Genomic DNA, 113397 nt, shown 5'->3' on the forward strand with positions numbered 1-113397 from the left:
GCGGACGCTGGTGGAGGCGGCCCGCAACCTGGGCGCCTCGTGGCCGTACGTGCTGTTCCGGGTGATCATCCCCAACATCCGGTCCTCCATCGCCAGCGCCTCGTTCCTCACCCTCGCGCTGGTGCTCGGCGAGTACACCATCGCGGCCCTGCTCGGCTACGAGACGTTCCCGGTCTGGATCGTGACCATCTCAGGGAACGACGGGCAGCTCTCCGTCGCCCTGTCGATCATCAGCCTGCTCCTCATCTGGCTGCTGCTGCTCACCCTCTCGGGTGCGGGAAGGAAACGCAGATGACCGTCGAGTTCCGGGGGCTGCGCCGCGCGTTCGGCCGCACGGTGGCCCTGGACGGCCTGGACCTCACCGTCGAACAGGGCGAGCTGATGGCCCTGCTCGGCCCTTCCGGCTGCGGGAAGACCACGGCGCTGCGCTGCGTCGCCGGTTTCGAGCACCCCGACGCCGGAGCGGTGCTCGTGGACGGCAAGGACATCACCCGGGTCCCTGCCAACCGGCGGGACGCGGGCATGGTCTTCCAGTCCTACAGCCTGTTCCCCAACCTCAACGCCAGGGACAACGTGGCCTTCGGGCTGCGGGTGCGCAAGGTGCCGACCGCCAAGCGGCACGCGCGGGCCGACGAGCTGCTGGAGCTGGTCGGCCTGCCGACGCACGCCCAGCGCTACCCGCACGAGCTGTCCGGCGGCCAGCAGCAGCGCGTCGCCCTCGCCAGGGCGCTGGCGCTGGAGCCGCGCGTACTGCTGCTCGACGAGCCGCTGTCCGCGCTGGACGCCAAGGTCCGCGTCTCGCTGCGCGAGGAGATCCGGCGGCTCCAGCTCGAACTGGGCATCACCACCATCTTCGTCACCCACGACCAGGAGGAGGCCCTGTCGGTCGCCGACAAGGTCGCGGTGCTGCGCGCCGGACGGCTGGAGCAGTGCGGCCCGCCGGCCGAGGTCTACGACCGGCCCGCCACCCCGTTCGTCGCGGAGTTCGTCGGCGCGATGAACCACGTCCCCGGCCGCCTGTCCGGCCAGGAGGTCACCGTCATGGGCGAGCTCATGCCGGTGGACGGCCCGCTGCCGTCCTCGCCCGACGTCGACGTGCTGGTACGCCCCGAGGCCGTGCTGGTCACCCCCTCCCCCGACGGGAGCGCCACGATCGTGGCGTCGTCCTTCCGCGGCTCCACCGCGCGGCTGCGGGTGCGGGTGGGCGAGCTGGAGGTCCTCAGCGACGTGCCGGGACACGACGCGGTACGCCTGGCGCCGGGCACGCGGGTGGACGTCTCCCTCGTGCAGCGGCCGGTGCTCGTCGCCGCGCGCACCACCCCCGCGCCCGTTCTCACCTCCGAGGACCCCGCGAAGTCCCCGAAGTCCCCGGGGTCCCCGGAGTCCTCGAAGTCCCCGAAGGCGGCCGAGTCGGAGGACGTCGCGGGTGTCGGGTGAGCTCGGAGCCGTCCTGTTCGACATGGACGGCACGCTCGTGGACACCGAGGGAATGTGGTGGCAGGCGTGCGTGGAGGTCGCCGCCGAGCTGGACCTGGAGCTGACGGAGGCCGACGCCGGCCACGTCCTCGGCCGCCTGGTCGAGGACGCGGCCGGCTACCTCACGCGGCGCGCCCCCGCACCGCCCGGTGCGGAACAGACCGGTGCAGAACAGGCCGATGCTGAACGGGCCGGTGCGGAACGGGCCGATACGGAACGGGCCGATGCTGAACGGGACGAGATCGAACGGGCCAGGGTCGAACGGGTCGGGGCGCGGCTCACCGAGGCCTTCGCAGAGCGGGTCTCCGGCGGGGTGACACCGCTGCCCGGCGCGATCCGGCTGCTGGACGACCTGGGGTCGGAAGGCGTGCCCACGGCACTGGTCAGCGCCTCGCCCCGGCTCATCGTCGACATGGTGCTGCACACCGTCGGGGCGGAGCGGTTCGCCCTGGTCGTGGCCGCCGAGGACACCGCGCGCGGCAAGCCGCTGCCCGACCCGTACCTGCGGGCGGCCTCCGGGCTGGGTCTCGACCCCGCCGACTGCGTGGCCGTGGAGGACAGTCCCACCGGGCTCGCGGCGGCCCGCGCGGCCGGGTGTCGGGTGGTGTCGGTCTCCGGCGATCCGGTGGCGGAGGACGTGCTGAGCGTGGACAGTCTGGAAAAAGTGGACCTGCCGCTGTTGCGACTGCTGGCGAGCGGCAAGAGATCGATAAGCTGAGCCACTCATGTGACGGCGTATGCGGTTAGGTACAAAGGTGAACAACCTCAGTCCCGACGAACCCCTGCAGATAGGCCGATACCGCGTGCTCAGCAGGCTGGGCCGGGGCGGGATGGGCACGGTCTATCTTGGCGAGTCCTCTGACGGGCAGCAGGTCGCCATCAAGGTCATCAATCCGGAGTACAGCCAGCACGAACGGTTCCGGATGCGCTTCCGCAGGGAGGCCGACGCGGCGCAGCGGGTCCGCAGGTTCTGCACGGCCGCGGTCATCGAGGCGGCGCTCGACGACGACCAGCTCTACGTCGTCACCGAGTACGTCACCGGCCCCAACCTCGAGGAGGCCGTCGACTCCGGCGGCCCGCTCCGCGGCTCCAGCCTCGACGCGCTCGCCGTCGGGGTGGCGACCGCGCTGACCGCCATCCACGGCGCCGGAGTGGTGCACCGCGACCTCAAGCCGTCCAACGTGCTGCTCTCCCCCGTCGGCCCCCGCGTCATCGACTTCGGCATCGCCCGCGCGCTGGACACCCTCAGCGGGATGACCGGGACCGGCGAGATCCTCGGCACCCCCCGCTACATGGCGCCCGAGGTGCTGCGCGGCGAGCCCGTCTCGGCCGCCTGCGACGTGTTCTCGTGGGGCTGCCTGATGGCGTTCGCCGCGAGCGGGCGGGCACCGTTCGGCGGCGAGGCGCTGCCCGCGGTGCTGTACCAGGTGCTCAACACCGAGCCCTCCCTGGAGGGCATGGAGCCCGCGCTGCGCGAGCTGGTCACCTACGCGCTGACCAAGGACCCGCGGAACCGGCCCACCTCGCAGCAGCTCCTGGACCACCTGGTGGGCCGCTCCGCCGCGCCCGAGCAGGCCGCCCACTCGGTCCAGGCCTCCTGGCAGGAACCTCAGGGACCTCAGGGACCTCAGGGACCGCCCGGCGGCGCCCCCTGGACCGGAACCGGACCCGCCGGGCCGCCCTTGCCCGGCTCCGGCCGGGGATCCGCGGGACACGACTCCGTTCCCGGCCGAGGGCACCCGGGTCACGTCGCCGATCCCGACTGGAGCCACACCGCGCCGTCCGCGCGGGGCGGCCACACGGTCTCCGGCGCCTCGCAGGCGGGGCCCGGCCACGTCGCGCCCGGCGCCTCCCACGACGGTCCCGGCCACACCCTCCCCGAGGGTCCGCGGGACGACACCGGGCCCTTCCTCCCGCGGGGCGGGACGGCCGGGCGGCGGAAACTGGTGGTCGGGGTGGCCGTGGCGGTCCTGATGGTGGCGGCCGGAGGGCTCGGCCTGCGCCTCGCGCTCGCTCCCGGCGGCCCGCCGGAGAACCTCGCCCTGCTCTACCAGGACGACTTCACCCAGAGCGGCACCGGCTGGAGCGGCGGCACCTACAGCCCGATGACCGGCACGTACGGCTACGCCCCCGAGGGCTACTACGCCGTCGACGTCAGCGGGTACTCCCCCGTCAGGCGGGAGCAGGCCCCGATCCCCTTCGTGTCCGCTCCCCCGGCCACCCCCGACCCCACGGCCAGCCCCACGCCGATCACACCGAGCCGGATCCTGCTCGGCTCCGACATCACGATCCGCCCCGGCACCAGCGGGATGGGTGAGTACGGGCTGTTCTGCCGGGGCGAGGACGACAACAAGGCGACCCGGTACGAGTTCCTGCTCGACACCGCGGGCAACGCCCGCATCCGCAAGACCGTGAAGAGCGCCGGGGGCGAGCTCACCAAGCCCGTCAAGGTCGACCTGCCCAAGGGCGAGGCCATCCGGCTCACGGCCGAGTGCACCGGCGTCGAGGGAGGCGTGCAGCTCACCATGTGGGTCAACGACGAGCAGGCCCAGTCGTTCCTCGACACCAACCCGTTGCCCAACGGGCTGGTCGGCGTGATCGCCAGGGTGGGCGAGAACAGCAACGCCGTCCTGCGGACCGCGTTCGACAACTTCACCCTGCACGGCCCGGCTACCACCCGGCAGCCTTGACCGGATGACCGCGACGGCGAGTGACACGCACGACAATGGGGACGATCAAGACATTTGTCCGATCTAAGGAGTTCAGTACGATGCGCGCCATAGTCGTCTCCGCCACCGGCGGGCCCGAGGTTCTCACCTACACCGACGACCACCCGGACCCCCAGCTGAACCCGGGCGAAGTCCTGGTCGACGTCGCCGCCTCCGGGGTGAACTTCATCGACGTCTACCACCGGATCGGCCGCTACCCGCTCTCCCTGCCCTTCGTCCCCGGGGAGGAGGGCGCGGGCACCGTCGCCGCGGTCGGCGAGGACGTCCGTGACGTCGCCGTCGGCGACACCGTGGCCTGGGCCAACGTGCCGGGCAGCTACGCCTCCAGGGCCACGGTGCCCGCCTCCAAGCTGCTCGCCGTGCCCGAGGGGGTCCCCGCCGAGATCGCGGCGGCCGTCACCCTCCAGGGGCTGACCGCGCACTACCTGACGCACTCCACGTACGAGGTGAAGGCGGGCGACGACGTCCTGGTGCACGCCGCCGCCGGTGGCATGGGCCTGCTGCTCACCCAGATCGCCAAGCTGCGCGGCGCCCGGGTGATCGGCACCGTCTCCACCGAGGAGAAGGAGATCCTGGCCCGCCAGGCGGGCGCCGACGAGGTGTTCCGCTACAAGGGCTTCGCCGACGCGGTCCGCGACCTGACCGGTTCCGGCGTGCACGTCGTCTACGACGGCGTGGGCGCGGCCACCTTCGACGAGAGCGTCGCCTCGCTGCGGCCGCGCGGCATGATGGCGCTGTACGGCCAGGCCAGCGGCCCGGTCCCGCCGCTCGACCCGCAGCTCCTCGCCAGGAGCGGTTCCCTCTTCCTGACCCGCCCGACTCTGGGCACCTACATCGCCACCCGGGACGAGCTCACCTGGCGCGCCTCCGACCTCTACGGCTGGGTGGCCGCGGGTCAGCTGCGGGTGCACGTCTCCGAGCGCTACCCGCTCGCCGAGGCCGCCCGCGCGCACGAGGACCTCGAAGCCCGCCGTACGACCGGCAAGGTGCTTCTCATCCCGTAACGGCACGGCGGGCCGGCGCGGCGGTCGGGCGACGCGGCGTGCGACCCGGCCGGCACGGCGACCGGGCGGACCGGACCGGTCAGCGCAGCCGGTGGACACGCCGGGCCGATCGGTGCAGTCGGCGGACGAGCCGGACCGGTCAGCGCAGCCGGTGGACACGCCGGGCCGATCGGCGCAGCGGGCCGGTCAGCGCAGCCGGTGGACACGCCAGGCCGGTCAGCGCAGTCGGCGGACGAGCCGGGCCGGTCAGCGCAGCGGGTGGGCGGGCCAGTCCAGGAGGCGGGCGCCCAGGACCGCCGTCTCCAGGGTGAAACGCTGGGTGGAGTCATCCGGTGAGAACCCGGTGAGGCGGCGGATCCGCTCCAGCCGGTAGGTCACCGCCCGGGTGCTGACGCCGAGCCTGCGTGCGGCGGCGGTCTGGTTGCCCTGGGAGGCGAAGACGGCCTCCAGCGTGGCGAGCAGCGGCTCGGGGCCGCCCCGCGCCTCCAGCAGCGGGCTGAGCACGCTCGTCACGAGGTCCTCGATGGCCGCGCGGTCCCGCAGCAGCACCGGGAACACCAGCAGGTCCGCGGCCTTGAGCACGGGGGCGCGCAGCCCCAGCCGGTCACCGAGCTCGATGGCGTTGGCACCCTCCCGGTAGGAGGTGACCACCCCGCCGGGGCCCCGGTGCGCCCGGCCGAGCCCGACCCGCCAGCCGGGCGCGAACGCCTGGCGCACGTGATGGGTGAACTCGCCGTTCGCGACGGTGAGGCCGCCCGGCGCGACGCACACGAGCATCCCGTCGCGGACCGCGACCAGCACGTTGTGCGAGCCGAACCGGGCGACCAGCGCGTCCTCGATCCGCCTGGCCGTCCCCTCGGCCTCCCCCGCGAGCCCGCCGTCCCCCGGAGCGGCGGCCGGGGCGGCCGTGGCGACTCCGGCTCCCGCGACTCCGGCGACTCCGGCGGCTCCAGCGGCTCCAGCGGCTCCAGCGGCTCCAGCGGCTCCAGCGGCTCCAGCGGCTCCGGCGGCGGGACGCGCGACGGCGACCACGTACGTCTCGGCCAGACGGAGCCCGAAGTGCTCGGCCCGCTCGGCGAGCCTGTCGGCGCGGCCCTGGAGCAGGTCGTCGACGAACTCCCTGCGCGCCGCCTCCTCCTGGCGCAGCGCCGACCGCTGGGCGTTCTCGTACCCCTCCATCAGGGCGGAGACCGTACGCCGCAGGGCCGGGAGCGAGGTGGGGCCCACCGACTCGGCCATGGCCAGCGCGGCCTCGACCAGGGCCCGCGCGGACGCGCCCCGCTCGGCGGCCAGCGCACCGGCGGCGCGGCAGTCGTCGAGCTCGGCCCGGCCGGGCAGCCTGCCGGTGGCGGCCGCCTCCCGTAACACCCGGAGATGGCCGCCGAGCAGCTCGTCCATCAGACTCCCACGTCACGCCTGTCGAAGGCCGGCATCGCGACCAGGACCAGCGCGACGGTCGCCCCGGCCAGCACGAGATAGTCCCACGCCGGGAATCCCAGCTGGATCGGCCGTCCGTCGAGGTAGTAGTGGAACGGCGAGATCCAGCGCAGCCAGGACACCCCGTCCACGTTCTTGCCCATGGTCTCGACCACGTAGCCGGCCACGACGACCACCCCGACCACCGCCGGGGCGACCCCCCTGCGCCCCGTCGCGGCGCCGACCGTCAGGCAGAGCGTGCCGAAGAAGAGGGCGAGCAGGAAGACGCCCACGTGACCGGCGAGGATCCTGTCGACGGGGACACCCATGTCGACGGCCGTCACCAGGCCCAGCACCACGAGGAAGGTGACCGCCGCCACGCCGAGCAGCGCGAGGGCCAGGGCGGCGAAGCGCTCCAGGACCAGCCGCCTGCGGTCGATCGGGAGGGTCAGGACCAGCTCCAGCGTGCCCGACTCCTCGGGCTGGGCGATCGCCCGGTTGCCGATCACCGCGGCGCACACGATGAACAGCAGCGGCCCGAACAGCTGGTAGACCAGGGTCTGCAGATAGCCGGAGCCGCTGGTGAAGCCGCCCTCCAGGCCGCCCATGAGGTCGCGCATGGCCCCGGGGAACTTGCTCAGCGCGATGTCCCCGTAGAGGTCGGGGTTGCTCTGGATGGTCGGGTAGTAGGCCAGGTACATCGCGAAGAACGCGCTGATCCCGACGGTCCAGCCGAGCAGCGGCCTGCGGTAGTCACGCAGGCTCTTCGACATCAGCGTGGGCATCGCGCGCCTCCCCTTCTTCTTCGTTCTGGCTGTAGTAGGTGAGGAAGATCTCCTCCAGGTCGGGCTGGGCGCTGACCATGTGCACCACGGTGAACCTCGCCGCCGCCTTGATCAGCGCGTCCGGGCGGCCGTCGATGGTGCAGCGCAGCCCGGCCCCCTCCACCCGCAGGTCCCGTACGCCTGGCAGGTTCTCGAACGCCTCGCGGGGCACCGGGGCGTCGAAGTGGAACTCCACCAGGCGCACCGCCTTCTCCCTGAGCGCGGAGACGTCCTCCACCGCGACGAGCCTGCCGCCGCGCACGATGCCGACCCGGTCGGAGACGTCCTCGGCCTCGGCCAGCACGTGGGAGGACATCAGCACGGTACGGCCCGAGGCGCGGACCTCGCGGACCATCGCGAGGAACTCCTGCTGCATCAGCGGGTCCAGGCCGCTGGTCGGCTCGTCGAGGATCAGGAACTCCGGCTCGTGCATGAAGGCCTGGATGAGCCCGACCTTCTGCCTGTTGCCCTTGGAGAGCTTGCCCATGGGCACCGACAGGTCGGCCTCAAGCCGCTCGGCCAGCGCCTCGATGCGCCCCTTGGGCACGCCGTCGCGCATGGCGCCGAGGAAGGCGAGGAACTCCCCCGCCTTCTCCCTGCCCTCCAGGGCCAGCTCGCCGGGCAGGTAGCCGATCCGGCTCCGTACGCCCGCCTCGCGGGGATCCCGGCCCAGGACCGTCATCCGGCCCCTGGTGGGGCGGATGACGTCCAGGAGCAGTCTTATCGTCGTCGTCTTTCCCGATCCGTTCGGGCCGAGATACCCGAACACCTCCCCGGGCCGGATCTCCAGGTCGAGATCCTCAAGTCCCCGGCGCCCGCCGTAGAACTTGGTGAGCCCCTCGGTCTCCACTACCGCTGTCATGCCTCAGATCGTGCCCTCCCGGCGCCGCCGGGGGCATTACCGGACCCGGACAGCTGGCCGCCCCTTCGTTGCGCGGATCCGGAACCCGCCCGGCGGTGCCGCGCTCGCCCGCGGGGCTATGGTGAGCCCATGAGCCTGGACACTGCCTTCGTACTGGGTGGCGGGGGCCTCCTCGGCGCCCACGAGGTGGGCATGCTGCGGGCGCTCGACGAGGCGGGCATCAAGCCCGACGTGATCATCGGCACGTCCGTGGGCGCGCTGAACGGCGTCGTGCTCGCCGCCGCCCCCGGTGACGCGGTCGCGCGCCTGACCACGCTGTGGGGTTCGGACATCGTCCGTACGGCGTTCGCGGGGTCCTGGGTGACCCGGCTGTCCACCCTCGCCAGGAGCGGCACCCACCTGCACTCCTCCGAGCCGCTGCGCGACCTGCTGGCCCGGACGCTGCCGGTCTCCCGCATCGAGGACCTGTCCGTGCCGTTCCAGTGCGTGGCCGCCTCCGTCGAGCGCGCCGCCGCGCACTGGTTCACCGAGGGCCCCCTGGTCGACGCGGTCCTCGCCTCCTGCGCCGTCCCCGGGCTGCTGCCGCCCGTCCGCGTCGGCGACGGCCACTACCTCGACGGCGGGCTGGTGCACAGCATCCCGGTCGGCCGGGCCGTCGCGCTCGGCGCCCGGCGGGTCTACGTGCTGCACGTCGGCAGGATCGAGCGTCCCCTGGTCGTGCCCCGGCGCCCGTGGGAGGTCGGCATGACCGCCTTCGAGATCGCCCGGCGGCACCGCTTCACCGAGGAGATGGCCACCCTGCCGGACGACATCGAGGTCCATGTCATGCCGTCCGGGGGCGAATCCCGTCCAGGAATAGACCTTTCTCAGCTGCGTTACCGGGATTTATCGCATATATCTGAATACATCGACCGCGCGTACCAGGCCTCGTCCGATTACCTGATCCGGCAGGCGTCCCCCTGAGCCACTCCACCGTCCGCACCGGTGCCGATATAAACCAAGTCGAGTCATATGTCCATATTGGGGTAGGGCCACACCTGGGGTACTCCTGAGGAGGTACGTCCGGATCATCGCCTCCTGAGTCACACCGGCCCCGCACGCGCACCACGACCGCACAACCACACAGGCAGGAGCCGCTCGTGCTGCCTCCTCGCATCATCCGCCGCCTGGTCCTGGCCCCGCTCGTCATCGTGCTCACCGTCGTCGCCGTGCTCACGCTCCCGATCTGGCTGCTGGTGGTGACCGCGGCCTCGCTGCGGCTGCCGCCCCCGCAGCGGCGCGGCACCCGGCTGGTCTGGTTCGCGCTGGCGTGGCTGACGCTGGAGTCGATGGCGCTGTGCGCCTGCCTGTGGCTGTGGGTGGCGAACGGCCTGGGCGGCCGGCTCAGCCGCGACGAGTACCAGGAGCGGCACTACGAGCTGATCCAGTGGTTCCTGTCCAAGATCTACGAGGCCGCGGTGCGGATCTTCCGCCTGAGCGTCGAGATCGACGAGCCGCCGCCGACCTCCGAGGAGATCTCCCGGCGCCTCACCCGTCCCGTCATCGTCCTGGCCCGCCACGCGGGCCCCGGTGACTCGTTCCTGCTCGTGCACCACCTTCTCGCCCGCTACGGCAGGCGCCCGAGGATCGTGATGAAGGCGGCCCTGCAGTTCGACCCCTCGCTGGACGTGGTGATCAACCGCCTTCCCAGCGCCTTCGTCCACCACAAGGTCGCCGAGAGCGGCATTCTCGGCGAGATCCGCCGCCTGTCCTCCGACATGGACGCCGACGACGCCCTGGTGATCTTCCCGGAGGGCGGCAACTTCACCCCGAAGCGCCGCTGGCGGGCCATCCTGCGGCTGGAGCAGAAGGGCCTGTCGGAGGAGGCCGCGCGGGCCCGCAGGCTGGAACACCTGATGGCCCCCCACCCCAACGGGGCCATCGCCGCCATCGAGGCCTGCCCCGAGGCGGACGTGGTCTTCGTCGCGCACACCGGTCTCGACGACCTGGTCACCTTCGGGGACATCTGGACCCGTCTCCCGCTCAGCGCCCGGATCAAGGCCAAGTGGTGGCGGGTCCAGGCCGCCGACGTGCCGCGCGACCGCGAGGCCCAGATCCGCTGGCTCTTCGACCAGTGGGAGGAGATCGACGCCTGGATCACCGCGAACCAACCGGCCCCCGCTCCTGCGGCCTGACTACAGGCGCCGGATCCTCGCGGTCGGATCGAGCAGGTCGGTGTTTCGGAGTTCCTGCCCGTCGTCGATCTCGATGACCAAGCCCGGCTTTCCCGCGAGGGGCGCGACATCGATCACGCCGGGCAGCTCGGCCAGATCGACCCGCTTCAGTTTCTGCAACGGCCCGAGAGCCGAGAGATCGCGAACGTCGCAGCCCCTGATGCCGACCCTGCGAAGTTCTCCCAGCTCGGAGAGCGGTGTGAGATCGGCGAGGTTGGCGCACATGGAGAGCCTCACCTCCTCGAGAGCGAGCGAAGCGAGCGGGGTGATGTCCTCCAGCCAGGAAACGCGCCGGAGCCCGATCCGCCTGACGTTCGGGCAGTTGCCGACGAGGTCGTCGAGCCCGCCGAGAGCCGGGCGGGTGAGGTGCAGACTCACCAAGCCGGGAAGCCTCCCGAAGACAGAGGGGTCGGAAAGACCGCGGCAGTCGAGAAGATTCAGTGTCTTCAGCCCGGTCAGCAGGGTCAACGGGGTGAAGTCGGTGACCTCGTCGAGGCGGTTGAGACTGAGTTCCTCAACCATGTGGAAACGGTCGAGAAAGCCGATGCCGGACACTGGAACGTCGTGGAACACGGAGGCTTCCAGCAGGGCGGGCGGCATGGGCGGCCACGGGGAGGCGGCGGAATCCTTCCTGAACCGCACCCACAGCCATTTCAAGGCCGGATGACACTCCAGCACGCTCAGCGCCCCCGGCCCCGTCAACCGGAAGAACCGCAAGCTGCGCAGTGGGCGAACATCCCTGAGAAAACCGAGGTCCTCACCGTCGAAGTCGACCCGCAGGTCCTTCAGGCCGCGCAGGTACCGAAGATGGGGAAAGACCCGTGGATTGCTCACGCTCGCGAATCCACCGTACGACCCGGGTATGAGGGGAGCGGCGGCCAGCACTCGCCGGGCGTACTCCTCGGGATCGAAGTAGTCCCACGCCGTGACCAGCTCCTGCTGCACGTCGAAACGGGAGTCGCCGGCGTACCGGGAGAGTCGCTCCAGCGCCTCGGGGCCGTTGATCAGCCAGCAGACCCGTACCGTCGCCTCCGCCCGCGCAGGGGAGAGCCTGGTGATGTCGTCGGGGAGACGCCGGAGCACCTCCTCCCCCGCCGAGGCGAGAGCCGCGGCCTCGCCCGCGTTCCGGGGAGGGATCACCTCCGCGAAGCACTCCTCGATGTCCCCCGCGAGGTCCCTCGGCAGTTCCTGGATCGTCTCCAGGCAGCCGACCACGAGCAGCCGCAACCGCCGGGTGTGTTTGCCCCCCTCGGCGACGCGGGCAGCGGCGTCGAGGCGAGCGTCCGCAGGTACGGGCTGCTCTCGAACCTGGCCAGCAGCGCGCCCTCGTACTCGTCCAGCTTCTCGGCCGCGAACGGCAGGTTCCCGGAACCCCGCATCGCGGTGTGCCACTGCCGTACGAGGCTCCCCAGGTGGACCGGCGTCATCGGCTCCATCGTCACCGATGAGAACCCCTCCCCTTCCAGCCACCGGGTGTCGGCCGCCGCCGGACGGGAGGTCACGATGACCCGGATCTCCGGATAGGCCGCGAGAAGACCGTCCAGCCACTGCCTGACAGCCGGGCGAGCACCGAGGAGACCTGCTGGCCGAGGCCGGCGAGGCGGTCCTCGACGGACGAGACGCGGCCGAGAAGCTCGGTTCCCGCCCGGGGCAGGTACTGCGGGAGCTGCTGGACGATTCGCACCAGACAGTCGAGGCATTCGTCCAGCAGGACGTCGAAGAGGCGTGCCCCGGCCTCGCCGAGTTGCGGAGCCGGGTCGGGCAGTCCGGCCCGGATGGTCTTGGCGAGCTTGATCGGATCCATGTCCGCGGCCAGGAGCGCCCTGTCGGAGAGGTCGGCGGCCTGGACCGCCGCCACCACCTCGTGCAGGACGGCCGCCCGGTCGTTCTCGGCGAGCCCGCCGTACTCCCGCTCGACGAGCACCGTGAGCCGTCTCTCCACCCCGTCGGCGATCGCCTCCAGCTGCCGTTCGAGGCTGCGCCGCAGGAACCGGTCGGGAAACCCGCTCTGGATGAGGGTGGTGAGGTCGGCGCCCCGTTCGGCCCTCGCCGTCCGGGCGGCGAGCCCCTCACGCATGGCGCGTTCCACCACGGCCTTTCCCGCGGCGGCGGCGATGGCTTCGAGTCCGGGCATCCTGCTCCTCGGCGCGCGGTGGAGTCTCTCCAGGAATCACCGAGGATTACCACAAAAGAAGCGATACGCCGACAAAATCCATCATCTCGGAAAACATCGGAAGCCCCGGGACGCACCGGATGACCGGTGGACCTACCAGTCCTGGGAGAGACCCGACATGCGTCGGAGGTATTCGTCCTCGTCGATCTCACCGGCCGCGTAGCGGCGCTTGAGGATCTCGCGGGGATTGTCGGCGACGGAGGTGCGTGCCGCGTGGGAGCGGACCACCATGACCACGCCGAGAACCACCACCGCGATCACCGCGACGACGAAGAGCAACAGCAGGATGCGGGACATGGTCGGCCTCCCATACCCCCATCAGACCTGGCGGGGGAATTTCGAGTTTACCCGGCAGAGGAACCTTCTCCTTTTCGCCGGCCGAAGTGATTCACCCGCTTTCGCGCCTCACGGGAACGGTGCCGGAGAGCCGGGAAACCGCTCCCCTCGACCGGCGGAGGGATCACCGGCTCGACCGGCGGGGAAGGTACCGGCTCAACCGGCGGCGGGAAAAGGACCGGCTCAGCCGGCGGCGGGAACGCCGGCCGAGAAGTCCGGGGCCTCGCGCGAAGCCCCGCCGGGCGGCAGCGAGGGCAGCCCCCGAGGTGCCCCGCCCTCCAGCAGCCGGAGCAGGGCGCCGGTGTCGACGTTCCGCTCGATCAGGTCACCGAGCGCGTCCAGCCTCTCCTCCCTCAGGGCGGCGAACGACACGTCCGGCGCCGGGGTGAAGTCACGGCCGGAGACCGCGGCCACGTCGGCGAGGAAGGCCCGGCGGAAGCCGTCGTTCTCCAGGGCGCCGTGCCAGGTGGTCCCCCATACCGAGCCGTCCCGGCAGCCGTCCAGGAAGGGCTCGCCGCCGTCGGCCGTCACCACGCCGTGGTGGATCTCGTACGCGGCGACCGGATGGCCGTACGCGGTGCCGGCCGGGCGGCCCAGCGTCTTGTCCGCGGCGAACTCCACCGACGCGGGCAGCAGTCCCAGCCCCTCGACCAGGCCCGCTCCCGACTCGACGTCGTCGCGGATGGTCCTGGCGAGCATCTGGTAGCCGCCGCAGATGCCCAGCACCGCCCGGCCCGGCAGGGCCGCGGCCAGGCCGGTGGCGCGGAGCCACGCCAGGTCGGAGACCGTGGCCCGGGAACCGGGCAGCACCACCAGGTCGGCGTCCTCCAGTTCGCCGGGGGAGGTCACGAACCGGACCGCCACCCCGGGTTCCGAGGCCAGCGCGTCCACGTCGGTGAAGTTGGAGATCCGCGGCAGCCGCACCACCGCCACCCGCAGGGTCTGCCGGCCGTACGGGGCGCGCGCTCCGATCGCGGGCCGGTTGTCCAGGGCCAGGGAGTCCTCGACGTCCAGCCAGAGGCCGTCCAGCCAGGGCAGTACCCCGTACACCTCGCGGCCGGTCAACTCCCTGATCATGTCCAGCCCCGGTTCGAGGAGCTCGGGCGCCCCCCGGAACTTGTTGATCACGAACCCGGCGACCAGCGCCTGGTCGGCGGGTTCCAGCAGCGCCACCGTCCCGTACAGCGCGGCGAAGACCCCGCCCCTGTCGATGTCGCCGACCACGACGACCGGCAGGTTCGCGGCACGGGCCAGGCCCATGTTGGCGATGTCCCCCCTGCGCAGGTTGATCTCCGCCGGGCTGCCCGCCCCCTCGCAGACCACCACGTCGTACGTGCTCCGCAGCCGCTCCAGCGCCTCCACCGCGACCTGGCGGAGCCGCTCCTTGACGTCCCAGTACTCCATCGCGTCGACCTCGGCCATCGGCCTGCCCATCACCACGACCTGGCTGCGCCGGTCGCTGCCCGGCTTGAGCAGGATCGGGTTCATGTCCGCGCTGGGCTCCAGCCCGCACGCGGCGGCCTGCATCGCCTGCGCCCGGCCGATCTCGGCACCGTCGGCGGTGACGAAGGAGTTGAGCGACATGTTCTGCGCCTTGTACGGCGCGACCCTCACCCCCTGCCGGGCCAGCCAGCGGCAGATCCCGGCGGTGACGACGCTCTTGCCCGCGTCGGAGGTCGTCCCCGCGACCAGCAGCGCCCCTTTCGCCCCTTTCGCCCCCTTCACGCCTTCGCCCCGGCCCGAGGAGCGGCGAACCCGGCACGACGCACGGCACCGCGACGACCCGTGGCACCGGGACGGCGGGTGGCATCAGGACAGATCGGAACCACAGGCGGTTCTCCGGGGGAATCAACCATCATGGCGACCAGCATGCCGCCCCCGCGCCCGCACCGCCCACCCGGACTCCCGAACAGGCCCTTTCGCCCTCCGGCCCCGTTCTTCCGGTACGCCTGATCCCCTCCGCGGCCCCTTCACGGCCCCTCCGCGGCCCCTTCACGGCCCCTTCTCCTCGGCCGCCTACCGGCGCCGCAGGACGGCCAGGACCGCAAGGACCGCGGCCCCGAGGCCCACCGCCCGCGCCAGCCGTACCGACCTGCGGATGTCCGCGACCGAGGGCTCGGGCCCGTCGCCCATCTCCGGCCGGTGCTCCACGCGGGCGCCGTACACGTTGACCCCGCCCAGCGTGAGGTCCAGCGCCCCCGCGAAGGCGGCCTCGCAGCGGCCCGCGTTGGGACTGGGGTGGCGGTGGCCGTCCCTGCGCAGCACCGCCGCCGCGCGCCGCGCCGACCCCCCCACCAGAGGGGCGCCGAGCGCGGCGAGCAGTCCGGTGATCCGGGCGGGCACGAAGTTGGCGACGTCGTCGAGGCGGGCCGCCGCCCAGCCGAAGCGCTCGTAGCGCGCGTTCCGGTGGCCGACCATCGCGTCCAGCGTGTTGACGGCCCGGTACGCGAGCAGGCCGGGCACCCCGGCCACCGCCCCCCAGAACAGCGGCGCCACCACCGCGTCCGAGGTGTTCTCCGCGATCGACTCGACGGTGGCCCTGGCGAGCCCGGCCTCCCCCAGCCCGGACGGGTCGCGCCCGCACAGGTGTGACAGCCGCCCCCGCGCCCCCGCGAGATCACCGTCCTCCAGGAATTCGGCCATCGCCGCGCCCTCGCGGCCCAGCGTCGTACCGCCGACGACCGCCCACGTCGCCGCCGCGCTCAGCGCGGCCCGGACCACCGGGTTGCGCGACCGGGTCGCGGCGTGGCCGAGCAGCGCCACCGGGACGACGCACAGGGCCACGTGGAGGACGCCCCGGGCCCGGCCGTCTCCGTAGACCCGCCGCTCCACCCCGGCGGCGGCGGTGCCGAACAGCGCGACCGGGTGCCCGCGCCGGGGGTCGGCGAGCACGGCGTCGATCGCGACCCCGGCGAGCATCCCCACCCCCTCGGCCACCCCCGGCCGCCGTCCCCTCACCCCGGTCTTCCGCTGCCTAAACGAGATGCTCATGGAGCTCATCCTGGTGGGTCTCCAGCCACACGCGGGCCCGCCGGATGCGCTCCCCCGCCCCACCGGCCCACATCCGGGCCCATCCGCCGCTCTCGCCCTGCGCCTCGGCCTTGGTCCGCATCGCGTGGTACGAGCGGTCGAAGCGGAGCCGGGCGAGATCCAGCAGGCGGCGTCGGTCGCGAGGCGTCAGGCCGTACTCGTCGCAGAACAGCCGGAGCCGGGGACCGACGTCGAGGCGGCGCTGGAGCGGCTCCAGGTCGACGGGATCGGCGATCGGCGCCCAGTGGCGCAGCGTGGTGACCACGTCGAACAGCCGGGTCGTCGGCCGGGCCATGTCGAAGTCGATCAGCGCGGCGGGAAGCCCGTCACGGAAGATCACATTGTCGAGGTTGACGTCGCAGTGCCCGATCAGCTCCGGTGCCGCGTCGTCGTTGGACCCGGCCTCCCAGACGGCCCCTCGCGGCGGGACGAAACCCTCCGCCGCGTCGTGGAAACCGCGCAGCAGCCGCGCCAGCGCGGCCAGCGACTCCCCGGTGAGCGCGTACGAGGGCAGCGGCCTGGCCGCGGACTCCCCCTCGACATAGCTCAGGATCTCCCTGCCCCGCTCGTCGACCCCCAGTGCCCGGGGAGCACCCTCGAACCCGGAGCGCTCCAGATGACGCAGGAGCGCGTGCACCGACCCGGTGGAGGCCCTGCCGGGCCGCCGGACGGTGTCCCCGACCCGCACCACCCCGTCGGTGACATCACCGCCCAGAAGGGGAATCTCCTCTTGGACCGTGGTGACGAACATGGCATACGAGCCTAGACCGCCTCACCTCTTCGGGAGAACGATTCGGGCAGACCGCTCCCTCCGGACGGACGGCCCGGAAGACCTCCCTGCCCTTCCGGACGCCCGGCCCCCACCTTTCCGAACACCCCGCCCCGGCCCTTCCGGACACCCGGCCCCCGCCTTTCCGAACACCCCGCCCCGGCCCTTCCGGACACCCGGCCCCGCCCCCGCCGCGCCCGGCGGAAGAACCTCCAGGTCAGCCGCACGGAGGAATCCTCCCCCGCTCGGTTCCCCCCTTTCGAACGGCCATCGCCCACCTGAGCCGGAGGGGGTGAGCGGTCGCTCTCCCCGCGGGGCGGGTGATCCACAGAGTGATCCTCACGACACCGGCCCAAAACCGTTACGTGGGCACTCCCCGGATCATGCACAATTGAGCGGGAGCACCCTTAGCTCAGCTGGATAGAGCATCGGACTTCTAATCCGACGGTCGCAGGTTCGAATCCTGCAGGGTGCACGTGTCTTGAGCAGGGCGTTCCTTGATCACTACGGAGCGCCTTGGTCATTTTGTGGCAGCGGATGCGGCAGCAGGCCGTTCATGGCGCCGACCCCTTCTCCGCCCCGCCGCTTCGTAAGGTCCGGCAGGATGCCGTCCGTGCTGTCGGCCGCGCCGCGCTTCACCTCATCCGACAGATGCACGCAGACGTCCGCGGCCGTCGCCTGCCGGGTGTGCCGCAACACCCCCGCATCGTCTTGATGTCAGCGCCTCCGGCGAACAGGAACGTTTCGCAGGCGTGCCGCAGGTCGTGAATCCTCACCCCCTCGTCGTCGCCCCGGCGTAGATCCGCACGCTTGCACGGCGCGGACCACGCCCGGTTGACATCGCGCGGTTGCGGCGGCGCCGGGGGGCGACGAGTTGCGCGCGGAGTTCGCGGCCGTGGCGGCGGCTCGGTCAGGGGACGAACACGTTGATGGCGACGCCGATAGGAACGGACACGAGGGTACCGAGCAGGAAGAACATCCATTGCTGACCCCGTTCGGCGCGGTTGGCTTCCTTGGCCCCTTCGATGAGGAGCAGCCGGATGTTCTTGGCCTGTTCCTGGTCGACGGTGAGGAGTTGCTGCTGTTCTTCGGCCTGGGCGATGAGTTCTTCGCGGGCGGCCTGTTGGGCGGCGAGGTCACGCTGCAGGTCGGCCATGAGGGCGGCGGCTTCGACGAACGCCTCGTTGACGCGCTCGACGCGGCGGCGAAGCGCTTCGCCGGGATCTTCCTCTGCCTGCGCGAGTCGCTGTCTCCTGCCGCGCGCGACGTCTACGGCCAACATGAGGACAACGCCCGCGCTGAGCACGCCGACCGTGGGGAGCGCCCAACTCAACACTTCGGCAAACAGGGCAAAATGCACAACAGCGGTGACCCCGACCGTGGCCGTAGCCAGCAAGAGCACCTTGGCCGCGATGCGCTCAAAGCCGCTTCCGGGTATTTGAGAATTCACTCGCCTATTCGATCGCGGAGAGATGGATGTGTCACGGCTTGTGATCAGATCGCTACCAGGGTCCGACAACCGTGTTGGATCACGTTGGCGCCGGACGAGGCCCCACGACAAGCGGAACACGTTTTCCAGTTCCGCTGAGCATGGCCGTCATGACAACGGAGCGACGCTGACAGAGCCCGGAGGCGTGGTTCAGTTCCGGATTAAAAACAGAAGCTTGACCGGCGGCGGGACGTCGTTGGGATGGGTGCCGGGAGTGAGCGCAATCAGTGTCGCGAGTACGGCGGACAGCAGCTCGGTGAGTTCAGTGTCGGTTTCGCGTTCGCTCAGGGTCATCAGGACGGCCAGCAGGGATACAGCCGCTTGCACCACGCCGCTTTGCGGGATATCCGACTGGCTGCGATCCCATAAAGGTGCCGCCAGCCTTCGCGCATTTCGAATCAGCTCGTCCAGGCCACCGATGTTGTGATTGTGAACGTGGGATTCGCGAGTTAGGTGTTCAGCTCGGTCGAACATGCTTTCCAAGTCGTCAACGGGCTGCCGCGGCGAGAGCGTGGTCAAGGCAAGTGCCAGAAAATCGAAGAACGATGCTCCTGTGGTTTTCGGGTCACCTCTGTACCATCCCCCCGGTTTGGCTGCCCGTTCCCTGAAAAAGGTCTCCAGCAACGCCGCACAGGCGCGGCCCAGACGCATGTCAACGACCTTGTCGATGGCCGCAAGCTCCCTCGCGAAAGCGAGGTCGAGAGCGAGAGCGAGGGCGAGGTCGAAGTCGAGGTTGTGGAGGGGGGCCAGGTCGCGGATGTGGGCGAGGGCGAGGGCTAGGGCGAGACCGGGATCAGGATCGAGGGCCCGTTCGGAGAGGGCGGAGCCAGGGCCGAGGCCATGAGTGCGTTCGAGGGTGCGAACGAGGATGGAGTCGAGGACACGGACTCGTTCGAGGTCGAAGTCGAGGTCGAGGGCGGAGTCGGGATCGAGAACGCGGGCGAGGGCGCGGGCGGGGTCGAGGGCGGAGTCGGAATCGAGAACGCGGGCGGGGTCGGCGGGGTCGGCGGGGTCGAGGGCGGAGTCGGGATCGAGGGCGAGGGCGAGGGCGCGGGCGCGGTCGAGAGCGCGGTCGAGGTCGAGGTCGAGGACGCGGATGAGGTCGAGGACGAGGTCGAGAGCGCGGTCGAGGTCGCGGGGCCGTTCGGGGTGGCGGGCCAGCGCGCGTTCGAGGTCACGGGCGAGGGCGCGGGCGCGGTCGAGGGCGAGGTCGGCGACGAGGCCGAGGTCACGGGCGAGGGCGCGAGTGAGGGCGTAGGCGCGTTCGAGGTCGCCGACGAGGTCGGGGCTGAGGGCGAGGTCGGGGATGAAGGAGTCAAGGCGGGCGAGGTCGAGGGCGATGATGAGGTCGAGGCTTTGGAGGAACTGGTGTTCGGGGCGTTTGAGGTCGCGAGGGAGGCTGTAGGTCAGGAGCTGGCTGAAGGTCAGGTGCGAACGGGGCAGGAGGAGACGGAGGAGAAGGTACGTGTGGTCCTGGATCAGGTCCGGGTAGCTGTCGACCTGCTCGCGGGTGGGACGGTGGGGGTGAGGGGTGTCGGCGTGGTGGGTGAGGCGGATGCTGTCGTCGTCGAGGGTCCAGAGGCTGCTACCGGGGACGGGATACAGGTCGTGCTGGAGAACCTGGTGGGCTTCTTCAGGGGTGGGAAGACGGTAGCCGGTGCCGTCGGCGAACAGACCGTTGAGCCAGGTAAGAAAACCGCGGATGTCGTTGGGCCAGAGGGCGGCGGGTGCGGTGCCGGGCGGGAGCAGGTGAGTGCCGGTATGGGCGGCGTAGCGGTTCCACAGATCGCACGTAATGGGAGCGGCGCAGATCCGAGTGCCGTCGTCGAGGGTGTGGAGGTCGTGGAGGGCGCGGGCGGAGGTTACGCCGTCTAGAAGCCGGGCTTGTTCGGGGTTGAGGGGGGTTGCGGTGAGGATCTGGTTGAGCTGGTCGCGCAGGTGCGGATCGAGTTCGCGAGCTTCAGTGTCGAGGCTGTAGGCAAGGTGGAGAGCGGAGACGGTGCGGGCGGTCAGGCAGGCTTGGACGACGGGACTGGCGTCGTTGCGGGCCGCCCACAGCAGGGTGGTCTCACGCCACCATGGATCGCTGACGTTGTCGACAAGGAGTTGGCGGCGGGTGTGGTGGTTCGGGATGAGGGCTGCGGCGAGATACTCCTGGAAGGTGAGGTGGGCGAAGCCGTACCGCTGATGCCGGCGTTCCAGAATGAGCCCGCTGCGCCGGATGAAGGCCAGGAATGTCTCAGGGGTGACGTCGGGAGCGGTGCGTTCAAGAATGGGGCGGATCACACGATGGGCGTCAGTGGCAGAGATATCCCGTAGCCGATGTCGCATCATGTGCAAGGCGAGTTCCTGGACAACGCGTTCTTTCTTGTCCCCCGTGTCTTCGTTCAGCGTGTCCAGGCCTGCGGGAGCAAGGTTCTTGGCCTCGTCCCTGCGGTGGAGCAGGACCTGGCACATCTCCGTGTACAAGCCGACCCGGCCTCCGGGGAGGCTTCCGCGATATCGGTGCACGTTCGCGATCATGGTCAGGAGCAGAGGGTTGGCGGCCAGGTCGTAGAGCGCGACGCGGGTGCTGATCCGCTGGTACAAGTCATCGGCGGCGCGGTCGGCGATCCGGTCGATGACGTGCGGGTCGGCCTGACGGGCGCGATGCTCGATGGCGCGGTACCAGACATGTAAGAACGCGCGGATCTGCCCGCTGGTGAACCGCTGCACCTGAAGGGTGTCGGCATTGCGTAGTGGGCTGTCCTGATAGCCCAGCGGGCGGGAGGTGACGACGTAGGCATTCTGAGGGTGACGACTGATCTGGTTCTCCACCCAGCGGACCACGCTTTTACGGTCGGCGATGTCGGCGACCTCGTCCAAGCCGTCCAGGAGCACCACGCACCGGCCGCGTGCCAGGCGTTGCTTCAGCCATGCCGCCGGGACCTCCCCGTCCAGCCAGGGCGCCGACACTGCGACCTCGGCCAGTTCGACGGGTAGGTCTGCCAGGATTTGCGCGGCGTGGTCGCGCAGGTACAGCAGGACTGGAATCTGCCGGGGCTGCCAGAACTCGCGCTGCCAGGGCCGCCACCGCCGATCGGCCATCTCCAGCGCCGTGTAGCGGGCCAGAGTGGTCTTGCCCGCCCCGGCGGCCCCCAGCACCGCCAGCACCCGAGTCGGGGCCAGGAACTCCGCCAGCGGTGCCCGCTTCCCGATTTCCGTCGCCGCTGGAGCGGGGCCGGTTCCGCTGTCGCCGGCCACATCGACCACGGGACGCGGTTGCAACGCCACGTCCACGTAGACCTGCCGGGTCCGTAGAACAAACTCCGACTGGGTGACCAGCCCGATCGTCTCCATCTGATCCACTGATAACCGCACACGCCGCAGATAACCGCGTCGCGTCACCCTCCCCCGATGCGTCCCGCTCACTCCGGTCCCGGCCCGCTCGCCCGTGGGATCTCGTGGAGGGCCCGGCTGCAGCGCCATCTGCGCCGTCTGCGCCAGCCCGGCCAGGACCGTCACCACCAGCGCCAGGTACGCCCAGGTCCAGCTCAGCTTTCCGTCGTCGAAGACCTGGTTGATCGCTACTCCACCGGTGACCAGGAGTGACGCCGTGATCAGTCCCCACCACACGAACCTCGATCGCCCAGGCACCGCCACCGCCCTTACTGCGTGAACCTCGTAGACCACCACTCAAACGCATGCACCCCTATGCATATGACCACCGTTGCCGATCCGAGATGGGCTGCCGAGGAACCGAAGGAGTCAGCCATGTTGACAGGACAGCCGCGACTCCGCCCCAGTGGACCGTCACCGCCGCTCCCGGGTAATCACGTGGATCGCTCTGTTCCCGCACCGGCACAATTGCCCGATGCGTTTGTGGACGGTCCAGCATCGAGCGGTTCTCAAGTCGCTGGAGGATGCCGGCGAGCTGGTCGGGGACTGGGACCGGATCATGGCCGGAAACTACCGGGCCTGCTACGAGGAGATGGTGGCGGAGATGGCACGGCGTGGCCTCGACAGTGAAGGCCGGCCGCCGGTGTGGGCGTGGGCCGGGCCGGACACCTGCGACAACGGCGTGGCGCTGGCGGCGGAAATGCTCCTCTGCCCGCAGACCCCGGAGGAGTACGCCCGCTATGTGGTGCTCGACCTGGACGTGCCGGACGAGGTCGTCCTGCTCAGCTCGTACGGGCGCTGGAACGACTTCATGTACGCGATCATCATGGGCGAGGGGGCGCCGGACATGGATTGGGCGATCGACCGAGAGGAGCTCGACGGGACGCAGGCGTGCCTTGCGCGTGTCGCAGCCCGATGGGTTCTCGGTGCCCGCCCATTGGAGCCGTTCAGGCCGGAAGAGGAGGAGGCCGAGGGCGGCGGAATCAGCTCCTGACCGTGCGCCGGGCGCCGAGTCGGCGCAGGCGGGACCACCCGCTGGACCAGCCCTCACAGTCCGTCGAGCACCGGTCGCTGAAGGAACGCGTTCCCGAACGATCCAACGACCGAATTCCAATGGCACTCGCCATCGCGCACCCGCCGCATCAAGGCGCACCGTCGCCGGTCTCGCGACCTCACCGCGGGCCGGAGCGGACGCGCCGGCTCACCAGGACGATCAGCCCTGTCTGGATGACAAGCACCGCCAGTGCGATCAGTCCCGATTACGGAACGGCCGCGGGGGCGGCGGGCCCTACGGAAGGGAGTAGACCTGGCCGGTCTGGGCGCCTTCGATCGAGCGGACGTAAGCCGCGGCGACATCTTTGAGGTCCACCGGCGGGAAGCCGGGGAAGTAGGCCCCGTACTTGTCGAGATCCTCGGTGAAGACCGTCGGGGAGACGGCGTTGATCCGCTGGGGGGCGATTTCGATGGCGGCCGCCCGCACGAACGCCTCCACCGCGCCGTTGGCGATGGACGCGGCGCTGCCCGTGACAACGGGCTCACGAGCCAGCACTCCGCTGATCAGCGTGAAGGACCCGCGCTCGGAAACGTGAGGAACACCCTGACGCACCAGCTCGATCTGGCTGAGCACCTTGCCGTCGAACGCCGCCCGGTAGTCCTTCGGCGTCATCTCGGCGAACGGCTTCCAGGGGACGTCGCCTGCAGCGCTGACCACGGCCTCGACCGCACCCGTCCTTTCGTACAGTGCCGTGATCTGAGTGGGGTCGGAGATGTCGTGGCGGAGGTCGCCGCTGCTTCGACCGACGGTGAGGACGTCGTGGCCACGCCCGAGCAGGGTCTCGCGCAAGACGGTGCCGAGTGTGCCTCCGGCGCCGATGAGGAGGATCTTCATGGCGACAACGTTACGGCGGCACGAAGCCGGTAGTGAAATGCTCTTCGGGCGGCATTTATGCTCGGCGATTATGAATGTGGAACTGCGGCATCTCCGGGCCTTGGCGGCGATCGGAGACGAGGGCACCATCACCGGTGCCGCGCTCGCCCTCCACATGAGCCAGCCCGCGCTCTCACGCACCTTGGAACAGCTGGAGAGCCGTCTGGGCACCCAGCTGGTGGAGCGCACCACCCGCAGCCTCGCCCTCACCGAAGCCGGGAGGCGACTGTGGGAGCACGCCCACCGCATTCTCGACCAGGTGGACACCGCGCTGGCCGAGGCGGTCGCCGGGAAGCGGCCGCGCCCCATCCGGGTGGCCTTCGCCTGGTCGGCGCTGGGCAGCCACACGGTTCCCCTCCTTCGCGCCTGGCGTGACCGCCACCCCGACACACCCGTGCACGTCCGGCGCGTGGACGACCCCGAGACGGCCGTACGGCGAGGCGAGGCCGACGTGGCCTTCCTGCGCGCCGAACCCACCCCGGATCCCAGCCTGGCGAGCTGCTCTCTCATCCGCGAGCAGCGCATGGCGGCCGTGTCCGAGGAACACCCGCTCGCCCGGCGCTCGGCCGTGCGCCTGGCCGATCTCGCGGACCGGCCCGTCGTCCTGTGCTCGACCGCCTCGACCACGCGCGCCGATCTGTGGCCCGACACCCAGCGGCCCCCGACCTTCCAGGTGCCGGGCGTGGACGAATGGCTCACCGCCATCGCCACCGGGGACGCAGTCGGGGTGACCACCGCGGGTATCGGCTACAACCACCCCCACCCGGGCATCCGCTACCTGCCCCTGTCCGATGCCGCCCCGGTGACGGTGTATCTGGTGTGGCCGAGCAGGCCCTCTCATCCCGCGACCGAGGCCTTCCGCCTGCTGGTGCAACGGCAGCTGGCGTCCTAGCGGCGGCATGCCCGGCGGGACCGTGCCGGCAAGAACCCCTCAGCCGGTGTCCTCGACGGGCGTGCACGGTTGCACGGGCGTGTTCGCCCGGGCCAGCCACTTGCCGAGTCGCCAGGGCGCCTGGGCGTCCGGGTTGTCGCGGAACTCCATCACGAGCGTCTCGCCCGGCCTGATGTGCTCGGGGGAGATCCGGATCGTCCGTATGGAGGTCACCGTGGCGGCCTTGAGCGAACGCGATCCGTTCGCGAGCGCACGCAGTTCCTCCGGTCCCGTGGTGGGCGGCCCGTCATAGGTCGGATCCACACCGGCGAACCGGGGAGCCGCACACCGCGTGCCCGCGGCCAGGAACGTCACGTCCGCCCTGACTCCGGCCGCGCCCAGCCTGGCCTGCAGCCCTTCGGGGTCGCGTAGTTCGTTGACGGTCACCGTGAGCGTGCCGTCCGAGCTCTCGGCCAGCGCGTAGGCGGGGGTGTCGTTTCCGACGATCAGCGCCGTGCCGGCGGCCGCCGCCGCGACACCGGCCGCGACCAGCAGCCGGGGGGCGGTGACGAACCGCCGCCGGGGGTGCATCCCGTCGAGGAGCCGCCGCCGCGCCCCGGCGAGCTCCCCCGGGGTGGCCGGCGGGATGCTCTCCCACATGGCCTTCAGTTCGTCCATCGTCATTCTCCTCGTTCTTCCTGGTTCAGGGCTTGGCGGATCTGGAGGCGGGCTCGGTTGAGCCGCGAGGCGACGGTGCCCGGCGGGATGGCGAGCGCGTCGGCGACCTCCTGGTAACTCAGTTCGGCCCAGGCGACGAGCAGCAGCACATCGCGATCGGCTCGTTTGAGTCCCAGCAGGGCCCGTGCCAGCGGTCGGTTGACGGCGAGGGTGTTGATTCCGTCCTCCACCTGGAGGCCGGGTATCTCCGCCGGATGCACGCCGCTGCGGATGTACGCGCGGTAGAGGTTCGTCTCGGTGCGCCGCCGCTTGCCGATCACGTTGGAGGCGATGCCGTACAGCCACGGGCGGGCGTCGGAGCGGCCCCTGTCGTAATCGCTCCGGCGCTGGAAGGCGGCCAGAAAGGTGTCCGCCACGACGTCCTCCGCCTCGCTGGGCCCCAGTCGCCTGGTCACGTAGCGGTGCAGGAGTGGCGCGTGCCGGTCGAACAGGACGGCGAAGATCTCGGGGTCGTTCAGCGACCTCTCGATGAGGGTCGCGTCATCGACCTCGATGACTTCGCGGGGGATTGTCATACATGTTGGCCTTTCCTGGCGTATGAGGTCACCTGTAGTTACCGCGCCGGGCCGAAATCCTTCATCGGGCAGTCACCGCGTCACGGGGACGCAGCCGATACGGGACGCACAGGGAACGATCCTCGTCGCGCCCGCCCTGCGGGTGACGATCTCCCCCGACGACGGCCTTCCGGCGCCGAAGCCGTCGGGCGGGCCCTGAACGGCCAGGTCGTCGACGGTACGGGGAGCGCCGCCAGAAGTATGACGATGGTCACTATCCCCCAAATCCGCTCAAAACGGACTCGCGAGTCCGGTACTGTTCGTCACTAAACGGACTTCTGAGTCCGCTTATACGTCGAGTCGCCGTGCAGAAGGAATTTCGAGTGACGAAGCATTCGCGCATCAGCGAGGCCCTCCGGGAGCTGGTCTTCGAGCCCAGGCTTGAGCTGAATGAGGCTCTGGACAAGTACTACGCCCCCGGCTACACCCACCGCAGCGACGGGACGTCGCTCGATCGCGCCGCGTTCGCCGAGATGGTGGCCGCCACCCGGAGCCGGATCGTCAGCGGCACGGTGACCGTGCTCGACGAGCTCCGGGACGGTCCCACCTATGCCGAGCGGCATGTCTTCGAGATCACCATGGTGGACGGTTCCACCCTCCGGCGGGAGGTCTCCGTCTTCGGCTCCTACGCCGAGGACGGCCGCTTCCGGCGACTCAGCGAGACGGGGTTCTCCGTCGGCCCGGACGGGACCCGCTGACCGACCTGAAGAGGGTGGAGAAGAACATGCCCCGTCTTGCGGATCCCGATCCGAAGAACATCCCGGACGACGTACGCGAATTCCTCGCCGCCCTGCCGCCGGACCCGCTGGTCAAGATGCTGACCCACTCGGCCGGCACCGTGAAGCCGTTCATCCGGCTCGCGAAGGCGCAGTTCGGCTCGCTGGAGCTGCCGGCCCGCTCGCGGGAGCTCGTGATCCTGACCGTGGCCGAGTACGCCGGGTGCGAGTTCGTCGCGGCCCAGCACCGGCCGATGTCGGAGGCGGCCGGTGTCGACGAGCGCACCCGGCAGCTCATTCGCGGCAGGGAACTCGACAGTCCCGAGCTGCCGGCCTCCGACCGGGCCCTCATCCGGTTCACCGCCGAGGTGGTGCGGCGGCCCACCGTGTCCGACGAGCTCTTCGACCAGGCGCGGCGGTTCCTCACCGAGCGCGAGATCGTGGAGGTCCTTCAGGTCGCCGGCTACTACTGGTCGTTCAGCCGGGTCTGCACCGTGCTCGATGTCGAGATCACCAAGGTGTACGGCGCCGGCGAACCGGTGCTCGCCGGCGGATCCGAGGCCGCCCGGCCCGGCTCGGCCGACATCCCGGGTGAGCACGGCGACAATGCCGGGGCACACTGATTCCATGACTTCGTCCGACATCATCCGGCCGCCGATCGGACCCGACCGCTCCCATCGGCGTCTGGACGCCCGCCGCAACCACGAAAGGGTGATCGCGGCCGCCCGGGAACTCCTCGCCCAGCACGGTCTCCAGATGACGGTGCCCCAGGTGGCGGAACGGGCCGGGGTCGGCCGGGCGACCGTGTATCGGAGTTACCCCACCAAGGACGACCTGATCGTCGCGATCGTCCAGGAGCAGTTCCAGCAGCTGGAGCAACGTACGCTCGCCGCGCTCGACAGCGAGGACGCCTACCAGGGACTACACGACTACCTCCCCGACCTGCTCGAATACCTCACCCGCAACCGAGGGCTCGCCGCAGCCTTCTTCGAGGGCCGGCTCGTCCCCGCAGGCCGCCTCCTGGAACTGATCGGCAGGCTCGTCGAAGCCGCCAAACCCTCCGGCCGGATCCGTCAGGATGCCGGCGAGCTGGACCTGCGTGTCGTCCTCTGCGGAGTGATCAGGCAGCTCATCACCCTGGACCGGTGGGACCAGGCCCTGTGGCGCCGTTACGGACACATGGTGCTCAACGCGTTCCGCCCCTGAGCGGTCCGACGAGACGCCCTCACCGCACGAGGCCGGTCACGGCCGACGATTCGCCCCCGATCCGGCGGTCGCGGACATCCGATCCGCTCAGGCCGCCAAACCGTGGCGTTCGGATGTGACCGGCGAGCAGGAGACCTCTCCCGTGAGCAAGCGAGCGTACTCGCGCCGGGATGCTTCCGTTGCCTAGCTTCGCCCCGAATCATGACGCACCAACCATTCCACCCATTTCCATACGGCATTATTCGGCACTGCGTACCATTTCTCCGTGAATGAAACGATCATGGGCATCTTTGTGGCCTTCGCGCTCAGTTCCGTGGGATTCGCGGCGCGATCAGCCCCGGAGGGCCGCCACATGAGCGTCCCCCGGCTTCACCTGGTCTGGGGAGCGGCTCTGTCGATGATCGGCATCGGGGTGATGGCGTTCGCCGCGTGGTCCACCCACGAGGACCAGCACTATGACGACTTCGGATGGGCCATGACCACCCTGGCGGCCATGATGGGCGGGGCGCTGCTCCTTCTCGGTCAGGGGCCGTTCGTCCCGTGGCTGCTGGGAATCCTCGGGCGACGCGTCGTACGACTGCCGCCGCCGCTTCGCATGGCGGCCCGCGACGTGGCCGGTCGTCGTGCCCGGACGACTCCCGCGGTCGCGACGACGATGGTCGCGACAGCCCTCGCGATCACAACGATGATCATCGCGGCCGCCACCACGGCGCAGAGCCGGGCGGAATATCATCCCCAGGCCCGGCCTGGAGCCCTTCTGGTGGACGGCTTCTGGACGGAAGAGGCGGCGACGGTGCGTGCGGCCGTCCAGCACGAGTTACCCGGAATACCCATCGCGCAGAGCGAGCGTCGGCTGGGTGAGGCCGCGGTCGCATACGTCGAGCGGGGATTCCAGGCACCGACCGGCTGGCTGGTCCTCGTCGCGGTGATGGTCTCCGTCGCCCTCGGTGGCGCGTTGGCCATGACCCTCCAGGCCACCGGCTCCCGATCGAGACGTGTACTGCTACGGGCCGGCGGCGGCTCGAGCGCGACCTTGCGGTTGTTCGCCGCGTGCCGTGCGGGACTCGGCGCGGCCTGCGGCACGGCCATGGGCGCGGTCGCCGGGTGTGTCATCGGTTTGCTCCTGGTGTGGCCGCTGACGGCCTCGATCGAATGGGAGCCGATGCCGCGGGTGGCCTTCGACACCCCGTGGCCGTCGATCGCCGCTCTGGTCATCGGCCTGCCCGTTCTCGCCGCCGTCGCCGCCGGTCTCGCCCCGCCTCGTATGACCGTCCGGTCCGCGCCGCCGGGCGAACCCCCGGGGCGGCAGGGCACGCACGCCCACCGCCCCGGCGATCGCCTGTGACAGCCGGGGCGGTCGACGGTCCAGGACGCCGTTCCCCGGCCCACGCCGAGTCGATGGGCACCGCGGACCGGTGGGCGCCCGGATGGGGAGAATCGGTATGGTGTCGCCCCGAAAGCGAAAGGATCACTGTGCCGTACTCTTCCCGCTACCTGTACCTCACCCGGCACGGCGAGGCCTCGCCGGTCGAGGGCGAGCTGACGGAGAACGGCCGCCGGCAGGCCGCGCTGCTCGGCAGGCGGCTTCGGGGTGTTCCCCTCTCGGCGATCCACCACGGCCCGCTGCCCCGGGTCGACCAGACCGCACGGCTGATCGGCGAGCAGCTGGACGGCGTCCCCCTGCACGTCTCGGAGGCCGCCGGAGACTACGTTCCCTACACGCCGGAGAGGGACGAGCTGCCGCCCGAGGCCGCCGACCACCTGCTCCGCTTCCTCGGCCTGTTCCCGGCCGAGGAGCGCGAGCGCGGCGAGGCGCTGGCCCGCGAGGCGCTGGAACGGCTGACGGGCCCGGTGGAGGGCGACGCGGACCGCCACGAGCTGGTCGTCACCCACAACTTCCTGGTCGGCTGGCTCGTGCGGGCCGCGCAGGACGCCCCGCGGTGGCGGTGGCTGGGGCTCAACCACTGCAACGCGGCGCTGACGGTCATCCGGTACGCGCCGGACCGCCCCTCGGCCGTCCTCTTCCTCAACGACATGAGCCACCTGCCCGCCGGGCTGCGCTGGACCGGTTTCCCCGACGTGCCGCGCGTGTGAGGCGCGACCCGACCGTGGCGGCGGCCGGTTCGGGTCTCCGGTTCCGAGTGTCCGTACCGGGACAGGCCAGGTGTCCGTACCGGGACTTCGGCGGCGGTCACGGGGCAGAGTCGGGGTCATGAGACCAGTTCGCGGTGTGGCCCGTTTCGTTTCCCGGTACAGGCGAGGCACCCTCGCCTTCGTCGTCAGCGGCCTCTACGTCCTGCTCGTCGTCGCCGCGCACGTTTTCGCCGAGGTCGGCATGCGCCAGCCGGAGAACCAGGGTCTGTCGGCGGTCATGCTGATCCTGGTGACCCTGCCGCTCTCGTGGCCGGTGATGATGATCCCCGCGGAGACGATTCCCGCTAGCGCGCATCTGCTGCTGCTCACCGCCGCCGGGCTGGTCCAGGCGTCGTTCCTGTGGTGGCTGCTGCGCGGGCCGAGGGTGGCCGTGCCGCCGGCGCGGGAAAGGTGACCGTCCGCCGGCCCGGAAGGATCCGGGTCGGCGCCGGCGGACGGTCGGCACGGGGTCCGCGGGCGGGGTCACGCCCGCGGACGGGTGGGCCAGGTCAGGGGTAGCTGACGACGTTGCTCGTCCCGTACGAGCCGACGACGGGGGTGCCCGCCTCGTTGATCGTGCGCTCGATGCCGCCGCTGCCGTTGAGGAAGACCGTGACCATGTTGTGGAACCTGGCCCCCGGCGTCTTCGGGGCCTCGATGCCGCGGTCCGCGCGGATGTCCACTCCCTGGTTGAAGAAGGAGTAGACGCCCATGCCCCACGCCTCGTGGTTCCGCACCCTGCGGTCGACCTTGTAGGAGGCCCAGCCCTTGCCGGTCGGGCTGTTCCAGGCGGCCTGGCTCGGCGGGTCGTAGGGGATCTCGCTCTGGTAGAAGATCGTCCGGCCCCTCTCGCCGTTCCAGATCGTCTGGTACTTCTGGTAGTGCTCGACGAACAGGCCGTACGCCGTCACGTCGTCGCCGTTGACCACGACGCCCGTGTCGGCCGTGTTCTGCGTCCAGCCGATCCCGTTGCCGTGGTCGCCGCGCCACGCCCAGATGTTGTCGACGATCGTGTCGTCGCTGTTGACCACGAGGCTCGTCCTCGCCTTGCCCACCCACGGCCCGCCGATGCGGAAGAAGACGTCCTGCAGCGAGATCGGGTTCCCGGAGTGGTCCCGGCGGCTGTGGCGGTCGCCGACCTCGACGAGCGTCTCGGACTCGCGCCGCCCGGCGTCGACGAGCACGCCCGCGATCCGGACGCCGTCGACGTCCTCGATCCGCAGTGCCGCGTCGCCGGTGCCGGGGGCCAGGCTCGGCATGCCCAGGCCGAGCACGACCGTGTTCCTGTGCTTGACGCGCAGCGCCCGGTCGAGGTGGTAGACGCCCGGGGTGAGCAGGAGGTGCTTGCCGCGCGACAGCTGCTGGTTGATCCTGGACGCGCTGTCGGTCGGCTTCGCGATGAAGAAGTCGCGGATCGGCAGCGACGACCCCTCCTGCTGCCGGCCGTCGGCCCAGGTCGTGCCCGAGGTGTTCCGGCGCAGGGCCGGGACGAAGACCCGGTAGGCACCCGCGTCGTCGACGTACAGGAAGGGCTTCTCACGCGTCACGGGGCTGGTGGGCAACGTCGTGTAGGGCGGGTTCGGGAAACCCTCCGCGGGGGCGCCCACCACGCCGGAGAACACCTGGTTCCAGACGCCGTTGGTCCAGGCGTCGCCGAGCCGGCTGTCGCGCGTCAGCCACTGCTGCTGCGAGCCGTTGATCGTGACCCCGTCGATCTTCGAGTCGGCGATGTACCCGCCGCTGGAGAAACCGCCGTTCCCGGGCTCCAGCCAGAGGGTGCCGCGGATGTGGACCCGTCGCATCGGGGAGGCCTGCGACACCGCCCACTGGTTCGACCAGTCGGTCGGCGTCACGGACAGGTTCTCGGCGGAGCGCCAGAAGTTGGTGAGCGCGGAGATGCCCGCCTCGGAACTCGGGTCGGGCCGGCCGACGACCCGGACCGCGCCGTTGATGTCGACGTCGTCGGGCGACTCGCCGAGTCCCGCGACGGTGGTGTAGTAGCCGAGCTTGGCGTTGACGTCGTAGCGGCCGGGCTTGAACAGCACCGCGTACCGGTTCGTGCCCATCTCGTTGTTCTCTTGCTGCGCGAAGATCTCGTCGAGCTTGGCCTGGATCTGGGTGGCGGGTGTCGACGGGTCGTACACGAAGACGTTGGGCCCGAAGTCCGGGGCCCCACCCGGATGCGCGGCGGCGGGGCCGGCCACGGACACCAGCCCCGTGGCGGTGAGCGCCGCCACCGAGGTGGCCAGCGCGAGGAGACGGACGGAGAAGATGCCTCTGCGTGCGCGCGACGTCGCGCGTCCATGCTGGTCACGAGCTGTTCTCATCGACCTGCCTATCGAGAACGGGCGGCGCGACGTCACCGGGATGCCGAGAGAGCGCTCTCTCGCCGCCGCCGAGCTTACGTCAAGCCTTAAACGAAGTGGTGTCGTATTTCTATACGCTTAATCGCGTCTCGCGCTACGGCAGAACGACACCTTTGTCGGCTCGTTGTGGATCGGGTCGGATCCCGGGTCCGTTTCCGGGGGCGGCGAGCCGGTCGCTCCGGGTGTCACCGGGATCGGCCGGCTCGCAAGCGGTGAAACGCCCGCTTGAGGGTAGAGTGCGCCGTCATGAAGGCCACCCCCGAGGCGAGCCGGTGGACCAGCGGGTTCGTCAGGGCATGGGCCGCGACGCGGCACCGGTGCGGCTGGTTCGACCATCTCGTCCGGGCCGCCGTCCACTACGACCGCACCGACGCGGGCCGCCTGTCCGCGGGCATGACCTACTACGCGTTCTACGCCATCTTCGCGCTGGCCCTACTGGCCTTCGTGATCATGGGTCACGTGCTGGACACACCCGCCGCGCTCGCCCAGGTGGAGGGCTACCTGAGCGACACGTTCCCGCGGCTGGACGTGCAGGCCCTGCGTGACGCGCGGGACACGGCCGGGCTGATCGCCTCGTTCGGCCTCCCGCTGACCGGCCTGTTCTGGATCGACTCGATGCGCTCCTCCATGCGGGCGGTCTGGGGTCTGGAGCAGTATCCGGGCAACTTCTTCCTTCGGTGGCTGATCGACCTGGCCGTGCTGGTCACGCTCGGGCTGCTGCTGTCGATCTCGCTGACCCTGTCCTTCGGCGCCCAGACCGCGTTGACCTGGCTGGCCGGGCAGACGATCGGGGTCGACGCGCTACCGGCGCAGCGGGCACTGTCCACGGTCGCCTTCGTGCTCGGCATCTGCGTGAACCTCCTGCTGTCGACGGCGCTGCTGACGCTGTCCCCTCGGCTGCGCCTGTCGCCGCGGCGGGTGATCGGACCGGCCCTGGTCATCACCATCGGGCTGGAACTGCTGAAGACGATCGGACAGGTCTACCTCAACTTCAGCTCGGCGAGTCCGGCGTACCAGGTCGTCGCGGGCGCGGTGGGCATGTTGCTGTTCCTGAAACTGGTGAACGTGCTCATCCTGTTCGCCACCTCGCACGCCGCGACCAGCCGATACGGCACGGTCATCGACCTGACCACGCGGCGGCCCGTCGGCGAGCCGCGCACGGAGGTCGTCACCGCGCCGGCGATCCCCGAGATCAAAGCGGAGCCACCGGCGCGGGCGGAACCGGAGACGGAGCCAGAAGGGGAACCCGAGGCGGGACCGCGGGCGCAGGCACCGCCGCGAGCCAGGCCGCGCAGGTACGACTTCAGGACGCGGCGGGTGCGCTGACCTCACCGCCGGGCCGCCGCGATGACCGCCACGGCACCCGCGCCGGGACCGGCGTCATGGGAGCCGCCCGGGTCGATCGTCGCGTTCCGCGGTCCGGGATCCCGATGGCCGATCCCCCCATATCCACAAAGGGACATTTCATATATACAGCGCCTTTATCAACATATATCCATATATGCCGCCTTGTCGATACGGCAATAAACTCGCATAACCATTCGACGGAAATTATCCATATGATGGTGCAGGATTTCCCGAACAAAAGGAGAGGCGCTTAACCTGACACCCTTGGGGGTACGACATGGTCACGCCGCAATTGCCACCGATTCCCTCCTTCCGGCAGAGATTCGCTGAACGATTCGCGGGACTACTGAGCCAAGCTCGAATCTCCCAGGCCGCGTTCGCCCAGCGTATGGCCCGTCAGCTGGAACGCGACGGCCATATTCCCGATCGGCGTCGCAAGAACCTGGCTCCGCGCGTGCACGACTGGACCGCAGGAGTGTCTTTGCCCGCCCGTCGCTGGTTTCCCTCTCTGGTGGCGGTCGTGACGGAGCTGTGCCGAGAGCGTGGCGTCACGTTCAGCGCCGGCGCGTTCGCCTCGCTCTGGAACATGGCGATCAACGAGAGCAAACCCCCGCCGCCCGCCGCCCGCCCGGAGGACGAAGGCGGCGCATCGCCTGCGGTCACCCGGCGAGCCCCTTCCCTCGCACCGCCTCTTGGCCGGTTGCCCGCCCGCGTCCACGGTCGTGACGAGCTCGTCGAGGAGTTGTGCGGTCTGCTCACCGCGCCCGACGGCCGTGCCCACATCGTGGCCGGCATGGGTGGCAGCGGGAAGACGACGGTCGCGCTGGCGGTGGCCGCCTTCGCGGTGAGAGCGGGGATGCGGGTCTGGTGGGTGCCCGCCGACGATTCCTCGCTGCTCGACGACATGTTGCAGATCACCTTCGAGCTCGGGGCGACCGCCGCTGAGGTGGACGACGCGCGTTCCGGGCGGCGCAGCGGAGCCGACCTGTTCTGGTCCTACCTGAACCGCCGCCGCGAGCCCGCCCGGCTGCTGGTCATCGACGGCGCCGACAATCCGGAGAGTCTGGCGGCCGGACGCTTCACGGCCGCCGACGGCACCGGCTGGGTACGCGGCGGAGACGTCGGCCTGGTGATCGTCACCTCCCGCATGCGCGCCGGCTCCGCGTGGGGACGCCACGCCCGCTGCCACGAGATCGGCCCGCTCGACGAGAGGTCGGGCGCCGCGCTCCTCCTGGACCTGGCACCGGCGGCCGGCTCCCTTTCCTCCGCGCACTCGCTGACCACGAGGCTCGGCCACCTTCCGCTGGCCCTCTTCCTGGCCGGCCGGCACCTGTCCTCACCGTTCGCGGCCAACCGCGACTTCGACGGTTACATGAAAACCCTCGAAAGCGACGTCACGGTTCTCGACGAGCAACCCGTGCCGACCGATTCCGGCATCGTGCAGACATGGGAGATGTCGCTGGACGAGCTGGAAAGGCAGGGGCACGCGAAGGCGCGTGTGCTGCTCCACCTGCTGGCACACTACTCACCGGACACACCGCTGCCGATCTCTGTCGTGGAGCTGGTCACCAGGTCCAGAGACGACCTGCCCGCGAACGGGGGCCGGCTCCGCCGGACCCTGCAGGCCCTGCACGACATGGGTTTGGTCGAGGTGCGGCCGGAACCCCCCGAGTACGGCGGCGGTCTGACGCTCCACCCTCTGGTGGCCGAGGTGTCCCGCTTCCACGCCGGGGCGGCGACGGCCGAGCACACCACGGCCGCCGCGGTGACCGTGCTGGCACTCGCCCTCGACCACTGGGACCTGGAGCACAACCGGCACTGGCCCCTGCTCGACATTCTGGGGTCTCACGCGCGAACGCTGTTGCACAAGCTTCTTCCGAGCGTGGAGGAGGGGGTGCTGACCGCCGGCGTGGCGGTCGGCGCCGAGCTCGGCCGGCTGCTGCTGGCGTCGGGCCGGGTGCACGCGGCGGCGGAGCTCGTGTCCACTGCGACCGAGCTCGCCACGGGGCTGGGAGCGGCGCATCCCGCGTCCCTGTTCGCCCGGGCGAGAACGGCCCAGGTGCGCCGCGCCCAGGCCCGCTTCGCGGAGGCACGGGAGATCCTCGACGAGCTCCTGGAGGTGAAACTACGCGCTCTCGGCCCGCACCACGAGGAGACACTGACCGTCCGGCTGTGCCGGGCGGCGGTCCTGTGGGAGTCGGCGACCGCCGCCACCGGCGAGAACGAGTATCTGACGATGCTCGTCTCCAACGAGAGGCTGTTCGGTCCCGGCCATCCGACCGTCGAGGCCGTCCGGGCCAACCTGGCCCTGGCCAAGAGCGACCAGGTATTGCTGGCCAGGGCCGAGGACGAGATCCAGACGGTCCTGGAGGCATGGACGACGCAGCTCGGCCCCGAACATCCGGAGACGCTCTCGGCCAGGTCCGACCTCGCGCAGGTGCTGCTCAGGCAGGGAAAGGTCGACATCGCCACCTCCGAGTTCAGATCGGTGGCCGAGGCGTACCGCGCGGCCGTCGGCCCCCACCACCCTCGGGCCCTGTCCGCAGCCCACGACGTGGCGGTGGCGCTACGCGCCACGCGGGTTCTGCCGGCCGCGGAGTCGGCGTTGCGCACCGTACTGACCGGGAGGCGACGTGTGCTCGGAGAGGACCATCCGGAAACGCTCGCAACCTGGGCCCACCTGGCGGGAGTGCTGCGCGACCAGCAATGCCTCGTCGACGCCGAGGCGGAGTTCGCGGCGCTGCTGCGCGTGCGCCGCGACTCACTGGGCGAGGACCATCGCGACACCGTCACCACCCTGGCCGATCACGCGGGTGTGCTGTGGGTGCTGGGGCGTCACGAGAAGGCGGCCGAGGAGTTGCGCGAAGCATGGCGGTGGCGCCTGGGCGTCCTCGGCGACCGGCACCCCGACACGCTCATCGCCCGCGCCGATCTCGCCCGCGTGCTGGCGGCCGGAGGGCACCTGAGCGAGGCCGAGGAAGAGTACGCCTCCCTCGCCCCCGTCGTCGCCGCGAGCGTGGCCGCCGGCCACGCCTTCCTGGCCGCGATCGAGCGGGAACGCCGGCTGGTCTCGGCCGCCCGTGTTCGGAGCGAACCCTCCGAAGATCCTGCCGGGAGACCTGAGTCGGCTCGCTGAACAGGCTCTTCGTAATTTTTGTTCGGTCTCGTTCATACCTTGTGTGATATCAGGAGCTCCTTCCTGGAACGTTCCGTGCTGTTCTTTTCCACACCCTCGGAACGACGTGGAAAGGCACATGCCATGGGCCAGGTCATCGGCATCGATCTCGGAACGACCTACTGCGCCATGGCCGCTCTGACCGTGGGAGGGCTACCGGAGATCATCCCGAATCGCGAGGGAGAGCGGATCACTCCCTCCGTCGTCCTCTTCCAGGGCGAGATCGTGATCGTCGGCAGTCAGGCCAAGCGCTCGGCGGCCAGCGCGCCACAGGACACCGTGCAGTTCGTCAAGCGGCACATGGGAGAAAAGAGCATTCTCTACACCACCGACGGGGGCGAGGATTTCCGGCCCGAGCAGATCTCCGCGCTCATCCTCAGGCGGCTGAAGGAGGACGCCGAACTGCACTTCGGTGAACCCGTCGACCAAGCCGTGATCACCGTACCCGCCTACTTCGACGACGCCCGGCGCACCGCGACACGCGACGCCGGGACCATCGCGGGCTTCGAGGTGCTCCGCGTACTCAACGAGCCGACCGCCGCGGCGATCGCCTACGGCGCGCGGAACGCCGACGCGGGCACCTTCCTGGTCTACGACCTGGGCGGCGGCACCTTCGACGTCACGGTGATGCGCTCGACGGACGGCGAGCTGGACGTCCTGTCCACCGCGGGCGATCGCAACCTCGGCGGATACAACTGGGACAACGCGTTGATGAACCACATCGACGCGCAGGTCGTGGCCGCGGGGAGTGCCGCCGTGCTGGACGGCGACGAAGCCCTCGTCGCCGAGCTGAGAGACAAGGCGGAGATCGCCAAGCGCACCCTGTCGACGGGTGAACAGGCGTCGGTGGTGTTGTCGGTGGCGGGGGCACACCACCACATCAAGATCACACGTGCGACGTTCGAACAGCTCACCGCGAAACTGCTGGCCAGGACCGAGCTGCTCACCTCCCAGGCGCTGGAGGAGGCCGGCCTGACCTGGCAGCAGATCGACCGGGTGCTGCTGGTCGGCGGATCCACCCGGATGCCGATGGTCGGGCACATGATGGAGCGGTTGAGCGGAAGGGTCGCCGAACGCGGCGTCGCCCAGGACGAGGTGGTCGCGATGGGCGCCGCGATCCTCGCCGCCGCCCACGCCGGCAGCGGTACGAACGGGCTGGCCGAGGCCACCGGAGGCGTCATCACGGCCGTCAACGACGTCACCTCCAAGTCGCTCGGCATCGTCACCCAGGCCGACTCCGGCAGGTCCGTCAACTCCGTGATCGTCGAACGCAACACCCGCCTCCCCTGCAAGGGGGTCAGGCAGTTCGGAACCGCCTCACCGGACCAGCGGCTGATCAACGCCAGGGTCACGGAGGGCGACGACGAGGACCTCGAGTACGTCACCGTGATCGGCCAGGCCGAGATCAGGATCCCGGTCCCCGGCCTCCCCGCGGGACATCCCGTGGACATCGCCCTCTCCTACGACATCGACGCGATCATCCACGTCCAGGTCTCCGACGGCCGGACCGGACAGGCCTGGGGGGAGTTCGAGATCGAACGCACCGCCAACATGGACAGCGGACAACTCCGCGTGGCCGGCGAGCTGATGAGCGGCCAGGAGGTCGTCTGATGGATCTCTACCGGCTTCTGGAGGTCGACCCGACGGCCGACGCGCCCACGATCAAGGAGGCGCTCACGAAGCAGCGCCGCAAGTGGGTCAGCCGCGCCTCGTCCGCCTCGGATCTCGGGCGGCGGCAGGAGGCCGAGCGAATGGTGGAGATGCTTGACCTGGCCGAACAGAAGCTGCTGGACGCGCGCGAGCGCGCCGAGTACGACCGGCGGCAGGCCGAGCAACCCGTGCAGGGACCGCGGACGGCGCCCGTGGAGGATCCCGAGCAGTGGATGGCCCAGGCGGAGGCCAACATACGGGCCGGCAACCCCCATCTGGCGTTGCACGAGATCGAGCAGGCGCTGCGCATCGACCACCTCCAGCCCCGCTATCACGCCGTCAGAGGCGACGCCTTCGATCAGGTCGGCGCCTGGGAGCAAGGACTCGCCGCCTACCGGACGGCGCACGAGCTCGATCGCCGCGACCCGCTCTACCAGGCGCTCCTCGGCCAGCACCTGCTGCGCCGCAGCCTCCACTCCGACGCGCTGCCCCTGCTGGAGTCGGCTCTGGCCACCGGCGGCGCCACCCCCGAGATCCGCACGCTCCTCGGCATGGCCCTGGCGGGCCTGGCCGACCAGATGGCCGATCACCTGACCGACGGGACACCCGTTGTCGTGCACCCGCAGCAGGCCGCCGAGATAGCCCGCCTGACGGCCCGGGCGCTCGACCTGGCCCCGCCCGACGACCGGCTGGGAAACCGCCTGCGGCATCTCCACTCCCTCGCCCTCGCCGCTCCGCAGAAGGTCTTCGACTGGAAGCGTCTGGTCTCCGGTGCGGGATCGGCGCTTTCGGTGAGCGCCGGGATGGGGTGCGGCTGCCTGGTCGTGACCGTGGGCGGGATGTTCGCGATCCTCATCGGCCTGTTCTCCGTGCTGGCGAACGGCGGTCCCGGCGGCAGCCTCGTCTTCCTGCCCCTGGCCGCGCTGGCAGGGGGCATCGGCCTGTTCTGCTACCGGCCTCGCTGGCAGGTCACCGAACGCGACACCCGTCCGTACCGGATCCCGCGCACCCACTAGCCGCAGGAGGAACGATGTCCGAACCTGAACTACTGCCGCTCACCAGGACCATCCAGGAAGACCTCGCGGGCCTGCTCGACCTGTTCCGCAGGCGCCTGCTGTCCGACCGGGAGAGCAGGGAGGCCATGGCCGCCCTGCAGGAACAGCTCATGTGGACGCGCCAGAACGCGGAGGGGGCGACGGTGCGTCCTCTCCTGTACGACCTGGTGTTGCTGGCCGACCGCATCGAACGTTCCGGCGAGGCCGGCGAGGGGTTCGCGGCGTCGTTGCGCGCCGAGGTTCTCGAGGTGCTGGCGAAGTACGGCGTGTCGCCGGTGCCCGCGGAGGAAGGCCCGTTCGACCCCAGCTACCAGGAGGCCCTCGGCACCGTGCCGACGGACGAGAAGGAGCGGCACGGGACGGTGGCACAGGTCGTGCGGAACGGCTACCGGGTGGGAGACCGGGTGCTGCGCACCCAGCAGGTGCGGGTGTACATGTGCCAGGACTGACCTCGCCGGTCCGGATACGCCGTCCGGAGAAGAACGGCCCCGTCCACCACCTGCTGGCCTGGGCGCTCTGGCTGGTGATCTTCTACGCCTGCGTGCTGTTCCAGGGGATCGACAGCGGCGTGGCCGCCGCTCTCACCGCCGTGGCGGGCGTGTCCTGGGGAGTATCGGTCGTACTGCGTTACCGGCGCCTCACGCGCGTCCTGTACGTCACCCGACGCCAGCTGTGGGGCATGATGGCGCTCCGCCTCGTCCCGCTGCCGCTGCCCGCCTACGTCATCGCCGCGGAGGGGAACGCCGGACCGGTCTTCGGCGTCCTGGTCGGCGTTCCCTGCCTTCTCGTGCTCGGGTGGGGAAGTTACGTGGCCGTCGCCAGGGAGGAACGCCTCCAGCTGCGCGAAGGGTTCGCGGCGACGATGACCCCCGGCGACTCCGAGCGGCTGGTGACCGTCTGCGAGACGGAACTCGGCAAGGTCGGCGCCGACCCGGCCGCACGGGGCTGGCTGGAGCTCAACCTCGCTCACGCGTTGCACAACACGCTGCTCGGCGGCTACCGGCGGGGAAACCTGGAACGCGCCGCGGCCATCCTGACGCGCCTGACCGAGCAGGACCCCGATCCCCTCAGGCGCTTTCTGGCGGCCGACCTCCTCGTCGGCGTCGCCAACACCATGGAGAGCTCGGAAGGCGACCTGGCGGCGATGGAGAGGGCCGTGGAAAGGCTGGTCGCGCTCGCCGACCCCGTGCTCCATGTCCCCGGCGTGGTCTTCAGAGTCGAGCTCCAGCGGATGGAACTGGCCTTCGCCCGCTTCGGCCAGGAGTTCGCCCTCCTCACGGCCGGCCTGTCGTCCCCCGCCTCCCTGCTCGGCATGCTGCGCGAGGCCCTGCGCTTCTGCGAGGCGGCGCTGCGGTCGGCTCCGGCGGTCGAGCACGTCGACCTGACGCAGCGGCGGATCTTCCTCGAGGACATGCTGAGCAAGTTCGACGACCAGGGCGGGCGACCGCCGCGGTTCGACGAGATACGTGAGGCGCTCGACCGGGGGCCTCGCTACCTCGCGCAGGCCAACGCGCCGACGCTGTGGCTGCTGGCACGGCTGATCTTCGAGAGTGACCACGCGACCATCGACGACGTGGCGGACGCCGAACGGCGCGTCAGGGCGGCCCTGAGGTCACAGAGCATCACGATCGTGACGATCCGGCTCAAGGAGTCCCTCGCCTCGCTCGCTCTCGCCCGAGCACGGCTGGAGCACGGACGGCAGGAAGCCGGGGTGTCCGAGGCGCTCGATCACCTCAGGAGCGCCTATGAGGACGCTCGCACCCACTCCCCCGAGAGCGCCACCGGCATCGCCATGAGGTGGGGAGAGATCGCCGCCGCGCAGGGTCTCGGCGAGGAGGCGGCCGACGGCTACCTCAGGGCACTGGAATCGGCACGGCGACTGACGCTCGGCGCGCTCACCCGTGGCCAGCGGGAGCTCCGGGTGCGCGAGGCCCAGGGGGCCGCGGCCGAGGCCGCGCACTGGCTGATAATCGGGCGCAGATACCGCGAGGCGGTCGTGGCCCTGGAGAGCGGCCGGGCGCTGCTGCTCACCGAGGTGATGGAAAGAGAGCAGGTGGAAAGCCGGTTGAGAGAGCGGGGGCACGACCGCCTCGCCGGCAGGTACGGCGAGGTGATCGACGAACTGCGGAGGCTGGAACTCGTCGCGGCCGGCGGCGACGACGCGTGGATGCTCGACCCGGCCGGCCGCAGGCGACGCGAGATGCTCGGCACCGCCCGCGCCGACTGGGAGGAACTCGTCACCGAGATCCGGACGTTGCCCGGCTTCGAGCGTTTCCTCGCCGCCCCCCGCTACCGGGAGGTGCAGGACGCCTCCCGGATCACTCCGCTGGTCTATCTCGTCGCCGCCCAGAGCACCGGCTACGCCCTGACCATCGTGGGCGGCGGCGACCGGCCGGGCCTCGTCCGGCTGCGAGGGCTCACGTCCGAGGCGTTACAAGAGCAGGTGGGTGAGTATCGTGCGGGACTGGTCAAGCTCGACAGCGATCCCGGAACCGGTTCCACCTGGGAGGCGGCCCTGTCGAACACCCTGCGGTGGCTGTCGGAGACGATCACCGATCCGCTGGTCCTCGCGCTGGGACCGCTCGGCTCGGTGACGCTCATCCCGACCGGGGCCCTGACGGGGCTGCCCCTTCACGCGACCGACGCGATGCTGGACGCGCTCACCGTCACGTACTCGCCCAACGCCCGCGTGCTGTCCGGCGTCGCCGGGCGGCCCGCGGCGACCGGACTCGACCACCTGCTCGTCGCCGACCCCGGACGGGATCCCGCCAACCGGCTCACCGCCGTCGACGACGAGGTCGCGATCGTCCGGCGATGGTTCCGACGATCACGGGTCCTGACGGAGCCGGAGCCGAAGCAGGTCATCGCCGAGATGCCGCGCCACAGCGTCTACCACTTCGCCTGCCACGGTGTGGCCGACCACCGCGATCCGCTGCGGAGCGGTCTCGCGGTCGGCGGCGACCACCTCACGGTGAAGGACCTGCTCACCACGCGTCTGCCGTCGGCACGACTCGCCGTGCTGTCGGCCTGCGAGAGCGGTGTCCCCGGCATGCTCATGTCCGATGAGGTGACAGGACTGCCCGGCGCGTTGCTCCAGGCAGGCGTGCCGGGCGTCGTCGGCGCGCTGTGGAAGGTGGACGACTTCGTCACCCTCCTCATGATCATGCGTTTTCACGAGCTCTGGCTCGCCGACCACCTGCCGCCGCCCGAAGCCCTGCGCCAGGCGCAGCGCTGGATCCGGGACAGCACGCTCGCCCAGTTCCTCGACGCCGTCGAGGGAGTGGTGCGGTGGCCGCACCGGCTCACCCGCGGCACGTTGCGGAACGCCGCTGCCATCCGCCCCTACGCCCATCCCGACTACTGGGCCGCCTTCACCTATACCGGAATCTGACCCGAGGAGCCGCGCCGTGGAGCCCGAACTCGTACACGTCCGTTACCCCAAAACCCTGTCCCAGCACGACCAGGACGAGATCTTCGATCTGCTCGACCGCCTCGGCGTCGCCGCCGAGATCGGCGCCTTCGACGGCCGCCGCACCGGGACGGCCGTCGAGCTCTGGACGCTGCTCGTCGTCGTCCCCCTGGCGACCTACAGCAACGCCTTCCTCCAGAAGGCCGGCGAGTCGACGTGGCTGGCCGTGACCCAGGCCGCCAAGCGCGTCGCGCTCGCCCGCCGGGAGCGGGCGGCGGGCGAACCCTTGCTGATCATCGAGATCAAGGACCACCAGACGAGCTTCGAGTTCCCCTCGGAGCTCGACCTGGACGCCCGTCTCGCCATCGTCCGCCTGTTGCGGGAGCAGGGTCCCGCGGCGGCTGGGCGCTACCGCTGGCACGCGGCCCGCAGATCCTGGCAGCGGGCGGACTGAGACCGCCCGGCGGCTGACGCGTCCCGCGGGCGACCGGCCCTCGCCCACGGCCGCTCCGCCCGGATCCCCTGCCGTGTCAGGGGAGCGGAGCCGGCACCACCCGTAACGGCGATCCGACGCGCGCGGCCGCGGTGCCGAGACCGGCGGGGGCGCCGACCGGACGGACCCTCGCGGGCGGGTAGTGCAGCTCGGACTCGTCGTAGCGGCGCGTCTTCATGTGCCACAGCAGCACGCCGGCCATCCAGTCCTGCAGCTCCGCCACGTATCCGTCGAGCGTCTCCCTGGCCTCCCCGTCGAGGTCGAAGTCGTCGAAGAGAGCCGGGAGTTCGGTGGCGACGATGTGTTCGAACTGCCGCATCCGGGACGTCATCAGGTCGTTGACGATGTCGGCGGCCTGCCGCGCGTCGCAGCTCAGGAAGTCCTGGACCACCAGGACGCAGTTGTGCAGCTCGCCCTCGAACTGGATCTCCTTCTGGTACGAGCAGAGGTCGTTGACCAGGCAGGCGTAGTCGGCGGCCGAGTCGTCCAGGCCGCGCATCGTCCGGGTGTCGTAGATCTCGGGCGGCACCGCCTTGCCGTGGGCCAGCCGCGACAGGCTCATCGTGAGGTCGGAGCCGAAGGTCCTGCGGCGCATCTCGATGTAGTCGACCGGATCGGGGACCCGGTTCTGGATGTGGTTGGCCAGCTCCCACAGCCAGCTCTCCGTCATGTCCTCGACGACCCGGCGGAGCCTGGCGCGCGCGGCCTCCGGCATGGGGGCCGCCGTACGGGACCACAGGTCGGCCAGGCCCCGCTCGATCGGGTTGACCGGCGGCGGGGTGGCGGAGAGGTCCAGCGGCATGAACGCCGACAGCCGCTCGTTGAACACCTTCGCGCCCGCCATGTCGCGGCGCGGCCCGAACACGACCGGGAAGTAGTCGTCGGCGTAGGTTCCCCAGGTGAGCCAGAACGTCGAGATGTCCAGCTCGGGACCGGGAGCGTCCGGATTGATGGCGCCGGCGCAGACGGCGAAGTCGTAGGTGTCGAGCTTGTGCTCGGTCCAGACGGCCAGGCCGGGGAGACCGGGGAGCTGCTCGAACATCCCCATCTCGCGCGCCCATTCCACGGCGTTGCGGCGGGAGGCGTCGAGGTTGGGATTCATCCGGGCGGTGTACGGCATGTAGATCTCGGGCAGCGGCAGCGGCCCCACCTTGCGGAGGGGGACGTGGGCGTGGCTTCTGACGCCCCCCGGTCCCGTGATGCCGGGCGCCAGCCTGATGCGCGCCGCCGAGACGCCCAGGCCGGTCGGCCCGCCGAGCAGGGCCGGGGCCACCGGGTCCGCCCGCGAGGCACCGTTCATGTAGCGGCTGGAGCGCATGTGCCACTCGTGGCCGCCCGACTGCCAGTCCTGGAGCCCCTTGACGTAGGCGAGGACGTCGAGGCGGGACCTGAGGTCCAGGCCGTGCTCCTCGAAGAGCGGGGGCAGCTCGGTGAGAACGGTGTTCTCGAACTGGTGCAGCCGGGAGGTGATCAGGTCGTTGACGGCGTCGGCGGCCCGCTGGGTGTCGTAGCCCAGGAAGCGCTCGAAGACCAGCACGCCGTTGCTGAGCTCGCCCTCCTCGCCGACCTCCCGCTCGTAGGAGAAGAGGTCGTTGCGCAGGTGCACCGCGTCGGAGAAGGTGTCCCTCAGCACGCGCATCGCCCTGCTCGCGGCGACGGCGGCCGGGACCTCGGCGCCCGCCGCGTGCTCGACCAGGTTGGCCGACCAGGGGGCGCCGCCGACCTTGCGCCGCATCTCGACGTACTCGATCGGGTTGGCGACGCGTCCCGCGTTGATGTTGGCCAGCTCCCACAGGGACTCGTCGAGGAGGTTCTTCGTGCTCTCGACGAACCTGGCCCGCCAGCCGGCGGACATGGCCGGGGTCGTGCGGGCCCACAGGTCGGCGAGGCCACGCTCCACCGGGTTCTCCGGCTCGGGGGGAGGACCCGCGGGACGCACCGGCATGAAGGCCGCCAGCCTGTCGAGGTATCGCTTGGCCCCGGTCAGGTCGCCGCTGCGCTTGAAGGTCTCCAGGAAGTGGTCGTCGAAGAAGAACACCCACACGTACCAGTCGGTGATGAGGTCGAGCTCGGCGGCTGGGGCGTCGGGGTGGGTGTAGGCGCACAGCAGCCCGTAGTCCATGGCGTCGAGCTTGTGCTCGTCCCAGATGCCGAGCTCGGGGTCGAGGATGCCCATGTCGTACGCCCAGGCCCTGGTGTGCTCGCGCGCGGTCTCCACGTGGGGGTTCAGCCTGGCCGGATACGGCAGGTAGAAGTCAGGGAGCTCGAAGGGTTGCATGTTCTGTCCTTCCATATCTGACTTCGACGCTTTCGGGAACGCCCTGGGCATCGGACGCCGGGACCGCGACGGAGTAGCGGGTGGGCGGATCGGCGAGACGGCCTGCCCTGCGGAAGCCTCGCCAGCCAGAACGTTACGCAATGACCACGGAGAGTGAAAGGGATTGCCATGAATACCCGCGGCGTACCCATGCACCCATGGCGTGCTCCGGCCCCGCCCGAGGTCAGGATCCGGACGCGGTCGCGGTCGCGGACGGGGACGGGGACGGGCGAGCGCCGGCCGGAACCGGCGATCACCCGGCCAGGGCCGGTGAGGCCTCGATCAGGACAGCCGGTGCGCGCCGGCCGTCGCGCCGGCCAGGACGGGACGTCGCACGCCGGTCGCGAGGTCACGGAGCATGTCGGCGAACGCGAGCGCCTGCTCCGGTGTCATGCGGGGCTCGGTGCCGACGTAGAAGACCACGATGTCGCCGCTCGGGGACGTCGTGGCGGTGAACGGGAGGGACGGGGAGATGACCATGATGTGAGCAATCATGGCCTGTCCCACCGACAGTTCACAGTTCATTTACCCCCGCCTCTTCACCCGCCACCCCTAATCCTCCCCCTGACGGCCCGGACCGCCCCGGCCGCGGTCCCGTCGGGGAACCGACCGTCACGACCCGCGACACGAGAGACACGCAACATCAACTAGAGCTTCGGCGGGAGTATGATGCGCGAAAATGAAGTGCCGGCGACGATCGCCCGGCACGGAACGAAGTCCGAGCGGAGGTCGCCGATGGGCGCGGGGTCGTCGTTGTCGTCCCAGGAGGGGCCGGGCCGGACGAGGCCGGGCCGGGTGCCCGGCCCGGGGGCGGACCGGGTGCCGGGCCGGATGTCGAGCTGGGCGAGCGAGCGGTTCGGCGACCGCGCCGAGGCCGTACGCGGGCGGCTGGCCGCGTCGCTGCTGGAGGCGATGGGCAACGCGCAGGACGCGCAGAGCTCCGGGCACAGCGACAAGCGGTACACCTACGGCTTCACCATGATGGCCAGGCGCTACGAGGCGCTCGCCGAGGGGCTGCGCGACGAGCCGGGCTTCCAGCTGGTCAGGCCGCACGGCTCGCCGCATCATCTGGTGGTCCTGGGCGGCAACCTGCTGCTGCCCTTCCGCTACGCCGAGGACGACCGCACGCCGATCTCCGAGGCCCGCGTCAGCGACGGCCGGATCTCCTCGCTGGTACGCGAGCTGTTCGACCGGTTCGGCCCGGCGACCTCCTACCGCCAGGAGGAGCTGGACCTGGCGCTCGGGGAGGAGCCCGCCCGATCCGCCCGGCCCGGCCGGCCCGGCCGGGCCGCTCAGGAGGAGCTGGACCTGTCCGCCGGGACGGACGGGCCGGCCACGGTCCGTCCCGCCCTCACCGGGCTGCCCGGCGACACCCGGCTGGTCCCGGTCGCCTACGCGGGCAACGCGCAGGCCGGCCTGCTGCGGCTCCACTGGGGCGAGGCGGAGCTCATCGACGAGTTCGGCAGGATCCGGTGGCTGCACCACGAGCCGATCCCGCTGCCCGCCGCCTCCCCCGGGGCCGTCCGTGACCTGTGGACGGCCGGGCCCGGTGCCGCGTCGCGCTTCGACGACGGCCTCGTACCCGCCCTCGCGTTGAGCACGAGGTCTCCGGCCGAGCGGAAGAATGGCAAGATCTTCCCCGTAAGCAGCGAGGCACCCGAGGAAACCGTGGTCACCGGCGACAATGAGCAACCGTAACCAGACCCCTCTGTTCGGCGCTCCCGGCGTCTCCGGGAGCGGCGGGCCGAGCCCGCAGGCCGTGGCGGACGCGTTCGACCAGGGGCGGCTGACCCAGGCGCGACAGCTCGCGGGGATGACCAAGAAGGACCTGGCCGAACGCGTCGGCGTCACCCCCGCGGCGGTGGGGCAGTACGAGACGGGCATGACCCGTCCCCGGCCCGATCTCGTTCCCCGCCTGGCCGACGCGCTCGGCGTACCGCCGGCGTTCTTCCTGCTGGGCCGGCCGCACGGCAAGCTGGACGGGTCCATGGCGCACTTCAGGAGCCTGCGCTCCACCCGCGCGCACCAGCGGGCCAAGGCCGCGGCCTTCGTCGAGCAGGTGTGGGAGCTGGCCCACGCCCTGGAGAGGCAGGTCAGGCTGCCGCACGTCGCCCTCCCCGGCTTCTCCGGCGGCGAGGTCCACTCCGGCGTGGAGCTTCCCAGCGACCCCGCCCAGGCCGCCCGCGCCCTGCGGCGGCTCTGGGGGCTGGGCACCGGCCCGCTGTCGCACATCGTCCGGCACATGGAGGCCCACGGGATCGTCGTGGTCTTCCCGCCGCCCGACGAGGACGCCACCACGGTGGACGCCTTCTCCACCTCCCAGCTGCCCCGTCCGATCGTGGTGCTGACCGCCAACCGGTTCGACGACATCCACCGCTACCGCTTCACCGCCGCCCACGAGCTGGGGCACCTGGTGCTGCACGGCGACACGGCGTCAGGAGACACCCAGCAGGAGCGGGAGGCCGACGTCTTCGCCGCCGAGTTCCTGACCCCGCGCGACAGCATCCTGCCGGAGCTGCCCGGCCGCCTCGACCTGCGCAGGCTGGTCGAGCTCAAGCACACCTGGGGCGTGTCGGTCGACTCCCTGCTGTACCGCTGCCGCGAGGTCGGCCTGATCTCCGATTCGGCGGCGAGCCGCGCCTACCAGCGGCTCAAGACGCTGCGCGACCAGCCGGGCTTCGCCGCCGAGCCGATCAGCGGCTATCCCGGCGAGCAGCCCGTGCTGCTGCGCAGGGCCTTCGACCTGGCCGTCTCCGAGACCGGTCTCACCATGGCGCGACTCGCCGCCCAGCTGGCCTGGCCCGTCTCCCGGGTGCGCGAGCTGCTCGACCTGCCCGACCAGCGCCCCGCGCTGCGCCTGGTGCCCTGACCTCCGTTCCGGCGGGCACCTGCCTCGGAGGTCCGTGCCCGCCGGGGGACGTCCAGCACCCGGCCCCGCCCCGAAGGGCCGTGCCCGCCGGAGGGCGTCCAGGATCCGGCTCCGCCCCGGAGTTCCGCGTGCGGCGCGGCGAGCACCGGGGCCGCGCGTCCCGGGCCGGACCGCGCTACTCGTCCTCGACCCGCTCCTTGATCCACTCCAGGCCGTCCTGCCAGGAGGCGAAGGCCTGGAGATAGCGGCCATCGCGGGCGTGGAAGATGTGATAGCGAAAATCTCCGTCGCTGCCCGTGCGGATCAGGTCGTAGAGATCGCCCTTGGAGCGATACCACACGCACTCGCCGTCAGCGGGACGCGAGGGCGATGCGTAGGCGAACTCACGTGTGATGGACATGGGACGGATGCTACGGACCGGCGAATCAGCAGGCAATGCCGTATCTATTTCATTCGGGGATAAAGTTCGCCCTCCCTGAGAACCCGGGAACCCGGCGGGAAAACGCGTGCGCGAGACCACCGGCACCGGGCGAGGGGACCCGAGGGGCTACCGCCGGCCGGCGGACGCGGCGAGCTGGTCGATCAGCGTCGCCAGCCGCCGCTCGTGGTGGTCCGCCGGAAGACGGCCGCTGCGGGTGAGGGTGACCAGACCGTGCACGGAACCCCAGGCGACCTCGGCCAGGATGCCGGTGTCGCGGCCGGCGGCGAAGGCGGCGATCGCCTCACGGAACTCGGCGAAGGCGGCCTGGAGCGGGGCGGGCGTGCCGGGACGGCCGAAGGGCAGGTCGACGGCGAGGGTGAGCATGGCGTCGTACAGCGACGGGTTCAGGCGGGCGAAGCCGGCGTAGGCGTGGATCAGGGCGGCGAGCGCCTCGCGCGGGGTGCCGGCCGTCGCGCGGGCCTTGCCCAGCTCGGCGGCGAGCTCGGCGAAGCCCTCCAGGGCGACGGCCGCCACGATGGCGTCCTTGCCCGCGAAGTGGCTGTAGAGGACCGGCTGGCTGTACTCGATACGCTCGGCGAGACGGCGCGTCGTGACCGCCTCCCACCCCTCGGCCTCGGCCAGCTCGCGAGCGACCGTCACGATCAGCCGGTGGCGTCGCGCCCGCTCGCGCTCGCGGCGCTCCTGTGTGGACATCCCGCAGATGCTAGCACCGCTATCGAGCCGGTCCCCGCTAGCAATAACGCCGCTCGCATATCTAGCGTTGCTATGGCAATCGGTCCTCCGACGGGCGGGTGCCCGGGCCCGCCGCGGCCCCGGCCCGCGCCCGGCGCGTTCGCCCGGCGCGGGCCGGCCGCGCTCGTCACCCGGCGGGCGGCGTGGGGTTCGGGGTCACCCGGTGGTCGGTCAGGTGCAGGTCTCCGCCCAGCGTCACGCGCAACTCGTCCAGGACCTTCCTGGCGCCGAGCACGGTCCACAGCTCCCCGACCAGGTGCGGGTTGTACTCCGGCGCCTGGTCCATCCACTGGTCCTTGCCGGACTGGGTGACGAAGGTGCTGATGAAGAACTGGCCGACGGAGGTCTTGCAGGCTCCCGTCCGGATGTCGACCGCGTCGACCTGGATCCGGGGCTTGCAGTCGACCTTCTTGGCGAGCTGCTCGACGGTTGGCGGCGGGCCCGCGGGTACCGCGATTCCGGCCGCGGCGGCGGGGGGACTCACGGGCTGGTCCGCGCTGCAGGCGAGGGAGAAGGACAGGGCGAGAATCACCGTGGCGACCACCCGGGCGTTCCTGGCGACACCGGTCTGGCGCGAATGTGTCAACATCCTTCAGATACGCTCACCGGCTCCGGCGGGTTCACCGTTTCCCGACCCGGTGCCGGGCGGGGGGACCCGGAGGGAGCCGGGGTGCCGGGGGTCGCGGCCTCGTCCGGTCGCGGGCTCTCGGGATCCCCCTCCATGCGCCCCGGGGGTCCCCGGCCGCGCTCCCCGGGGAACGCGGGCCGGGAGTGGACGGTCCTACGGGACGCGTCCGACGGCTCCCACGGTGACGGCTCCGGCTCCCGGCGGGATGACGACGTCGCCGGAGTCGGGCCGCCAGTCGTAGACGGGCACCAGGCCGGGTTCGAGCATCTCCAGCCCGTCGAACAGACCGCGGATCTGGGTGAGGGTACGGGGGAAGATGCCGCCCGCGGTGGTCGTGCCGTAGACGCCGCGGCCCTGGCGGACCTGCTCCTCGGTGAGGTCGCCGGAGGTGACGTGGGAGATCACCACGTGGCTGCCGGAGACCAGCCGCTTCCCGAGGGAGGCGGCGATGCCGGAGACCTGCTCGTCGTCGGCGACGAAGTGCAGGATGGACACCATGAGGACGGCGACCGGCTGATCGAAGTCGATGCGCTCGCGGACGTCCGGGTGGTCGAGGATCGCCTCCGGCTCCCGCAGGTCCCCGGGGATCACGACGGTCCGCGCGTTGTCGGCGAGCAGCGCGCGGGCATGGACGAGCACGATGGGGTCGTTGTCGACGTACACGACCTGGGAGTCCGGCGCCTCGCGCAGGACGACCTGGTGCACGTTCTCCTGCGTCGGCAGGCCCGCGCCGATGTCGATGAACTGGCGGATCCCCGCGGCGACGAGATGCCGCACGGTACGACCGAGGAAGGCGCGGTTGGAGCGCGCCACGTCCTTGACGTTGGGGACAAGCTCGACGATCTTCTCACCGGCGATCCGGTCGGAGGCGAAGTTGTCCTTACCCCCCAGGTAGTAGTCATACATACGAGCCACGCTCGGAACCGTAGGGTCGATTCCCGGCGGAGCCTGCTCGTGCTCAGTCATATCCTCGCCTTCACCACGTCTTTCCCGCATGGTAGACGAGCGGCCGACACCTTTAGATCATGAACCGATATTTCGCCCAATAACTGGACAAGTCAGCTCCCAGTCATCAGACATCGCAATTCCCCTGAAACCATGCCAAGCACGGTTCAGTCCGGGAGCTCCTCGCGGAGCTCGCGCAGGAACTCCCTGCTCTCGGAGACGGAGTACGCCTGGATGCACAGACGGTCCATGACCTGCATGTAATGGTCGGTCTCCTCGAGCTTGTCCACGTAGAGGGCGCTCGTCAGCTGCTCCATGTAGACCACGTCGGGCAGGTCCCGCTCGGGGAAGCGCAGGATGGAGAACGGGCCACCGGCCGCGGCGTGACCGCCCCGGTCGAACGGCATGATCTGCAGCCTGACGTTGGGCAGCTCGACGACCTCGAGCAGGTGGTCGATCTGGGCGCGCAGCACCTGGGGCCCGCCGATGGGCCGCCGCAGCACGGCCTCGTCCATCACGGCCCAGAGCGTCGGGGCGTCCGGCCTGGTCAGACGCTCCTGGCGGGCCAGGCGGAGCGCGACGCGGCGGTCGACCTCGTCCGCGGTGGCGCCGCCGTGCACGAGCATGATGACGGCCCGCGCGTATTCGGGGCTCTGCAGGAGGCCGGGGATGAACTGCACCTCGTAGGTCCGGACGATCGAGGCGGCCTCTTCGAGCCCGACGTAGACCTCGAACCAGTTGGGGAGCAGGTCTCCGTACTTGTGCCACCAGCCGGGGGCGTTGGCCTGGCGGGCCAGCGTGAGCAGCGGAGCCCTTTCCTGGGTATCGGTCACCCCGTACATCGTCAGCAGGTCCGCGACATCGCGTTCCTTGAAACCGACCCTCCCGAGCTCCAGCCGGCTGATCTTGGCGTGGGAGGCGCGGATGGCGTAACCGGCCTGCTCTCGGGTGATGTCCTTGGCGACGCGCAGCCTCCGCAGCTGGGCCCCCAGAAGAATCCGCAGGATAGTGGGACCGCCACCGCCCGCGTACGCGAGAACGCCGCCCTGCTCGCCGCTTTCTTCCGCGGTCTGTCTGGCCATGTGGGCTCCCTGTCGCACCTTCCTAGGGTGCCACAGTTTCACATATACAACGCGTTTCGCACAGCTCCGTTGCGCACGCACTTGCGTCTGCACTTGCAACCGCAAGTGCAAATCGAGACAAATCTCCTTTTTGCCGCTTTCTCGCCCGGCAGACCGTGTCCGAAACTCCTCGGCGCCACGGTCCTGACGCGAAACCTCTCGGCGTCACGTTCCCGACGCGAGGTCGCTCGGCGCTACAGGCCCGACGCGAGATCGTACGTGTCCTCGCGCATGGCGCCGTGCGCGTCGCCGCGGAAGGCTCCCCGGCTCGCGGCGGCACGGCGCGACAACATACCGCGCACGATGTCGCACAGCTCGCTCGTCTCCCTCGGCGACAGCACCCGGCTGAGACGGCGCTCGACCACGCCCCCGCTCAACGGTCCCGGCGCGCTCGTCACGTTGAGATAGCCGGACAGGAACGCGATCCTGAACAGCTTCTCCTGCGAGGGCGACTCGGCGGAGGACCGGCCGGGCCCCTTGACCGGCCTCGCCGCCGGAGTCCCGTCGCGGGACACCTCCAGCCCGGGAAGCAGCAGGTGGGCGGCGGCCCGTTGCAGGGCGCGCCCGTACGCGCGCATGGATCCGTCGGGCGAGAAGGAGACGATCGAGCGCCCGACCGCCTCGGCGGAGCCCGGAGACAGGTCGGCGATGCCGGTCTCCTCACCGAGGCAGGTGTAGACGCGCACCACCTGCTCCCCCACGTACCCCGGCTGGACGTGCTGGGAGAGCGTGACGGTCACCGTGGACCCGTCGGGGTTGCGCAACTCGGCGATGTCGGCCGCGTGGGTGACGTACGTGGTGGAGTGCTCGCGCTCGCACCACGAGGGGCACGAGGCCCCGGAGCGGGGGCGAAGAGTCCCGACGGAGGCCGTGATGTCGTCCATCCCAATCCTTCCAGCGTGGAGGTCCGCGTCATCGAGGGCGGGCGGGCACGACGGCGGATCGCGCCCGGCCGCGAGCCGGGACCACGACTCGGGTCCAGCCTCGCGCCACCGGTTTCGAGGTCGCTTTCGCCAGCAGGTACGCAGGACCGGCGTGCCGGGTTCAGCCGACGTCACCCGCCCCCCTCCCCCGCCGTCGCACCGCGTCCCCGGGACGGAGGTCCGAGGGGGACGCGGTGACAGGGGCGGAGACAGGGGACGCGGGAACACGACCGGCCAGGACGGGAGCGGCCGGGCCGGGGAGGGATCAGAAGGTGACCAGCGGATCGCCGATGAAGTCGGCGATGAAGTTGACGAAGAAGAAGCCGAAGAACAGGAAGTTCAGCACCAGGATCACGTAGTGCCACCAGCGGGGACGTGCCGGGCGGGGCAACCTGGCGTTGAGGTACATGAGCATGAACGGATAGATCAGCGCGCCCAGGTTGGACATGTTGGCCGACCACTGCACCAGGCTCACCGGGAGTGCCAGGTGCAGGACGACGGCGATGACCACCAGCAGCCCGAACATGAACGGGTAGTAGAACCTGCGGGGATCACCCTCGATGAGCACCCGCAGCCGGGGACTGGTGGCGTGGGCGGCGTCGGTCACCACCCGGACCATCGCCTCGAAGATGCCGAGCTGGGTGGAGAAGAGGATCAGCACCCCCAGGACCAGCGCGCCGACGAACATGGCCTGGCCGTACTCGTCGCCCAGGGCGCTCGCCACGAACGTCGGGACGTTCTCCTGGGTCGGCCGCTCGCCGGACAGCTCGACCGCCCTGGACATCAGGATGGTGGGCAGCAGCATCCCGAGGACGGCACCGACGAAGAAGACGCCCCACATGTCGATCATCAGCAGGCGGTACCAGCGGCGCCAGCGGACCGCGTTGGCCTCGTCGTCGGGAAAGGTCACGCCGCTGGCCAGCAGCTCGCTCTTCGGCCCGCGCATCCCGGCGATGAACCCGGTCCGGTAGCCCATGCCGTAGCCCTTGTCGCGGTAGTGGCCCATGACGTACCAGTTCAGCCCGGAGGCGAGCGCGGTGAACCCGGCCAGCGCGCCGAGCTGGGTGGCGGTGATCCCCGCCGGTGGCGCCGCGGGGGTGACGAAACCGCGGATCGCGTCCCACCAGATCTCGAACGGCACCACGAACAGGTCGACGAGCAGCAGCGCGACCAGGATCGTGCCGACCATGCCCCAGTTGGCGAGTTCCAGGACCCGGCTGATCTTGCGGGCGGCGGCGGTGATGACGAAGACGAGCAGGAGCAGGCCGATCGCCCACAGCCGGGGTTCCTCGGCCCCGGCGGGCGCGACCTCCCCGTGGACGAGCGCGTAGACGCCCTGGCCGGCGGCGGCGGCCCAGCCTCCGGCGATGAACGCGAAGATCACGACGAAGACCGAGAGCGGCACCCAGAGCCGGAAGCCGGGCGGGACCCGCCCCCAGCCGACCACCGGCGCCTCACCGGTGGCCACGACGTAGCGCGAGCACTCGACGTTGTAGAAGGTCTGCAGGACGGCCGAGATCAGGATGACCCAGCCCACCCCGACGAACCCGTACTGGCCGACGGCCTGCGGCCCCAGCAGCCACTCGCCGCTGCCGATGGAGATGCCGAGCGCGATGAGGCTGGGACCGACGGCGAACTTGAACAACTCCTTCCTGCCGAGCCGGGAGACTCCGAAGACCTCCTCGGGCTCGGGCAGGTCCGCCACGGCGAGATCCGGGCGGCTGACTCCGAGCGGATGGGACCGGGTGACTTCGGTCATGGCGATCCTCCAGGGTCGCGGAACCCCCCTGCTCCGACAGTGATCCTCCGACCGCACTTCGACAAGACCCCATTCGTGATGTTCCCGCGGCCACCTTCCGATCCTGGCCCTGGACTCCCGCGCGCTCCCGGCGACCGGGTCGCGCCGAAGGGGCACGGGAAGGCGGAGGGGGACGGGAGGACAGGGAGCCGGAACCGCTCGACGGTCTTAACCTGCCTTTAGGGTTTCCGCAGCGTGCCGCTAACGGGAGCCCCGGCAAGCTCGGGGACATGCGAAACACGACGAAACTCACCATCGCCGCCGCCGGACTTCTCGCCGTCGTCTCCGGAGGCGGCGCAGTAGCCTTCGCCGGAACCGCGACGCCCACCCCGGCCCCCAGCGGTACGGCGACGACTCCCGCGCCGGCGACCGAGACGCCCGGGACCCAGACCGCCACCCCGCCCCCCGCGCCCGGCGAGGCGGAGGCCAAGATCAAGCGGGACGCGGCCATCAAGATCGCTCAGGACAAGGTGCCCGGCGCCAAGCTCGTCAAGGCCGAGTTCGACGGCGACGAGACTCCCACCAGCTGGGAGATCGAGCTCCTCGAGGGTGATGTCGAGCACGAGTTCGACATCGACGCCACCACCGGCGCGATCCTGGAGCAGGACCAGGAGACCGAGACCGCCGCCGAGCGGGCCGCCGACGCCGCCGATGACGCCAACGACACTGACGACGACCAGAACGACCAGGACGACGACTGACGGGAACACGACCGGCGGCGAAGGAGCCCGTGACACCTCGCGTGTCGCGGGCTCCGCGCTCGAACCGGCCGGACGCGACGGTGGCGGCCCGGCCACGGGAGCGGGTCACTGACGCAAGGTGTCAGTGACCCGCTCCTAGCATGCGGGCACCACTGAGCAGCTCCGGGAAGGACCGACCACGGTGACGAACGACGCCCGTCACGGGCAGGCGCAGAACACCTGCTGCCCGATCCTCGAACTGAGGCGGTACACGCTGCACCCCGGCAGGAGGGACGACCTGGTCACCTTGTTCGACAGGGAGTTCGTCGAGTCCCAGGAGGCCGTGGGCATGCGCGTCGTCGGCCAGTTCCGCGACCGGGACGACCCGGAGAGGTTCGTCTGGCTGCGCGGGTTCCGCGACATGGAGTCGCGGGCCGCGGCGCTGGCGGCCTTCTACGGAGGACCGGTGTGGAGGACCCACCGCGACGAGGCCAACGGGACGATGATCGACTCGGACGACGTCCTGCTGCTCCGTCCGGCGGCCCCGGGAGCGGGCTTCGACCTGTCGGGCGCCGCCCGCCCCGCGCCGGGCGGCGCGGCGACGGCCGGTCCCCCGGCGAACGACGAGGCGACCTCGTCGTGGTTCACCGCGACCGTCTGCCACCCGGGCGTACCCGGCGACGAGTTCGCCCGGTTCTTCGATGACCGGGTGGCACCGCTGCTGGCGGAGACGGGCGCCGCCCCGCTGGCCCGCCTGCGGACCGAACACGCCGAGAACACCTACCCCGCCTTGCCGGTACGGACCGGCGAGGACGTCTTCGTGTGGTTCTCCGCCTTCGCGAGCCGGGAACGGCACGACGAGCACGCCGCGCTGCTCGCACGTTCGGCAAGGTGGACACGGGAGGTGCTTCCCGAGCTGTCGGCGCGCCTGGTCGCTCCTCCCGAGCGACTGAACCTGACGCCGACGGCGAGATCCCTGCTCCGCTGACCTGGGCCGCAGACGAGACTCCGCCGATCCGGGCCGAGCCGATCCGACCCGTGGGTGAGGCTCCGCCGATCCCGGCGGTCAGCGTCGCCGTACCCGGTAGACGAGAGCCGTGAGAGCGGCGATCCCCACGAGCGCCGCAAGCACGTACGGGGGCCGCCACCAGGTTTCCTGCTCCACGACCGCGACGGTGGCCGTCTCCACCGGCGAGCCTCCGGCGGGCGCCGCCGCCGGGGTGGCGGCGGGCGTGGGGCCGGCGGACTCGGAGGGAACGCCGTCGCCGAGGGGGACGCCCGGCGGGCGGATCACGCCCCAGTAATCCCGCTGCGGCTGGGCGGCGATCGACCGCCTGAGGTCCTCGGGAACCGGGGCGACCTTCAGCCCGCCGGGCACCGTCAGGGTGCCGATCCGGTAGGGCGAGAACCAGCCCTGGATCCCCTCCACCTCCCAGGTGCCCTTGGGCAGGGAGACCGCGGCGGCGTAGTGGGCGGGCTCCTTCAGCGCCACGCCGGAGAACGTGAGGCTCCTCTTGCCGTCGGTGAACCTCAGCGCGACCTCACCCAGGTCGTCGCCCTCGTACGGGTGGGTGCCGTGCTGCAGCAGCCAGAAGCCGAGGGTGTACGTCGTGTCCGGGCTCGTCACCGGGACCGGGTCCATCACGGTGAGTGCCCAGCCTCCCGCCCGTGCCGGGGCGCCGAGGGCCAGCAGGGGGACGATGAACGCCAGGAGGAAAAGGATTCTTCTCATGCGGGAGGTACACCGGCCGGGCCGGCCGGGTTCCCGCCACCGCGCGGAGCGCCTCCCGGCCGCCGGGATCGCGGGCCTTGCGAGCGGGACCGGCAAGTTGGACCGGCGAGTTGGACCGGGTGAGCCGGCCGGAACCGTGGAGTCGAGGCCGAAAGCAGGGGTATGGACAGCGAATGAGCCTTCAGGAAGAACTGCGGCAGGTCGAAGAGGACCTGGAGAGACTGCGTGCCGAGGTCGCCGACATGCGAAGGCAGGTCGGGGAGGTCGGCCCCACCGACCCCACCGAGCGGTCGATGATGATCAACCAGGCCGACGAGCAGGAGATCCTCGTCGGCGAGCTCGAAGCCAGGCGCGAGGACCTTCTCAAACGCCTCGGCGGGGAGAACGACCGCGACCGCGCGAGACCGCGCGAGACGACGTAGGATGGCGGGACCCGCACGCCCGGAGATGCCACCACCTGCGGTTCGTCACATTCGGTTATCCGTGATTTCCCGGGGTAACCATAAGAACGAACCATCATCAGGGGGATGAAATGATCAATATGCTTCACAAGATGGGCGTGAAGTCCAGCATGATGTACGTCGCCGGGCTCGCCTCGATCGGCGCGTCGGTCGCGGTGTGGTTCACGTCGAACTCGAAGGAGAGCGCGGGAGTCGACCGGGCGGACCGGTGGGGGATCTTCATCGGCGAGTGGGCGCCGACCTTCTTCGCGATGGGAGTCGCCCTGCGCCTGGAGGAGAACCGCGAGGAGATGCGGTCCTCCATCGAGCAGGAGTCACTCCGCGGCTCGTACTCCGACGCCGAGGGCAGGATTCCCTCGCGCGCGGGCGTGTAGCCCCGCCGTTGGACGATCGGAGGCAGGGCGCGTCCGAGGGACGCGTCCTGCCTCCGCTCATGACAAGGTGACCAGGGCCGGATGTCTCGGATCGTCGACGCGGACGACCACGTCCGCGACCTCCGCCGGGGTCACCTCCTCCTCGTAGCGCGCGTAGGCGGGCAGCGTCCAGCGCTGCTCGTCCGGGGTGCGCCGGGCGAGCGCGCCCGGTGAGAGCCGCAGATGCACGGTCAGCTCGAACGGCAGCCCCCGGCCCAGCAGCAGGGGTCCGGCCAGCAGCAGCACCCCGCCCGGGGGAACCGTGACGTAGGGCGCGCGGGTGGCCCTGTCGACGACGCTGTCCCACAGCGTGGGCAGCACCTTCCCCGACCGCCCGGGGTCGAGCGGTCTCAGGACCTCCCTGGCCAGTCCCCCGTAGTCGAACCACTCGGAGTAGAAGGAGTCCGGGTCGGTCCGGCCGTACTCGAAGCGGAGCGAGGCCGGGCGCAGGAAGTCGGCGGTGGAGACCCGGAGCACCTCCCTGCCGCGGAGCCGGAGCGGGTCTGCCAGCGCGTCGGCGAGGTCCTCCGGCCGCGCCGCCGGAGCCCCGTCGAGCGCGACGCGCACCCAGGAGTCGCGGGGTCGCGCGGCCACCCGATCGGCGAGTTCCTCCACCAGCGACGACGGGGAGATCGGCCTTATGTTCACCCCAATGTTCACCCCACCATCCTGGCCGACGCGTGCCCGTCTCCGGCCGGGGCCGGTCAACCATCATGGCCGGGTCAAGGTCGGACGTGATGCCGATCAAATATCGGTCTGTCCGGGTTGTCCTGCCGCTACAGGCGGTAACGATCCATATGGATCGACGGCTCGGCCGTGACTGGGCGTCGGCCTCCTGGTCGCGTCACGTCCATGTCGGCGCGATCCGGTAGTTGGCGTGATCTTCACGTCTTTCCGCAACCAAGATCACGGCACGTTACGCACGGAGACAGTGATGTCAGGAGGATTTCAGTGATCAAGCGCGGTAAGCCGACCAAGAACGGCCAGGTCAAGCTGACTTTCAGCATAACGGAGAGCCCGACCGTCGGAGGAGTCTCGTTGGTCGGCGACTTCAACGACTGGGACCCCTATGCCCATCCCATGCAGCGCAGGGACGACGGCACCTACCAGGTGAGCCTGATGGTCCCCGCACGGCAGCCCATCCGCTTCCGCTACCTCGCGGACGGCGGCGTGTGGTTCGACGACGCGGACGCGGACCACCACGACGAGCACGGCGGCCGGATCAACCCCGCGGACGTCCAGGAGGCGCCGGAAGCCCCCGGTGCGACGCGTAGCGCCGTCGGCAAGCCGATGCGGCAGACGCTCTCGGCAGGGCAGCCGGTCTCGGCCTCGGCCTCGGTGTCCACCTCCTAGTATCTCGGTGACCGCTCGTAGGACGGGATCCCCTTCGCGGGGCAGACCGTTCCACCGTCTCCGCGATCAGCGTGACGGCCCGCCCCGTTCCCTCCCGGCAGGGACACGGAAGGGGCGGGCCGCCCCGCGGGCGAACCCGCCGGCCCCGAACGCGGGAGACCGTTCACCGCGAAACCCCGACCGGGGAAGACCGTTCACCGCGAAACCCGGTACGTGTCGAAACCCGGTACGTGTCGTGCGGGCCGTCAGGTCTCGCGGCGGAGGCCGTTCGCCGCGAGGGCGAGCGTCGCGCCGTACACCACGTGGCCGGCGGCCATCACCGCCTGACGCCCCGGCCGATCCTCGGGGATCGGGGGCAGGGCTCCCAGCTTCGGCACCCAGCCCTGGTAGCTGACGAACCAGATCGCCAGCCCGTACGCCACCCCGAGCGTCACCGGGGCACGGCGTCCCCCGCAGAGCAGGGCGAACGCGGCCCCGCCCGCGGCGCCGAAACCGAAGTGGGCGATCGCGCCCAGCACCCGCTCTCCCCGCTTGGGCCGGTGCCTGTGACCCGGCAGCAGGACGCGGACGATCCTCTTGGGCGGCTGATCGCCCATGAGACCCGCGCGGTCTCCCGCGAGCATCACCGCGCTCATCGCCGCGGTGGCGAGGACGCCGCTCCCGGCGCCCCTGACGAGATCACGAGTCACGGTCACTCCCCGCCTTCCCCGGACGGCTCCCCGAACGGTGACCGGACCCCGCGCCGGATCCTCGCGCATGCCGGCCGAGCGCGCCGAGCGTCTCCCGGGCGAGTTGCAGTTCCTCTCTCGGCCGGACCACCAGCACGGGCACGGACGCGCCGGGCGCGCTGACCGTGCCGTCGGCGTCGAGGTCGGTACGGGCGGGCGGCTCGACACCGAGCAGCGAGAGCCTGCGGCAGACGGCCTCGCGGACCTCCGGCTGGTCCCAGCCGATCTCCCCGGTGAACACGAGCGCGTCGAGGCGGTCCAGGCTCGTCGCGGCGGCGGCGATCTCCCGGCTCACCCGGTGCTCGAACACCTCCAGGGCCAGCGCGGCGGCGGGATCCCCGGAGGCGACCAGCTCCCGGGTGTCGCCCGACTTGCCGTCCGAGAGCCCGAGCAGCCCCGACCGGTGTTCCAGGCCGTCGCGCAGCTCGTCGAGCGTGAGCCGGGAACCGGACAGCAGCCACAGCAGCATGCCGGGATCGACGCTCCCCGACCGCTTGCTCATCGGGACCCCCTCCAGCGGGGTGAACCCCATCGAGGTGTCCACGCTGCGCCCCTCGCGGACGGCGCACACCGAGGAGCCTCCGCCGAGATGGGCCAGCACCACCCGCAGGGTTTCCCCGGGCCGGTCGAGCAGTTCCGCGGCCCGTCCCAGCGCCCAGGCGTACGACAGGCCGTGGAAGCCGTAGCGGCGCAGGCCGTAGCGGCTCCGCCACTCGGCGGGCAGCGCGTAGGTGGCGGCGCCGTCGGGAAGTCCCGCGTGGAAGGCGGTGTCGGGGCAGAGCACGTGCGGGACGTCGGGCAGCCTGCGCCGGGCGGCCTCGACGAGCGCGAGGGCGGGCGGCACGTGCAGCGGGGCGAGGTCGGCGTACTCCCGTACCGCCTCCAGCACGCCGTCGTCCACGACCGCCGGCTCGCGTACCGCCTCGCCCCCGTGGACGAGGCGGTGGCCGACCGCGGCGGGGCCGGCGCCGGGGGCGGCGTCGAGGAAGTCCGCGATCGCCCGCTCGGCCGTCGCGGGGTCGGGGCTCTGCTCGCTGTGCTCGGTGCGCAGGACCCGCCCGTCCCGGACGAGGTGGAGTTGGAGGCTCGACGATCCCGCGTTGACGGTGAGCACCGCCGGATCAGTGGTTCCCATCCCCCTGGCGTGCCCGAGGCCGGACAGGGCAAACGGTGCCCCGCGACGGGTCCTCGCCCGTCACTCCGCGTGGGCGGCCGCGGTGAGGACGCCGAGGCCCGTTCGACCGCGCCGACCTGGGGTGATGACGTCCCGGCCAGGTGCCGGGAACAGGTCTCGGCGCCCGGCCACCGGCCTTCCTGACCACCGATTGTTCGCAATCACTTGTTGAACTGTCATGAGCCACGGGCGTACGGTGGGGGCCAATGGCACCCGTCCTTCGTACGGCTCCCGACAGGGCGCTGTCTCCAACTGCCGTAGACAGCGGGGCGATATGACTCGACTATCCGTCACTGTGGATGCGCATCCACACTTCTCCGTGGTGACCCTGATCGGCGATCTGGACAAGTCATCGGCGCCTCTGCTGGAGGAGAGGCTCGCGGACTTCATGAGGCGCGGCCACGTCTGCCTCGTCGTCGACACGACGGGGCTGGGATTCTGCGACTCCACGGGCATCTGGGTGCTGCTGACGAGCCTGCGGCGCGCCTACGAGCGAAAAGGCTGGCTGCGCCTCGTCGGCGTGCACGGATTCCTCGGCCGCCTGCTCGACCTGACCAGGTTGCGAGAGGCGTTCCCCATCGACTCCACCGTCGAGGAGTCACTGCGCGAGGTCTCCGACGGGGTCGTCCCCGTCTCGCGCTGACCCCGACCGCCGGTGGCCCGCGGAGGTCCTGAGCGAAGACGCCGGGAGGGAAGGCGGGTACGACGGCACCCGCCCCGGAAGAGGCCGCCGGTTCCGGCAGCGGGTGAGAGGGCCGCTGCCGGGTGCCGGAGACGGATCAGTCGCGGGCGACCAGGCGGACGAACTCCTCGAAGGAGAACCGGCCGTCGCCGTCAGAGTCGCCGTTCTGGTTCAGCGACCCGATGGCCTCGGCGGGCAGGGCGGGAAAGTGCTCACCGAACTCGCTTTCCGTGATGAACCCGTCGCCATCGGTGTCGATGGCCGCGAACGCCTGCCTGAGCTCCGCCAACCGCTCCCCGTTGGGCTCTGTCGACATGGTGACCCACCTCTCTCAACGACCCGCACTTCGATCAGCAGACAACTTACGGGAGGAACCCCCCGTCCAGCCAAGTGGCCCTATATAACACGTTTTATCACCAAAAATCCTTTTTCAAGGTCGGCTCGTCCTCGGCCCGCGCCTAGACTGCGGGCATGATTCGCCCCGCAACGCCGGACGACGTACCGGCGATCATCGACATGATCCGCGGACTCGCGGAGTACGAGAGAGCGCTGGACAAGGTCGAGACCACCGCCGACATGCTCCACGAGACGCTCTTCGGCCCCTCTCCCAGCGTGTTCTGCCACATCGCCGTCGACGGGGAGAGGACCGCCGGGTTCGCGATCTGGTTCGTCTCCTACTCGACCTGGCTCGGCACCCACGGCATCTACCTCGAGGATCTCTTCGTCCACCCCGAGCACCGGGGTGGCGGGTACGGCAAGCAGCTGCTCGCCACGCTGGCGGGCATCTGCGTGGAGCGCGGCTACGGCCGCTTCGAGTGGTCGGTGCTCGACTGGAACACCCCGGCCATCGACTTCTACCGGGCGATCGGCGCGGAACACGTCGACGAATGGGACAGGTACCGGCTCTCCGGCCCCGCGCTGGAGAAGGTCGCGGCGGGAGGCACGCGGTAGCCGTACCGGAGCCGTACCGGGAAAAGGAATTCACCCCGGGCCCGCCCTCACCGCGAAGACCGGCCGGAACACCCTTCCGGCCGGTCTTTTCGTTCTCCCGTTTCTCCTGGTTCTCCTGTCTCCCGGGAGGCCCGAGCGGGAAAATCCCGCCGGGACACGCTCCGGCCGTGAACCTTTCATCCCGCGAAACCACCGCGCCTCCTCCCTGAGCTGGTACGACGAGCCGTTGCCGCACCACGGGAGAAACACTCCGTTTACATGCCGGGATCGGCGACCTAGAGTCCGTCTCGCGTGAGCGCCTCACCGCCATTGATCAGCGACTCGTCACCCCTCGAAAGGGAGGGTAATTCTGTGAGTAAATGGCGAAGTATGGCTGTCGCCGGTGTGGTCACGTTCATGACCGCGCTTCTTGCCGTCGTCCTCGTTCCCCTACCGGCCTCGGCGCACGGCGCCATGATGACGCCCGGCAGCCGGACCTTCTTCTGCTGGCAGGACGGTCTCTCCCCGCAGGGGAACATCGTGCCGATCAACCAGGCGTGCTCGGCGGCGGTGGCCCAGAGCGGGGCCAACTCGCTGTACAACTGGTTCAGCCTGCTGCGGTCCGACGGAGCCGGGCGAACCCGCGGGTTCATCCCCGACGGCAAGGTGTGCAGCGGCGGCAACCCCGGCTACAGCGGGTTCGACCTCCCGAGCGCCAACTGGCCGGTGACGCACCTGACCTCGGGCGCGTCCATCCAGTTCAAGTACAACAAGTGGGCCGCGCACCCCGGCTGGTTCTACCTCTACATCACCAAGGACGGCTGGAACCCCAACCGGGCGCTGACCTGGGACGACCTGGAGAGCGAGCCGTTCCACACGGCCGACCACCCGCAGAGCGTCGGCTCGCCGGGCACCAACGACGCCCACTACTACTGGAACGCCAGGCTCCCGTCGGGCAAGTCCGGCCGGCACATCATCTACTCGGTGTGGAAGCGTTCCGACAGCGCGGAGACGTTCTACAACTGCTCCGACGTCGTCTTCGACGGCGGCAACGGCGAGGTGACAGGCGTCGGCCGGACGGGCACCGACCCGACGCCCACCCCCACCCCCACTGTGACCCCCACCCCCACCCCCACTCCCACTCCGACCGTGACGCCGACGCCCGGACCCGGCGCGTGCACCGCCACCTACCGGACCGTCACCACCTGGTCGGGCGGCTTCCAGGGGGAGGTGACCGTGAGGAACACGGGCACGGCCGCCTTCAACGGCTGGACGGCGAGCTGGACGCTCAACAGCGGCAGCGCGGTGAACAGCCTGTGGAGCGCCACGCACACCACGTCCGGGTCCACCGTCACGGCCAAGCCCGCCGAGTGGAACCGCACGATAGCGGGCGGCGCCTCGACCACCTTCGGATTCACCGGGACGGGAACCAGCGGCTCCCCCTCCGTCACCTGCACCAGCCCCTAGCGGGACGCGGTCCCCGCCGGTACGCACCGGCGGGGACCGACCCGCGCCCGCCCCCGCTCTGTTGTGCCGGTCCGGCAGAACAGAGCGGGGGCGGACCGGCCGGCGAACCGCCGGACCGCCGCGCCTCGTGAAAGGACGGAAGAGAGTCCCGTGCCGCCCACCACGAAGATCGCCCCATTGCTGGGTCTCGTCTCGCTCGGAGCGGCGGTGGCCCTGGTCGCGGCGGCCTGCGCCGGCCGGACGGCGGAGGGCGGGCACGCCGTGGCGCACCCGCCCTCCGCGCCCTCCGCGCCCTCCCCCAACGCCCCGGCGTCCCCGTCGGTTCACGGAGACACCCCGGCATCCCCGTCGGTTCACGAAGACACCCAGGCGTCCTCGCCCTCCACGCCCGTTCACGGAACCTCCAAGCGCGACACCACCGCCAAGGCCTCCGCGAGGTGCCGGGCGACGGTCACCCTGGTGGAGTCATGGCCGGGTGGCTACCGGGGCGCCGCGACGATCAGCAACACCACCGACCAGCCGATGCGTGACTGGTACATCCAGTGGATGCAGCCGCGCGAGGCGACCTTCAGGCAGTCCTGGAACGGTACCCACATGCAGAGCGGTCCCGTCGCGATGATCCACGCTCCTGTGGAGAAGCCGTCGCTGCCGCCGGGGGAGACCGTCTCCGACATCGGCTTCGTGGGAGCCGCCGCCACTCCCCCGACCTTCACCGAGATCACCTGCGGCTGACGGGACCGGCGGCCCTGCCCGGGCTCCCACCGGCTCGGACCGTACGCGGCACTCCCACCGCCGCCGCGTACCCCGGTGGAGGGCAGACCCGAGACGCCGGTGGAGGGCAGACGCGAGACGCGGCCCCGGCCGGCCGGACCGGCCGGGATCGGTCCGGCGTCAGCGCTTGGCGTAGCGCTGCTTGAAGCGCTCGACGCGCCCGGCCGTGTCGACGACCCGGCTGCGCCCGGTGTAGAAGGGGTGGCTCGCCGAGGAGACGTCGACGTCGACCACCGGGTAGACGTTGCCGTCCTCCCACTCGACGGTCTTGCGGCTGCCGACGGTCGAACGGGTCAGGAAGGCGAAACCGGCGCTCGGGTCGCGGAAGACGACCGGGCGGTAGTCAGGGTGGATGCCCTTCTTCATGACTATCTGTCCTCTCGGAACGGAACGTGCTGGCGGACGATCGGGTCGTACTTGACGAGGGTGAGCCGGTCGGGGTCGTTACGCCGGTTCTTGCGGGTCACGTAGGTGAAACCGGTGCCCGCGGTCGACCTCAGCTTGATCACTGAGCGCACCTCGTTCCTGGCCACGGTCGGCTCCTCTCGGGTTGGCGGGTCGCACGATGCCGATGATAACGGTTTTCATTGGCTGGACATTCCCGCCCCCGGGACGGACGTGGAGCGGGCGCGGGACGGCACCGTTCCCGGGCGCGGGACGACGGCCGGGCAGGCTTCACCCTCCGGCAACCTCCCGTCCATCCGCCCCCTGTTCGCTGTGATCCATGCCGTGGCCGGAAACCGAGATCGTCGGATCGGACGTCAGCCCTCCCGTCACCGTGTACGGCACGGTGGACAGGAGTCCCGACGGGGAGCTCGCCCACGAGGGCAACAGGGTTCCCGACATCGTCGCCCTGGACCACCGGCGGCTGGTGGTCGCCTGGCGGGCCGGGGTCCGGGACGCGCGGGACCCGGCGCCGACCGACCAGGGCTCCATCATGTGCGCCCGCTCGCAGGACGGCGGCCTGACCTGGACGGTGGGCACGCTCGCCGCCGCCACCGCGACGACCCGCTACCACTACGTGATCCTCCTCAACGACGCGGGCACGCTGTACGCGCTGCTCGGCGTGATCTCCGTCGAGCGCGACCGCGACCGGGAGGGCGAGGTCGACGGCTTCCCCACCTCGCCGGCCGTCAGGAGGAGCACCGACGGCGGCCGTACGTGGACCGCCTTCCCCGTCACCGTCGACGTGCCGGACAACGGCAGGGGCGTGGTCGTCGCGGGCAGGCCGCTGCGGTTCGGCGGCGTGTGGCTGGTGCCGTACTGGCGGCACTCGGACGGCACGAACAGGGCGGGCGTGCTGCGCTCGGCCGACCTGGTGACCTGGACCTCCGGAGGGATGGCGGAGAACCCGCCGGGGGTGGCGATCGAGGAGCCGCAGATCGCGCTCTCCCAGGACGACCCCGGGACGCTCGTGATGGTGACCCGCGCCCTGGACCTGAGGAGCGGCACCTCGGCGGCGGCGCGCGACGCCCGCTACCGCTCGGGAGCGGCCCACAGCGCCACGGCGACCAGCACCGACGGCGGGCTGACGTGGTCGCCGCTGAGGCTGGACGCGGACCTGCCCAACTACTACGTCAAGACGTTCTTCACGCGCGACTCGGCGGGCCGCCACCTGGCCATCTTCAACACGCTGGCCGGGCCGTTCACCGGCTCCTCGGCGAGCAAGCCCGACCAGTACCGCGAGGTGCTCTACTACAAGGTCAGGCGGCCCGGCGAGCCCTGGGAGCCGGCGCGGCTCTTCGCCGACGGCCCCCGCCTGACGAAGGGCGCGGCCCGGGGATGGGACGTCTACCCCAGCGCCGACGAGTACGAGCCCGGCCGGTTCTTCGTCGTCTGGGAGCACAACCAGACCAACATCAAGGTCGCCAGGCTCGACATCTCCCGTCCCCTCTCCGGCGCGCCCCTCGCCGCGGGCGACTGGACCACGGGCGCGAACGCGAAGGGCTGGACGCTGGCCGGCGGCGCGCGGATCGCGGGTGGCGGGCTCCGGCTCGCGAGCACCGGCACCGCGGCGTGCCGGGCGTCCTTCCCCCTCGACGCCTCCAAGGGATGCGACTTCACCCTGGAGTTCCGCGGCCGGGTGGACGACGACAGCGCGCTCGACCCGCGTACCGGCAACGGTGTGTGCCTCGGCGCGAAGGTGGCGAACGGCGCCAGGCGGCTCATGCTGACCGTGCAGCGGAGCGGGGTCTGGACGATGCGCAAAGGCTCCGCCGTCTGGGAGAAGGTCCACTCGCTGGACGCGGCCGGCCGGACGGCGACCTGGAAGGTACGGGTGGACAGCGCGGGGACGGCCCGGCTGTTCAGGGACGGCGCCGACACCGGGGCGACCTGGGTGGTCCAGGACAGCAGGGAGAGTCCCCAGCTCACGCACTGGGTGACCGGCACCCCCGGCGGCAACGCGGCCGGGGCGACCGTCGAGTGGACCCGGCTGTCCCCCAACCTCGAGGTACTGCCCTGATTTCGCCGCTCCCCGTACAGCCGCACGGCTCTTTTCCTGCTCTCAGATGATTCGTCCCCTCGGCTCTCCGGCCCTCCAGGGGGTGAGGCGGTAGCTTGGAGACCGCCATCACAGAGGAAGAGAGATCGTGACCACGTCTATTCATCAGCGGATCGCCGAAGAGCTGGGTGTGCGCGAGCGACAGGTGAGTGCGGCGGTGGACCTGCTCGACGGCGGGGCCACCGTGCCGTTCATCGCCCGCTACCGCAAGGAAGCCACCGAGATGCTCGACGACACGCAGCTGCGCACGCTGGAGGAGCGGCTGCGTTACCTGCGGGAGCTGGAGGAGCGGCGCACCGCGATCCTGGAGTCCATCCAGGGCCAGGGCAAGCTCGACGACACCCTGCGGGCGCAGATCCTGGCGGCCGACTCCAAGGCCCGCCTGGAGGACATCTACCTTCCGTACAAGCCCAAGCGGCGGACCAAGGCGCAGATCGCCAGGGAGGCGGGGCTCGAACCGCTCGCCGACGGCCTGCTGGCGGACCCGTCCGTCGACCCGCGGGCCGCGGCGGAGGCGTTCGTCGGCGAGGGGGTGGCCGACGCGGCCGCCGCCCTGGACGGTGCCCGCGCGATCCTGGTCGAGCGGTTCGGCGAGGACGCCGACCTGGTCGGCGAGCTGCGCGAGCGGATGTGGACGAAGGGACGCCTGGTCGCGGCGGTCCGCGAGGGCAAGGAGGAGGCGGGCGCCAAGTTCTCCGACTACTTCGACTTCGCCGAGCCGTTCACCAAGCTGCCCTCACACCGGATCCTGGCGATGTTCCGCGGCGAGAAGGAGGAGATCCTCACCCTCACCCTGGAGCCCGAGCAGGAGCCCACCGGCACCTACGAGGGCCGCATCGCGCACCGCTTCGGCATCTCCGACCAGGGGCGGCCCGCCGACGCGTGGCTGGCCGACACGGTCCGCTGGGCCTGGCGCACCCGCGTCCTCGTCCACCTCGGCATCGACCTGCGGATGCGCATGTGGCAGGCAGCCGAGGAGGAGGCGGTGCGCGTGTTCGCCGCGAACCTGCGCGACCTGCTGCTCGCCGCGCCCGCCGGGAGCCGCGCGACCATGGGGCTGGACCCCGGGCTGCGCACCGGGGTGAAGGTCGCGGTGGTCGACGCGACCGGCAAGGTGCTGGCGACCGACACGATCTATCCTCACGAGCCGCGCCGCCAGTGGGACCAGTCGCTGGCCACCCTCGCCGCGCTGGCGAGGAAGCACGACGTCGAGCTCGTCTCGATCGGCAACGGCACCGCCTCGCGCGAGACCGACAAGCTCGCCGGCGAGCTGGTGAAGCTGGTCCCCGGGCTGACCAAGGTCGTGGTGTCGGAGGCCGGAGCCTCCGTCTACTCCGCCTCCGCGTTCGCCTCGCAGGAGCTGCCCGGCATGGACGTGTCGCTGCGCGGCGCCGTGTCGATCGCCAGGCGGCTCCAGGACCCGCTGGCCGAGCTGGTCAAGATCGACCCCAAGTCGATCGGCGTCGGCCAGTACCAGCACGACCTCGCCGAGACCAAGCTCTCCCGCTCGCTCGACGCCGTGGTGGAGGACTGCGTGAACGCGGTCGGCGTCGACGTCAACACCGCCTCGGCGCCACTGCTCACCCGCGTCTCCGGCATCGGCTCCGGGCTCGCGGAGAACATCGTCCAGCACCGCGACGCCAACGGCCCGTTCCGCTCCCGTAAGGCGCTGAAGGAGGTCCCCAGGCTCGGCCCGAAGGCCTTCGAGCAGTGCGCGGGCTTCCTGCGCATCCGCGGCGGCGACGACCCGCTCGACACCTCCAGCGTGCACCCGGAGGCGTACCCGGTGGTGCGGCGCATCCTGAAGAGCACCGGCGGCGACCTCGCGTCCCTGATCGGCAACGGCACGGCGCTGCGGGCCCTGCGCCCGCAGGAGTTCGTGGACGACACCTTCGGCCTGCCGACCGTCACCGACATCCTCGCCGAGCTGGAGAAGCCGGGCCGTGACCCGCGTCCCGCCTTCAAGACCGCGACCTTCAAGGAGGGCGTGGAGAAACTCTCCGACCTCACGCCCGGCATGCTGCTGGAGGGCGTGGTCACCAACGTCGCCGCCTTCGGCGCGTTCGTCGACGTCGGCGTGCACCAGGACGGCCTGGTCCACGTGTCGGCGCTGTCGCACAACTTCGTCAAGGACCCGCGCGAGGTGGTCAAGCCCGGCGACATCGTCCGGGTGAAGGTGCTCGACGTCGACATCCCGCGCAAGCGCATCTCGCTCACCCTCCGGCTGGAGGACGACGTCAAGCCCTCAGGCCCCCGAGGGCCGCGCGACCAGCGCGACCAGCAGGGCGGTGGGCAGCGCCAGGGCGACGGCGGCGGCAGGCGCGGTGGCGGGCAGGGCGGCGGGCAGGGCGGCGGGCAGGGCGGCGGGCAGGGCGGCGGGCAGGGACGCGGCGGGCAGGGCGGGCAGGGTCGCGGCGACCGGCAGCGCCAGGAGGGCGGCGGCGGCAGGCAGCGCAACGCGCCGAGCGGCGCGATGGCCGACGCGCTGCGCCGTGCCGGGCTCGACGGCTCCGGCGGCAAACGCTAGGCACCCACTGGACACCCCGCCGCGCACCCGCACGGGACACACCGCCCCGCGCGGGTGCGCGGACCGGGTGCCGCGACGACCGCGGGCACCCGAGCGGCATCGGGACCGGTAGGGCCACCGCCTTCACACGACGGCGGTGGCCCTGCCGTTACCCGGGCCCTGCCGTCGACCCGGGCCCTGCCGGTCGATCCGAGCCCTGCTGTTACCCGGGCTCTACCGTTGCCCGAGCCCTGCCGTTACCCTGGGGGCGAGATGACGTCGTCGATGGTCCGGACGCACCGCTGAAGCGTTCACCACCATGATTCCTGCCACCCGCGCGGAGGTCCTCCGCGACCGGTCGTGAACGGCCCCGCCATCCGGGTCCGCACCCGCAAGGACCTGCGGGCGACCCGTCGCCCGCGCCCGCCCCGCTGTCTCGGCCACTTGTACGTCGCCCCGCTGTGGCCCCTGCACGGGCTCAACCTCGGCACCCTGCTGCGAACCTGTGACGCGGTCGGCGCGTGCATGGCCGTGCCCCGCCTGTCCTGGGTCCCCGAGGCCCTGGACCGGGGCAACACCCTGCGTCGACCGGCCTGCGTGCACTGGGTGCGCGACCCGTTGACCTGGCTCGCCGACCAGCGCTCCGCCGGACATCACGTCCTCGGCGTGGAACTGGCGGAGGAGGCCGTCCGCCTCGCGGACCTGCCCATGGCCCGCCGCCCCACGGTCGCCGTCCTCGGCCACGAGCGTGACGGCATCCCGCCGGAGGCCCTCGACCTGCTCGAGACCGCGGTGGAGATCCCGATGATCGGCACGGGGGCCAGCCTCAACGTGGCCGTCGCCGGATCGCTGGTCCTCTACAAACTGGCCGGGTTCACCTGAACCGGGTCACGCGTGCGAACGTGAGGCGTGCGAAGCCCTCACCGGCGACCGGTCGTCGGCGCCATTGCCCGGTGCCATACCGCCGCCGCTGACCGGTCGTCGGCGCCGTGTCACCGCCGCTGACCGATACCCGGCGCCGTGTCGCCGGCGCGGGAACGGCGGCCGGTGCCGGCGGCTCCGCTCACCGGGAGCGGCGGCCCCTGCGGAAGGCGGAGACGGCGAGGACGAGGCCGACGGCGAGGGTGGCCAGGCCGATCCAGAACCACTCCCGCGCACCGCTCATGGAGCTGCCGCCCACGTACCCGAGGCCCTGGAGCGCCCAGAGGCCGCCCGCCAGCACGAGCAGGACGCCGAGGCCGATCGGAAGCCAGGTCCTCATCGCTCACAGATCCTTCGTGGTGCGCAGATCGTGGAACTCGGAGGCGAGGAGGCCGAACAGCGCCTCGTCGACGAAGGACCCCGCCACCCAGGCGTGCTCGCGGAGCGTGCCCTCGCGCCGGAAGCCGGTCTTCTCGGCGGCGGCGATCATCGCGCTGTTGGTGGCGAGCGTCTCCAGGCCCAGCCGGTTCAGGCCGCGGATGCGGAAGGCGTAGTCGCACAGCAGCCTCAGCGCGTCGGGGGCGTAGCCGCGGCCGCGCGCCTCGGGAAGCAGCGAGATGCCCAGGTGCCCGTTGCGGTTGAGGGTGTCGATCCCCCAGACGTTGCCGGATCCGAGCAGGTCCCCGGAGAGGGACTGGATGGCGAAGTCGACGTTGGCCGGATCGGGCTTGCGCCGCTCGTAGTGGGCGATGGCCTGGTCGATCGTCTCGGGAACCCAGGGCGTCGTGGTGGCTCCGGCCGCCGTCTCCACGTCGTCGTTCAACCGGTGGAGCGGGACCAGGTCCTCCTTGGTGATGGCCCTGAGCAGGACCCTGTCTCCACGAAGCATGAGCGAAACCCCACTGTTGTCGATCGGCGGGCGGCGGGCGAGAGAGCTCGCCGTATACCGGACATCACACCATACGAAAAGTCGGGAAGGACACCGAATAACACCACGCCGCGGATGGCCGGGACGGCGTCCCGCCACGAGCGCGGAGCACCGCACGCGGCACCGGATCGCACGGTGCCGTGGCCGGCCCGGTGCCGCACCGGACCGCATGCGCCTCTCCGGCCCCCGCCCCGGGATTTCCTGACAGAAGATCCTGACAGCACGGTCTCCTGGAACGTTCCCTTCAGGAGTTCCACCGTAAATAAACTTTCCTTTTCACCGCAAGTTCACAGCGTTCCGCACGATCCGGAACCCGAAGCCGTGACGCTTTTTTTACTCCTTGTATTGACTTGAGAATGAAGGCTGGCCTAAGGTCCCGGGCAAGCGAGACCTTGCCGTGAAGGGACCCCCATGACTCGCTCCCCTGACGCCGGACGGCGGCGGGCGTGGTGATCACGCTCGCCCCGCCGCCCTGACCACACCCGTCACGAGTGTGAGGCGCACTGGCCGCCCCCCGCCCCGTGAAGGCTTCGTTCTCCCTGCCGTATCCGTCGCGGCAGGGCCCAGGACGCGCCGAGCAGCGCGTGCCGCCGTATGGCGGGCCCGCCCCCCGGGCCACCGTGCGGCCGCTCGCGGAAAGCACGCTCGCCGCGTCCGGCACCACCCGCATGTCACCCCCTGATACGGGTCGTGACGTCACGCGCGCGTCGCGTCCCCACCGGGGTGCGGCGTCACCCGTACGTCGCTCCCCAAGACGGAAGGAAATCCGCGCATGGACACCGGACAGTCGCCTCGCCGGCGCCGTCGCATGTCGCTTCCCACCACCCTCGGCGGGATGTTCACCGTTGTCGTCCTCGCTCTCGCCGGCGTGACGACCGCGACGCCGGCCGCCGCCGCCACCGGGCAGATCACCGGCATCGGCGGCAAGTGCGTCGACGTCGCCGCCGCCAACAGCGCCAACGGCACCCCCATCCAGCTGTACGACTGCAACGGCAGCTCGGCACAGCAGTGGACCCGCAACGGCGACGGCACGGTGCGCGCCCTCGGCAAGTGCCTGGACGTCACCGCCGCCTCCACCGCCAACGGAGCGCAGATCCAGCTGTACGACTGCAACGGCACCGCGGCGCAGCAGTGGACCTACAGCGCGGCGAAAGACCTGGTGAACCCGGCCGCCGACAAGTGCCTGGACGCCACCGGCCAGTCCAGCGCCAACGGCACCCGCCTGCAGATCTGGACCTGCACCGGCACCGCCAACCAGAAGTGGAACGCCCCGAGCGACGGCGGCAACCCGCCCACGGACCCCCCGCCGGCCGGCAAGATGGCCGGGGCCCCGTACCTCTACATGGGCTGGGGCAACCCGCCGAGCCCGGCGACGATCATGAGCACCACCGGTGTGAAGTCCTTCACCATGGCGTTCATCCTGTCCGGCGGCGGCTGCACCCCGCGCTGGGACGGCTCCAGGCCGCTGACCGGCGGCACCGACCAGGCCGCGATCAACCAGATCAAGGCCGCGGGCGGCAGCGTCCAGGTCTCCTTCGGCGGCTGGTCGGGCAACAAGCTCGGCCCGAACTGCTCCACCCCGGCCGCCTACGCCGGAGCCGTGCAGCAGGTCATCAACGCCGTCGGCCCCGCGGTCGTCGACTTCGACATCGAGAACAACGACGAGTTCGAGAACTTCACCGTCCAGGACCGCATCCTCAACGGCCTGAAGATCGTCAAGCAGAACAACCCGAACGTCAAGATCGCCGTCACCATCGGTACCGGGATCAACGGCCCCAGCTCGACCGGTGTCCGCCTGATCAACCAGGCCAGGGCGCTCAACGTGCCGATCGACAACTACACGATCATGCCGTTCAACTTCGGCGCCTCCAACATCTACAACGCCACCGTCAGCGCCTCCGAGGGCCTGAAGAACGCGCTCAAGGCCGCCAACGGCTGGACCGACGCGCAGGCGTACGCCCGGATGGGCATCTCCGGCATGAACGGCCTGTCCGACCAGGGCGAGCTGACCACCACGCAGACCTGGACCCAGATCCGCGACTGGGCCAGGTCCAAGGGCCTGACCCGCTTCGCCTACTGGGCGGTCAACCGCGACCGTCCCTGCCCCGGCGGCGACGCGGGCTCCGAGTGCAGCGGCATCTCCCAGCCCAACTGGGAGTTCACCCGCATCACGGCCGGCTTCTAGGCGATGGCGCCCCCTCCCAGCTCTTTCAGCCCTTCCAGCTTCCAGCGGACACCGGATCGAAAGGAACAGCCGATGATCCCCACCAGCCCGGCGCCCCTTCCCGGCCCCCGCCCCTCGCGGAGCCACTCACCGGGCCACTCGCAGGGCCACTCACCGGGCCACTCACAGGGTTCCTCGCGGACGCGGCGCGCGCGGCTCGGCGGCCTCCTGGCCGCGACGCTCCTCGCCCTCGGCTCCGCCACGCTCGTCCCCTCCCCGGCGGGTGCCCAGGCCACCGCCGCGCAGAGCACCACCACACAGAGCACCACCGCCCAGCGGGCCCTGGCGGCACCCGCCCCCGGCCCCCTCGTGTGGTCGGACGAGTTCAACGCCGCCTCCGGCGCCGGCCCCGACACCACCAAGTGGCGCCGGGACGTCGGCGGCGGCGGCTGGGGGAACAACGAGCGGCAGTACTACACGGCCGGCAACGAGAACATCGCCCACGACGGCGCGGGCAACCTGGTCATCACCGCGCGCAAGGGCAACCCCGCCGGACTCGGCTGCTGGTACGGCTCGTGCGAGTACACCTCGGGCAAGCTGACCACCGCCGCGACCTTCACCCGCGCCTACGGCCGCTTCGAGGCGCGGATGAAGCTCCCCCGGGGCAAGGGCATGTGGCCCGCGTTCTGGATGCTGGGCACCGGAGGGGCCCAGTGGCCCGCCAACGGCGAGATCGACATCATGGAGAACGTCGGCAGCGTCCCCGGGCAGGTGCTCGGCAGCCTCCACGGCCCCGGCTACTTCGGGGCCAACCCGCTGAGCGGCAGCTACAACCTCCCCGCGGGCCAGGCCTTCGCCGACGCCTTCCACACCTTCGCCGTCGACTGGGAACCCGGCGCGGTGACCTGGTACGTCGACGGCGTCCAGTACTCCAGGAAGACCCCCGCCGACACGCGGGGCAACCCCTGGGTCTACGACCACCCGTTCTTCATGATCCTCAACCTGGCCGTCGGCGGTAACTGGCCCGGCTCGCCCGACGCCTCCACCACCTTCCCCCAGCAGCTCACCGTCGACTACGTCCGCGTCTACGCCCCGCCCAGCGGCGGCGGCCGCACGGGCCAGATCACCGGTATCGGCGGCAAGTGCGTCGACGTCGCCGCCGCCAACAGCGCCAACGGCACCCCCATCCAGCTGTACGACTGCAACGGCACCACCGCCCAGCAGTGGACCCTGGGCACCGACGGCACCGTGCGCGCCCTCGGCAAGTGCCTGGACGTCACCGCCGCCTCCACCGCCGACGGAGCGCAGATCCAGCTGTACGACTGCAACGGCACCACCGCCCAGCGGTGGACCTACAACGCCGCGACCCGGGATCTGGTGAACCCGGCCGCCAACAAGTGCCTGGACGCCACCGGCCAGTCCAGCGCCAACGGCACCCGCCTGCAGATCTGGACCTGCACCGGCACCGCCAACCAGAAGTGGAACGCCCCCACCTGACCGACCCCGCCTGACCCGGCCTGACCTCGCCTGACCTGGCCTTACCCGGCCTGACCCGGCCCGGCCCGTCGCGGGCCGGAACCCGCACCCTCGGTTCCGGCCCGCGACGGGCTTCTCCCGTTCGCCGCCGCTCACGACACGGTGACCGTGTCACCGACCGCGATCGTGCCGAGGGCGCGCGGGATGCCGAGCCGGCCGAACATGACGCCGCGATCGCCCTCGAAGACCCGGGTCCGGTAGCCGGCCAGCACCCGGAGAGGCTCGCCGTTCCTGCGTGCGGAGTCCTGGTCGACGTTGATGATGACGCAGCGCGCGCAGGGCTTGATGAACTCGATCTCGGCGGTGCCGACGCGCAGCGTGGACAACGCGTCCTCCCCGTAGGGGCCGAGGCCCTCCAGCACGATGTTGGGCCGGAACCTGTTCATCGGCAGCGGGCCGTCCACGCGCCGGTTCAGGTCGTCGAGGGACTCGCGTGACAGTACGGAGAGCGGGTGGGCGTCGGCGAACGCCAGCGTGCCGCCGCCCCGCGAGGTGGGCCGGGTGCCGGCGAAGCGGACCAGGCGGCAGGGCTCTCCGAGGAGGCCGGAGAACCACGCGGCGGCCTCCTCCCCCTGGTCCACGCCCTGGCAGGGCTTCCCGTGCACGGTCACCTCCAGCACCGGCCCGTCCACCGGCTCGTGGACCAGGGGTGCCACCGCCCCGGGCGCGCCCACGACGAGCTCCGTGCCGTCGTACGCGGGCCGCAGCGTCGCCAGCCGGGGCAGCTCCCGCTGTGACAGGTGCCGCAGGTCCGGCCGGACCAGCATGAACTCGCGGTCGTGCCGCAGCCCGGTCGGTGTCAGCTCGGCGCCGGCCAGAGGGGTGCCGCCCGCGCTTTTTAGCGGGAAAACGTTCAGTTCCACGACGACGGCGACCGCGCTCTCCCCGCCGCGCGCCGAGCGCCCCCGCGCGAACCCCTCGCGCGCCGAGCCTTCAGCCGAGCCTTCACCTGCGGGGTTCTCCCCCGTCCTCGCCGGGACCGCGCCGCGGAAGTCATGCACCATGTATCGGACGCTAGGACATCCACCCGGAAGAGAGGCCAGGAAGCGACAGTATCTTACAAAATCTCGTCAGTTTTGCCGCCGACGGTCCATCGGGAGGATCAGAGCAGGCGCCTGATGTCGCCGTACGCCCGGTAGAAACCGCCCCGCTCGGAGAAACGGACGCCCTCGACGAGATAGCGGGCCCCGGCCTCGCGCACGCCCTTGGGGAACTGGACGTTACGCCGCACGTCGTAACCCTCGCTGACCACCCGCACCCGGAGCCGCTCGCCCTCGCTGAAGCACTCCACCACCACGCCGTCGCCGGTGTCCGGGACGGCCTCGAACGTCACGGTCTCCAGCGCGGTGGTGGGCTCCACCACCGCCAGCCCGGCGGACGCCTTGACGTCCACGGCCTCGGGGACGGTGCCGTCCTGGGCCGCCCTGATCGCCTCCTCGGTGGCGTCGATGCAGGCCAGGGTGCCGTCGGTGGTCACGATGTAGAGGCGGTCGTCGAGATACTGCATGGAGAAGGCGGAGCCGCAGCCGGTCGCCAGCTTCCACAGGCGCTCGCCGCTCTGGTCGAAGCAGTAGATCGAGGAGTGGTTGTCACCGGCGAAGACGTACCGGCCGCCGGGGGCCGTGGCGCAGGAGAAGACCGTGGCGTCGCAGCGGTAGACCGCCTGGGAGGCGCCGTCCGACTTGCGCAGGCGGTGCACGGCCGAGCGCGAGGTACCGGCGTAGACCGAGTCGGCCTCCTGCCAGCCGAACAGCACCGCGCCGGTGAGGGGCGTCTCCCAGACCGGCGTTCCGTCGGCGGCGTCGTAGCGGGCCACCCCGGTGGAGTGCCCGTGGTAGACGGCCTCGTCGTCGCAGCGGACCATCCAGGCCGAGTCGCCCCTGCCCTTGCGCGCCCACTGGAACTCGTCCTCGTGGTCGATGGTGGTGATCCGCCCGGCGCGGTCGGAGACGCCCAGCACGCCGTCGTGGATGTCCAGCCAGTAGATGTCGACGTCCTCGGCGATCTCGTACGCGACCCTGGGGACCTTGCCGCCGAGGTCGTAGACCTTGCCGTCGTCGGCGCCCGCGTAGATCCAGAAGTCGTCGCCGACGATGCACTTGACCCCGTCGGGCAGCTTGAAGCGGCCGGTGACGGTGCCGCCGTGGGTGACGGTGTAGACGTCGCCGCGCTGGTTTCCGACCCAGCAGCGCTCGGAGTCGACGAAGATGCCGAACGCCGCCGCGCCGCTGGCGAAGCGCCACAGCACCGGCGCCTGGGTGGCGGTGGAGCGGGTGCTCTCCACGCTGCGCCGGGTGACCGCTCGGCGCTGGCGCACCCCCTGGACCGCGGGGGCGTAACCCCGGCGGACCTTCTCGTTGATCTTCTTCGCCGCGGCCGCCTCGGCCTTCGCCGCGCTGGCGAACGCCGACGCCTTGGCCTGGCCCGTCTCGCCGATGCGGCCGTACCTGATCGTCACCTCGGTCCCGTCGACCACGACCTCGTAGAACTTGTGCGAGCTCCCGCCGTCCTCGGACAGTTCCAGGTAAGTGCTCCGCGCGGCCATGCTCCACCTTCTCGGTTGATCGACTTTCCGGGAGCGTAGGGCAGCCGTACGACAAATAACGAAAAGTCAGGAAAAGTAGCGGCGAGGATTGTCGATCAGCATCTGGTCCACCTGCGCGTCGCTCACCCCTGCCTCCCGCAGGGCCGGGAGCACGTCGTCGTGGATGTGGCCGAAGTGCCAGTTCGGCGCGGCCAGCGGTATGCCCTCGTCCCAGGCGTCGCCGAAGTAGTCCATGAAGCACGCGCTGTCGTGGCTGAGCACCATCCGGTCGGCGTAGCCGCGCTCGCAGAGCGCGACGACGGTGGCGATCCGCGACGCCGTGGAGTTGTAGGCGTCCAGCCCGAAGCGGTCCATGCCGAGCGTCGCGCCGGTGTCGGCCAGCCGCATCAGGTGGTCGAGGTCGTTGGAGTCGCCCGAGTGCCCGAGCACGACCTTGGCCGGGTCGACCCCCTCCTTGACGAACAGGTCCAGGACGACCAGCCCGCTCCCGGTGGAGGGGTTGGTGTGCACCGTGATCGGCACGCCGGTCCGCAGGTGGGTCCGGGCGACCGCCCGGCAGATCCGCTCGACGCCGGGGGTGAGCCCCTTGCTCTCGATCGCGCACTTCAGGAACGCGGCTTTCACCCCGGTGTCGGCGATGCCCTCGACGATGTCGCGGGAGAAGTCCTCGACCATCGGCTCGGGCACGTCCATCATCAGGCCGGGGCCCCGGTGCTCGTACTGGTGCGGGACCTCGTCGAAGGAGTAGATCCCGGAGGCGACGACGATGTTCAGCTCCGGCACCTGGTCGGCCACCCGCCGCACGCGGGGGATGTAGCGGCCCAGTCCCCACACGGTCGGGTCGACGACGGTCTTCACGCCCCTGGCCGCCAGCGCCCTGAGCTTGGTGACGGCGTCGGCCACCCGGTACTCCTCGTCCCACCACGCGCCCCTGCCGTAGTTGTCGACGTGCTCGGGAGAGAGGACGAAGACGTGCTCGTGCATGAGGGTCCGGCCCAGGTCGGCGACGTCGACGGGACCTCTGACGGTGTTCACGACCGGCATGCGCGTCCTCCGGGGGATGGTCCGACCGGACGGCGGTGACGTACCGAGCGGTCGCTTCCTGCGAAGGTAGGCCGGGGCGCCGGGACCGTCAATCTGCCACGCGGAGCGGACCGCACGGGAACGGCCGAACGGGAACGGTCGGGGCGAGCGGACCGCGGGGGGACGTTCGGCCGGGAACGGTCGGGGCGAGCGGACGGCACGGAAGCGGCCGGGCGGGAACGGTCAGGCGCGGGCGGTCGCCGGGAGCGGGCGGTGGACGCGGCCGTGCCTGGCACCGGCCACCAGCCCCAGCATGGCCAGCACCGCCACCTCGAACCCCACCACCAGCCGCTGGATCACCCCGGCGGGGATGTCGTCGTTGGTCAGGTCCACGCCGAGCATCCGCACCACGTACGGGAGGACCACCAGGACCAGCACGCCCAGGGCGGCCAGGCTGAGCAGCCGGACCGGACGGGCGTACGGGCTGGTCGCGTACCGCCTGGCCAGGAGCAGCCCGGCGATCGGCATCGTGAGGAAGGCCACGAACGCCGCGTACCTGTGGATGCCACCGGACATCGACAGCGGCACGCCCGGCTCGTCGGTCGGGAAGGCGCCGATCAGCAGCATGCACAGGCCCCAGGTTCCGACCAGCAGGGCCACCGCGCGATCCTCGCCGCGACGGGCCAGCATGGCCCCGATGATCGTCGCCGCGACGGAGAAGAGCGTGAGCGACAGGGGCAGCAGCCAGCCGTCCGCCTCGAACGCGTACTCGCTGATCACGGTGTGCACCGGATCGAGACCGGTGACCACGTGCAGTCCGAGCATCGTGACGGCTCCCGCGCCGATCGCCGCGTAGCCGCCGAGGATCATCGTGTGCCGCGTGAACGCCTGGCTTCCCATGCCTCAACGATGGCGACGAGCGAGATCACGGAATATCGGAGACAGCCCCCGGCCGCCCCTGAACGGTCCCGGATGGTCCCCGGGACGGGGTAGTGCCCGCCCATCGGGGATATCCCCCGATATACGCTCCTGAACTGCGCGAAAGCCCGCGATGGTAGGGCATTCCCCCTCAGGGTTCCGCCCCCCCGGGGGGGGTCCGGGGGGGCGGCTCGTCCGGGACACTCGCAGCGCGGTGACGCGGCAGGCGGGGACGACTCAACACGGGCGCCGGTCGGCGCGGGGACGACTCAGCGCGGGCGCCGGTCGGCGCGGGGACGACTCAGCGCGGGCCCCGCCCGACGGGAGTCACGGGAGGGTTCCGGGGTCGAAGGGCAGGCCGACGTAGTTCTCCGCGAGCGTGGTCGCCGCGGCCTCGGAGGAGGTGACGTAGTCGAGGTGGGAGGTCTGCAGGCGCCGCCCGTAGGGGTCGTCGTCATCCAAGGTGTGCAGCAGCGTCGTCATCCACCAGGAGAAGTGCTGGGCGCGCCAGACGCGTTTGAGACAGCCGTCGGAGTACGTGTCCAGCAGCGCGGTGGAGCCCGTCGCGTAGAACTCCGCCAGGGCCGCGGTCAGCAGCCGGACGTCCGCGACGGCCAGGTTGAGTCCCTTGGCGCCGGTGGGCGGCACGATGTGGGCGGCGTCCCCGGCGAGGTAGAGGTTGCCGTGACGCATGGGCTCGGCGACGAACGAGCGCATCGCCGACAGGTCCTTGGAGATGATTGGCCCCTCGGCCAGCGCGAACCCCGGGACCGTCTCCAGGCGGGCCCGCAGTTCGGCCCAGATCCGCTCGTCCGGCCAGTCGTCGAGCGAGGCGTCCGGGGGGACCTGGAGGTAGAAGCGGCTGATCTCCGGGGAGCGCATGCTGTGCAGCGCGAAACCCCGGTCGCTGTGGGAGTAGATCAGCTCCTCGGACGACGGCGGGACCCGCGCGAGGATGCCGAGCCAGGCGAACGGGTAGTCGCGCTGGAAGACCGACAGGACTCCCTCGGGGATCGACGGCCGCGAGACGCCGTGGAAGCCGTCGCACCCGGCGATCACGTCGCAGTCGAGGCGCTCGCCCTGGAAGGTGAGGTAGGGGTCCTTCTCCAGCGAGTGCAGGGCGACGTCGGGAACGTCGAAGAGGATCTTTCCTCCGTCGGCCAGCCGCCGGGCGATGAGGTCCTTGACGACCTCCTGCTGGCCGTAGACGGTGATGGCCCGCCCGGGGACCAGCTTCTCGAAGGCGATGCGGTGCCCGGCCCCGCCGTAGCGCAGCTCGATGCCGTGGTGCGGCAGCCCCTCAGCGCGCATCCGGTCGCCGACACCCGCCTCGTCGAGCACGTCCACCGTGCCCTGCTCCAGCACCCCGGCCCGCACGCGCTGCTCGACGTACTCCCTGCTCCGCGCCTCCAGGACCACCGAGTCGATGCCCCGCAGGTGGAGCAGATGGGAGAGGAGCAGGCCGGCGGGTCCCGCGCCGACGATCCCGACCTGAGTTCGCATGCCCCGAGCATCCCGTACCGTCCGCCCTCGCATACCGCCCCCTTCCGCTCAGCGGAAAACCCCACCCTGCGAGAGCGAACGTCGGCGGGAGCGGGAGACAGAGGTGGCCGCGGACGTCCGGCGGGAGCGGGAACCGGGCGGCGGGAAACACCGGCGACGGGAGACAGGCGGCGCGAAGCGGCCGCGAACGCTCAGCGGGGAGCGGCGGCGAGGTCGCGGGAGAGCGCGGCGGCGGCGGACAGCACCGCCGGCGCCAGCCGTCGCGGATCGGCGGTGTGCCGCCAGGTCACCAGCGACAGCGCCGCCACCACCCGGCCGCCCGCCCCCCGTACCGGCGCCGCGACCGAGCAGGTGCCCACCGACATCTCCTCCTGCGTACGGGCGATCCCGGTCCTGCGGACCTCCTCCAGCTCGGTACGGAGCCGCGCCGGGTCCACCACCGTGTTCGGCGCGTGCGCGGTGAGCTCCCCGGCGAGCACCCGTTCCACCGTCTCCGGATCCGCGAAGGCCAGCAGGACCTTGCCGACCCCGGTCGCGTGCAGCGGCAACTCCCCCGCCACGCGCGAGACGACCGGCACGGAGGTGGGCCCGCGCAGTCGCTCGAGGTACAGTGCCCGGTCGTCGCGGAGCACCGCGAGCTGCACGTTCTCGCGGGTGGCGGCGTAGAGGTCCTCCATGTACGGCAGGGCGAGCTCGCGCAGTTCCCTCGGCTCCGCGGCCTGGGCGCCGATCTGCCACAGGAGCATCCCGACCCGGTAGGAGCCGTCGGGGAGCCGCTCCATGAACCCGCCCTCCACCAGCTCCCTGACCAGCCGGTGGCCGGTGGCGGGCGGCAGCTCGGCCCGGCGGCAGATCTCGGTGAGCGTCAGCCGCACGTCTCCCGGCAGGAACGCGCCGAGGATGGCCATGACCTTCCCGGTGACCGTGGGCGCCCTCACGCGCCCCAGCCTAGGTCCTGGCCCGCGCATCCCGCCGCGCCGGCCGTGGCGGAACCCGGAAGGCGCAACCCGGGGCGGAACTCGAAGCGAGGTCCGGGGAAAGGAACCCGGGAGGCGCAACCCGGGGAGAGGAATCCGGAGAGAGGAATCCGGGGAGAGGGTCCCGGGGGACGGAGTCTAGGGAGCGGAACCCAGGCGGGAGGCGAGGACCCCGGCGCGGGCGAGCTGCACCTCGCGAGCCTTCCTCGCGGCGTAGCCCAGCAGCGGCCTGACCCAGGCGTGCACCACGAGGATGTCCTCGACCTCGGTGCCCCCGTCCTTCTCGTTGAGGGTGAACCGGTAGTCCAGGCGCACGCCGCCGGGGCTGTCGACCTCACCCTCGACGGTCCGCGGCGTGCTCCGCAACGTCACCTTGATCATGTTGTCGTACTTGACGAGGCCGAAGAACCTGAACCGCTCCACCGAGGTGTAGCGGGTCTCGGCCTCGCCCTGCTCGACGTCCTTGACGGCGACCACCATCGGCGAGAGCCCCACGTAGCTCTGCGGCTGGCTCAGATGGGCGTGGAGCGCCTCCGGGGTGTTACGGACGTGAAAGGTGTTACGCAGAGTGACCTTTGGCATACCATGCCCCCGTTTTAAGATCTTTACTGGGAGACAGTAACGGGTTCGGCCATGTACCAGCGGGCATGTTGCTCACCTCGGGTGAGGGAATCCAGCCGGCGGGGAAGCTCGCGCCGGGAGAACGGGTCGGCGGCGGCGTTGCGGATGTGGATGCCCACCGCGTAGATGTCCCTGACCTCCATGAGAGTGGAGTATCCCGGCCAGGAACGCAGGTCGCTGCCGTACGCGTCGGCGAAGGCGTCCACGTCGGCGGCGGTCAGGCCGAAGCGCCGCTGGCCGTGGTAGGTGTGGACCAGGTCCCACTCGCGGGGGCCGACCGCGACGCCGTCCCAGTCGCAGAGCACCACGTGGCCGTCCGTGCAGCGCAGCAGGTTGTCGATCCACGCGTCGCCGTGCAGCAGCACCGGCGCGTCGTCCACGCCGAGGTCCGACCAGCGCTCCGTCAGCTCCGCGATGCGGTCGCGCAGCCAGGCCCGCTGGCAGGAGGTCAGCTCCTCGGATCGGTCCACGGCGCGGCGCACCTCGCACAGCGGGTCGACGAAACGCCGCAACGCCACCGGCGGGACCGGCAGCAGGTGCAGGCTGCGCAGGATCTCACCCAGCTCCGTGGTGGTGGGCCGGCCGCTGGCCGGAACGTAGTGCCAGAAGGTGACGACCCTGCCCTCGTGCACCACGGGCTGCTCGGAGATCTCGTCGGCCGGGCGCACCGCGGGAAACCCCTGCTCGGCGAGCCAGCGCGCCACCGCGAGGACCAGCGGCAGCCGGGTCAGCGCGTTGGGAGCGGTGGCGATCCTGACCACGATCTCGCTGCGCAGCTTGAAGACGGCGTTGCTGCGCACCCGCAGCAACTCCGCGTCCCTGTGGTCGATGCCGAGATCCTCGCAGACCTCCCGCAGGACGGTGAACGCCTCCTCGGCGAGCGAGTTCATCAGCCGACCGGTGCCGCGCCGGTGACCAGGTCGTTCAGGCGTCGCACCGCCGCCGCCCTGTGCCTGGTCTGCGGCACCTCCGACAGCAGCGCCCGCGCGCGGTTGAGCACGATGGAGGTGCGGTGTTCCGGCGGGACCTGGAGCAGCGCCTTCTCCGCCAGGTGGCAGGCGTCGTCGATCTTGCCGTCGCGGACCAGGTGCGCGGCCTGGTCGAGCAGGAGGAGGACCGGGTCGATGGCGTACGGCATCGAGGGCCCGGCGGGCCCCGGGTTCCAGTCGACGTCCTCGCCCAGCTCGATCAGGGTGCCGATCCGGTAGAACTGCAGCCGCCGCTCGGAGAAGCGGAACGCCAGGTGGTCGTGGCCCTCGGGGGGCATCCTGGCGAAGATCCGCTCCGCCTCGGCGAGCGCGACCCTGGCGGCCTTGTGCTCGCCCATCCGGGCCAGTGCCCGCGCCTCCGCCGCCGCGCCGAGCGCCGCCGGGGAACTGGGCGCGCTGCCGGCGAGCATCCTGGCCTCGCGGGCCAGCCGCACGGTCTCGGCCAGGTCGCCGTAGTAGTAGGGGAGCATCGCCTGCTGCGCCCGGACGAGAGCGCGCAGCCGCACGTCGCCCATGTCGTCGGAGGCGTTGCGCGCGGTGCCGTACCAGGCGTGGGCCTGACGGGTGTCGCCGAGCTTCATCAGCGCGTCGGCCGACAGCAGCGCCAGCATGACGGTGGCGTTGAGCAGGCGGCGCTGGGCCATCGCGGGCTGGCGGGCCAGCGAGAGCATCCGGACGTCCGACAGCTCCAGCATGAGCCGGTAGAGCATCGGCAGCGGCGCGCTGCTGATGTACTCGCGCCGGTAGCGCAGCACCTGCTCGTCGAGCCGGTCGAGCTGCTCCTCGGAGACGGTGGCGAGGGCGAGGGTACGGTCCAGGTCCTGGCGGGTCCGCTCGACCTCGGCCAGCAGCCGGCCGGTCATCACGGACTTCGAGCCGAGCAGGGCGTGGTGGAACAGCGCCCGCCGCTCGATGTCGTCCTCGGACCGTTCCCGTTCCTCCGTCTGGTACGGCGCGCGGGCCTCGCCGCCGGAGACGACCACGACCTTGGTGCCCCCGCCGTCCTCGCAGTAATCTCCGGCCAGGCCTAGTCTTACGGCGTTCGCGCGGTACAGTCGGGCCAGTAGATCGATGGTCTGCGGGCGCGGCCGTGCCCGGTTGTTCTCCCAGGCGTTGAGCAGGTCGATGCTGGCCCGCGCCTCGCCCAGGTCCTGGCGCTCACAGAGCTCCTCCAGTTCCTGCACGGACTGCCTGGCCGACCATCCCCTGGCCAGGCGGTGTGCCTTGAGCAGGCTCGCCCCGCAGCAGCCGTGGATGGCCTGCGCGGTCTGCCAGTGGGTCCACTGCCTGGACGCCGCCTGCTCCCGCCATCGTCGCGCGCACGCGGGGGAATGCTCACCTCGGGCCACGGCGCCCCTCCCGGTCGCTGTTTACACAACATTAACAAACACGCACCTCAGCGTAAACGCGGCTGTGCGCGACGTTCCTTTTATTCGCGGTTTCTCCACGGAACATCAACGACTTTCCGGTCTATTCCACTGTTCCCGAGGGGGGTTGCGGAGGGACCGATTGCCTCAAGTGCCGCAAAACCGCACTCTGCAAAGAAGCAAGTCACAAGTGTCCGCCAGGAGTGATCCGGATGATGGCAGAGCACGGCGAAGGCATCGACCACCTGCGCCGGTTGGCCGCCCAGCTGGAGGCCCACGCCTTCCAGGTGCGGCTGAGGTCGGCCGCAGGGCTTTATCCACGGCTTCATGTGATCAACCCCATGGCCCCCGCCAGGACCGAGGACGTGCTCGCCGCCCACGAGGAGGACGGCGAGTGGTGGTTCTGGCTGTCCTGGGCGGGGCGCATCGGCCACGCGGAGGACGTCGCGACGGCCGCGGAGCGTGTGGCCAGTGTTCTTCATGTGATACGGAGATAGGTGATTCTTGGGCTTGACATGGGTAACACCCGGTGATCAAGCCCAGAATGGAGCGGCACCGTGAAAAGGATCCTGGTCGTGCAACGTCCGCGTCCGCCCCGTGAGCCGGTGCCGCTCGATCTGCGCAGCCCCTCGGGTCGTACGCTCCCCTTCTGACGACCCCCGGCGATCCACATCGGGTCGCGCCTCCCCTTCGGGAACGGTTGGCGAAGAGACCTTCCCGCCGTCCCCAAGGGGAGGTCAACAGGCACGATCCTCCGTCACATACGGGGTTGCAAGAGGCTTTCAAGCGTTCTGCAGGCGGTTCGGTAGACCTTGTGACCATGAACAGCGCCCCCTTTGCCTTCAGTGTCAGCGTGGTCGTCCCCGCCATGAACGAGGCGGAGAACCTCCCCCACGTCTTCGCGACCCTGCCGTCCTGGATCGACGAGGTGATCCTGGTCGACGGCAACTCCACCGACGACACGGTGGCCGTGGCCAAGTCCCTCCGTCCGGGACTGCGCGTCGTCAGCCAGACCCGTAAGGGAAAGGGCAACGCTCTCACCGAGGGTTTCGCCGCCGCGACCGGTGACATCATCGTCATGATCGACGCCGACGGGTCCACCGACGGCCGGGAGATCCACGCCTTCGTGACCGCGTTGGTCGAGGGCGCCGACTTCGCCAAGGGCTCCCGTTGCGCCCCCGGCGGAGGCTCGGACGACATCAGCCCGATCCGCTCGCTCGGCAACACGGCGCTGACCAAGATCACCAACCGGCTGTACGGCACCCGCTACACCGATCTGTGCTACGGCTACAACGCCTTCTGGGCCCGCCACCTCGACGCGCTCGACCTCGACTGCGACGGCTTCGAGATCGAGACCCTCATGAACATCCGCGCCGCCCAGGCCGGTCTCGTCATCCGCGAGGTCCCCAGCCACGAGCGCAGCCGCATCCACGGCGCCAGCAACCTGCACGCCGTCCGCGACGGCCTGCGGGTGCTCCGCACCATCCTCCGCGAGCGTGAGGGACGCGTCGGCGGCCTCCGGCTGCGGCAGGAGCACGCCACCCACGCCACCGCCTGACCCGCGCGGATGCCGGCCAGTTCTCTCAGCGCCGCCACGCCGCCAGTAGATCCTCCGGCGTCCAGGCCGCGGCCAGCGGAAGTCCTGGTTCGAACCCTGCTCTGGACACCGCCACCTTCGGCGTGTCGACGGTCACACCGGGAACGGCGGCAGAACCCCGAACCAGAGCGTCGTAGTCGTGACGGTCGAAGGGCCGCGCGTCAAGCCACTTGATCGATCCGATGAAGTGGACCCGGCTCGCGACAGGCTCCCGGTCCGCGCCCACGAGGTCGATCTCGGGATTGTTCTGCCTGTTCCACCACCCGCCCACGACCTCGGTATCCGGCCATTCGCCGTCTGGAAGCATCCTGACCAGGCAGTCGCGTACGAGCGGCTCCACCGCGCGGCCTCGCCAGGTCGTCCACGAACGCTCGATTCGCCGCAACGCCAGGTCCGGCCGGCCTCGCTCGCTGTCGGCGATGGCCCGCTGCAGGAACGCGAGCCAGAACCGGAGATAGTGGTCAGCCACCCGGTACCGCTTGTTCTTGGTGTCAGGCCGATCGGAGAGGGGAAGGTCGGCCGCCACCACGCGTTTGGCGACCAGGTTCGTGAGGATCGGCGCCAGGGTGCCGGACGGCAACGGCGTCGCTCCTCCCACGTTGGCGGCGATCGCGCTGAAGGTGCGCTCTCCTGCCCCGATGGTCTCCAGCACGGCTCGGGCATGGGTCGCCGACGGAAACTCTCCGAGCAAGGACAGCTCCCCGGAGGCGAGAAGGGCGGACAGCGGGCTGGCGAGACTGTGGCGCAGAAAATCGATCCTGGCCAGACCTCGCTCCCACGACCGGACCACTTCGGGGAAGCCTCCGGTGATGAGCAACGCGTCCACGGCGTCGGCGGCGGGCAGCCCCGTCATACCGGCGACGTCATGGAGGCCGAGTGGCTTCAAGGTCATATGAGCGGCCCGGCCGAAGAACGGACGGCCGTACTCCCGCAGGGACTCCATCACCGACAGGTCGCTTCCGACCAGGATCAACAGGATCGGCCGGGTGGACAGATACCTGTCCCAGATCGTCTGCAGCGCTCCTTCGAACTCCCCGTCCTGCTCGATCAACCATGGGACCTCGTCGAGAACGACGACACATGGGGTCTCGTCGGCCGAGGCCAGCATCAGCGCCCGCAGCGCGTGGTTCCAGTCCTGCGGCACCGCCCCCTGGACGAGCTCACCACCCGCGAGGCCGGAAGAGGCGATGGCCTCGGCGAAGTCGCCGCGCTCCGCGACGGGACTGCGCCCTCTCGTCGCCTGGAAGACGATGTGCGGCAGACCGGAACGATCACAGAACTCCTGCACCAGGCGTGACTTGCCCACCCGCCTGCGACCGGTGACGATCACCGCCCGGCCTCGCGTTCCCCCCTCCCCCTCCAGCACGAGCCGCAGCTGTGCGTCCAACTGGTCGAGGTCAAGAGCCCTCCCGGCGAACTCCATCGATCCCACCTTAGTAATATCAAATCTTACTTAGATTGAATCTACATGGCGTGGCCGCGTTGCGAGCTCATTATCAGGCCCCTGATCTGGTCGATCTTCATGCGGAGAGCAGGAGAGACCTTCTACGGACAGTGGATCCCGGTGGCGGTGAAACGGAGCGAGGCGGATGCCGGTCTTCGACAGGCGGCAGCGCGACAGGCCGGTCCCGGAGAGAACTCGAGCACCACGAAGCCACAGGCGAGGTGGAGAACAAGGCCGCCGCAAGGGCCTCAGGCGACCTCGAGCGCGTCGGCCACGGAGGGGAACACCTCGAACACCTGGATCAGGCCGGCGAGGTGGAGCCGCCTGGCCAGATTGCCCTGAACGCCGGTGAGGATGACCCGCACCCCCCTGCTCAGGCCCTGGTGGCGCACCTGGAGCAGCTCGCCGATCCCGGAGGAGTCACAGAAGGTCAGGCCGGACAGGTCGAGGATCAGCATCGGCGAGGGCAGGGAGTCCCATGCCCTTCCCATCTCCTCGCGCAGCACGGAAGTGTGGTAATGATCAAGCTCTCCACTCGCCCGTACGACGAGCGTCGTCCCGTGCAGTCCGGATGTGGCGGTGAAGACCGTCTCCGGCTCATCTCCCATGAACATGACCAACCCTCTGACCGACCCTTTGCCCGAGCAACAATAACTGTCCCATACGGCACGGATCGCCCTGGTGCGGAGAAACCCGGCCGTTCACGTCGTCTCGGGAAACGCCTCCATCACCTCTTCGACCGTGCGCCGGGTGTCGAACAGCTCCGCCACCCCCAGACGGCTCAGCCGTTGCCTCATCACGGCGGAGGGGCCGACGAGGATGAGCGAGCCCGCGACCCGGCGGACGCGGGTGAGGGCGTACATGAGCACGCCGTATCCGGTGGAGTCGCAGAAGGTGACCTCGGTGAGGTCGATCACCAGGCGCGGGTGGTCGGTCGCCCCCAACGCGGCGTCGGCCTGTTCCTTCAGCAGCGGGGAGGACCCGTAGTCCAGTGCTCCCACCGCGTGCAGGGCGGTGAAACGGCTGTGCTTGTCGGCTCGGACGCGGAAGCTCGCGTCCTCCTCAGCCTTCGACATCGGCATCCTCTCCCGCCTACGTCCCCGGTGCCCCAGCCAGGCGGTTCTAATCATCGCGGGCACGGCCGGACGACGGAGGCATGCGGAACAATGGTGGCATGGTGAAAGCGCGCCCGGTGGCGGTACTGGTCGTCGGAACGCTCCTGATCGCCGCGTGCAGCGCGACACCGGCGCCGGGCGGTACGGCCTCGCGGACCCCCTCCTCCCCCGGCTCCACCTCCCCGGGCCCCGCGCCGCGGGACCCCTCGGCGAGTCCGGCGGCGACCGGGGCGGTCGCCGCGTCCGCCGAATGGACGGCCGTGGGGGGCGCGAAGCTCTCGGGCGGCACGGCGCTGCTCGACGTGGCGGCGACCGGGCCCCGCGACGTCTGGGCCGTCGGATACCAGGACAGCGCCGAGGACAGGGAGGGCACGCCCGCCGTCCTGCGCTGGAACGGGAGCCGCTGGCGGGAGATGCCCCTGGGCGAGGAGGCCGGCGCCCATCACCTGGAGGGGGTCGGCGCGGCCGGGCCCGACGACGTGTGGGTGGTGGGCAACGGCCCGAGCGCGTTCGCCGCGCACTGGGACGGGCGGGCGTGGGCCCCGCACCGGCCCTTCGGGGTGGCCGAGGACTACCGGCTGTCGGACGTCACGACGAGCGGCGGCGACGCGTGGTTCACCGCGAACGGCCCCTCCGGCGCGGTCGTCCTGGAATGGGCGGGCGGCGAGTTCCGCAACGTGCTGAGCACCGGGGGCACCTTCGAGGCGATCACCTCCGGGGCGGGACACGTCTGGGCGGTGGGAACGAGCGAGACCCGGACCCCGCTGGTCTGGCACGGTACGGCCGGATCGTGGGAGAGCCTGGAGACGCCGCCGATCCCCGGCGGCCGGCTCAGCCAGGTCTGGCAGGTCTCGCCGTCGGAGGTGTGGGCGGTCGGGCAGGTCTCCGCCCCGGCGGCCCGGCCGGAGGGCGAGACCGGGCCGAGCGCCCGGGCGGAGACGCCGCCGGACGCCCGGGCGGGCGGCGAGGAGACACGGCCGCTCGTCCTGCGCTGGGACGGGACCCGCTGGACGCGGGTCGAGGTGCCGGTCTTCCGGGGGAGCCTGCACGGGGTCACCGCCTCCGGCCCCGGTGACCTGTGGATCAGCGGCGTCGACGCCGATCACGCCGGACAGGTGCTCATCCTCCGCTTCGACGGCACCGTCTGGTCACGCGAGTACGGTCCGCTGTTCCGCACCTACACCACCACCCAGCAGTACGACGAGACCGACGACGTCGGCGGCACCGGCCTGACCCGGGTGCCGGGCACCGGCTCGCTGTGGGCGGTGGGCTCGGTCGGCGTGGGCGACGACGAGAAGGCCTTCGTGCTCCGCCGCTGATACTCGCCGCCGATCCCACCGTCGAGCCCGCCGCCGATCCCACCGTCGAGCCCGCCGCCGATCCCACCGTCGATCTCGCCGCTGATACTCGCCGCCGATCCCAGCGCTGATTTCGTCTCCCGATCTCGTCTCCGAGGTCGCGGCCCGGCCGCCTCGCGCGACGCCGAGGTCGCGGACTTGGAACACACGGTGTCCCTGCCGGAAACATGAGCCGCTTACTGTGCGGACATGCCGGGCTATTACTCCCAAACGCTACGACAGAGCCCTCGACGACACGACCGGGACGTCGGAGGGCAGACCTCCGCCCTGGACACCACCCGGATCCGCGCGCTCACGCGACCCCTAGAACCCCTGACCCCACCCCAGACCTGCGCGCGCTTGGTAAAAAATCCGTGAAAAAGTCGGTCAGGTGACGTAGTCTCTCTCAAACTCCAACAAAGAGGGAGTATCACATGAAAAAGGTTCTTATCCTCCAAAAGCCCCGGCCGCCCCGGAAACCCGTCGCCCTGGACCTCCGTACCCCCTCAGGACGAGCGCTGCCCTTCTGAGAGGAACAACCGGTTGACGAACCAGAGGGCCACTCCGATCACGAGCAGCACTCCCGCGCGGACATAGACGTCCACGCCCCTGCCGGTGATCGGAAGCACCAGGACGAAACAGACCACCGCCCCCAGGACCGGCATCCAGCTCGGCGCCCGGAAGTGATCGTGGTCCACCCGGTCCTTGCGGAGAACCAGCACGGCCACGTTGACCAGCGTGAAGACGCACAGCAACAACAGCACCGTGGTGTCGGCCAGGCCGCCCACGTCGCCGGTGGCGACCAGCACCGCCGCGACACCCACGGTGAAGACGATGGCCACCCACGGGGTGGACCTCGTCGGATGGACCGACGCGAAGACCCGCGGCACGATCCCCTCACGCGCCATGCCGTAGACCAGGCGCGAGGCCATGAGCATGTTGATCAGCGCGGTGTTGCCCACCGCGAGCAGCGCGATCAGGGCGAACAACTTGGGCGGGAACGCCAGCCCGGCGACCTTGACGACCTCGAGCAGCGGGCCCGACGAGTCCGTCAGCGTCTTGGTGTCGACCAGCATGGTCGCCGTGAACGCGACCCCCATGTAGATGATCGCCGCGATGGCCAGGCCGCCGAAGAGCGCGCGGGGGAAGTCCCGCTGCGGCTCCTTGGCCTCCTCGGCGAGGTTGACCGAGTCCTCGAAGCCGAGCAGGGCGTAGAAGGCGAGGGCCGTACCTCCCAGGACGCCGAGGAAGGCGCCGTTGGCCGGATGGAACTCCAGGGCCCGCGCCGGGTCACCGTCACCGGACAGCAGGGCGAAGATCCCGATCGCGATGATGACCACCAGGCCGAACGCCTCGATGATCGTCAGCACCACGTTGACCTTGATGGACTCGGAGATCCCGGCGAAGTTCACCAGCGTGATCAGGCCGAGGAAGATGAACGCGCCGACGACGACCGGCAGCGTGACGAACTCCCCCAGGTAGTCGCCGCCGAAGGCCCGGGCGGCCGCACTCGCCGAGGTGATCCCGCTCATCAGCACCGCGAACGCCACGATAAAAGTGACAAAGGGAATGTTGAACGCTTTGTTGGCATAAAGCGCGGCACCGGCCGCTTGAGGATATTTGCCGACAAGTTCGGCATAGGCGGTCGCCGTCAGCGCGGCCAGCACGAAAGCCACGAGGAAGGGCGCCCACAGCGCCCCGCCGACGTGTCCGGCGACCTTTCCGACCAGCGCGTATATCCCCGCGCCGAGGATGTCGCCCACCACGAACACGAGCAGGACCTTGCGTCCGATGACCCGCTTGAGCGAGTGCTGACCGGAGCCGGGATCGACGATCGCCTCAGCCATACCTCGCCCTTACCCGCCGCAAGGGAAAAATCACGTCAGGTCACACGAGTCACTGCTGTAAGCGTCATGAAAGTGATCCGCAAGGAACCCTGCCTACAGTTCCAACTGTCACGAAATGCAATGAAAGGCAGAAATGTTCCGCGCTCTCTCCTCCCGCCGCCTCGCCGTCGCCGCCGCGGGAATCGCTCTCATATCGATGACCGCCGCCTGTGGCGCGTCGTCCGCCAACAGCGCGGTCTGCACCGAGGCCGCGTGGTCGAAGCCCTTCGCGGACTTCACCACCGCCGCCACGTCGAGCGCCGGTGACCTCACCAAGTACAACGACGCCACCGCCAAGCTCGCCGCCGACCTCAAGGCGCTGGCGGGCACGGCCGACGGCGAGGTGGCCACCGCCCTCAACGACCTCGCCGCGTCCTTCGAGTCGGTCAAGATCGACCCGAACGACCCGGCCGCGGCCGCCACGGCCGCGGGATCGCTGGCGACGAAGGCCCAGGAGGCGAGCACCAAGCTGGTCGCGGCCTGCTCCTAGGCGCTCGCTCCTGGACGAACCCGTCCACCGGGCTCGTGCCCCCTGGCGACAGGGGGCACTCCGGGTACGGCCGCCGCCCCGCCTGCGGGGGGCAGTGCGGTGCGGCGGCCGTGCCCACCATCTCCATCGGGTTCCACCGGGTTCCACCGGGTTCCATCAGGCTCCACCGAGGCCCCTGCCGCCGCGCGGCAGGGGCCTCACACGTTTCCCCGCCCCGGCCTCGCTCACCCCGCCCCGGGCCACGCGCCCCCGACTCGGGCCACGCGACCGCCGGACCTCGCCCGCGCGAGGCGGGCACGTCAGGTCCTGGAGGCGCGGGCCTGCTCGTAGCAGCGCTCGAAGCCTTCGAGCACCGCGGGCCAGGAGCTGCGGACGGGTTCGGTCTCCCGGTTGTTCGCCGCGATCGACTCGCGCAGCTCGCGGTCGCGGACCAGCCTGGCCACCGACGCGACCAGGTCGTCGAAACTCCTCCCGAGCAGCCCCTCCTTGCCGGGCCGTACGAAGTCGGCCACCCCGCTCTGCGCGCGTGCCACCACCGGCACCCCCGCGGCCCTGGCCTCCAGCGCCGCCAGCCCGAAGGACTCGCGCGGCGCGGGGGCGACGAACACGTCCGTCGAGGCGAGCAACTCCCGGATCTGGTCGCGGCTGTAGCGGCCGGGCAGCGAGACCCAGCCGGTCATGCCGTTGGCCCTCAGATAGCGCTCCATCTGCGACCGGGCCGGGCCGTCCCCGACGACGGTCGCCCGCATCGGCGTCTCCCCCGGCACCCGGGCACGGGCCTCCCTCAGGAGCTTCAGCAACCGGACCGGCTGCTTGCGGGGCGCGAGCCGCCCCACCGCGACGACGTGCACCGGCTCGGGCCGTACTGGATCCCCGCCCGGCGCGGACCGTGCCGGATGATCCCCGCCCGGCTCGGGCCGTACCGGATCGGCGGGGAGGGGCATGGAGCGCCAGCCGGAGACGTCCAGGCCGTTGGAGACCACGTGCACCGGCACGCCGGGCCCGGCCACCGCGCGGATCGGCAGCGCGGCGGCCTCGCTCACCGCGGTGCCCACCAGCCCCCAGCGGTGCCATCCGAACAGCAGCCGCAGTCCCCGGTAGACCGCCCGCGTGACCGGGTCCCACATGCTGTGCACGGTGACGACCACGGGCAGGCCGGCGCGGGTCGCCGCCCGCACGCCCATCCAGGCGAACGGCGAGACCGCGCCCGTGTGCACGTGCACCACGTCGGGGCGCCGCGCTCTCACCAGACGGAGCAGGTGTCCCGTCCCGAACGGATGGACCGGCAGGTCGAAGGGTAGTCTCGCGACGATCCTGTGCACCCCGGGAAGGCTCTCCCCGGGGGTGGCGGTCGCCACCTCGACCTGGTGACCCGCCTCCCGCTGCGTCCGGATCAGATCGGCGACCTGCACCTCGATCCCGCCGAGACGCGGCAGATAACAGTCACTGATGTGGAGGATCCTCACCGTGCCAGCGTAGACCCGCGTGAGATCATGCCTGCGTGCCCCGTGAGGGCGCGCCCGAGTCGCGCGAACGGAGTGAGCCTGATCAGCAGCGTCAAGACAGCAGTGTTCTTTCATGCCCATCCCGACGACGAGGCCCTGCTCACCGCGGGCACCATGGCGATGCTCGCCGCCGAGGGCCACCGGGTGGTGCTCGTCGTGGCGACCTCGGGAGAGCGGGGCCAGGCCGACCTCGAACCCGGTGAGGCGCTGGGCGCCGCCCGCATGGCCGAGCTGTACAAATCGGCGGCGGCACTCGGCTGCGCCCGCGTGGTGAACCTCGGCTACGGCGACTCCGGGCTCGCGCCCGGCGGCGGGGTGGCCGACGACCGGCCCGACGACGCCTTCATCGACGCCGACGCCGAGGAGGCCGCCCGGCGGCTGGCCGCCATCCTCACCGAGGAGAAGGCCGACCTGCTGACGACCTACGACCCGGCGGGCGGTTACGGCCACCCCGACCACGTCCAGGTGCACCGGGTGGGCGGCCGGGCGGCCGAGATCGCGAGGACCCCGATCGTGCTGGAGGCCACCGTCAACCGCGACCCCCTGCTGCGGGGGCTGCGGCTCGCCAGGAGGTTCTACCCGCAGCTCGACATCCGTGCCTTCGAGCGGGCGTACTCCCCGGGCGAGGTGATCACCCACCGGGTCGCGGTGCGGCGCTTCGCCCGCCAGAAGCGGGCGAGCATGGCCGCCCACGCCTCCCAGGCCACCGGCGCCGACACCCGCACGCTCGGGGTGATGCTCAAGATCCCCCAGCCCCTGTACCGCCTCGTCTTCGGCACCGAGTGGTACGTCCGCCGGGACGCCCCCCTGGGCTCCCGGCTGAGGCACCCCTTCGAAGTTCCTCCGAAAGGATGAGAACGGGACCGGCAGACTTGACCGGGGGTGCCGGATGAAGAGCGGGCGTGGCGCATGAAGAGCAGGTTGTTCCAGGTCGGGCTGTCGGTGGTGTCTCTGGCACTGGCCGCCACGCTCGTGTTCTTCATGCCCCAGGTCGTGGCGGCGCTGACGGGCAAGCACGTCTCCTGGGCGCAGATCGGCGCGCAGTTCGCCGCGCTGAGTGCCGGGGAGGTCGCGCTGATGGCCGCCGTCTGGCTGCTCAGCCTCCTCGCGTACACGTTCGTGCTGACCGCCTCCCTTCCCGGGCTGACCCACCTGCAGGCCCTGACGCTGAACGCGAGCGGCAGCGCGGTGAGCAACCTGCTCCCCTTCGGGGGCGCGGCCGGGGTGGCGATGACGTTCGCGATGACCAAGAGCTGGGGTTTCCAGACGCGGGCGGTGGTGGTCTCCACGCTGACCACCGGCGTCTGGAACACCCTGTTCCGCTTCCTGCTGCCCGCGGCGGGCATCGTGGCCCTGCTGTTCAGCGGGCAGCCGCTCAGCCCCTCGGTGACCAGGGCGGGCTGGGCCGGCGTGCTGTCCATCCTGGCGCTGGTCGCCGTGGTGACCGTCGCCCTCTACTGGGACCGCGCCGCGAACGTGCTGGGCCGCGGCCTCGACGCCCTGACCCGGCTGCTCCCCCGCCGGATCCGTCCCGGCGAGCGCGCCGCCTCCGAGGCGCTGACCAAGCTGCGGGCCGACACCTCCGAGATCGTGCGGAGCCGCTGGGCCGGGCTGACGCTGGGCATGGTCTTCTTCCTCGGCTTCCAGTGGCTGATCCTCGTCGTCTGCCTGCACGCGACCGGCGCCTACCCCGGCCTGGCGCAGTCGATCGCCGCCTTCGCGCTGTCCAGGGTCCTGACCACGGCTTTGGTGACTCCCAGCGGTACCGGAATAATGGAGGCCGGAACCATCGGCGCGCTGGTCTTCTTCGGCGCTCCGCTGGACTCCGCCACCGCCGCCGCCCTGCTTTTCGGGTTCTGGACCTACACTGTCGAAATCCCCTTCGGCGGGCTGGCACTGGGGGCGTGGACGTTCCTGCGCAGGCGTGAGAACGCCACTCCGGCCCCTGAAAAGGAGTCGATCAGCCGCTAGATTGGGAAATACCTTGTATGCGATCGGAAGGCCCACATAGCGTGGCGGCTGACATGGTGGCTTTCCGAGTTCTCGGCCCGGTCGAGGCGCATTCCGGTGAGGACGAGCTCGACCTGGGCGGGCTTCGTCAACGTGCGGTCCTGGCACGCCTGCTCGTCGCGCGCGGGCAGGTCGTTCCCGTCGACTCCCTGCTGTACGACCTGTGGGACGACGACGCGGCCAAGGGGGCCCAGTCGGGTCTTCAGGTCTACATCTCCCGGCTGCGCAGGGTGCTGGAGCCGGGCCGCCCGCGCGGGGGCCCCAACCGGCTGCTGGTGACCGTGGCCTCGGGCTACGCGCTGCGCGCCGCCCCCGACCAGGTCGACGCGCTCCGTTTCGAGACGTTGGTCCGCACCGCCGGAGAGCACCTGGAGGGCGACGACCCCGCCTCCGCGCGGGCCCGCCTGGAGAAGGCCCTGGGCCTGTGGCGCGGCACCCCGTACTCCGACTTCGCCGACCAGCCGTGGGCCGAGGCCGAGGTCAACCGGCTCACCGAGCTGCGCCTGGTGGCCCGCGAGCGGCACGCCGACAGCGGTCTGCGGATGGGCCTGCCCGCCGAGTCGGTGCCCGACCTGGAGGCGCTGACCACCGAGCACCCGCTCCGCGAGGAGGGCTGGCGGCTGCTCGCACTGGGCCTGTACCGCTGCGGGCGGCAGGGCGACGCGCTGGCGGCGCTGCGGCGGGCGCGCACGATCCTCTCCGACGAGCTGGGCATCGACCCGGGCCCGGCGCTGCGCAAGCTGGAGTCCGACATCCTGTCCCAGGATCCGGGCCTGCAGCTCGCCGTCCCGCCGCCGTCCAGGCAGCGCCAGCAGGTGGCCGCGGAGACCTGGCCGCCCAGGCCCACGGTGGCCCAAGTGGAGCTTCCCCCGCTGGAGCCGGAGCCGTTCGTCGGCCGCGACGCCGAGCTGGGCAGGCTGACCACCGCCGCGGCCAGGACCGGCCGGTTCACCGTCGCGATCATCAGCGGCGACGCGGGCGCGGGCAAGACCACCCTGGTCCGCCAGCTCATCAGGCGGCTGTCCGACGACGGGTGGGGCATCTCCTCGGGCGCCTGTCCCGACAGCAGCGCCACGCCTCCCGGCTGGGCGTGGGTGGAGATCCTGCGCACCCTGGTGAACGCGGCCGGGCCCGGCGAGTACGCCTCGCTGCTGGCACCGCTCCTCGACGACGCGGCCCCCGAGCCCGACGACGACCAGGCCTCCGGCGGGTTCCGGCTGCACCGGGCGGTGGGCGGCTACCTCGCCGCCGTCGCCAAGGAGACGCCGATCCTGCTCACCCTGGAGGACCTGCACTGGGCCGACGACCAGACGCTGGCGCTGCTGCGCGCATTGCCGAGCCTGCTCGCCACCAGCCGGGTGCTGCTGGTGGTGACCTGCCGCGACAGCGAGCTGAGCGACCAGCAGGCCGACGTGCTGGCCGCGCTGGCCAGGCTCGGTCCCGTCCGGGTCGGCCTCACCGGGCTCGACACCAAGGCGGTGGCCGAGCTGGTCAGGGCGACCTGCGTGCGCGAGGTCGACGAGGACGCGGTCAACAGCATCGTCGAGCGCACCGGCGGCAACCCCTTCTTCGTCCGCGAGACGGTGCGCCTGCTCGACGCCGAGGCGGTGAGCGACCGCGCGACGGCCGCCGAGGTGATCTCCGGCGTGCCCTCCGGCGTCCGCGACGTGCTGCGCAGGCGGATCTCCCGGCTGCCCTCGACCGCCCAGCAGATCCTGCTGCAGGCCGCGGTGATCGGCCGGGACGTCGACGTGGACGTGCTGGTCGACGTCTCGGGCGACGAGGAGGCCGTGGTCGACGCGGTGGAGGCGGCGCTGCTCGCCGGCCTGGTCACCGAGCCGGGGCCCGGAATGCTCCGCTTCGACCACGACCTGGTCCGCGACACCCTGTACTCCGACGCCTCCCGGCTGCGCCGCTCCCGGCTGCACGCCGCGGTGGCCTCGGTGATCGAGCGCAGGAACCCCGGCGACGTGGCCGCGCTGGCCCACCACTACGACTCGGCGGGCACCAGCGAGACCGCCGGCAAGACGGTGCACTACGCCGGGCTCGCCGCCGAGCAGGCCGAGCGGCGCTTCGCCCACCGCGAGGCGGCCACCCTGTGGGAGCAGGCCATCGCCGCCTTCGACAGGTCGGGCATCACCCACACGCCCGACAGCACCAGGGACCGGCTGCTGCTGACCCTGCGGCTGATCAAGGCGCTGGCGCTCTGCGGCGACATGGCCGCGGCCCGCAGGCGGCGGCGCGAGGCGATGGACGCGGCGCTGCCGCTGGGCAACCTGGAGCTCACCGCCCGGGTGGCCGCCTCGCTGGCGGTGCCGCACAAGGGCATGGCCCGCGACTTCACCCGCACCGCCTGGGAGATCGTCGACGTCGCCGAGCAGGCGCTGGTCGAGCTGCCCGCCGGTGAGCAGTCGCTGCGGGCGAGCCTGCTGGCCACGCTCGCGCTGGAGCTGGAGGGGTCGGCCACCCCCCGGGGCGAGCAGGCCTCGCTGGAGGCCGAGGAACTGGCCCGCCGCTCCGGTGACCCCGCCCTGCTGGCGACCGCGCTGAGCGGGCGGCTGCGCCAGTCGTACGGGATCACCCCGGTGGGCGAGCGCGAGGTCATCGGCAGGGAGCTGCTGGAGGTCGGCAAGGCGACCGGGCAGATCTCGGTGCAGGCGCTGGCCCATCTGGTGCTGATGGAGTGCGCGGCCGCCTCGGGCGCGTTCGCCGAGGCCGACGCGCACGTGGCCGCCGCCGAGCGGCTGGCCAGGCAGTACGGCCTGTCCGCGCCGGCCTCGGTGGTCGCCTGGTACGCCGGGCAGCGCCTGATGATCGCCGGTGACTTCGCCGGGGCGGAGCGCGCCTACCGCGAGGCCGCCCGGCTGACCGCCAAGGCCGGGATGCTGGAGGGCCGCCAGGACCTGCCGCTGATCACCACGTTCTGCCTGCACCTGGTGAACGGGCGGGCCGCCGAGATGGTCGAGCCGCTGGCCGAGGCGCACCAGCGCGGGGCCAAGTGGACCCTCGACGCCTACGCGGTGGCCCTCGCGTCGGCGGGCCACCACCGCGACGCCAGGGCCGTCATCGCGGTGAAGACGCCCGTGCGCCCCGACTTCCTCTACGAGCTGGCGATGATCTGGCGGGCCCTGGCGGGCATGCTGCTGGACGACCGGGAGCGGATGATCGAGGCGTACGACACGCTGAAGCCGTTCGCCGACCGGATCGCGGGCGCCGGCACCGGGGTGGTGGCGCTCTGGCCGGTCGCCCTGACCCTGGGCGACCTGGCGCTGCGGCTGGGCTTCGCCGACGCGGTGAAGCCGCACTACGAGAACGCCCTCGCGGTGGCCGAGCGGGTCGGCGTGGGCCGGTGGGTGGAGGCGGCACAGCGCTCCCTCAGCGGCTGACGCCTCCCGGGACGGCGCTCCCCCGGGTCCGGCCCTGGATCCGGCCCCGGGTCCGGCTCTCCTGGGTCCGGCCCTGGATCCGGCCCTGGGTCCGGCCCCTCCTGGGATCGGCTCCTCCCTGGGCCGCCCTCTATCCGGGGCGGCCTCTCCCGAGGTCGGCTCCTCCCCGGGGCGGTGCTTCCCTGGTGGGCGCTTCCCCAGGCGGGTGTTTCCCAGGGCGGGTGTTTCCCAGGGGCGGATGCCCGGGGAGAGGCGTGGAGCGGGCGGATCAGCAGCTGACGAGGAACCTCTCGCTGCGCAGCGGAGCGTCACCGGAGACCGACAGCACGACGCGGTACCAGCCGGGGTTGTCGACGATCCTGGGCTGCCACTCGACGGTCTGGCTCTCGCCGCCGAAGCCGGACCCGGTGCCCAGGTAGGTCTGCCAGCGGCGGGTGCCCGGGCTCCAGCGCTCCAGGCGCCAGCCGTAGGAGACGGCGGCCCGGGGCTCGTCGTTGTGGACGACGCTCTGAACCTGGTACGGCCTGTCACAGGGACCGAGCGCGTCGAGCGCGCTGACGGTGACCGTGCCGGGGGCCGTGACCGTGCCGGGGGCCGTGACCGTGCCCGCGGCGGGAACCTCGCTCGTGGCGGGAAGCTCGCTCGTGGCGGAGACCCGCTCCGTGACGGCCGGGACCCGCTCCGTGGCCGGCATCGACCGCGACGACAGCTCCACCGTCCGCACCGGCGCCTGCGCCGCCGCGCCGGCCGGGATCCGGGCCTGGGTGCCGTGGGCGGCCTCCACCCCCAGGTAGGCTCCGGCAAAGGCGAGGGTGGCGACGAGCAGCTTGACGGCACTCGCGGTTCCACTCGCCACCATCGGCGCCACACTGCTACGCGGACTCATGACAGACACCTTTCTTCGTTACATCCCAGGTGTACGCCACCGCTCTTGCTCCGGAGTTGACGTCCGCTTGCAGCCGGGTCGCCGGAAAGGGCACCGGTCCGCCGGTTCGGGTAAGCCCGCCCTAATATCGAGGTAGGCAGGTGGAACGACCGTGGTGGTGATGTTCAGAGTGCGACCTGTTGTGGCGGGCATCCCCGACCCGGCCTCCGCGTCCTTCCTGGGCATGCCCCTGTGGCTCTGGGTGATCGTCGGCGGCGTGGCCCTGTTCGGCGCGTTCCAGGCCTACTACTGGATCGGCCACGTCCTGGGCTCCAGGCTCTACACCTCTCGCCTGGGCGCCAAGATCGGCCAGGAGAACATCACCCGGGTCGAGAACGTCGTCAGGAAGTGGGGCGCGCTCGCCGTCTACGCCTGCTTCTGGGTGCCCGGGCTGCGCCACACGCTGCCCTGGGTGGCCGGGGTGCTGCGGATCTCCTACCCCTGGTACGTCGTGGCCAGCGCGCTCGGCTGCCTGACCTGGGTGCCGGTGACCTCCTTCGGCCTGTACTCGGTGATCTGGGGCTGGCTGGGGCTGGCCGCGCGATCGCCGCTCCTGGCGGGCCTGGCCGCGCTGGTGGCGGTCGCGGTGGTCGTCGGGTTCGTCCGCTGGCGCCGCCACCGGGCCGCCCGCCGCGAGGCGGAGAGACTGGCCACCGCGGCCTGAGCCGCGGGTCGTGACGGTCGCGCGAATCCGGGCACCGGGCGAGACACCGACCGGGATCGTACGGCGGCCCAGCGTGTCGCGCGAACCCGGATGTGCCGGGTGAGATCGTTCCCGTGATCGTCCCTTCACGTCCACACACGGCACCGATGTCAACTTTTCCATAGCCAAACCGCCAACTTCCGCATATCGACGGTGGCCTCTGTCAGCATGGCTCGCATGCATCACGGGGGAACACGCCTCATAGCCCGCGCCGCGCTGGTCACCGCGGTCACCCTGGCCACCGCGTCACCGGTGCCCGCCCTGGCCTCGGGAGCCTCGGGAGCCTCGGCACTCGCGCCGACCGGCGGATCTCCGGCGCGCGTCCCGGGCACCGGGGCCATGGTGTCCGCCCTGATCACCGCGCCGTCCGCGCCCCGTGCGTCCGGCGCGCTCACCCTCGTCTCCGCGCCCGCGGCGAAGCGGCGCGCCGTGCCCTCGGTGCCGGGGCGGGCCGCTTACCTGTACGACGCGAGCACGGGAACGGTCCACCTGAGCAGGCAGGCGGGGAAGCGGATGCCGGTGGCCAGCCTGACCAAGGTCATGACGGCGTACGTCGTCCTCAGGGAGGCGAAACTGAGCGACACCGTCACGATCCAGGCGGCGGACGTGCGGCACGCGGCGGCGAACGGCGCGACCCACGCCTCCCTGCGCGCCGGGGAGCGGCTCACCGTCAGGGACCTGCTCTACGCGGTCATGCTCCCCTCGGGGGCGGACGCCTCCCACGCCCTGGCCCGCGTCTACGGTCCCGGCGACACGAAGTTCGTGGCGAAGATGAACGCCACGGCCCGCTCGATGGGGCTGGTCGACACCCGTTACGCCAATGCCGACGGCCTGCCGAAGCCGGCTCCCGGCCACTCCACCGCACTGGACCAGGCGAAGCTGGCCGACCTCGCGCTGCGTGACCCGCTGCTGCGGATCATCGCGTCCACCAGGCGCCACGTCGTGGCGAAGTCCAAGGTGCACCGGGCGCACTCCTGGACCAACTCCAACAAGCTGCTCGGCAAGACGCCCGGGGTCATGGGCCTGAAGACCGGTTACACCAGCGCCGCCGGATACTGCCTGTCCTTCGCCGCCGACCGCGACGGCCACCGGCTCGTGGGCGTCATCCTCGGCGAGTCCAACGCCGACCGGCGCTTCCAGAGCGCGACGCGGCTCCTCGACTGGGCGAGCGAGCAGACCCCGCCGGACCTCTGAGAACGGCGGAAGGGGCGCGCTCGCCGGGAGCGCGCGGGCCGTCCCCCGGCCGCGCCGCCATCCCGCGCGCGGGAATCCCGCCGAACTCTGAGAGAGTTTGTTCCACACGTCGAGAGGAGATGGACGGGTGGAACCCGATGGGGAGCTGAAACACCCCAGCCTGGTCGAGCTTTCGATGCGGCGGCTCCGTCACGAGATCCTCTCCGGTGCCCTCGCGCCGGGCGAGCGGCTGATCGAGGAGCAGCTCACCCAGAGGTTCGGCATCAGCCGGGCGCCGCTGCGCGAGGCACTGCGGTCACTCGGGCAGCAGGGGCTGGTGGAGCACCTGCCCCGGCGGGGAGCCCGCGTCACCGAGCTGACCGGGGGCGACGTGGACGAGCTGTTCGGGCTGCGCGACGTGCTCGAACGCTACGCGGTCGAGACCGCGCTGCCGCTCTCCGGCGCCCACGGCATGACCGCGCTGGCCGAGGCTCTCGAGGGCATGGCGTCGGCGGTACGACTGGACGACCCGTTCAGCGAGAACGAGGCGCATCGGCGCTTCCACGTCGCGCTCGTCGCGCTCGCGGGCCACCGCCAGCTGCTGATGGCGTACGAGCCCGTCATCCTGAAGCTGCAGCTCTACATGGCCGCGAACCTGCGCAGGGAAGCCGAGCAGCGGGCTCCGTCCGAGGGGGTGGAGCGGCACCGGCGGCTCTTCGAGGCCATCGCCTCCGGCGACCCGGCCACCGCGCTCGACGCCCTGTCCCGCCACGGGGCGCGCACCTACATCGGATGAACACCTCCGCCGAGGGGCGCCTCCCAGGCCCGACGACCGGCGTACGCGTCCGGATCCCGGCCGGAACCTGATAGAGCTCGGCGACCGTCCCGGCCGACGCCCGGCCACCGGGGAGGCGGCGCGCCGGGCGGTGCGATCACGCTCCGGCCCGAGCCGCTAACAGAAGCGTAACCGGGCGGGAAAGCCGCCGACATAATTCTGTCGACAATCGACAAAAGGAGGATCCGAGGAACGGAGTCAACGTGTCCGATCCGCTTCTCGTCGAGGCCGAGCCGTACGCATACGGGTTCGATCCGCGACACACAGCGCTGCTGCTCATCGACATGCAACGGGACTTCGTCGAGCCCGGGGGCTTCGGGGAGACCCTGGGCAACGACGTGTCCATGCTGCGGCGGGTCATCCCGCCGCTCCAGGAGGTGCTGGCCGCCACCCGCGCGGCGGGGATGACCGTCGTCCACACCCGCGAGGGGCACCTGCCCGACCTGTCCGACTGCCCGCCCGCCAAGCTCGGCCGCGGCGCGCCGTCGCTGCGCATCGGGGATCCCGGTCCCCGGGGACGGATCCTGATCCGCGGCGAGTACGGCCACGACATCATCGACGAACTGGCCCCCGCCGAGGGCGAACTCGTCGTCGACAAGCCGGGAAAGGGCTCCTTTTACGCCACCGGCCTGGACGAGACCCTTCGCGCGGCCGGCATCCGCAGCCTGATCGTCACCGGCGTCACGACCGAGGTGTGCGTGCACACCACCGTCCGCGAGGCGAACGACCGGGGGTACGAGTGCCTGGTCCTGTCCGACTGCGTGGGCTCGTACTTCGCCGAGTTCCAGCGGTACGGGCTCGAAATGATCGCCGCCCAGGGCGGCATCTTCGGCTGGGTCGCCCCCTCCGGCGGCTATCTCAAGGCACTCGAAACCCGGAGCTGACCGATGACCACGACAACCGGCCCGGCCGGCCTCAAACTCCCCTGGTGGGTCGGCGGCGACACCAACGCCTTCTTCGGCCTCGGCTTCAACGTGATGGTGAACGTGCTGGTGCTGAGCGGCCTCTGCCTCGGGGTCGTCCACCTGCCCGGCTCCGACGTCTTCGGCGTCATCCTCCCGGCGATGGGCATCCAGCTCCTGATCGGCAACGTTTACTACACCTACCTCGCCCGGCGGCTGGCCCGCCGCGAGAACCGCACCGACGTGTGCGCGATGCCGTACGGGCCCAGCGTCCCGCACATGTTCATCGTCGTTTTCGTGATCATGCTGCCGACCTACCTGGCGACCAGGAACCCCCTGCAGGCCTGGGCGGCGGGGCTGGCCTGGTGCTTCATCATCGGCGTCATCGTGCTGATCGGCGCCTTCGTGGGCCCGTACATCCGCCGCTTCACCCCCAGGGCGGCGATGCTCGGCACCCTGGCGGGCATCTCGATCGCCTTCATCTCGATGCGGCCCGCCGCGCAGATGTGGGAGGCGGCCTGGATCGCGCTGCCGGTACTGGTGATCATCATGGTCGGCTTCTTCACCGACCTGAGGCTGCCGGGCAACATCCCCGTCGGGCTCGCCGCGCTCCTGGCCGGGACCGCGATCGCCTGGATCGGCGGATACATGAACCCCGCCGACGTGGGCGCCGCCGCCGAGAACATCGCGGTGAGCCTGCCGTCGCTGAACATCGACCGCCTGCTCGAAGGGCTCGGCCAGGTCTCGCCGCTGCTGGCCACCGCCATCCCCCTGGGCATCTACAACTTCACCGAGGGCATGAGCAACGTGGAGAGCGCCGCCGCCGCGGGCGACTCGTACAACCTGCGTTCGGTGCTGCTGGCCGACGGCGCGGGCGCGGTGGTCGGCTCGATGCTGGGCTCGCCGTTCCCGCCCGCCGTCTACATCGGCCACCCGGGGTGGAAGTCCGCGGGCGGCCGTACGAGCTACTCGATGGCGAGCGGCGTCGTGATCGCGCTGTTCTGCTTCCTCGGCATGTTCGCGCTGCTCGGCGCGGTGCTGCCGACGCCCGCGATCGTGCCGATCCTGCTCTACATCGGGCTGCTCATCGGCGCCCAGGCCTTCCAGTCGGTGCCGAAGGCGCACGCGGTGGCCGTGGTGATCGCGATCATCCCCAACATCGCCTCCTGGGCGCAGGGCTACATGGACAACGCGCTCGCCGCCGCGGGGACCAGCGCGCGGGAGGTCGGGTACGACACGATCGCGCAAAGCGGGACGGTCTACGAGGGAACGGCCCTGCTCGGCGGGGGCGCCGTGCTCGCCGGCCTGGTGCTCGGCTCGATCACGGCCTTCGTCATCGACCGGTCGTTCCTGTGGGCCGCCGGGTACGCCTTCGCCGGCGCGGCCCTCGCCTTCGTCGGCCTGATCCACGGGGAACGGGTCGAGTGGAACGCCAACGGACAGGTCGCGCTGGGGTACCTCTTCGCGGGGCTGATCCTGCTCGCCTTCATCTTCCTCAAGCCCAGGCCGTCGGACGAGACGGCGGCCGCCGCCGACGCACCCGAGCCGACCGCCGCGAGCCCCGTCGACACAGGAAAGGCACATGCACCCTCCGCCTGATCCGGACAGCACGCTCCGCCTGGACCTGGAGAGCCTCTCCGGCCTCTACCGCTCCGGGGCGGCCCGCCCCGCCGACGTCGCCGGGGAGGTGCTCGCGCGGATCGCGGCGCGGGGTGACGACCACGTGTGGATCACCCTGCGCCCGGCGGCGGACCTGCTCGGCGACGCGGCCGAGCTGGCCCGCCGCTGGCCGGACCCGGACACCCGCCCGCCGCTCTACGGCGTCCCGTTCGCGGTCAAGGACAACGTGGACGTGGCCGGGCTGCCCACCACCGCGGCCTGCCCCGCCTACTCCCACGTCCCGGCACGCGGCGCGCCGCTGGTGGAACGGCTGCTCGCGGCGGGTGCCCTCCTCGTCGGCAAGACGAACCTGGACCAGTTCGCCACCGGCCTGTCGGGCACCCGCAGCCCGTACGGCGCGTGCGAGTCGCCGCTGCTACCGGGCCTGATCTCCGGCGGGTCCAGCTCGGGCTCAGCGGTGGCGGTGGCCGCGGACCTGGTCTCGTTCGCCATCGGCACCGACACGGCCGGGTCGGGCCGGGTGCCCGCCGCGCTCACCGGCACCGTCGGGGTCAAGCCGAGCCGGGGCCTGGTCAGCACGCTCGGCGTGGTGCCTGCCTGCGCGTCACTGGACTGCCCGAGCGTCTTCGCCCGCTCGGCCGCCGACGGCCTGGCCGTCCTCTCGGTCATCGCGGCCTTCGAGCCCGCCGACCCCTGGTCACGGGAACTTCCCGTTCCCGGCCCGGTGCCGCCTTCCTCGTACTCCCTGCGGATCGGGGTGCCGCGCGACCCGGAGTTCTTCGGCGACACCGCCGCCGGGGCGGCCTTCGCGGAGGCGGCGGAACGGCTCACCGGCCTCGGCCACCGGCTCGTCCCCGTCGACCTCGGCCCGTTCCTCGCCGCGGGACGGCTGCTGTACGAGGGGCCGTGGCTCGCCGAACGGCTCGCCGCGGTCGGCGGCTTCGTGGCCCGCAACCCCGGCGAGGTCCACCCGGTCACCCTGAAGGTGCTGTCCGGCGGCGGCGCGCTCAGCGCGGTGGACGCCTTCGAGGGGCTCCACCGCCTGCGCGCGCTGGACGCGGAGACCCGGGAGGCGTGGGCCTCGATGGACGTCCTCTCGGTCCCGACCGTGCCCACCACCTTCACGGTCGCGGAGATGCTCGAAAGCCCGATCGAGCGCAACGCGATCCTCGGCCACTACACCACCTTCACCAACCTGCTCGACCTGGCCGGGATCTCCGTGCCCGCCGGGACGACGGCCACCGGCCGCCCGCACGGCCTCACCTTCCTGGGACCGGCGGGCTCCGACGAACTCCTCGCCGGTCTCGGCGCCGCCTTCCACGGCCTGACCGGCGGCCCCGCGGTCCCCGTCCCGGACACGCGCACACCAGAAGCTCGACCGGCCGCCTCCCTCGCCCACCCCGCCGAAGCGCGGGCGGTGCTCGCCGTGGTCGGCGCGCACCGCTCCGGCCAACCTCTGCACGGCCGGCTCACCTCCCTCGGCGCCACCGGCCTGGGGATCGCCCTGACGGCCCCCCTCTACCGCCTCTACGCCCTGGACGACGGTGACATGCCTCGCCCGGGGCTGGTCCGCTCGACCTCCGGCGGCGTCCAGGTGGAGGTCGAGCTGTACGACCTGAGCACCTCGGCACTCGGCATCCTGCTGACGCAGACCACCCCGCCCCTCGGCCTCGGCACGATCCGGCTCTCCGACGGACGCGCGGTGCACGGCTTTCTCTGCGAGCCGTACGCCACCGAGCAGGCCCCCGACATCAGCCACCACGGCAGCTGGCCTGACTATCTCCTCTCCCTGCCGTAGTCCCGACGATCCGGCCCACCGGACCGGCGACGGCTCCGGCACGTCCGGGCCCGCGCCCGCCGAGACGCGGGCCCGGGAGACGGACCGTGCGCGAACCGGACCGGGGGATCTACGGTTGGCCGTATGACTGAGCGGTTCGCGATCCTGAGCGGTTCGACCTTCGAGGAGCGGATCGGATACGCGCGGGCGGTGGTCGACGGCGACCGGGTGCACGTGTCCGGGACGACCGGCTACGACTACGCGACCATGACGATCTCCGACGACGTGGCCGAGCAGGCCGAGCAGTGCCTGCGCAACATCGAGGAGGCCCTGGCCAGGGCGGGCTGCTCGTTCGCCGACGTTGTCCGGGTGCGGTACATGCTGCCCGACCGCGAGGACTTCGAGCCCTGCTGGCCGGCCCTGCGCCGCCGTTTCGGCGAGGTCCGCCCGGCCGCGACGATGCTCGTGTGCGGCCTCGCCGACCCTCGCATGAAGATCGAGATCGAGGTGGACGCGCGCCGCCCCGCGGCACGCGAATGAGCATCCGTTCGGCCGCTGCCGGTGACCGTACCGGCCGGGTCGTTTTCGCTACCTTGAGGGGCGAGTCACCCGTCGCTCACCAAAACGGGACAATTCCCGTAATTACCTACATATGGCGACTTTTCTATATCGCTTAGAGGTGCGACTCCACCGAGACGCGGACCTCTGCCGGAAGCGCCCTCCGGCACGCCGGAACTTTACCCACGGCTCACCGCCCGTAATGTGATCCGGCAAAGAAACGCCCCGCGGAGCCGGTAAACCTACTGCGAGCAGGTCTGTCATCGCGTCGGCGCCCCGCCCGGCCTTACCGGCCGGTCCGAGTCGAATATTCCTCGTCCACGAACCAGCCCGGCGCAATATTCTTGAAAGAGCTCAAGCGCATGGTCATCAGGGTCTTGGAGACATGGGCCGGAGGGGCGACGTGCCAAGGTCGAAAATACGCAAGCGCAATCGCTCAGGCTGGCGGGGTGGAACAGGCTGGGGGGGCGCAAGAGAACGTGACCGTGTCACACCCAGGAGACGCGGATTGGCGGACCTGGCGATAGGTCTGGCGACATGGCCGTTCCGTTTCATTTGGATTCCGCGCCGCTCCTACGGCAACTCACATCGTTCGTCACGACGAGAGCGATTGGCGAGATACATAATACTTCTCTACGCCACCAACGTGCTCTGGAAAATGTGGGAGATCTACCAGGGCAACCCGCAGGGGATCGCACTGTACCTGCGAGGCGAGAAAGACCCACTCCCGCTCTTCTATCTCCCGCCGCCGATGGTCATGGATACGAACCTCCCCGTGTGGGTCGACCGCTCCCTTATCGCCTTGATGCTCCTCATTCTGTTCTGGGCCATCGGCCCACACAGCTTTATAAAGGTGACCGTCTATCCTCTGATCGTCTTGGGCGTGGCGATGGCGGGTCCGGTCAGCCGCGCGTTCGTCTATGCCACGATCGACACGACAGGAGGCTGGTGGATCCGGACGGCGTGGCCGTGGCTTCATCAAGCCCCCCACAATCCATGGGTCGCGGCGGCTTTCGGCCTGCTGCTGGTCTGCGCCTGCCTGATGGCATTCCTCTTCACGTGCTACATGGTTTTCCGTACGGTCGAAAAGCTGGTCTCGGACGAGATGGACCTGCCGCGTGTGGTGGGATGCCTCGTTCTTGTGTCGGCGGGTGCGATCGGCCTGGGAGTCATCGCCGTACTGGCCGTCTGGTCCGCTCGCATCACAGGGAACGACTACACCTTCCCAGGCTGGTCGCCGTTCCTCTGGACCGCTTTCCTCACGTACGTGACCGCCACGACCCTTCTCTCCGCGAATCTGGCGTCAGGCAGCGGACAGAGCGCGGAAATTCCGGTCATGACGACGGGAGAGCAGGGCGAGACGGCCGCGGGACCGCACCGCCCGGTCACGGGTGACGACGCGATCCCGGGGCAGACCGCCCCGGCGCACCACGCGGGATCCGGGACCGGGGGTGAGTGATCATTGGGCCCGTACAGGCGTCACCGCCGTCGCTCCCGAGTTCAGCGCGCGGACACGTCTCGCATCAGCCCGTGGCAGGCGATCGCCGCGGCGGCCACGACGTTGAGCGAGTCCACGCCCGACGCCATCGCGGTCGGGCTCATCGGGATGCACACCTGCTCGTCGGCCTCTCGCAACCAGCGCGAGGACAGCCCGTCCCCCTCCGACCCGAGCAGCAACGCCACCCGATCGCGCATCTCGACGGCGTCCATGGGGGTGGCGGCCTGCTCCGGGGTCAGTGCCAGCGTCTGGAAGCCCGCCGCCCGAATCCGCTCCAGCCCGCCGTACCAGTCGTCCATACGGGCGTAGGGGATCGCGAAGACCGCGCCCATCGACACCTTGACCGACCTCCTATATAGAGGGTCGGCACAACGAGGCGAGAGAACGACCGCGTCGACTCCGAGCGCGGCGGCGCATCGGAAGATCGCGCCGACGTTCCCGTGGTCGACCAGGTCCTCCAGGATCAGGATGCGGCGAGGGGGCCGTCCGGAGCCCCCGGCGTCACCGTGGCCCACGAGGTCCTCGGAGATCCGCCGGGGCGTCACGGGGCCGGCGGGGTCTGCGGAGGCCTCCGGCGCCGCGTGCCCGGACAGGACCTCCTCGACGGACGGGAGCGGGAGGCGTTCCATGGCGGCGAGGGCGCCCCGGTGGACCTGGAAGCCGGTGACCTCCTCCATGACGGCGTCGTCCACGACGTGGACCCGGTCTCCGAGCGGGCCGAGGAGGTCGGCGAGGGGTTCGGCCCAGCGGGAGGTGAGGAGGACGGAGCGCACGGGGTAGCCCGCCGCGACGGCGCGGCGGATGACCTTCTCCCCCTCGGCGACGAAGAGGCCGTGCTCGGCCTCCATGCTCTTGCGCAGCTCGACGTCGCGCAGGTTGGCGTAGTCGGCCAGGTGGGGGTCGATGGCTTCAGGCACCCTCGAATACTGCCATGACCCGCCTGAGCTGCCATATCAGCGCGTAGACGAGCAGCATCGCGGAGCAGCCGACGACCACCCCCGCGCCCAGCCTCGTCACGAGCTCGGCCCCGCTGCCCGGGGGGAAGGCCACCGCCCAGGCGACCGCGCCCAGCGGGATCGACACGGCGGTGGCCAGGAGCACGGCAGCCCGCTCACCGGCGGGCAGGAGCAGCCGCTCGGGCACCGGCCGCGGCTCCATCCCGGCCAGCCCGCGCCAGGCCCACCAGAGGACGACCGCCAGGCCGACCACGGTGGAGGTGTACTGCAGCAGGCGGAACAGGGAGATCACTCCCGCCACCCGGACGTCCAGCCAGCTCCAGCCCCACAGGGCCGAGCTGTAGGAGTGGGTGAAGGAGTCCCAGAGCTTGTGGGTGAGAGCGCCCACGACGCCTCCGGCGATCACGGCGGGCAGCCGCCGCAGCCCGTACATGCCGGGGGTCAGCGAGGCGGCGCGCCCGGCGAGGGCGGGGGGCAGGAGCGCGGTCAGCGGGTCGCGGAGCACCAGGTGGAAGACGGCGAGCAGCACGACGACGGCGAACGGGTCGATCGTGAACACGCCCTTGAGGGAGTGCCAGATCATGTAGTCGGGCAGGAACGGGAAGAAGATCGGCAGGTCGGGCACCATGGCCCCCAGCGCGAGGGCCCAGGGGTCGAGGAACCGGCGTATTCGCTCCGAGGAGATCAACGGCAGCACGGCTGCGACGTGACTGGGCGTGAACGGCACGGATTTCCCTCCGACGATCTGATGGACAGGTCAATCTTGCGACACGGCCCGCCCCGTGGGAGCACGCCGCCGTCACCGCTCGGAGCTTCGCCGCTTTCCGCCTTCTGACACTCTGCGACGTATAGATTACCGAGCGCCGTCGAACGGGGACCCGGAGGCCGTCGTGACCGACCAGATCGTGCTGGCGCCGCCGAGCGCCGAGTGGCTGCGTGACGCCCGCAGGGCTCGCACGCTCTCCCTGGCCACCCTGGTCTGGCTGGGCGTCGAGAGCGTGCTCGGCATCGCCGCCGGTCTGGGGGCGCACTCGGTCGCCCTCATCGGCTGGGGCGTTTCGGCCCTGGTGGAGGCGGCGGCCAGCCTGATCGTGGTCTGGCGGTTCACCGGGGCGAGGACCGGGTCCGCGCACGCCGAGGCACGGGCCCGCAGGGCGGTGGCGATCAGCTTCTGGATCCTCGCCCCCTACCTGGTGCTGCACGTGGCGCACGACCTGGACGCGGGCCACCGGGCCGTGCCGAGCGTGCTCGGGATCGTGGTGACGGCGGCCAGCGTGGTCGGCATGCCGTTCCTGGGAATGGCCAAGCGGCGGCTGGGCGCGCGGCTGCACTCGGCGGCCACCGCGGGCGAGGGGACGCAGAACCTCCTGTGCGCCCTGCTCGCGGCGGGGGTGCTGGCGGGGCTCGCGCTGAACGCCGCCGGGTGGTGGTGGATCGATCCCGCCATGGCGGTTCTGCTGGCGGCGGTGGCGGCGCGCGAGGGGCTCAGGGCGTGGCGCGGGCACTCCTGCTGCCACTGATCACCCTTCCCCGGCCTCCGGCCGTCGACCGCCGCGTCCGCCGCCGATCGCCTTTCGGCGTCGCGGGCCGTCCGGTTCCGCCGGCCACCGGTCGCCGTTTCCCCGTTGCCGGTCTTCCGTCGTTTCTGCCGCCCGACCAGGCGATCTCCGCCAC

106 protein-coding genes and 1 tRNA gene (1 of these 107 cut by a window edge) are annotated in these 113397 nt (G+C 71.0%); 56 read left to right on the forward strand and 51 right to left on the reverse strand.

All coding sequences use genetic code 11. The features are described 5' to 3' along the window. The 5 genes from AB0F88_RS22360 to AB0F88_RS22380 form a co-directional block, all read left to right on the forward strand. Positions 1 to 295: the end of an ABC transporter permease subunit gene (locus tag AB0F88_RS22360; RefSeq protein WP_362687055.1), read on the forward strand. The gene continues 560 nt to the left of window position 1, outside the view; the window shows 295 of its 855 coding nt (coding positions 561–855); its start codon lies off the left edge, out of view; its stop codon occupies positions 293 to 295. Next, positions 292 to 1437, forward strand: a complete 1146-nt coding sequence (locus AB0F88_RS22365; RefSeq protein ID WP_362687058.1) for an ABC transporter ATP-binding protein — start codon at positions 292 to 294, stop codon at positions 1435 to 1437. Before AB0F88_RS22360 ends, AB0F88_RS22365 begins: the two co-directional genes overlap by 4 nt. Next, on the forward strand, positions 1427 to 2194 hold the full coding sequence (locus AB0F88_RS22370; protein WP_362687061.1) for an HAD family phosphatase: 768 nt from the start codon (positions 1427 to 1429) through the stop codon (positions 2192 to 2194). The genes AB0F88_RS22365 and AB0F88_RS22370 overlap by 11 nt, the downstream gene beginning before the upstream one ends. A 37-nt stretch (positions 2195 to 2231) precedes the next feature. Beyond that, on the forward strand, positions 2232 to 4166 hold the full coding sequence (locus AB0F88_RS22375) for a serine/threonine-protein kinase (RefSeq protein ID WP_362687064.1): 1935 nt from the start codon (positions 2232 to 2234) through the stop codon (positions 4164 to 4166). A gap of 80 nt (positions 4167 to 4246) precedes the next feature. Next, entirely contained in the window at positions 4247 to 5209 is a 963-nt protein-coding gene (locus tag AB0F88_RS22380) for a quinone oxidoreductase (RefSeq protein ID WP_362687067.1), read from the forward strand. A gap of 246 nt (positions 5210 to 5455) precedes the next feature. Here AB0F88_RS22380 and AB0F88_RS22385 read toward each other — a convergent pair whose 3' ends face one another. From AB0F88_RS22385 to AB0F88_RS22395, 3 genes are read right to left on the reverse strand one after another with little or no spacing between them, the layout of a single operon-like run. Next, a complete protein-coding gene (locus tag AB0F88_RS22385; protein WP_362687070.1) occupies positions 5456 to 6607 on the reverse strand; it encodes a helix-turn-helix domain-containing protein in 1152 nt (383 codons plus the stop codon). Further along, a complete protein-coding gene (locus tag AB0F88_RS22390; protein WP_362687073.1) occupies positions 6607 to 7410 on the reverse strand; it encodes an ABC transporter permease subunit in 804 nt (267 codons plus the stop codon). Before AB0F88_RS22390 ends, AB0F88_RS22385 begins: the two co-directional genes overlap by 1 nt. After that, positions 7379 to 8311, reverse strand: a complete 933-nt coding sequence (locus AB0F88_RS22395; RefSeq protein ID WP_362687076.1) for an ABC transporter ATP-binding protein — start codon at positions 8309 to 8311, stop codon at positions 7379 to 7381. Before AB0F88_RS22395 ends, AB0F88_RS22390 begins: the two co-directional genes overlap by 32 nt. Positions 8312 to 8440: 129 nt before the next feature. Here AB0F88_RS22395 and AB0F88_RS22400 point away from each other — a divergent pair, with 129 nt between their 5' ends. Both AB0F88_RS22400 and AB0F88_RS22405 read left to right on the forward strand, forming a co-directional pair. Beyond that, positions 8441 to 9274: a patatin-like phospholipase family protein gene (locus AB0F88_RS22400; protein ID WP_362687079.1), complete on the forward strand. Its 834-nt coding sequence runs from the start codon at positions 8441 to 8443 to the stop codon at positions 9272 to 9274. A gap of 176 nt (positions 9275 to 9450) precedes the next feature. Continuing rightward, the gene (locus AB0F88_RS22405; protein ID WP_362687082.1) at positions 9451 to 10485 is read left to right on the forward strand and encodes a 1-acyl-sn-glycerol-3-phosphate acyltransferase; all 1035 of its coding nucleotides are present in this window, start codon (positions 9451 to 9453) and stop codon (positions 10483 to 10485) included. Here the strand turns inward: AB0F88_RS22405 and AB0F88_RS22410 are convergent, their stop codons facing one another. Next, positions 10486 to 11751, reverse strand: a complete 1266-nt coding sequence (locus tag AB0F88_RS22410; protein ID WP_362687085.1) for a hypothetical protein — start codon at positions 11749 to 11751, stop codon at positions 10486 to 10488. It lies immediately after the preceding gene. 9 nt (positions 11752 to 11760) lie between these two features. Between AB0F88_RS22410 and AB0F88_RS22415 the strand changes: the two genes are divergently transcribed. Next, positions 11761 to 12048, forward strand: a complete 288-nt coding sequence (locus AB0F88_RS22415; RefSeq protein WP_362687088.1) for a hypothetical protein — start codon at positions 11761 to 11763, stop codon at positions 12046 to 12048. On the opposite strand, the gene AB0F88_RS22420 is transcribed toward AB0F88_RS22415, so the two are convergent. The 5 genes from AB0F88_RS22420 to AB0F88_RS22440 form a co-directional block, all read right to left on the reverse strand. Then, positions 12023 to 12658, reverse strand: a complete 636-nt coding sequence (locus tag AB0F88_RS22420; RefSeq protein ID WP_362687090.1) for a hypothetical protein — start codon at positions 12656 to 12658, stop codon at positions 12023 to 12025. The two genes, AB0F88_RS22415 and AB0F88_RS22420, sit on opposite strands and share 26 nt — an antisense overlap. 132 nt (positions 12659 to 12790) lie before the next feature. Next, complete coding sequence (locus AB0F88_RS22425) at positions 12791 to 12994, reverse strand: SHOCT domain-containing protein (RefSeq protein WP_362687093.1); 204 nt, start codon at positions 12992 to 12994, stop codon at positions 12791 to 12793. Positions 12995 to 13216: 222 nt separating this feature from the next. Beyond that, positions 13217 to 14758 carry a cobyric acid synthase gene (locus tag AB0F88_RS22430; protein ID WP_362687096.1) on the reverse strand — a complete coding sequence of 514 codons (1542 nt, stop codon included), beginning with the start codon at positions 14756 to 14758 and terminating at the stop codon, positions 13217 to 13219. 291 nt (positions 14759 to 15049) lie between these two features. Next, entirely contained in the window at positions 15050 to 15958 is a 909-nt protein-coding gene (locus AB0F88_RS22435) for a cobalamin biosynthesis protein (RefSeq protein ID WP_362687814.1), read from the reverse strand. Positions 15959 to 16007: 49 nt separating this feature from the next. Continuing rightward, the gene (locus AB0F88_RS22440; RefSeq protein ID WP_362687099.1) at positions 16008 to 16814 is read right to left on the reverse strand and encodes an aminoglycoside phosphotransferase family protein; all 807 of its coding nucleotides are present in this window, start codon (positions 16812 to 16814) and stop codon (positions 16008 to 16010) included. 419 nt (positions 16815 to 17233) lie between these two features. Between AB0F88_RS22440 and AB0F88_RS22445 the strand changes: the two genes are divergently transcribed. Then, positions 17234 to 17307, forward strand: a tRNA-Arg gene (locus AB0F88_RS22445). Between the two features lie 29 nt (positions 17308 to 17336). Here the strand turns inward: AB0F88_RS22445 and AB0F88_RS22450 are convergent. From AB0F88_RS22450 to AB0F88_RS22460, 3 genes are all read right to left on the reverse strand, one after another. Continuing rightward, on the reverse strand, positions 17337 to 17531 hold the full coding sequence (locus AB0F88_RS22450) for a hypothetical protein (RefSeq protein WP_362687102.1): 195 nt from the start codon (positions 17529 to 17531) through the stop codon (positions 17337 to 17339). Positions 17532 to 17742: 211 nt separating this feature from the next. After that, the gene (locus tag AB0F88_RS22455) at positions 17743 to 18282 is read right to left on the reverse strand and encodes a hypothetical protein (protein WP_362687105.1); all 540 of its coding nucleotides are present in this window, start codon (positions 18280 to 18282) and stop codon (positions 17743 to 17745) included. Positions 18283 to 18471: 189 nt separating this feature from the next. Continuing rightward, on the reverse strand, positions 18472 to 21996 hold the full coding sequence (locus AB0F88_RS22460) for an NACHT domain-containing protein (RefSeq protein ID WP_362687108.1): 3525 nt from the start codon (positions 21994 to 21996) through the stop codon (positions 18472 to 18474). Positions 21997 to 22174: 178 nt separating this feature from the next. Between AB0F88_RS22460 and AB0F88_RS22465 the strand changes: the two genes are divergently transcribed. After that, the gene (locus AB0F88_RS22465) at positions 22175 to 22693 is read left to right on the forward strand and encodes a DUF3841 domain-containing protein (RefSeq protein ID WP_362687111.1); all 519 of its coding nucleotides are present in this window, start codon (positions 22175 to 22177) and stop codon (positions 22691 to 22693) included. Between the two features lie 294 nt (positions 22694 to 22987). On the opposite strand, the gene AB0F88_RS22470 is transcribed toward AB0F88_RS22465, so the two are convergent. Further along, complete coding sequence (locus AB0F88_RS22470; RefSeq protein WP_362687114.1) at positions 22988 to 23587, reverse strand: short chain dehydrogenase; 600 nt, start codon at positions 23585 to 23587, stop codon at positions 22988 to 22990. A gap of 70 nt (positions 23588 to 23657) precedes the next feature. Between AB0F88_RS22470 and AB0F88_RS22475 the strand changes: the two genes are divergently transcribed. Next, positions 23658 to 24518 (forward strand): LysR family transcriptional regulator, encoded by an 861-nt coding sequence (locus AB0F88_RS22475; protein ID WP_362687117.1) that lies wholly within the window; start codon positions 23658 to 23660, stop codon positions 24516 to 24518. A 39-nt stretch (positions 24519 to 24557) separates the two neighbouring features. On the opposite strand, the gene AB0F88_RS22480 is transcribed toward AB0F88_RS22475, so the two are convergent. Together AB0F88_RS22480 and AB0F88_RS22485 are read right to left on the reverse strand one after the other, a co-directional pair. Further along, the gene (locus AB0F88_RS22480; protein WP_362687120.1) at positions 24558 to 25175 is read right to left on the reverse strand and encodes a hypothetical protein; all 618 of its coding nucleotides are present in this window, start codon (positions 25173 to 25175) and stop codon (positions 24558 to 24560) included. Between the two features lie 2 nt (positions 25176 to 25177). Beyond that, positions 25178 to 25750, reverse strand: coding sequence for an RNA polymerase sigma factor (locus tag AB0F88_RS22485; RefSeq protein ID WP_362687123.1), 573 nt, complete (start codon positions 25748 to 25750; stop codon positions 25178 to 25180). 362 nt (positions 25751 to 26112) lie between these two features. Between AB0F88_RS22485 and AB0F88_RS22490 the strand changes: the two genes are divergently transcribed. The 6 genes from AB0F88_RS22490 to AB0F88_RS22515 all read left to right on the forward strand — a co-directional run bounded on the left by AB0F88_RS22490 (position 26113) and on the right by AB0F88_RS22515 (position 30259). After that, positions 26113 to 26487, forward strand: coding sequence for a hypothetical protein (locus AB0F88_RS22490; RefSeq protein ID WP_362687126.1), 375 nt, complete (start codon positions 26113 to 26115; stop codon positions 26485 to 26487). Positions 26488 to 26513: 26 nt separating this feature from the next. Further along, positions 26514 to 27128, forward strand: a complete 615-nt coding sequence (locus AB0F88_RS22495) for a carboxymuconolactone decarboxylase family protein (RefSeq protein ID WP_362687129.1) — start codon at positions 26514 to 26516, stop codon at positions 27126 to 27128. A 4-nt stretch (positions 27129 to 27132) separates the two neighbouring features. Then, the gene (locus tag AB0F88_RS22500; protein ID WP_362687132.1) at positions 27133 to 27711 is read left to right on the forward strand and encodes a helix-turn-helix domain-containing protein; all 579 of its coding nucleotides are present in this window, start codon (positions 27133 to 27135) and stop codon (positions 27709 to 27711) included. Between the two features lie 265 nt (positions 27712 to 27976). Next, positions 27977 to 29056, forward strand: coding sequence for a hypothetical protein (locus AB0F88_RS22505; RefSeq protein WP_362687135.1), 1080 nt, complete (start codon positions 27977 to 27979; stop codon positions 29054 to 29056). Positions 29057 to 29184: 128 nt separating this feature from the next. Then, entirely contained in the window at positions 29185 to 29805 is a 621-nt protein-coding gene (locus AB0F88_RS22510) for a histidine phosphatase family protein (protein WP_362687138.1), read from the forward strand. Between the two features lie 118 nt (positions 29806 to 29923). Then, positions 29924 to 30259, forward strand: coding sequence for a hypothetical protein (locus tag AB0F88_RS22515; protein ID WP_362687141.1), 336 nt, complete (start codon positions 29924 to 29926; stop codon positions 30257 to 30259). Between the two features lie 94 nt (positions 30260 to 30353). On the opposite strand, the gene AB0F88_RS22520 is transcribed toward AB0F88_RS22515, so the two are convergent. Next, the gene (locus tag AB0F88_RS22520; RefSeq protein WP_362687144.1) at positions 30354 to 32171 is read right to left on the reverse strand and encodes an adenylyl cyclase; all 1818 of its coding nucleotides are present in this window, start codon (positions 32169 to 32171) and stop codon (positions 30354 to 30356) included. A gap of 285 nt (positions 32172 to 32456) precedes the next feature. Between AB0F88_RS22520 and AB0F88_RS22525 the strand changes: the two genes are divergently transcribed. The 7 genes from AB0F88_RS22525 (at position 32457) to AB0F88_RS22555 (ending at position 43300) form a co-directional block, all read left to right on the forward strand. Then, positions 32457 to 33536 (forward strand): YihY/virulence factor BrkB family protein, encoded by a 1080-nt coding sequence (locus AB0F88_RS22525; RefSeq protein WP_362687147.1) that lies wholly within the window; start codon positions 32457 to 32459, stop codon positions 33534 to 33536. Between the two features lie 541 nt (positions 33537 to 34077). Further along, positions 34078 to 36693: a tetratricopeptide repeat protein gene (locus tag AB0F88_RS22530; protein WP_362687150.1), complete on the forward strand. Its 2616-nt coding sequence runs from the start codon at positions 34078 to 34080 to the stop codon at positions 36691 to 36693. 123 nt (positions 36694 to 36816) lie between these two features. After that, positions 36817 to 38343: an Hsp70 family protein gene (locus AB0F88_RS22535; protein ID WP_362687153.1), complete on the forward strand. Its 1527-nt coding sequence runs from the start codon at positions 36817 to 36819 to the stop codon at positions 38341 to 38343. Next, complete coding sequence (locus tag AB0F88_RS22540) at positions 38343 to 39398, forward strand: hypothetical protein (RefSeq protein WP_362687156.1); 1056 nt, start codon at positions 38343 to 38345, stop codon at positions 39396 to 39398. The genes AB0F88_RS22535 and AB0F88_RS22540 overlap by 1 nt, the downstream gene beginning before the upstream one ends. Positions 39399 to 39412: 14 nt before the next feature. Further along, the gene (gene grpE / locus AB0F88_RS22545) at positions 39413 to 39886 is read left to right on the forward strand and encodes a nucleotide exchange factor GrpE (RefSeq protein WP_362687159.1); all 474 of its coding nucleotides are present in this window, start codon (positions 39413 to 39415) and stop codon (positions 39884 to 39886) included. Next, entirely contained in the window at positions 39874 to 42828 is a 2955-nt protein-coding gene (locus AB0F88_RS22550; protein WP_362687162.1) for a CHAT domain-containing protein, read from the forward strand. The genes grpE and AB0F88_RS22550 overlap by 13 nt, the downstream gene beginning before the upstream one ends. A 16-nt stretch (positions 42829 to 42844) precedes the next feature. Further along, a complete protein-coding gene (locus AB0F88_RS22555; RefSeq protein WP_362687165.1) occupies positions 42845 to 43300 on the forward strand; it encodes a hypothetical protein in 456 nt (151 codons plus the stop codon). A gap of 76 nt (positions 43301 to 43376) precedes the next feature. Here AB0F88_RS22555 and AB0F88_RS22560 read toward each other — a convergent pair whose 3' ends face one another. Both AB0F88_RS22560 and AB0F88_RS22565 read right to left on the reverse strand, forming a co-directional pair. Next, complete coding sequence (locus AB0F88_RS22560) at positions 43377 to 45617, reverse strand: family 2 encapsulin nanocompartment cargo protein terpene cyclase (RefSeq protein WP_362687167.1); 2241 nt, start codon at positions 45615 to 45617, stop codon at positions 43377 to 43379. 321 nt (positions 45618 to 45938) lie between these two features. Next, on the reverse strand, positions 45939 to 46181 hold the full coding sequence (locus tag AB0F88_RS22565; protein ID WP_362687169.1) for a hypothetical protein: 243 nt from the start codon (positions 46179 to 46181) through the stop codon (positions 45939 to 45941). A 144-nt stretch (positions 46182 to 46325) separates the two neighbouring features. Here AB0F88_RS22565 and AB0F88_RS22570 point away from each other — a divergent pair, with 144 nt between their 5' ends. Together AB0F88_RS22570 and AB0F88_RS22575 are read left to right on the forward strand one after the other, a co-directional pair. Next, positions 46326 to 47354 carry a hypothetical protein gene (locus AB0F88_RS22570; protein WP_362687171.1) on the forward strand — a complete coding sequence of 343 codons (1029 nt, stop codon included), beginning with the start codon at positions 46326 to 46328 and terminating at the stop codon, positions 47352 to 47354. Further along, positions 47341 to 48525, forward strand: a complete 1185-nt coding sequence (locus tag AB0F88_RS22575) for an XRE family transcriptional regulator (RefSeq protein ID WP_362687173.1) — start codon at positions 47341 to 47343, stop codon at positions 48523 to 48525. The genes AB0F88_RS22570 and AB0F88_RS22575 overlap by 14 nt, the downstream gene beginning before the upstream one ends. Before the next feature lie 175 nt (positions 48526 to 48700). Here the strand turns inward: AB0F88_RS22575 and AB0F88_RS22580 are convergent, their stop codons facing one another. The 7 genes from AB0F88_RS22580 to AB0F88_RS22610 all read right to left on the reverse strand — a co-directional run bounded on the left by AB0F88_RS22580 (position 48701) and on the right by AB0F88_RS22610 (position 55075). Beyond that, the gene (locus AB0F88_RS22580; protein ID WP_362687175.1) at positions 48701 to 48925 is read right to left on the reverse strand and encodes a hypothetical protein; all 225 of its coding nucleotides are present in this window, start codon (positions 48923 to 48925) and stop codon (positions 48701 to 48703) included. 147 nt (positions 48926 to 49072) lie between these two features. Further along, positions 49073 to 49660 (reverse strand): TetR/AcrR family transcriptional regulator, encoded by a 588-nt coding sequence (locus tag AB0F88_RS22585; protein ID WP_362687178.1) that lies wholly within the window; start codon positions 49658 to 49660, stop codon positions 49073 to 49075. 166 nt (positions 49661 to 49826) lie between these two features. Then, positions 49827 to 50288, reverse strand: coding sequence for a hypothetical protein (locus tag AB0F88_RS22590; RefSeq protein WP_362687181.1), 462 nt, complete (start codon positions 50286 to 50288; stop codon positions 49827 to 49829). Between the two features lie 192 nt (positions 50289 to 50480). Then, positions 50481 to 51323: an SAM-dependent methyltransferase gene (locus AB0F88_RS22595; RefSeq protein WP_362687184.1), complete on the reverse strand. Its 843-nt coding sequence runs from the start codon at positions 51321 to 51323 to the stop codon at positions 50481 to 50483. A 116-nt stretch (positions 51324 to 51439) separates the two neighbouring features. After that, a complete protein-coding gene (locus AB0F88_RS22600; RefSeq protein WP_362687187.1) occupies positions 51440 to 52354 on the reverse strand; it encodes a helix-turn-helix transcriptional regulator in 915 nt (304 codons plus the stop codon). Positions 52355 to 52587: 233 nt separating this feature from the next. Next, positions 52588 to 53277 carry a hypothetical protein gene (locus AB0F88_RS22605; protein ID WP_362687190.1) on the reverse strand — a complete coding sequence of 230 codons (690 nt, stop codon included), beginning with the start codon at positions 53275 to 53277 and terminating at the stop codon, positions 52588 to 52590. A gap of 304 nt (positions 53278 to 53581) precedes the next feature. After that, the gene (locus tag AB0F88_RS22610) at positions 53582 to 55075 is read right to left on the reverse strand and encodes an Nramp family divalent metal transporter (protein WP_362687193.1); all 1494 of its coding nucleotides are present in this window, start codon (positions 55073 to 55075) and stop codon (positions 53582 to 53584) included. Between the two features lie 269 nt (positions 55076 to 55344). Here AB0F88_RS22610 and AB0F88_RS22615 point away from each other — a divergent pair, with 269 nt between their 5' ends. Together AB0F88_RS22615 and AB0F88_RS22620 are read left to right on the forward strand one after the other, a co-directional pair. Then, positions 55345 to 55815 (forward strand): PepSY domain-containing protein, encoded by a 471-nt coding sequence (locus AB0F88_RS22615; protein WP_362687196.1) that lies wholly within the window; start codon positions 55345 to 55347, stop codon positions 55813 to 55815. A gap of 181 nt (positions 55816 to 55996) precedes the next feature. Further along, positions 55997 to 56782 (forward strand): NIPSNAP family protein, encoded by a 786-nt coding sequence (locus AB0F88_RS22620; RefSeq protein WP_362687199.1) that lies wholly within the window; start codon positions 55997 to 55999, stop codon positions 56780 to 56782. Between the two features lie 78 nt (positions 56783 to 56860). Here AB0F88_RS22620 and AB0F88_RS22625 read toward each other — a convergent pair whose 3' ends face one another. Next, a complete protein-coding gene (locus AB0F88_RS22625) occupies positions 56861 to 57526 on the reverse strand; it encodes a hypothetical protein (protein ID WP_362687202.1) in 666 nt (221 codons plus the stop codon). 173 nt (positions 57527 to 57699) lie between these two features. Between AB0F88_RS22625 and AB0F88_RS22630 the strand changes: the two genes are divergently transcribed. Both AB0F88_RS22630 and AB0F88_RS22635 read left to right on the forward strand, forming a co-directional pair. Next, entirely contained in the window at positions 57700 to 57948 is a 249-nt protein-coding gene (locus AB0F88_RS22630; protein WP_362687205.1) for a hypothetical protein, read from the forward strand. Between the two features lie 119 nt (positions 57949 to 58067). Next, entirely contained in the window at positions 58068 to 58361 is a 294-nt protein-coding gene (locus tag AB0F88_RS22635; protein WP_362687208.1) for a hypothetical protein, read from the forward strand. 57 nt (positions 58362 to 58418) lie between these two features. On the opposite strand, the gene AB0F88_RS22640 is transcribed toward AB0F88_RS22635, so the two are convergent. After that, complete coding sequence (locus tag AB0F88_RS22640) at positions 58419 to 59060, reverse strand: uridine kinase (protein ID WP_362687211.1); 642 nt, start codon at positions 59058 to 59060, stop codon at positions 58419 to 58421. Positions 59061 to 59351: 291 nt separating this feature from the next. On the opposite strand from AB0F88_RS22640, the gene AB0F88_RS22645 reads away from it, so the two are divergent. After that, positions 59352 to 59753 (forward strand): isoamylase early set domain-containing protein, encoded by a 402-nt coding sequence (locus AB0F88_RS22645; RefSeq protein ID WP_362687214.1) that lies wholly within the window; start codon positions 59352 to 59354, stop codon positions 59751 to 59753. A 245-nt stretch (positions 59754 to 59998) separates the two neighbouring features. Here AB0F88_RS22645 and AB0F88_RS22650 read toward each other — a convergent pair whose 3' ends face one another. Both AB0F88_RS22650 and AB0F88_RS22655 read right to left on the reverse strand, forming a co-directional pair. After that, on the reverse strand, positions 59999 to 60442 hold the full coding sequence (locus tag AB0F88_RS22650; RefSeq protein WP_362687217.1) for a DUF6789 family protein: 444 nt from the start codon (positions 60440 to 60442) through the stop codon (positions 59999 to 60001). Then, positions 60432 to 61616: an acetate/propionate family kinase gene (locus AB0F88_RS22655; RefSeq protein ID WP_362687220.1), complete on the reverse strand. Its 1185-nt coding sequence runs from the start codon at positions 61614 to 61616 to the stop codon at positions 60432 to 60434. The genes AB0F88_RS22650 and AB0F88_RS22655 overlap by 11 nt, the downstream gene beginning before the upstream one ends. A gap of 334 nt (positions 61617 to 61950) precedes the next feature. On the opposite strand from AB0F88_RS22655, the gene AB0F88_RS22660 reads away from it, so the two are divergent. Continuing rightward, entirely contained in the window at positions 61951 to 62298 is a 348-nt protein-coding gene (locus tag AB0F88_RS22660) for an STAS domain-containing protein (RefSeq protein ID WP_362687222.1), read from the forward strand. A 136-nt stretch (positions 62299 to 62434) separates the two neighbouring features. Here the strand turns inward: AB0F88_RS22660 and AB0F88_RS22665 are convergent, their stop codons facing one another. After that, the gene (locus tag AB0F88_RS22665; protein WP_362687225.1) at positions 62435 to 62653 is read right to left on the reverse strand and encodes an EF-hand domain-containing protein; all 219 of its coding nucleotides are present in this window, start codon (positions 62651 to 62653) and stop codon (positions 62435 to 62437) included. 155 nt (positions 62654 to 62808) lie between these two features. On the opposite strand from AB0F88_RS22665, the gene AB0F88_RS22670 reads away from it, so the two are divergent. From AB0F88_RS22670 to AB0F88_RS22680, 3 genes are all read left to right on the forward strand, one after another. Further along, the gene (locus AB0F88_RS22670) at positions 62809 to 63288 is read left to right on the forward strand and encodes a GNAT family N-acetyltransferase (protein ID WP_362687227.1); all 480 of its coding nucleotides are present in this window, start codon (positions 62809 to 62811) and stop codon (positions 63286 to 63288) included. A 396-nt stretch (positions 63289 to 63684) separates the two neighbouring features. After that, positions 63685 to 64734 (forward strand): lytic polysaccharide monooxygenase, encoded by a 1050-nt coding sequence (locus tag AB0F88_RS22675; RefSeq protein WP_362687230.1) that lies wholly within the window; start codon positions 63685 to 63687, stop codon positions 64732 to 64734. A 150-nt stretch (positions 64735 to 64884) separates the two neighbouring features. Then, positions 64885 to 65466, forward strand: a complete 582-nt coding sequence (locus AB0F88_RS22680; protein ID WP_362687233.1) for a cellulose binding domain-containing protein — start codon at positions 64885 to 64887, stop codon at positions 65464 to 65466. A 159-nt stretch (positions 65467 to 65625) separates the two neighbouring features. Here AB0F88_RS22680 and AB0F88_RS22685 read toward each other — a convergent pair whose 3' ends face one another. Then, positions 65626 to 65871, reverse strand: a complete 246-nt coding sequence (locus AB0F88_RS22685) for a type B 50S ribosomal protein L31 (RefSeq protein ID WP_362687236.1) — start codon at positions 65869 to 65871, stop codon at positions 65626 to 65628. A 2-nt stretch (positions 65872 to 65873) separates the two neighbouring features. Beyond that, positions 65874 to 66038: a 50S ribosomal protein L33 gene (rpmG, locus tag AB0F88_RS22690; protein ID WP_329084587.1), complete on the reverse strand. Its 165-nt coding sequence runs from the start codon at positions 66036 to 66038 to the stop codon at positions 65874 to 65876. A gap of 191 nt (positions 66039 to 66229) precedes the next feature. Between rpmG and AB0F88_RS22695 the strand changes: the two genes are divergently transcribed. From AB0F88_RS22695 to AB0F88_RS22705, 3 genes are all read left to right on the forward strand, one after another. Continuing rightward, positions 66230 to 67969, forward strand: coding sequence for a sialidase family protein (locus AB0F88_RS22695; protein WP_362687241.1), 1740 nt, complete (start codon positions 66230 to 66232; stop codon positions 67967 to 67969). A 127-nt stretch (positions 67970 to 68096) separates the two neighbouring features. Continuing rightward, on the forward strand, positions 68097 to 70535 hold the full coding sequence (locus tag AB0F88_RS22700) for a Tex family protein (protein WP_362687244.1): 2439 nt from the start codon (positions 68097 to 68099) through the stop codon (positions 70533 to 70535). Positions 70536 to 70874: 339 nt separating this feature from the next. Then, complete coding sequence (locus tag AB0F88_RS22705; RefSeq protein ID WP_362687247.1) at positions 70875 to 71396, forward strand: TrmH family RNA methyltransferase; 522 nt, start codon at positions 70875 to 70877, stop codon at positions 71394 to 71396. Positions 71397 to 71577: 181 nt separating this feature from the next. Here the strand turns inward: AB0F88_RS22705 and AB0F88_RS22710 are convergent, their stop codons facing one another. Next, on the reverse strand, positions 71578 to 71775 hold the full coding sequence (locus AB0F88_RS22710) for a hypothetical protein (protein ID WP_362687250.1): 198 nt from the start codon (positions 71773 to 71775) through the stop codon (positions 71578 to 71580). Between the two features lie 3 nt (positions 71776 to 71778). Beyond that, complete coding sequence (locus AB0F88_RS22715) at positions 71779 to 72324, reverse strand: GNAT family protein (protein ID WP_362687253.1); 546 nt, start codon at positions 72322 to 72324, stop codon at positions 71779 to 71781. An 811-nt stretch (positions 72325 to 73135) separates the two neighbouring features. Between AB0F88_RS22715 and AB0F88_RS22720 the strand changes: the two genes are divergently transcribed. Both AB0F88_RS22720 and AB0F88_RS22725 read left to right on the forward strand, forming a co-directional pair. Beyond that, positions 73136 to 74548: a ricin-type beta-trefoil lectin domain protein gene (locus AB0F88_RS22720; RefSeq protein ID WP_362687256.1), complete on the forward strand. Its 1413-nt coding sequence runs from the start codon at positions 73136 to 73138 to the stop codon at positions 74546 to 74548. 72 nt (positions 74549 to 74620) lie between these two features. Beyond that, the gene (locus tag AB0F88_RS22725) at positions 74621 to 76024 is read left to right on the forward strand and encodes a family 16 glycosylhydrolase (protein ID WP_362687259.1); all 1404 of its coding nucleotides are present in this window, start codon (positions 74621 to 74623) and stop codon (positions 76022 to 76024) included. A 131-nt stretch (positions 76025 to 76155) separates the two neighbouring features. Here the strand turns inward: AB0F88_RS22725 and AB0F88_RS22730 are convergent, their stop codons facing one another. The 9 genes from AB0F88_RS22730 to AB0F88_RS22770 form a co-directional block, all read right to left on the reverse strand. Further along, on the reverse strand, positions 76156 to 77067 hold the full coding sequence (locus AB0F88_RS22730; protein ID WP_362687262.1) for an MOSC N-terminal beta barrel domain-containing protein: 912 nt from the start codon (positions 77065 to 77067) through the stop codon (positions 76156 to 76158). Positions 77068 to 77165: 98 nt separating this feature from the next. Beyond that, positions 77166 to 78608: a WGR domain-containing protein gene (locus AB0F88_RS22735; protein WP_362687265.1), complete on the reverse strand. Its 1443-nt coding sequence runs from the start codon at positions 78606 to 78608 to the stop codon at positions 77166 to 77168. A gap of 66 nt (positions 78609 to 78674) precedes the next feature. After that, positions 78675 to 79652 carry a phosphotriesterase-related protein gene (locus AB0F88_RS22740; protein ID WP_362687268.1) on the reverse strand — a complete coding sequence of 326 codons (978 nt, stop codon included), beginning with the start codon at positions 79650 to 79652 and terminating at the stop codon, positions 78675 to 78677. A 222-nt stretch (positions 79653 to 79874) separates the two neighbouring features. Further along, positions 79875 to 80531: a DUF998 domain-containing protein gene (locus AB0F88_RS22745; RefSeq protein ID WP_362687271.1), complete on the reverse strand. Its 657-nt coding sequence runs from the start codon at positions 80529 to 80531 to the stop codon at positions 79875 to 79877. 345 nt (positions 80532 to 80876) lie between these two features. Continuing rightward, a complete protein-coding gene (locus AB0F88_RS22750) occupies positions 80877 to 82052 on the reverse strand; it encodes a 4-hydroxybenzoate 3-monooxygenase (RefSeq protein WP_362687274.1) in 1176 nt (391 codons plus the stop codon). A 191-nt stretch (positions 82053 to 82243) separates the two neighbouring features. Then, positions 82244 to 82990 carry an IclR family transcriptional regulator gene (locus tag AB0F88_RS22755; protein WP_362687277.1) on the reverse strand — a complete coding sequence of 249 codons (747 nt, stop codon included), beginning with the start codon at positions 82988 to 82990 and terminating at the stop codon, positions 82244 to 82246. A 177-nt stretch (positions 82991 to 83167) separates the two neighbouring features. Then, entirely contained in the window at positions 83168 to 83611 is a 444-nt protein-coding gene (locus AB0F88_RS22760; RefSeq protein WP_362687280.1) for an SRPBCC family protein, read from the reverse strand. A 23-nt stretch (positions 83612 to 83634) separates the two neighbouring features. Beyond that, positions 83635 to 84540 carry an aminoglycoside phosphotransferase family protein gene (locus tag AB0F88_RS22765; protein WP_362687283.1) on the reverse strand — a complete coding sequence of 302 codons (906 nt, stop codon included), beginning with the start codon at positions 84538 to 84540 and terminating at the stop codon, positions 83635 to 83637. Beyond that, complete coding sequence (locus AB0F88_RS22770) at positions 84540 to 85988, reverse strand: helix-turn-helix transcriptional regulator (protein WP_362687286.1); 1449 nt, start codon at positions 85986 to 85988, stop codon at positions 84540 to 84542. The genes AB0F88_RS22765 and AB0F88_RS22770 overlap by 1 nt, the downstream gene beginning before the upstream one ends. Before the next feature lie 230 nt (positions 85989 to 86218). Between AB0F88_RS22770 and AB0F88_RS22775 the strand changes: the two genes are divergently transcribed. After that, positions 86219 to 86503: a hypothetical protein gene (locus AB0F88_RS22775; protein ID WP_344917597.1), complete on the forward strand. Its 285-nt coding sequence runs from the start codon at positions 86219 to 86221 to the stop codon at positions 86501 to 86503. A gap of 323 nt (positions 86504 to 86826) precedes the next feature. After that, entirely contained in the window at positions 86827 to 87564 is a 738-nt protein-coding gene (locus AB0F88_RS22780; protein ID WP_362687289.1) for a glycosyltransferase family 2 protein, read from the forward strand. A 25-nt stretch (positions 87565 to 87589) separates the two neighbouring features. Here AB0F88_RS22780 and AB0F88_RS22785 read toward each other — a convergent pair whose 3' ends face one another. From AB0F88_RS22785 to AB0F88_RS22795, 3 genes are all read right to left on the reverse strand, one after another. Continuing rightward, complete coding sequence (locus tag AB0F88_RS22785; RefSeq protein ID WP_362687292.1) at positions 87590 to 89026, reverse strand: ATP-binding protein; 1437 nt, start codon at positions 89024 to 89026, stop codon at positions 87590 to 87592. Positions 89027 to 89295: 269 nt separating this feature from the next. Beyond that, positions 89296 to 89661, reverse strand: a complete 366-nt coding sequence (locus AB0F88_RS22790) for an STAS domain-containing protein (RefSeq protein WP_362687295.1) — start codon at positions 89659 to 89661, stop codon at positions 89296 to 89298. Between the two features lie 87 nt (positions 89662 to 89748). Further along, complete coding sequence (locus AB0F88_RS22795) at positions 89749 to 90123, reverse strand: STAS domain-containing protein (protein WP_362687298.1); 375 nt, start codon at positions 90121 to 90123, stop codon at positions 89749 to 89751. 98 nt (positions 90124 to 90221) lie between these two features. Here AB0F88_RS22795 and AB0F88_RS22800 point away from each other — a divergent pair, with 98 nt between their 5' ends. After that, positions 90222 to 91481 (forward strand): hypothetical protein, encoded by a 1260-nt coding sequence (locus AB0F88_RS22800; protein ID WP_362687301.1) that lies wholly within the window; start codon positions 90222 to 90224, stop codon positions 91479 to 91481. Positions 91482 to 92005: 524 nt separating this feature from the next. Here the strand turns inward: AB0F88_RS22800 and AB0F88_RS22805 are convergent. Further along, positions 92006 to 93346, reverse strand: a complete 1341-nt coding sequence (locus AB0F88_RS22805; protein WP_362687304.1) for an APC family permease — start codon at positions 93344 to 93346, stop codon at positions 92006 to 92008. 133 nt (positions 93347 to 93479) lie between these two features. Between AB0F88_RS22805 and AB0F88_RS22810 the strand changes: the two genes are divergently transcribed. Further along, a complete protein-coding gene (locus tag AB0F88_RS22810; protein WP_362687307.1) occupies positions 93480 to 93875 on the forward strand; it encodes a hypothetical protein in 396 nt (131 codons plus the stop codon). A 299-nt stretch (positions 93876 to 94174) separates the two neighbouring features. On the opposite strand, the gene AB0F88_RS22815 is transcribed toward AB0F88_RS22810, so the two are convergent. Then, positions 94175 to 95341, reverse strand: a complete 1167-nt coding sequence (locus AB0F88_RS22815; RefSeq protein ID WP_362687310.1) for a glycosyltransferase family 4 protein — start codon at positions 95339 to 95341, stop codon at positions 94175 to 94177. A gap of 72 nt (positions 95342 to 95413) precedes the next feature. On the opposite strand from AB0F88_RS22815, the gene AB0F88_RS22820 reads away from it, so the two are divergent. Genes AB0F88_RS22820 through AB0F88_RS22830 form a run of 3 tightly spaced genes read left to right on the forward strand, consistent with a single transcriptional unit; the run spans position 95414 to position 100776 of the window. Further along, entirely contained in the window at positions 95414 to 96235 is an 822-nt protein-coding gene (locus AB0F88_RS22820; RefSeq protein ID WP_362687313.1) for a PIG-L family deacetylase, read from the forward strand. 54 nt (positions 96236 to 96289) lie between these two features. Continuing rightward, positions 96290 to 97351 carry a lysylphosphatidylglycerol synthase transmembrane domain-containing protein gene (locus tag AB0F88_RS22825; protein WP_362687316.1) on the forward strand — a complete coding sequence of 354 codons (1062 nt, stop codon included), beginning with the start codon at positions 96290 to 96292 and terminating at the stop codon, positions 97349 to 97351. A 53-nt stretch (positions 97352 to 97404) separates the two neighbouring features. After that, entirely contained in the window at positions 97405 to 100776 is a 3372-nt protein-coding gene (locus AB0F88_RS22830; RefSeq protein WP_362687319.1) for a BTAD domain-containing putative transcriptional regulator, read from the forward strand. A gap of 268 nt (positions 100777 to 101044) precedes the next feature. Here the strand turns inward: AB0F88_RS22830 and AB0F88_RS22835 are convergent, their stop codons facing one another. Next, positions 101045 to 101662 (reverse strand): hypothetical protein, encoded by a 618-nt coding sequence (locus tag AB0F88_RS22835; protein WP_362687322.1) that lies wholly within the window; start codon positions 101660 to 101662, stop codon positions 101045 to 101047. Between the two features lie 160 nt (positions 101663 to 101822). On the opposite strand from AB0F88_RS22835, the gene AB0F88_RS22840 reads away from it, so the two are divergent. The 8 genes from AB0F88_RS22840 to AB0F88_RS22875 all read left to right on the forward strand — a co-directional run bounded on the left by AB0F88_RS22840 (position 101823) and on the right by AB0F88_RS22875 (position 110728). Further along, the gene (locus tag AB0F88_RS22840) at positions 101823 to 102365 is read left to right on the forward strand and encodes a VTT domain-containing protein (RefSeq protein ID WP_362687325.1); all 543 of its coding nucleotides are present in this window, start codon (positions 101823 to 101825) and stop codon (positions 102363 to 102365) included. A 216-nt stretch (positions 102366 to 102581) separates the two neighbouring features. After that, positions 102582 to 103598 (forward strand): serine hydrolase, encoded by a 1017-nt coding sequence (locus AB0F88_RS22845; protein WP_362687328.1) that lies wholly within the window; start codon positions 102582 to 102584, stop codon positions 103596 to 103598. 127 nt (positions 103599 to 103725) lie between these two features. Next, positions 103726 to 104373: a GntR family transcriptional regulator gene (locus tag AB0F88_RS22850; RefSeq protein ID WP_362687331.1), complete on the forward strand. Its 648-nt coding sequence runs from the start codon at positions 103726 to 103728 to the stop codon at positions 104371 to 104373. A gap of 242 nt (positions 104374 to 104615) precedes the next feature. Next, positions 104616 to 105296, forward strand: a complete 681-nt coding sequence (locus tag AB0F88_RS22855) for a cysteine hydrolase (protein WP_362687334.1) — start codon at positions 104616 to 104618, stop codon at positions 105294 to 105296. Positions 105297 to 105299: 3 nt separating this feature from the next. Next, on the forward strand, positions 105300 to 106913 hold the full coding sequence (locus AB0F88_RS22860) for a hypothetical protein (protein ID WP_362687337.1): 1614 nt from the start codon (positions 105300 to 105302) through the stop codon (positions 106911 to 106913). Beyond that, a complete protein-coding gene (gene atzF / locus AB0F88_RS22865) occupies positions 106897 to 108732 on the forward strand; it encodes an allophanate hydrolase (RefSeq protein ID WP_362687340.1) in 1836 nt (611 codons plus the stop codon). Before AB0F88_RS22860 ends, atzF begins: the two co-directional genes overlap by 17 nt. Before the next feature lie 123 nt (positions 108733 to 108855). Further along, positions 108856 to 109251: a RidA family protein gene (locus AB0F88_RS22870; RefSeq protein WP_362687342.1), complete on the forward strand. Its 396-nt coding sequence runs from the start codon at positions 108856 to 108858 to the stop codon at positions 109249 to 109251. 664 nt (positions 109252 to 109915) lie between these two features. Continuing rightward, complete coding sequence (locus AB0F88_RS22875; protein WP_362687346.1) at positions 109916 to 110728, forward strand: hypothetical protein; 813 nt, start codon at positions 109916 to 109918, stop codon at positions 110726 to 110728. 41 nt (positions 110729 to 110769) lie between these two features. Here the strand turns inward: AB0F88_RS22875 and AB0F88_RS22880 are convergent, their stop codons facing one another. Next, positions 110770 to 111684 (reverse strand): RNA methyltransferase, encoded by a 915-nt coding sequence (locus AB0F88_RS22880; RefSeq protein ID WP_362687349.1) that lies wholly within the window; start codon positions 111682 to 111684, stop codon positions 110770 to 110772. Further along, a complete protein-coding gene (locus AB0F88_RS22885) occupies positions 111677 to 112450 on the reverse strand; it encodes a DUF4184 family protein (protein ID WP_362687352.1) in 774 nt (257 codons plus the stop codon). The genes AB0F88_RS22880 and AB0F88_RS22885 overlap by 8 nt, the downstream gene beginning before the upstream one ends. A 163-nt stretch (positions 112451 to 112613) precedes the next feature. Between AB0F88_RS22885 and AB0F88_RS22890 the strand changes: the two genes are divergently transcribed. After that, on the forward strand, positions 112614 to 113243 hold the full coding sequence (locus AB0F88_RS22890; protein WP_362687354.1) for a hypothetical protein: 630 nt from the start codon (positions 112614 to 112616) through the stop codon (positions 113241 to 113243). Positions 113244 to 113397: the final 154 nt, after the last annotated feature.

It is taken from the genome of Streptosporangium sp. NPDC023963, assembly GCF_040639135.1.
Classification (GTDB): Bacteria; Actinomycetota; Actinomycetes; order Streptosporangiales; family Streptosporangiaceae; genus Streptosporangium.

Coding starts and splice junctions, on each gene's coding strand:
- AB0F88_RS22365 (WP_362687058.1), top strand. CDS start 292: ATGACCGTCGAGTTCCGGGGGCTGCGCCGCGCGTTCGGCCGCACGGTG.
- AB0F88_RS22380 (WP_362687067.1), top strand. CDS start 4,247: ATGCGCGCCATAGTCGTCTCCGCCACCGGCGGGCCCGAGGTTCTCACC.
- AB0F88_RS22385 (WP_362687070.1), bottom strand. CDS start 6,607: ATGGACGAGCTGCTCGGCGGCCATCTCCGGGTGTTACGGGAGGCGGCC.
- AB0F88_RS22390 (WP_362687073.1), bottom strand. CDS start 7,410: ATGCCCACGCTGATGTCGAAGAGCCTGCGTGACTACCGCAGGCCGCTG.
- AB0F88_RS22395 (WP_362687076.1), bottom strand. CDS start 8,311: ATGACAGCGGTAGTGGAGACCGAGGGGCTCACCAAGTTCTACGGCGGG.
- AB0F88_RS22400 (WP_362687079.1), top strand. CDS start 8,441: ATGAGCCTGGACACTGCCTTCGTACTGGGTGGCGGGGGCCTCCTCGGC.
- AB0F88_RS22420 (WP_362687090.1), bottom strand. CDS start 12,658: ATGCCCGGACTCGAAGCCATCGCCGCCGCCGCGGGAAAGGCCGTGGTG.
- AB0F88_RS22425 (WP_362687093.1), bottom strand. CDS start 12,994: ATGTCCCGCATCCTGCTGTTGCTCTTCGTCGTCGCGGTGATCGCGGTG.
- AB0F88_RS22440 (WP_362687099.1), bottom strand. CDS start 16,814: ATGTTCGTCACCACGGTCCAAGAGGAGATTCCCCTTCTGGGCGGTGAT.
- AB0F88_RS22465 (WP_362687111.1), top strand. CDS start 22,175: ATGCGTTTGTGGACGGTCCAGCATCGAGCGGTTCTCAAGTCGCTGGAG.
- AB0F88_RS22470 (WP_362687114.1), bottom strand. CDS start 23,587: ATGAAGATCCTCCTCATCGGCGCCGGAGGCACACTCGGCACCGTCTTG.
- AB0F88_RS22475 (WP_362687117.1), top strand. CDS start 23,658: ATGAATGTGGAACTGCGGCATCTCCGGGCCTTGGCGGCGATCGGAGAC.
- AB0F88_RS22480 (WP_362687120.1), bottom strand. CDS start 25,175: ATGGACGAACTGAAGGCCATGTGGGAGAGCATCCCGCCGGCCACCCCG.
- AB0F88_RS22485 (WP_362687123.1), bottom strand. CDS start 25,750: ATGACAATCCCCCGCGAAGTCATCGAGGTCGATGACGCGACCCTCATC.
- AB0F88_RS22495 (WP_362687129.1), top strand. CDS start 26,514: ATGCCCCGTCTTGCGGATCCCGATCCGAAGAACATCCCGGACGACGTA.
- AB0F88_RS22500 (WP_362687132.1), top strand. CDS start 27,133: ATGACTTCGTCCGACATCATCCGGCCGCCGATCGGACCCGACCGCTCC.
- AB0F88_RS22515 (WP_362687141.1), top strand. CDS start 29,924: ATGAGACCAGTTCGCGGTGTGGCCCGTTTCGTTTCCCGGTACAGGCGA.
- AB0F88_RS22520 (WP_362687144.1), bottom strand. CDS start 32,171: ATGAGAACAGCTCGTGACCAGCATGGACGCGCGACGTCGCGCGCACGC.
- AB0F88_RS22525 (WP_362687147.1), top strand. CDS start 32,457: ATGAAGGCCACCCCCGAGGCGAGCCGGTGGACCAGCGGGTTCGTCAGG.
- AB0F88_RS22535 (WP_362687153.1), top strand. CDS start 36,817: ATGGGCCAGGTCATCGGCATCGATCTCGGAACGACCTACTGCGCCATG.
- AB0F88_RS22540 (WP_362687156.1), top strand. CDS start 38,343: ATGGATCTCTACCGGCTTCTGGAGGTCGACCCGACGGCCGACGCGCCC.
- grpE (WP_362687159.1), top strand. CDS start 39,413: ATGTCCGAACCTGAACTACTGCCGCTCACCAGGACCATCCAGGAAGAC.
- AB0F88_RS22560 (WP_362687167.1), bottom strand. CDS start 45,617: ATGCAACCCTTCGAGCTCCCTGACTTCTACCTGCCGTATCCGGCCAGG.
- AB0F88_RS22565 (WP_362687169.1), bottom strand. CDS start 46,181: ATGAACTGTGAACTGTCGGTGGGACAGGCCATGATTGCTCACATCATG.
- AB0F88_RS22570 (WP_362687171.1), top strand. CDS start 46,326: ATGCGCGAAAATGAAGTGCCGGCGACGATCGCCCGGCACGGAACGAAG.
- AB0F88_RS22575 (WP_362687173.1), top strand. CDS start 47,341: ATGAGCAACCGTAACCAGACCCCTCTGTTCGGCGCTCCCGGCGTCTCC.
- AB0F88_RS22580 (WP_362687175.1), bottom strand. CDS start 48,925: ATGTCCATCACACGTGAGTTCGCCTACGCATCGCCCTCGCGTCCCGCT.
- AB0F88_RS22585 (WP_362687178.1), bottom strand. CDS start 49,660: ATGTCCACACAGGAGCGCCGCGAGCGCGAGCGGGCGCGACGCCACCGG.
- AB0F88_RS22590 (WP_362687181.1), bottom strand. CDS start 50,288: ATGTTGACACATTCGCGCCAGACCGGTGTCGCCAGGAACGCCCGGGTG.
- AB0F88_RS22595 (WP_362687184.1), bottom strand. CDS start 51,323: ATGCGGGAAAGACGTGGTGAAGGCGAGGATATGACTGAGCACGAGCAG.
- AB0F88_RS22600 (WP_362687187.1), bottom strand. CDS start 52,354: ATGGCCAGACAGACCGCGGAAGAAAGCGGCGAGCAGGGCGGCGTTCTC.
- AB0F88_RS22605 (WP_362687190.1), bottom strand. CDS start 53,277: ATGGACGACATCACGGCCTCCGTCGGGACTCTTCGCCCCCGCTCCGGG.
- AB0F88_RS22610 (WP_362687193.1), bottom strand. CDS start 55,075: ATGACCGAAGTCACCCGGTCCCATCCGCTCGGAGTCAGCCGCCCGGAT.
- AB0F88_RS22615 (WP_362687196.1), top strand. CDS start 55,345: ATGCGAAACACGACGAAACTCACCATCGCCGCCGCCGGACTTCTCGCC.
- AB0F88_RS22625 (WP_362687202.1), bottom strand. CDS start 57,526: ATGAGAAGAATCCTTTTCCTCCTGGCGTTCATCGTCCCCCTGCTGGCC.
- AB0F88_RS22630 (WP_362687205.1), top strand. CDS start 57,700: ATGAGCCTTCAGGAAGAACTGCGGCAGGTCGAAGAGGACCTGGAGAGA.
- AB0F88_RS22635 (WP_362687208.1), top strand. CDS start 58,068: ATGCTTCACAAGATGGGCGTGAAGTCCAGCATGATGTACGTCGCCGGG.
- AB0F88_RS22655 (WP_362687220.1), bottom strand. CDS start 61,616: ATGGGAACCACTGATCCGGCGGTGCTCACCGTCAACGCGGGATCGTCG.
- AB0F88_RS22665 (WP_362687225.1), bottom strand. CDS start 62,653: ATGTCGACAGAGCCCAACGGGGAGCGGTTGGCGGAGCTCAGGCAGGCG.
- AB0F88_RS22670 (WP_362687227.1), top strand. CDS start 62,809: ATGATTCGCCCCGCAACGCCGGACGACGTACCGGCGATCATCGACATG.
- AB0F88_RS22675 (WP_362687230.1), top strand. CDS start 63,685: ATGACCGCGCTTCTTGCCGTCGTCCTCGTTCCCCTACCGGCCTCGGCG.
- AB0F88_RS22685 (WP_362687236.1), bottom strand. CDS start 65,871: ATGAAGAAGGGCATCCACCCTGACTACCGCCCGGTCGTCTTCCGCGAC.
- AB0F88_RS22695 (WP_362687241.1), top strand. CDS start 66,230: ATGCCGTGGCCGGAAACCGAGATCGTCGGATCGGACGTCAGCCCTCCC.
- AB0F88_RS22710 (WP_362687250.1), bottom strand. CDS start 71,775: ATGAGGACCTGGCTTCCGATCGGCCTCGGCGTCCTGCTCGTGCTGGCG.
- AB0F88_RS22715 (WP_362687253.1), bottom strand. CDS start 72,324: ATGCTTCGTGGAGACAGGGTCCTGCTCAGGGCCATCACCAAGGAGGAC.
- AB0F88_RS22720 (WP_362687256.1), top strand. CDS start 73,136: ATGGACACCGGACAGTCGCCTCGCCGGCGCCGTCGCATGTCGCTTCCC.
- AB0F88_RS22725 (WP_362687259.1), top strand. CDS start 74,621: ATGATCCCCACCAGCCCGGCGCCCCTTCCCGGCCCCCGCCCCTCGCGG.
- AB0F88_RS22730 (WP_362687262.1), bottom strand. CDS start 77,067: ATGGTGCATGACTTCCGCGGCGCGGTCCCGGCGAGGACGGGGGAGAAC.
- AB0F88_RS22735 (WP_362687265.1), bottom strand. CDS start 78,608: ATGGCCGCGCGGAGCACTTACCTGGAACTGTCCGAGGACGGCGGGAGC.
- AB0F88_RS22740 (WP_362687268.1), bottom strand. CDS start 79,652: ATGCCGGTCGTGAACACCGTCAGAGGTCCCGTCGACGTCGCCGACCTG.
- AB0F88_RS22745 (WP_362687271.1), bottom strand. CDS start 80,531: ATGGGAAGCCAGGCGTTCACGCGGCACACGATGATCCTCGGCGGCTAC.
- AB0F88_RS22750 (WP_362687274.1), bottom strand. CDS start 82,052: ATGCGAACTCAGGTCGGGATCGTCGGCGCGGGACCCGCCGGCCTGCTC.
- AB0F88_RS22760 (WP_362687280.1), bottom strand. CDS start 83,611: ATGCCAAAGGTCACTCTGCGTAACACCTTTCACGTCCGTAACACCCCG.
- AB0F88_RS22765 (WP_362687283.1), bottom strand. CDS start 84,540: ATGAACTCGCTCGCCGAGGAGGCGTTCACCGTCCTGCGGGAGGTCTGC.
- AB0F88_RS22775 (WP_344917597.1), top strand. CDS start 86,219: ATGATGGCAGAGCACGGCGAAGGCATCGACCACCTGCGCCGGTTGGCC.
- AB0F88_RS22780 (WP_362687289.1), top strand. CDS start 86,827: ATGAACAGCGCCCCCTTTGCCTTCAGTGTCAGCGTGGTCGTCCCCGCC.
- AB0F88_RS22785 (WP_362687292.1), bottom strand. CDS start 89,026: ATGGAGTTCGCCGGGAGGGCTCTTGACCTCGACCAGTTGGACGCACAG.
- AB0F88_RS22790 (WP_362687295.1), bottom strand. CDS start 89,661: ATGTTCATGGGAGATGAGCCGGAGACGGTCTTCACCGCCACATCCGGA.
- AB0F88_RS22795 (WP_362687298.1), bottom strand. CDS start 90,123: ATGTCGAAGGCTGAGGAGGACGCGAGCTTCCGCGTCCGAGCCGACAAG.
- AB0F88_RS22800 (WP_362687301.1), top strand. CDS start 90,222: ATGGTGAAAGCGCGCCCGGTGGCGGTACTGGTCGTCGGAACGCTCCTG.
- AB0F88_RS22805 (WP_362687304.1), bottom strand. CDS start 93,346: ATGGCTGAGGCGATCGTCGATCCCGGCTCCGGTCAGCACTCGCTCAAG.
- AB0F88_RS22810 (WP_362687307.1), top strand. CDS start 93,480: ATGTTCCGCGCTCTCTCCTCCCGCCGCCTCGCCGTCGCCGCCGCGGGA.
- AB0F88_RS22825 (WP_362687316.1), top strand. CDS start 96,290: ATGAAGAGCAGGTTGTTCCAGGTCGGGCTGTCGGTGGTGTCTCTGGCA.
- AB0F88_RS22830 (WP_362687319.1), top strand. CDS start 97,405: ATGGTGGCTTTCCGAGTTCTCGGCCCGGTCGAGGCGCATTCCGGTGAG.
- AB0F88_RS22835 (WP_362687322.1), bottom strand. CDS start 101,662: ATGAGTCCGCGTAGCAGTGTGGCGCCGATGGTGGCGAGTGGAACCGCG.
- AB0F88_RS22840 (WP_362687325.1), top strand. CDS start 101,823: ATGTTCAGAGTGCGACCTGTTGTGGCGGGCATCCCCGACCCGGCCTCC.
- AB0F88_RS22845 (WP_362687328.1), top strand. CDS start 102,582: ATGCATCACGGGGGAACACGCCTCATAGCCCGCGCCGCGCTGGTCACC.
- AB0F88_RS22860 (WP_362687337.1), top strand. CDS start 105,300: ATGACCACGACAACCGGCCCGGCCGGCCTCAAACTCCCCTGGTGGGTC.
- atzF (WP_362687340.1), top strand. CDS start 106,897: ATGCACCCTCCGCCTGATCCGGACAGCACGCTCCGCCTGGACCTGGAG.
- AB0F88_RS22870 (WP_362687342.1), top strand. CDS start 108,856: ATGACTGAGCGGTTCGCGATCCTGAGCGGTTCGACCTTCGAGGAGCGG.